Origin of the sequence: Acinetobacter sp. ANC 4216, assembly GCF_004331195.1 — a bacterium.
In the GTDB taxonomy this organism is placed as follows: domain Bacteria; phylum Pseudomonadota; class Gammaproteobacteria; order Pseudomonadales; family Moraxellaceae; genus Acinetobacter; species Acinetobacter kookii.
The window spans coordinates 1-115,343 of the sequence record NZ_SJOC01000012.1 but is presented as its reverse complement, the minus strand read 5'-3'; the positions used below and the strand labels follow the sequence as shown (position 1 = coordinate 115,343).

Here is a 115,343-nt window from a genome sequence, read left to right as displayed (position 1 = left end):
CATTACTTTCACCCTGAATCATTTAGGAAGATGTTTTCGATGGTTCAAAATTAGAGGAAAAGTAGAGATAAACGATGTTGGAATCTTAGTTGAATTGTGAAATTGATGGAGAAAAAAAGAAGATTGTAAAGGTCTGAAAGTTATAGCGTTAAAAAAGGGGAATTTGAAAATAAGGGCATAAAAGTAAAAAAAAGCCCAAACTCAAGTTTGGGCGTGGAGAATTAAAAGCGGAGCTTAGAAACCTTGAATACGTACAATATTATTGCTGTCTGTATCCACTAAAATATAGTCATTGTTGATTTTGTACCATTGCTGGTTACGCGACGGTTTGGGTAGGTCATGGCTTTTATAGTCAACCTTGTAGCCATTGCCACGATAGTGCTGCGGCATCACATATCCCGGTTGCCATTTATGCTGTTGGAGACGCTTGAATCCGCGTTCTTCACGCATACGGCGTTTGTCCTGCATGTCATTATCATCTTCACGAAAATCACGGCCTTTATTGAATTTTGGATGATCGGATTGATCCCAGCCACGATTATCATGTTTTTCATGAGGTGCAGCAGTAGTGATACTGTTTGCCATCAATGCACTGAAAGAAATTGCCAGAATTGTCAAAATCTTTTTCATGTTGAACCCTCATAAAAAAAGTATTAATTTCATTGATGCTAATGTACGCAAAAATTGCAGAGAAACTGTGAAGATAAATCACTCATTTCTTAAAAAATGCAGAGATAATAAGGATATTACTGGAAAAATATCTCATCATTTAAAAATCTTCAGCAATTTTATAGGGCTATTAAATACTAAAAAACTTTGTGTTGATGAAAACTTTGTATCAAATTTTTGAGATCACGCTTATTCATTCAAAAATGTTCTCAGAAACTGGCTGCACACCTGATCTGGTTTGACTGCTCAATACCTTTTACTTTTAGTTCCATTGTTCAACCAGGCCTTGTAGCGAGTTGACTGCCTCAGCAATGGCTTCTGCCTGTTTGGCATCCTCCAGACCGATGATCAAGGTATTTGAAAGCTGTAGTTTTTCAATACCACGAATTGTTTCAATTTTACGTTTTTGGTCTGCCATGTTGCACGTCCTCATGTTGAAGGTTTTTTCATGCTGTTCAGCATAGCGGTATTGTTATGATTTATAAAAACGAATATTTTTGTAAAATTTATTTGAAAATTCGGTTTAATGTTTGGAATACTCAAAATCTGCTTTTTCAGTTTTTTTAATCAGTTTGCATCTGTAATAAAAAAGGAGCGGTATTCGCTCCCTTTTCATCTTTACAGATCAGTCTTGGGCATCAATGCTTTGACCATTCAAATGCAGGCTGTCATCTCCCATTAAATACAGGTAAGCCGGCATAATGCTTTCCGGTGTTGGCAAGGTTTTTGGATCTTCCTCAGGATAAGCCTTGGCACGCATGGCGGTACGGGTGGCACCCGGATTGATGCAGTTAAAACGCACATTCGGATAGACATTTTCCTTGGCAAAAATCTGGTTCACTGCTTCAATGGCGATTTTGGAGACCGAATAGGCTCCCCAACGTTCGCGTGCTTCACGACCGACACCGGAACTGGCAAAGACTACAGAAGCATGTTCAGATTTTGCAAGCAAGGGCAGCAGTTCCTGGGTCAAAATAAAAGGCGCACGCAAATTCACCGCCATCACATCATCCCAGGTATCCACCGGGTAATGCGCCAGTTCGGTACGTTCTCCCAGAATTCCGGCATTGTGCAAAATGCCGTCCAGGCGGCCGAACTGTTGCGTTAAAGTATCGACTAGCAATTCATAGTCACGAGGAGAGGCGCTGGAGAGCTGCAAAGGCAGAATAGCCGGTTGTGGCGCACCCAGGCTTTCAATTTCATCATAAATGACTTCAAGCTTGTTTAGGGTACGTCCATGCAGCACTACAGTGGCACCATGCAGGGCATAGCTTATTGCAGCCGCACGGCCAATACCATCGCCCGCACCTGTAATCAGGATAATGCGATCTTTTAACAGATCGGGGCGAGGCTGATATTCTGAATATTTCATTGCATACCTCCTCGTTTATATTGTTATGTCGTTATGAAATGAGTGAATGATGATCTTGTTTTACGCCGACTAGTTGATTAATCACTTGATGTAATTCTGCAACTGTCTTCACTATACAATCCGCCTGCCATGCTGTTAAGTCATCTTTGTGTTGCAATGGTAAATAGCCATAGCCCGCCAGGATGGTGTACATATGGGCATTGCGGCCCGCATCGATGTCACGTGGATGGTCACCGACATAAATGCAGTCTTCAGCTCTGACCTGAATTTGCCTAGCCGCCAGATACATTGGTTCCGGATCGGGCTTGGTCTTGCTGACATCTTCCGGGCAAATCAGAACCGCACAGCGTTCAGTCAAATTCAGTGCCTGAAGCAAGGATTCACTGAGCCAGCGTGGCTTGTTGGTGACAATCCCCCAGGGAATATTCTGACTTTCCAGTTGCTCCAGCAAGGGATACATGCCTTCAAACAGGTTGGTCTCTACCGCAATATCTTCACCGTACAGGTCTAAAAAGCGCTGGCGATGTGCAAGGAACACAGGATCATCCACTTCCAGTTCCGGATAGACCAGTTTCACCATGGCGCGTGCGCCTTCAGACACCTGGGTACGAATTAAATCAGCCGCCACGATGTCACAGGGTTTATCGCGGCACATGTCCTGAATAATGCGAATGAAGTCGGCCGCGGTATCAATCAGGGTGCCATCCAGGTCAAACAGTACAGCTTTCATCAGGCACCTTCTTTTACCGTGTGAACCATGTAGTTCACATCGACATTCGGTGCCAGCCAGTAACGTTTGGTAAGCGGGTTGTAATGCAGACCGGTCATGTCTTTCAATTTCAGATTTGCCGCACGGATATCATGTGCCAGCTCGGAAGGTTTAATAAACTTGCTGTAATCATGTGTGCCTTTGGCCAACATACGCAGGACGTATTCTGCACCAATAATGGCAAACAGATAGGATTTCGGATTACGGTTAATGGTCGAGAAGAATACGTGACCACCCGGTTTGACCAAGGTCTGGCAGGCCTGGATAATCGATGCCGGATCGGGCACATGTTCCAGCATTTCCATACAGGTGACCACGTCATATTGTCCAGCCTGTTCTTGTGCCAACTGCTCTACTGGAACCTGGCGATATTGAATATTCTGTACGCCTTCCTGTTCGGCATGAATGCGTGCCACATTTAACGGTGCTTCACCCATGTCGATGCCCAAAACATCGGCGCCACGACGCGCCATGCTTTCCGACAGAATACCGCCACCGCAACCGACATCGAGCACTTTTTTACCGCTGAGACCGCCGGCATGCTCATCAATCCAGTTTAAACGCAGCGGATTGATCATATGCAAGGGGCGGAACTCAGAATGCTGATCCCACCATATGGCAGCGAATGCTTCAAATTTGGCAATTTCTTGTGGATCAACATTCAATTGCGACATCGGTATCACCTTAATCAAGTCGTTATAATTTAAAAAAGTTACAGAAGCTTAGTGTAGCGTTAATTCTAAAAAAAGCGATAAATGCCGTAAAAAAGTTCACAGAATGAAAACGAAATCGGCATAATTGATTTATAGTGATCGCATAAATTAAGCATAATGATTTAGAGGACAATAAGGTCAATGAAAAAATTTCTTTTAGGTAGCGTAGCGACGGCTATTTTTGCCTTATCCGGCACTGCAATGGCAGCAAATTTTGTTGCAGGTAAAGATTACACCGTGGTGGCTAACCCGGGTAAAGTTCAGGTACCTGGAAAAATTGAAGTGCGCGAATTCTTCTGGTATGGCTGCCCGCACTGCTATCGCTTAGAGCCACATATGCAGACCTGGCTGAAAAAAATGCCTAAAGATGTCAACTTTGTCCGTACTCCGGCTGCCATGAATCCGGTGTGGGAACAGGGAGCACGTGGCTACTTCGTGTCTGAAGCATTAGGGGTACGCAAGAAAACTCACCTGCCTTTATTCCATGCCATTCATGCGGGTGGCCAGCAGATTTTTGATCAAAACTCCCAGGCCAAGTTCTTTGTAAAATATGGCGTGCCTGAAGCCAAATTCAACAGCATGTTTAATTCATTTGCTATTACTTCAAAAATAGCGCAAGCCAAACAGTTGGCACAGCAATATCAATTGAGCGGTGTGCCTGCGGTCGTGGTCAATGGTAAATATGTGGTACAAGGCGAAGATGCCAAAGTGACGCAAGTGATCAGCTACCTGGTCGAAAAAGAGCGTAAAGCCAAATAAGCAACAGGCTCTAAAAAACCGCCATCATGGCGGTTTTTTTATATCGGCTAGTCTTCAATTATGAAGAGGCAGAATCTTTGGATGGGTCCCAGCTGGAGATGCCACGGAAAATCAAATGCACTTGAGTCATGGTTTGCAGCTTAAACTGGTTTTGCTGTGTTGACCGTTCCGGACCCTGAAATTTCCGGCAAATGTCCATCCAGGTCATGGCCCAGGTAAAAGACAAGTTAATTAAAATATTGGAAAATACTTGCAGGTCTTGGGCATTACCAATGTGCTGCATGGTCTTAACTTGACCTAAATCGTTGGCTAGGTCTTCAATTAAAAAATTAATTTCCCGTGCAATGGCATGGCGGATCACTTCTGAGCCACCCCAACGCTCGGCAATCATAAAAACCCAAGGTTCAGGATGATGTTCAACCGCCTGAAAAAACAGGTCCAGGCTGATTTCGGTTTTGGTATTCGGTTGATAGATATAGGCCTGTCCCAGCTGATGCAAAATGCCTTTTAAATGCATGGCAACCTGATCGACCAGTTCCAGTCCCAGCTCGTTCATGTCCTGAAAATGACGATAGAACGCCGTCGGCACCAAGCCGACATGACGTGCGATTTCACGCAAACTGATGCTGCTAAAAGAACGCCCAGACGTGCTTAAAGCCAGCGCGGCATCTAAAAGTGCTTGGCGGCTCTGCTGTTTACGCTCATCCCGTATCGACATTCGACTACTCTAAAAAAATTCTGCATGAAGTCTATCAAAAAAAAACAAAATAAACGACGAATGTCAGTGAACAGGTGTTGACTGAATTGAAAAACCCTTATAGTGTACAGGTGTTCACTATAAGAACAACCGTTCACTCAAATAAATAGCCAGCAATAAAAGAGGAACGTCATATGAGTCATGTGATGCAATATCAGCCGCAATGGATTCGAGAAGATTTTGTCGATTTTATTGCTGAAAAAATCAATCCGGTATGGGCCTGGAAAAAAGTCAAAGCCAGCAGTGTTGATGTACAAATGCTCAGTTCCGATTTTTATCAAATTGAGTTGCAGCCGAATCATAATTTTCGTGCTGACGCTTTTCGTGCCGGACAAAGCATTTTAGTGACTGTCGTGATTGCAGGTGTGCGTGAGCAACGAAGCTATTCCATTGTCAAAATTGCCGCAAACGGTCATGTCGTGATTGCAGTGAAACGTCAGGGCAAAGTGTCCAATGCTTTAACCCGTTTGACGGCGGGCAGTGTGGTGGAAATCTCTCAGGCTCAAGGTGATTTCACTTTAAGTTCATCTCAAGTGCCTATTCTGTTGTTGGCTTCTGGAAGTGGCATCACCGCTATTTATGCCTTATTGCAACAGGCGATTCGTCAACAAGTCAGCCAGATTGATCTGATTTATTTCACGCGTGATGATGCCTTTCATAATGAATTGCAGCAATTGGCCGAGCAGCATCCACAGTTTAAATATCATCATTTTAATACTCTAAACCATAAACAACATTTAACCGCAGAACTGCTTGAAAATACCGTACCGGATTTTCAGCAACGTCAAAGTTATGCCTGTGGTGCCCAGGGCATGATGCAGAGTCTGAACCAGATTTATCAACAGCTGGGGATTCCCGATCTGCTCAGACAGGAATATTTCCAGGTCGTGGTTGATGAAAATGCAGTAGTGCAACCGGTGGTGTTTTTACGTGCTCAACAACAGTTTGAAGCCAAAACCAATTTGCTGGAAAGTGCCGAACAGGCGGGATTAAGACCCGCACATGGTTGCCGTATGGGTATCTGCAATACCTGTACCTGTACCAAAGTCAGTGGTTCGACCAAAAACCTGCTGACCGGTGAAATCGACCACGATAGCAATACCCAGATCAAGTTATGTATTAGCCAGGCCGTGAGTCCGGTAGTGATTAACCTTTAAAAAATAAAAACGCTTGAATAGCGCCATTTAGTGAGTGATCGCACTTTTAAAAACAGGGTTCGATGCTCACTCAGGAGAAAAACAATGAATATGTCAGTGAAGTTTCAAGAAAACAGTAAATCGAAATATTTAAGCCCTGAACAAATTGCCGAATTTGGTGAAAAAGTCGATGCCATTCGCCGTGAAGTGATGGACAGTATTGGCGAAAAAGATGCCGAATATATTTATAAAATCCGTGATTTTGTCCGTTATAGCGAAATTGTATCCCGTGGCATGTTGATGTTTGGCGGCTGGATTCCGCCAGTTTGGTTATTGGGCACGGGCTTGTTGGGTATTTCCAAAATTGTGGAAAATATGGAACTGGGCCATAACGTGATGCACGGTCAGTTTGACTGGCTGAATGATCCGAATCTGAACGGTGCCAATTATGACTGGGATACCATGGCGACCGGAGATGACTGGAAACATACCCACAATTACATCCATCACACCTATACCAATATTATTGGCAAGGACCATGATGTGGGCTATGGCCTGATTCGGGTCAGTGAATCGCAAAAATGGGAACCGCGTTTTTTATTTAATATTCCTTTAACCATTCAGCTCATGCTGTTCTTTGAATGGTATGTCGGCGTACAGGGTTTACATCTGGAAGATGTACTGGTTTATAAAACCAAAACCTGGAAAGAGGTGTGGAAAGAGTCGGCAAAATTCCGTAAAAAAGCCACCCGTCAGATTGCCAAAGATTATGTATTTTTCCCGTTAATTGCAGGTCCGAATGCACTGCCAGTCTTTGCCGGCAATGCCGTGGCGAATGTCATTCGTAGCCTCTGGGCATCCGCAGTGATTTTCAATGGACATTTCACGGAAGATGCCGAAACCTTTGAACCGGATAATACTGAAAATGAAACCCGCGCCGAATGGTACTTACGTCAGATTCGCGGATCGAGCAATTTTAGCGGCACAGAATGGCTGCACATTTTAAGCGGTAATTTGAGTCATCAAATTGAACATCATTTGTTCCCGGATATGCCGGCAAACCGTTATGCAGAAGTGGCGCCTAAAATTCGTGCCTTATGTGATGAATATGGCATTCACTATAACGAAGCCAGCTTTTTTAAACAGTTCGGCAGTGTCTGGGTGCGTTTGGCCAAATGTTCATTGCCAAATTCATGGACCTCAACCCTTGACCAATCTAAACAGAAATTAAAAGGCGTATTGGGCTTTTGATATTCTATCACAAGCTTAAGGATATGCAGGGCGGGTAGTGAATTTCATGCAAGCTTAAATGGACGCGTCTGGGCTTGATGGTTTTTGCCAATGGAGAATCTCCGGGCAAAACCTGAGAGCCTGCTTCTGTTATACTAGGCCGCAATGAATTTTAGCCAAAACAAGGACTCATTATGCGTATCGACCAACGTACATTAGATCAATTACGTGAGGTAAAAATTACCCGTAACTATACACGTTATGCGGAAGGTTCAGTGTTGATTGAATTTGGTCATACTAAAGTTCTTTGTACCGCAAGTATTGATAATTCGGTACCGCGTTTCTTGAAAGGGAAAGGACAAGGCTGGGTGACTGCGGAATACGGCATGTTGCCACGTTCAACCCATACCCGTAGTGACCGTGAAGCCGCGCGTGGTAAACAAAGTGGCCGTACTCAGGAAATCCAGCGTCTGATTGGTCGTAGCCTGCGTGCCATGGTCGATTTGAAAAAACTGGGTGAAAACACCATTACCATCGACTGTGATGTGATTCAGGCAGATGGCGGTACGCGTACAGCCTCTATTACCGGTGCAGCAGTGGCTTTAGTGGATGCCATGAATGTATTGCTTGAAACCAAGAAAATTAAGCAAGATCCGTTGAAAGGTCTGGTGGCCGCGATTTCTGTCGGCATGTATCAGGACAAAGCCTTACTGGATCTGTGTTATGAAGAAGATTCAAATTGCCAAACTGACTTAAACGTGGTGATGACTCAGGCAGGCGAATTTATCGAGCTGCAGGGGACGGCTGAAGACAAGCCATTTACCCGCGCGCAATGTAACGAAATGCTGGAATTGGCAGAAAAAGGCATCCAGGAACTCATTAAAAAACAGCAAGAAGCTTTAGGCTGGTAAGTTGTTGGTTTAAACATCTCAGCAATAAAAAACGCACCCATCGGTGCGTTTTTTATTTACTCAATCTTTATTGAGTTGAGCAGGGGAGATCAAGCATTAAAACGCATGGATAAATCCACGGCTTTCACATCTTTGGTCAACACACCCATCGAAATATAGTCCACACCTGACGTTGCCACTTCACGTAAGTTTGCAATGGTAATATTGCCCGATGCTTCCAGCTTGCAACGACCGGCAACATGCTTCACCGCATCAATCATTTGCTGCTGGCTAAAGTTATCCAGCATCACGATATCCGCTTTTGCTTCTAAAGCCTGGTTCAGTTCATCCCAGGTTTCCACTTCCACTTCCACCGGTTTACCCGGTGCGATGTTATGTGCTTTGGCTATCGCCTGAGCAATCCCGCCCGCGGCCATAATATGGTTTTCTTTAATTAAGAAGGCATCGAATAAACCGAGGCGATGGTTCTGACCGCCACCAATCGCCACGGCATATTTTTGTGCAATACGTAAGCCCGGCAAGGTTTTACGGGTATCCAGCAATTTGGTATTCAAGCCGTCAAGTTCTTTAACATATAAAGCAGTTTTGGTCGCAACCGCAGAAAGTGTTTGCACAAAGTTGAGGGCAGGGCGTTCCACCGTGAGCAGGCTGCGTGCAGAGCCGGCCAGTTTTAAAAAGGCTTGATTGGCGTTTACGCGGTCACCATCATTTTTTAGCCAGGTCACCTGTACTTTTGGATCATAGGCCTGAATCAGGGCATTGACCCAAGGCTGACCGGCCAGCACCATGTCTTCACGGCTAATGATGGTTGCTGTAGCCTGTTCATCTTCAGGGGTTAATAAAGCGGTGATATCACCTTCGCCAATATCTTCTTGTAATGCTTGCTGAATGTTGATTTCGATTGATTGTTCAAGCAAAGATTGAGATATGCTCATCAGTATTTCCGTATCTTTTTTAACCCATGAAAGTTGCGCGTTATTTTAGCATTGTTCATTTAAAAGAACTGTTTTTTTGCAGCAATTTTATCTGGGGAATTTGAGATTTTAAGTTTAAAGTTTTAGGATTGCGCTAAAATCATCAGCTTATGTGAACAGGACTCAGGATCGGCATATGCAACAGGCACCCTTTTTTCAGGTCATCGACGGTCAGTTAATCGGTGCCAGGCAAGTAGCTTCCCCCAATTATAATCAGCGTCCCGAACAGACTGAAATTCAACTGGTGGTGGTACATAACATCAGTCTGCCACCGTCACAGTTTGGTGGGGGATATATTGAACAGTTTTTTCAGAACCAGCTGGACTGGTCACAGCATCCTTATTTTCAAAGCATTGAAGGCATGCAGGTTTCTGCGCATCTGCTGATTTTACGCAGTGGGGAAGTGCTGCAATTCGTGAACTTCAATGATCGGGCCTGGCATGCCGGACGTTCCACTTACCTGGGCAAAAAAGAATGTAATGACTATTCCATTGGCATTGAACTGGAAGGCAGTGATGATTTGCCTTTTGACGAGGTGCAATATGCAGTGCTGGCGCAAGTGACGGCTGCATTGCAGGTGGCTTATCCAAAAATTCTACAACATTTGGCCGGCCACTCGGACATTGCGCCTGGACGTAAAACCGATCCAGGCCCATTTTTTGACTGGGTCAAATTCAGAACTTTATTGCAGCAGCATAAAATCCATCAAGAATGAATGGGCTTTATGATTAAACAACGAAACTCCCTGTGGAGTTTCATTACAATAGCGACTTAATTTTTTCACTGGGTGGTTACGATGGCGCTTTGGCGATCGACCTTTATTGTTAGTACAATGACCATGTTGTCTCGGGTGCTGGGCTTGGTCCGAGATGTGGTGTTGCTGAATGTGTTTGGTGCGGGTAAAGATTTCGATACCTTTGTGGTGGCCTTTCGTATTCCGAACTTTTTCAGGCGCTTATTTGCCGAAGGAGCATTCTCGCAAGCGTTTATTCCGGTTCTAACCGAATATAAAACCACGCGCACTCATGCAGAAGTGCAAATCCTGATTAGTCGGGTCTTTGGCTGTCTGGCCACCTTTATGACCGCCCTCACCTTTATTGCCATGATTGCAGCGCCGGCTGTGCTATATATCTATGCACCCGGTTTCCATGACGACCCGGAAAAATTTGCCCTGGCGACGGACATGTTCCGCCTGACCATCCCTTATCTGCTGTTTATGTCTTTAACGGCTTTTGCCAGCAGTATCCTGAACAGTTACGGTTCTTTTTCAACACCGGCTTTTTCGCCGGTATTATTGAATATCACCATGATTGCAGGCGCGTGGTGGCTCACGCCCTATATGGCCGAACCGATTATGGCACTCGGTTGGGCGGTGGTGATTGCCGGTATCTTGCAGCTGGTGATTCAGATTCCAGAGCTGTGGCGCAAAAAACTGCTGATTCCACCTAAAGTGGATTTTAAGCACGAAGGTGTGGAACGCATTATGAAATTGATGCTCCCGGCACTGTTTGGTGTTTCGGTCACGCAAATTAACCTGCTGTTGAATACCATTTGGGCATCCTTCATGCAGGATGGTTCGGTATCGTGGTTATACAGTGCCGAGCGGATGACGGAATTGCCTTTAGGTTTAATTGGTGTGGCGATTGGTACCGTGATTTTACCTTCGCTGTCTGCACGTCATGCCGAACAGGATCAGGCCAAGTTCCGCAGCATGATTGACTGGGCTGCCAAGGTGATCATGCTGGTCGGTATTCCGGCCAGTATTGCCTTATTTATGCTGTCTACGCCAATTATTCAGGCTTTGTTCCAGCGGGGGCAATTTACCTTTGAAGATACGCAAATGACGGCTTTGGCCTTGCAATGTATGAGTGCCGGGGTGATTTCCTTCATGCTGATTAAAGTCTTTGCCCCAGGCTTTTATGCCCAGCAAGATACCCGAACGCCGGTGCGTGTGGGCCTGATGGCCGTAGCCGCGAATGCCATTTTAAACGTGGTGTTTATTGGTTTCTTTAAGCTGATTGACTGGCATGCAGAGCATATGGCTTTGGCCTTGGCTTCTTCCGGTTCGGCACTGGTCAATGCCGGCATGCTGTATTTCTATTTGCATAAACGCAATATTTTCCGCTTTGCCGGACACTGGAAAAAGCTGTTTCTGCAATATGCGATTGCCAATGCCGCGATGGTTGCTGCACTGTGGTATGGCTTGACCTTGTACAATGGAGATGTATCGCAGTGGATGCGGATTCTGGAAGTGATCGGTTTATGTGTCGCCGGTGTGGTGGCTTATGCCATTGGTTTATTGGCCACAGGTTTTAGACCCCGTCACTTACGCCCTTAATTTTGAGCTTACAACTCTCCACAGCCAGATAAGTTAGATAAAAAGATAGCTAACTTTGATTCGGTTCTTTTGAGAGGTAGATGATGGAAAGCTGAATCAAAAAAACCGGATATAAAAAAGAGCCTGAACAGGCTCTTTTTTTGATTAAGTGAGATGTTTTTAACAGAGGTTATTCAACTAAACCCTTCCACGAGAGAGGAAGCCGACGATTGCCAGAATAACGGCAATGACGAGTAAAATAATCGCAAAATCTTTCGATAATCCTGCGACGCCAGCAAAACCGAGTAGACTCGCAATCAGTGCAATCACTGCAAAAATAATCGCCCAACGGAACATAAGCTTTCTCCATGTGTTGTTATTTTCAAAGTAGATTCAGTATAGGGGGGGATAATTTCCAACAGTGTTATGCTTATGTTTAAAAAATGTTCATTTTGACAGCAAATATATGATTTGAAGTAAAAATCATATTCCTACATTGTGAACTTGAACACGTTATAATAAGCAGCTTTCTTTTAATTTTTCACTGTTATGACTGAACAATTGCGTCCACAATTCTGGAAAAAATACGCTTTAACTGAACTTAATCCTGCCGAATGGGAGGCATTATGTGATGGTTGTGGTCTCTGCTGTTTAATCAAGCTGGAAGATGAAGAACTGCAAGAAGTCGCTTATACCAAGGTGGCTTGCAAACTTTTAGACTGCCAGACTGCACGTTGTAGCAATTATGAGCAGCGACTTGACCATGTGCCGGATTGCATTCAGCTGACACCAGAAAAGTTAGATACTATTCACTGGCTGCCGCCGAGCTGTGCTTATCGCCGTTTAAAAGAAGGCAAGACTTTACCTGCCTGGCATTATTTAAATACCGGAACACCTGACAGTGTGATAAAGGCGAGAAAATCGGCAGCCGGCCGCTGTATTTCCGAAACGGAAGTCAATGAAGACGATCTTGAAGAATATATTGTGCGCTGGGTGCGTTAATTGCCTGTTCATCCTCCTGTCAGCTTCGGCTGAAATCACCTGAAAACCTTAATCCTCGACAGCTAATAAAGTCACTGCCTGAGCCTGTAAAGTAGAGGAGGACTGCAAGCATGAATAAACTTGAATGGCTAAGCAGAAGAAATGAGGGGCTGAGCGGCATCAGCCACAGGATTTAATAAGGGGGTGGCTTCCTGAAAGATCAGGGGATGATAAAAATAAAAACCTTGCCCGGTAGAACAGTCACAAGCTTTCAGCACTTCAACCTGTTCTGAACTTTCAATGCCTTCGACCAGGATATCTAAGGCAATGCTTGCACCGATCTGGCTGATGGCCTTCACAATTGCCAAATCAGAAGGGTTGTCCGGTATATTTTTAATGAAATTTCGATCAATCTTTAGACAATCAATCGGATAATCCCTTAATCGGGTCAAGGAAGAATGACCGGTCCCAAAATCATCCAGTGAAATTTTCAGCCCGGATTGTTTTAACAGGTTCAAGGCACGGATGACATAGTCGGAACCATGCTCTGAAAGACTTTGTTCGGTAATTTCTATTTCAATCAGAGGGTGGGGAATCTTAAATTGAGCAAGCCGGTTTAACAGGGTTTCTGCATAATTGTCCCTTAAGAATTCAACCGGTGCCGCATTGATGGAAATGGGTAACAGTTTCAGGCCTGCTTCCTGCCACTGGCTCATATCCTGAAAGACTTTGAGCTGAATAATTTCGCTGATTCGCGTGGCCAGTTCATAATCCTGAAAAGCGCAAGAAATGTGCAAGGGGAGCTGGGTTTGATCTTCTGCATCCTGCCAGCGCAGCAACGCTTCAAAACTGGTAACTGTTCCGTCTGCGAGCTTGACCTTGGGCTGGTAGACCGGAAAAATTTTATCGTGCTGAATAATTGCCCGCGCCAGCGAAAGCTGTTTGGTGGTGAGTGCGATGCTGTTAAACATGGTACTCGTGAACATTCGAATACCGCCACGGCCACTGATTTTAAGATCATTCAGCGCTACATCGGCACAGCGTAACAAGGTTGAGCTATTTTTTGCATCACGCGGGTATATGGCACAACCGATGCTCATTCCGCCATTAATATATTGCCCGGCATAACAGATCGGCTTATCCAGTTGCTGGCGTGCTATTTGTGCAATGTTCATCAATTCAGCCTCATCACGCAGATGTGGCACGATAATCGCAAATTCATCACCGCCCAGACGTGACACCATGACTTTTTCATTAAAACAGCCACTTAAGCGCTGACCAAGAATCTGGACTAAATAATCGCCTGCACTATGACCCAAGATATCATTGATATGCTTGAAATAGTCTAAATCAATCAGCAAAAAACCAACAGATTCTTGTTGATGCTGGGCATTTTGAAGGGTCTTTTTAAAAATTTTATGGAATGCACGACGGTTATATAAGCCAGTCAATTCGTCAAGTTCAGTCACCTGTTGCAGATTTTTTTCCGCCATCTTTTGTTGGGTGACATTCCGGGAAACACAAAGAATACTTTGGGTCGAACCATCCTCATTCAGTATGGGAGTTAACATGGTATCCCAATATTGCGGAGGCTGACCGGCAATAATGCTGATGCCATCAAAACGCGCATTTTTTCCCGTAGAGGCCTGTTTTAATGCGTGTTGTCCCGAATGCTGAATGGATTCGGGCAGTAAATTTAACCAGGACATACCCAACTTATTTTCATTGACCGGTACGCCTAAGGCGAGACAACTGGAACGGTTCATATGGGTCAAGTGACCCTGTGGTGTTAAAAGCTTGATGCAGTCTACGCTGGCATCAAGCATTTTGCCCTGTACAAGCACTTGCTGATGCAATTCGCTATGCTTTAAATAATGATCATGAATATCTGTGGCAGTGATCATCCATTCAATATTATCTAAATGTTGTGCCGCTTGAACGGAAACCCGGCAAACCCGGTAACCCTGTTGATGGTGTTGAATACGGCATTCGTGTTCGAAGCCTTGTTGAATGTGCAAGGCATTTTGCCAAAGTACCTTAAAGTTCGGGTAATCTTCAGGATGAATGAAACTTTGACATTCATCATTATGCGATAAATTGACAGGGCTACCGATGTAGTCACAAATTGCCTGATTATAATAATACCGGTTTTGTTTGTTCTTGACCCAGACCAGCTGCGGTAATTGATCAAGGATATTTTGGATAATAATGTTTTCGGCAGACAATTGAGTTTGAGGGGTTTTAATGCACTGCTGATCGGGTGTTTGGCCATCCTGACTGAAAGGTTTTCGCTTGTTTTTGAAAATATATTCCATAAAGCTTACCCATTTAAATAATCAAAATGCTTAAAATTGTGATTTATTTCACACAATAATTATATCCGTGAACATACAAAAGGAGAATGATTCAGTTTGTATCTCTGATGGCCTGCTTGTTTTGGATAAGCCACTTTACTCTATTTAAAAGTAATTCACGTAAAATATCCATCATGATGATGGATATTTTTTTTAAAATAACAGTATGATTTTTTGTAAATCACTTGATTTGAAATACGCGATATTAAAATTACATAGTAGACTTGTTTTAAGTACAGCAAAGAAATAACAAGATGTCCGAGAGCCATATTCCACTCCCTGAACGCCTTCGCCCACGTGATTTGTCCGAAATTATTGGTCAAGATCATCTCTTGGGAGCAGGTGCACCCTTACGTCAGATGATTGATCAGGGACATTTGCCTTCCATTATTTTTTGGGGACCACCGGGAGTCGGAAAAACCACCATTGCTTTGCTTTTGGCTCAAGCGGTGGATCGGCCATTTATCAGTTTATCGGCACTCAATACCGGAGTAAAAGAGCTGCGTGAAGTGATTGCCGAAAGTGGCGATTTACTGACCCCGGTCGTATTTATTGATGAAATTCATCGTTTTAACAAGTCACAGCAAGATGCCTTATTGAATGCGGTGGAAAAAGGCAAAATTACCTTAATTGGAGCGACCACAGAAAATCCCTCTTTTGAAGTGAACAATGCCTTGTTATCACGTTGTCAGGTGTATACCTTAAATGCGCTGGATGACGAGGCGATTAAGACCTTGGTGAATAAGGCAATTCAGCAGGATGCATTTTTAAAAGAACGTTATATCCAAATTGAAGAATACGAAGCATTACTGCAATTTGCGGCTGGAGACGCACGTAAGGCACTTAATTTATTAGATTTAATTGCCAGTACCTTTGAACCGGAACTGGAAAATAGCATTACCAATGCCATTGTCGTGAGAGTAGCCCAGCAGAACATTGCCCGCTATGACAAATCGGGTGAGCAGCATTATGACCTGGTCTCTGCCTTTATTAAATCCATCCGCGGCAGTGATCCGGACGCTACCTTGTACTGGATGGCGCGTATGCTGAAAGGTGGAGAAGATCCGGTGTTTATTGCCCGTCGTATGCTGATCGCAGCTTCGGAAGACATTGGCAATTCTAACCCTAACGCCTTGCTGCTGGCAGGCGAATGTTTCCGCTCGGTACAGGCTGTGGGCATGCCGGAGTGTCGTATTATTCTCGGCCAGTGTGCGGTGTATTTGGCCACCAGTGCCAAAAGTAACAGCACTTATCTGGCCATCAATAAGGCCTTAGATTTAGCAGAAAAAACGGCCAATTTGCCTGTGCCGCTACATTTACGTAATGCCCCAACCAAATTGATGAAAGAGCAGGGTTATGGGGTGGATTATTTATATCCGCATAATTACCCAGAGCATTTCGTACTGCAAGAGTATATGCCTCCTGAATTAAAAGGCACCAAGCTCTACGAATCTGCACGGAACAAGCGTGAAGTTGAAGGAGAAAAACTGCAACAGCGCCGCTGGATGCAACAGCAACAACAGCAATAACAGTCAAGATGATTCAAGACGCTGAGGCATCTTCTTTTATGCTTAGTTTTTCAGATGAAAAAAGCCCAATCCAGAGCACGGATTGGGCTGAAAATAGGATGTCTTAGGGGAGATACATCCTGGAGGGTAAACTAAAAATTTGGGTCGCTAAGCAGGAGCTTATAAAGCCATTGACTTCAATCTCTTGCTACCTGCTATGTAAGATAGATTAAGTAAAAAAACCAATATTGTAAAAACGATCATTTTTATTAACTAAATCTGTTTTTCCGATTTTTGAAGATATAAAAAACCGGGCAGTTTAGCCCGGTTTTTTAAAATTCGATGAACGAATTAGATATCAGAAAGGTCGATACCCAAACGTGCAGCAACTTCTTCATAAGCTTCAACAACACCGCCTAAACCTTGACGGAAACGGTCTTTGTCGAGTTTCTTCTTGGTGTCCTTGTCCCATAAACGGCAACCGTCTGGAGAGAATTCATCACCCAGCACAATACGGTCGTGGAACACACCGAATTCAAGTTTGAAGTCTACAAGTAACATGTTACCTGCATCGAACAGACCTTTAAGCACTTCGTTCACTTTGTAAGTGAGTTCTTTCATTTGAGCCAATTGTTCAGCAGTTGCCCAACCTAAAGCAATCGCTTGAGATTCGTTCACCATTGGGTCGCCAAGCGCATCATCTTTGAAGAACAGTTCGAAAGTAGGTGGAACAAGTTCTTTCCCTTCTTCTACACCTAAGCGACGGCATAAAGAACCCGCTGCATAGTTACGCACTACACATTCAACCGGAATCATTTTTAATTTTTTCACTAAAACTTCAGTCGGAGAAAGAAGTTTTTCAAAGTGAGTTTCAATGCCGGCAGCAGCCAATTTTTCCATGATGAAGGCGTTAAAACGGTTGTTCACCTTGCCTTTACGATCCAGCTGTTCGATTTTTTCGCCGTTAAATGCAGAAGCATCGTCACGGAAAACCAGGATAAGGTGATCTGCACTGTCTGTTTCATAAACAGATTTGGCTTTACCAGTATAGAGCAAGGTTTGTTTCAACATGGGGGAACCTTTTTCAAAAAAAAATGCCTAGTACGACTAGGCTGGCCAATTTTGGTAAATCTGGGTTAACAGTTCTGCAGCTTTTTCTTTGTCTGCAAAGCTGTTATCGGCATTGAATACAGCTAGGTTGTTACTTGTGCCTACAGAACTTAGTCTTAATACATAAATCTGCTGATCAATCTTAATGGTTACTTCGTAACGATTTTTGCTTTGACCAACAATGCTATGGTTGAGGCTGCTGAGGGTGGCAAGTGTGTACTGCCAAATTGTAGCAGAATTTCCGTCTATTTTGAGCAGTGGATTTTGGTTTCCATCACGAACCAGCTGTGGACGACCGATATTTGTGCTGTCCTGTTGAGTATCAGCTGCAGTATTCTCCTGAGCCTTGTCAGGACGGGGCAGAGCAAAGCGGTTACCACGCTTGTTTTCAAGCTGGGGTGCATGCTCAATTGCCAGCGGGTCAATTGTTGGGGCAGGATACAACGGCGTTGCCGGGCGAACCATTGAACCTTCAGGATATTTCAGAGGCTCAAGGGTTGTTGTATTTTTATAGTCCAGTGAACCATTGCTGATTCCCATTGAACTACAACCCGCTAAACTGAATGCTGAAAGTGCAAGGGTTAAACCGAAACGTAATTGCATAGTGTTGTGCTCTTTATTTAATGACACCCGCAGCGCTGAGTGCTTCACGCAATGGGGTACGATATTGTTCTGCAAGAGGAGTTAATGGTAAACGAATACCGGTACCAATTAAGCCCATTTCATGGAGTGCCCATTTCACAGGAATTGGGTTAGATTCACAAAATAAAATATTGTGTAAATTTGCAACTTTATTATTTAAAGCTTCAGCACCTTCTGCATCACCTGCAAGTGCAGCAGCACAGATCAGGCTCATTTCTTTCGGTGCGACATTGGCAGTGACAGAAATGTTGCCCTTGGCACCCACACCCATGAGCTGGTATGCCGTAGCATCATCGCCAGAATAAACGGTCATGTCTTTGCCGGCTAATTCTTCAATAAGTTCTTTGCCACGAGCAACATCGCCAGTCGCATCTTTAATGCCGACAATTTGCGGAATGTCAGCCAGACGGATCACGGTTTCATTCAGCATGTCCACGCCGGTACGGCCCGGGACGTTATACAAAATTTGCGGCAAATCAACGGCTTCAGCAATCGCTTTGTAGTGCTGATATAAACCTTCCTGGGTAGGCTTGTTGTAATAAGGCGTAACCAGTAATGCGGCATCTGCACCGAGCTCTTTTGCTTCTCTGGTGAGCTCAATGGCTTCATGGGTCGAGTTTGCACCGGTGCCGGCAATAATCGGAATGCGTTTGTTGGCTACACGGATGATCTCTTTAATCACCCGGGTATGTTCAGCCATGCTTAGAGTTGATGCTTCGCCTGTGGTCCCTACAGCCACAATACTGTTGGTGCCTTGTTCTATATGCCACTCAACCAGCTTTTCTAGACCCTTCCAATCTACGCTGCCATCTTCAAACATCGGGGTGACGATTGCGACAATTGAACCTTGAATGATCTGTGCTTGCTGAGTCATTTTAAAAAATTATCCTATTTGGCCATCCGCTCAGGTAGAAAAACATCAATTTGGATGGTTACGTATTTTGATTTATAGCAAATTCAATGCAATTGAATAATGCTTATGCAAATTATGAACGAACAAGCGGTGAAGAACAATATGCTTTAGTCAAACCATCTAAAAACTTTATGAAAAGCAAGTGAAAAATCTAACAATTAAAAAGCCAGATAATTTTTTAAATGGATATGTCCTGAAATGCTTATCCGCTTTAATCGCTCAAGATCACTTTTTTGGACTGTAAAAATGGCGACTTATATTTCAAAAAACTATACTGAGCCCAATCAACTCGCCAATTCCGGGTAAAAACCTCAGAATTTAAGATTTATTAAAGATCAGTATAGACTTTAAAGCTATATAAAATAGGCATTTAATCTATCAAAATAATTATTCAAAACTACCAGAATAATTAATAAAAACTATTAATCTATTTTAACTCTTTTCGCATAAGATGATTTTTCAGAATTGAAATGATAAGGGGCATGTTGATTTTTTGTGTGTGGATTAAACTTGATTAAGTGCTTTTGCGACTATGTGTGTTGGTATCGAAAAGTTTTAAATTTCCCGTATTTTTGTCAATAAACTGTAGATTCTTCCACTTATTGGTAGTTATTTGAATGTCCAGACTCATGGATGATGGCCTTCTTTTTAGTAACGCTGATTGAACAAGGATAATCCAATGGAAAAATCAGATAATAAGCATGCCATCGTCACGGTAGCGATCTGTTTTCTGATTGCTGTGATTGAAGGTCTGGATATTCAGGCAGCCGGCATCGCCGCTGCAGGTATTCGTGAACATTTTGGTCTCGACAGCTCTCAGTTGGGTGTGTTTTTTAGTGCAGGGATTCTGGGGTTATTACCAGGTGCACTGATCGGTGGTCGACTCGCTGACGGGATTGGTCGTAAAAAGGTGTTGATCTGGTCGACAGCAACATTTGCCGTATTTACCTTATGTACGGTTTGGGTGAACAGCTTTAACACGTTGCTGGCCGTGCGTTTCCTGGCGGGTGCGGGTCTGGGTGGTGCGATGCCGATCTTGATCACGCTGGCATCAGAAGCCGTGTCGCCAAAAAACCGTGGTCGTGCCGTGGGCCTGATGTACTGTGGTATGCCGGTCGGTGCTGCAATTTTGTCTTTAATTGCCGCCACTGAATTCGGTGCGAACTGGAAGAATGTATTCTATCTGGGCGGTTTATTGCCGATTTTCGTGATTCCACTGATGATGTGGTTCCTGCCTGAATCGAAAGAATACCTGAAAGCACAGAACAAAACCGCTGCTGAACTTGCTGCTGCACCGCAAGGTTCATTCAAGGATCTGTTTAACTCCGATAACCTGTTACGCACAATCTGCATCTGGGTGAGCTACTTCTTTACCCTGATGGTGGTTTACATCATGCTGAGCTGGTTGCCATCATTGTTTATGGAATTGGGCTTTACCCGTAAAGACGGTTCAACTGCACAGTTCTACTTCATGGTGACTGCGACCATCGGTACGATTATTCTGGGTATGTTGACTGACCGCTGGAAAAAAGCCTACGTGATTCTGTTGATGTACGGCGGTATTTTGGCAGGCCTATTGGCATTGAACGGTGCAAACTCGCTGAACCAGATGTATATGGCTGCAGCATTGGCGGGTGCCTTCGTGATTGGCTGTCAGGGTGTACTGTACGCTTTCGGTAGTATCGTGTATCCAACCGAAGTACGTGGTACCGGTGTAGGTGTTGCTTCTGCAGTAGGCCGTATCGGTGCCATGCTGGGTCCTGTCATTGCAGGTCAGTTACTGACTGCAGGCTTCGGTGCAGCAGGCGTTATTACCGCAGCGATTCCATGTATCATTATCTCGGCAGTATGTATGCTGATTCTGGTCAACCGCACCAAAGTGTAAAGATAAAAACATTTGAAAAAGCCTGCATTTGCAGGCTTTTTTGTTTTCATGCCCGCTCTGGATGGGGCAGCAAGAATGGCTCCCTGTTTCACTACCCGCTTTGAACAAGCCAAGTCAGCTGATAATTTTTATCCGAACCGGCAGTCATGCTATTTTTAGCCCCAAGTCTAAAAATCTGCTCCGCTTTTAGGCTATGCTTGCTCGCAAACTCAGATTGCAAGGGATGAAAATAATGCAGAATGCGGCTTTGATTGTTGTAGATGTACAAAATGGTTTTACCCCCGGTGGCAACTTGGCTGTGGCCAATGCGGATCAGATCATTCCGAACATTAACCAATTGGGGAAGCATTTTGACAATATTGTCATTACCCAGGACTGGCATCCACAGAATCATGTGTCATTTGCTGAAAATCATCCGGCAAAGCAGCCGTTTGAAACGATTGAGCTGGATTATGGCACTCAGGTGCTGTGGCCTGCACATTGCGTACAAGGCACTGCTGATGCAGAACTCCATCCGGACCTCCATTTACCGAAGGCACAACTGGTGATCCGCAAGGGTACGCATGCCCATATCGACAGCTATTCAGCCTTTTTGGAAGCAGATCAAAAAACCACAACCGGTTTGGCCGGCTATTTAAAAGAACGCGGCATTGATAGCGTTTTTATTGTCGGCATTGCCACTGATTTTTGTGTGGCCTGGACGGCAATAGATGCCAGCAGACTGGGATTTAAAACCTATGTAATTTCCGATGCCACCAAGGGCATTGATTTACACGGTTCATTGCAACATGCCTGGCAAGACATGCTGGCAGCCGGAGTAAAGCGTATTCTGGTTAAAGACATTATTCAGCCACAGGCACCGTCGACGGTTTAACAGGGAAAATAATCGTTTTTGCCACTGAATATGGTAAAAGCTCCTGCATCGGTTAGATACCGGAATAAATATCGGGATTGATCTTCATGCCTTATTTCTTGCGCTTTACGCAATTTATTCAGAAAACCTTTGCCCTATGGGTCGTACTATTTGCCGGTATTGCTTTAATTTTCCCGGAAGCCTTTGTCTGGCTGAAAGCCTATATCGCCTGGATGCTGGGAATCATCATGTTCGGTATGGGCATGACCATGACAGTCGATGATTTTAAAGGGGTGCTGCAAAGTCCCAAAGCCGTGGTGATAGGGGTAGCTGCCCAATTTATTGTCATGCCGGGACTGGCCTATGGCTTATGTCAACTGTTTCAATTGCCCCCTGAAATTGCCATAGGCGTGATTCTGGTGGGCTGTTGCCCGGGCGGCACAGCCTCCAATGTAATTACCTATATGGCCAAAGGGAATACGGTTTTGTCTGTGGCCTGTACTTCGGTTTCGACTCTTTTGGCGCCTGTATTAACTCCGGCCATTTTTTATCTTCTGGCCAGCCAGTGGATTGAGATGAATGCCCTGTCGATGTTGGGTTCGATTCTTCAGGTGGTATTGTTTCCAATCATTCTGGGCTTAATTGTTCGGGCTGTCCTGAAGTCAAAAGTGGACTCTTATATTCAGGTGATGCCCTTAATTTCAGTGGTGGCGATTGTGGCCATTGTGGCGGCAATTATTGCAGGCAGTAAGACCCAAATTTTGCAATCCGGCTTATTGATTCTAGGGGTGGTGGCCTTGCACAATGGTTTGGGTTATTTACTGGGTTTTTGGGCAAGCCGCCTGTTTAAACTGCCTTATGCAGACTGTAAAGCCGTTGCGGTAGAAGTCGGCATGCAAAACTCGGGTCTGGGCGTGGCCTTGGCTGCGGTACATTTTGCAGCCTCACCGATTACGGCGGTACCAAGTGCCATCTTTAGTTTATGGCATAACATTTCGGGTCCTGCATTAGCCAGTTATTGGGCAAGCAGGACAGATAAAATAGAAGAATGATCAGGAGATTTCTGCTGGGCACAGTGGTACTTCAGCATAGAATCAGAAATAAAAAAAGCCGAGTCCATGAACTCGGCTTTTTTTATTGAGTTATTTTTTAAGATGCTTTGGATTGCTTGGCTTTTAAAATTTCAGTTCTAAAGGTTTGTGCCAATTCGGCCACTTCGCTATCCATACCGTTCATCATAAAGGCATGACGGGTCAGCACATTGGTGGGATTCGGCAGGCTGACCAGCTGGTAACGGTCTGAAATGGCTTTCAGTAATTCATTCGGCAAATGAATGGCACTTTCTTTGGCTGCCAATTGTTGTACCAGACGTTCTGCCGCCTGGACAGGGCTGAGGTGCATAGCCTCAACATGGCTGGAAATGGCACTGCGGGTTTGCAACACGAAACGCTTTTCTTCACGATAACGTTTGTACAGCACATCCGACAAGAGCTGGAACACGGTACTGATCATCACCAGACATTGCACCGCATTGGGAGTTTCTACCGACATGCTAATGGTGGCGCCATGTTCATCAAATTTATGGATGGTGGCGATATCCGAACTGTTTAACTTGTAGTGCTGGACACAGAGTTCAGCGGCTTTGTTCAGAAAAATCTGGCATAAATTGAAATAGGGAACAGAAACGGTTTTATTGACCGAATCCATCAGCTGTTTTGGATCATAAAACTGGATATTCAAGGCAATACAATTGTCATCCAGAACGACCGGTTTCGATTCTTTGACTTTAGCTTTTGTCTGCGCATTGTTCTGTGCCTGGGCAATCGCAACGGCGGCATTATGCTGTTCCTGTTCCAAAGCCTGGGTCAGGGTTTGAATTTCATGTTTGAGGCGTGATTCATTGTTAATACGCGCCAGATATTCGGTACGGCTTGGACGGGCAATGGCACGATAGGCCAGCCATAACAAGCCATGAATCAGCAGCGATAATAAAATCGCCAGCCATTGGGTACGTAAAATTTCCCCAATGCTGGGTTGAATGAGGGTAATTTCAATGCTGCCGACTTTCTTTTCATTTTGCAGGGCTTCACGAACAAACACTTCGCCTTGGCGTGTCTTGGTTAATCCACCTGTTGCCAGTACCTGATTATTCGCATCCAAAATACGGATAGAGGCCACACTCGGGTTGGTGGCATAACGGTCGGCCAATAATGCCAATGACACCGTATTGGCCGGTTCCAGCTCGGACAGGCTGTCCGTGACCAGTTGCGAGGTCATCAGCTGTCCCTGACTGGCGCGGTTTGCATTCAGCTGATGCGTTGTCGCAAGTACCAGTAAAAAGGTGTGTAAAGCAAAACTTACAATCAGTAGGCTAGCAAATAGCCCTTGTCTAGGCGCATTCAACGTAAACTTCCAAGGCATTTATGTTCAAATTCGATTATGATTCTAACAATAGTTGTAGCTCAGATCCGAGTCAATTCATGCGAGAAATCATTCTTATATCATTTTTGGGACCCGACCAGCCTAATCAATTTACACGATTAATGCAGGTATTGTCCGTACATTCTTTACAAATTTTGGACGTTGGACAAGCCGTCATCCATAACCAACTGACTTTAGGTATTGTTGTTTCGTCAGATGACCAAACTGCTACAGCATTAGCCATGAAGGAGATCCTGATTCTAGCACATGATATTGGCTTAACAGTGCGCTTTAAGCCAATCACTGCATCAGAATATGATCAATGGGTGAGTGAAGGGGGGCAGACCCGGTATATCGTGACTGCACTGGCACCTGAATTGACCGCTTCACATTTGCAGGCGGTGACCCAGATTGTCTCCAGTCAGGGCTTTAATATTGAAACTGTGACCCGTTTGTCGGGCCGTCCGGAACTCAATGGTGCAGTTGAAGGGCCAAAACGCTCTTGCGTACAATTTGGCCTCAAAGGACAAATGCTGGATGCGACTGCCATGCGTGCAGCCTGCTTGCGTTTATCGGCTGAACTGAGTGTCGATGTCGCGGTTCAGGAAGATAATGCTTACCGCCGTAACCGCCGTCTGGTCTGTTTCGACATGGACTCTACCTTAATTGAACAGGAAGTCATTGATGAGCTGGCCATTGAAGCCGGTGTCGGTGAGCAAGTGGCTGAAATCACTGAACGTGCCATGCAAGGCGAACTGGACTTCCAGCAAAGTTTCCGTGCCCGCGTGGCCTTGCTCAAAGGCATGGATGCGTCTGTTTTACCCAAAATTGCCGAGCGTCTCACCGTGACCGAAGGGGCAGAGCGCCTGATTTCGACCTTGAAAGCGTTAGGGTATAGAACGGCAATTCTTTCCGGTGGTTTCCAGTATTTTGCCGAATATCTGCAAGAAAAACTGGGGATTGATGAAGTACATGCCAATATTCTGGATGTCAAAGATGGTGTGGTCACCGGTGAAGTCAAAGGTCATATTGTGGATGGCGCTCGCAAAGCCTTGTTGCTGCGTGAATTGGCGGACAAGATGGACATTTCGCTGGAACAGGCCATTGCCGTCGGTGATGGGGCCAATGACTTGCCAATGCTGTCGATTGCCGGTTTAGGGGTGGCTTTCCGTGCCAAGCCTCTAGTACGCCAGAATGCCAATCAGGCGATTTCAAGTGTGGGCCTGGATGGGGTGTTATATCTTTTAGGTGTGCATGATAAAGACCTGAGCCGTGCTTAAGGATTAGGTCTAACTGTAGATGTTCATTGACAAAACGCGACATTGATGTCGCGTTTTTTTGTGATAAAAAGAGTCAAATTACGATGAGCGGTTGACTTAAATGGCTGATAAAAACCACAATCCTTCCATTCGTAAAAAATATTTTTTTAATGCTTTTACTACGTTGTTTTTTTGTAATGACACGGCAAGTCTGAGCCCATCGCACTTCCAGAAAAAGTTAAAAATAAAAAAATGTAATGACAAAATAATATTGCGACAAGGTGTGTCGCTTGCTGAAAATACAAGACTTTTTTTCTTAAAAAAACTCCGCATAATGCATGCATAGAGATTGATATCAATATATTTCATCATTTATTCACGGTATCGGGGATTTGATTTAGACCCATATAAAAGTGTCAAAATCCTATTAGGACGGAGGTTTTTATGGTTACAGCGAATTTAGCAACCATCATAGGCTTAAGCTTGATTGCCGCTGCTTTGATAGCTGTTTTCTTCTCGCCTTATCGTCGTTTGTTAAGCTTTATGTTTGCAGGTATGCTGTTTTGGGGATTGATTGAAGCCATTCGCCTCAGTACTCAAGTGGTGTTTGATTTACCTATGGGATACAGTTATCTGACTGCCTTAATGTCAGTCATGGCAATTTTAACCCTGCTGTTAATCCGCGAAGATCGTCGCGCAGAACGCGCTTTAGCCAAACGTCGCTATATTGAACATACCCCAGTCTATGACGATGAGCAGCAACATTATTCAAGCCGTTAATTCGAAAGACTTATAAATCAAAGAAATCAAAAGATGTGCTCCGGCACATCTTTTTTTATTGATTATTGTTATACAAAGCCTTACTTCAAAAAACACAAGTTATGGTAGGATAACTCGTCAATTTTCCAACAATTACAATAGGCTTAAATGTCATGAAACTATCTTCGATTCCTGTCGTAAAATTACCGCTGGTCGATGTAAGCACGGATCCGCTTGATTTGTTAGTTGCGGGCTTAGCCTTGCGTATGAAGCAATTGGCGCGTACCAGTCCAAAATTTATTGAGCTGGTTCATGAACGTCAATTCCGTATTCAAATTGGTACCGACTTGGGTGTTGCACGTCAAATTATTGTAAACAATGGGCAAATTGACACAGTAGCAGGCGATGCAGAAAAAGCGGACTTCATTTTGCAGTTTGCAGACAGTGAACAGGGCGTAAAAACTTTAATGAAAGGTGATCCAAGTGCTTTCATGACTGGCATGCAAAATGGCACCATTAAGATGGAAGGCGATTTTGGCCTTTTGGTCTGGTTTAATAAAGTTGCCAAACTCATTCCGCCAAAATTACCTAAACCGGTCCAAGAAAAAGTGAAACTGGTACGTTCATTTATTCGTGAAAAAACCGGTAAGTAATTTAAAAAATGCTCTTAACTGAGTCATGTTGGTCAGTTAAGTAAGATGATTAGATAAATCATTATAAAATCTCCCCCCAACCCCTCTTTAAAAAGAGGGGAGCTGTCAAAAAACTAAGATAATTTTAGTAGAAATAGCTCCCTCCTTTGAAAAAGGAGGGTTGGGGAGGATTCAAAAAGCCCTCAAAAGAGGGCTTTTTTTATAGCTGAAGCCTTATGCTGTTTATTCAACTTCCAGATTAAACGTGACAGGCCCATCATTGACCAGATGCACTTTCATGTCGGCGGCAAAAATGCCCGTTTGCACATTTTCAAATTGGGATTGTGCATATTCTACTAATTGTTCATAAAGCGCTTTGGCTTCACTCGGTGGCATGGCTGGACCAAAGTCCGGACGTAAACCTTTTTGCGTTTGTGCCATTAGGGTAAATTGCGAAACCAGTAATAATCCACCGCCGGACTGAGCCACATTCCAGCCCATTTTGCCCTGTTCATCATCAAAAAAACGGTATTTCAATATCTTATCAATCAGCTTTTTACCTTTGTCCAGATTGTCTTCTTTGCCTAGGCCCAGAAAAACCAGAATGCCTTTTTCAATCTGCCCGGTGGTTTCACCATCCACCACAACTTTTGCTTCCAGAACCCGTTGCAATAATGCACGCATAACTTAACCAATTTAAATCTTCAATTTATCCGCAGCATTGTAGCAAACAGGCAGAAATTTAAGCTTTAAAATACACATAATATCTCCACTGGATTATCAGGTTTGGTTAAAGATATTTTGCGCTATCTTTGCATGAATAAATTCAAGCAGGATTTCACGAAACTGGATATGAGTAAGTAAATGTGAGAGTCGTGACCCAAGGCATCTTATAGGAAATGAAATACGGCTCTATTGCTGAATAATAGTGAAGTTTAGCCCTTACGCGATGGGCTTGACGGGTACAGCTGTACGCAAAACTAGCAATATCAAGATAAAAAGTGTGTTTTAATGCAGTCAGCACAGCGAAATTTCATTAGATATGGCTCCAATCATTCAATCTTTGCTTGATACCGACTTGTATAAATTCACCATGTTACAGGTGGTACTGCATAAATTTCCTCAAACGCACAGTGTTTATCATTTCCGTTGCCGTAATTTAGAGGATACTGTTTATCCGCTGACGGATATTCTGGACGATTTGAATCAGCAACTCGACTATTTATGCCAGCTTAAGTTTAAAGAAGATGAGCTGCTCTATCTCCGCAGTTTACGTTTTATTAAAAGTGACTTCGTGGATTATCTGGAACTGTTCCAGCTGAAACGCCGTTTTATTAAAGCCAGCATTGATGAGCAAGGCCGTCTGGACATCTGGATTGAAGGCCCGATGGTTCAGGCCATGATGTTTGAGATTTTTGTTCTGGCCATTGTCAATGAACTGTATTTCATGCGTATTCGTAGTGATGATGTTCTGGCAGAAGGTGAACGCCGTTTGCAAGCCAAAGTCGAACTGTTAAAGCATTATGAAAAAGAACTGAAACCTCATGATCCACCTTTCTTGGTGTCGGATTTTGGTACACGTCGTCGTTATAGCTTTGCATGGCAAAAACATGTGATTGAAGTATTTAACCATGCTTCACCGAATATTTTCCGGGGTACCAGCAATGTATTGATTGCCAAGGAATTGGGTATTACGCCGATTGGAACGATGGCGCATGAGTTTTTACAGGCCTTTCAGGCTCTGGATGTGCGTTTACGCGATTTTCAGAAAGCGGCACTGGAAACCTGGGTGCAGGAATATCGTGGCGATTTAGGGATTGCTCTGACGGATGTGGTGGGGATGGATGCATTCCTGCGTGACTTTGATTTGTACTTTGCCAAACTGTTTGACGGTCTGCGGCATGACAGTGGCGATCCCTATGAATGGGGTGACAAAGCCTATGCCCACTATAAGAAATTAAAAATTGACAGCAAAACCAAGATGCTGACCTTTAGTGATGGTCTGAATCTGGAAAAGGCCTGGGACTTGCATCAATACTTTAAAGACCGTTTTCAGGTCAGCTTTGGGATTGGCACCAATTTAACCAATGACTTGGGACAAGCGCCTCTCAATATTGTGTTAAAACTGGTGGAATGCAATGGTCAATCGGTGGCAAAAATTTCCGACAGCCCAGGAAAAACCATGACTGATAACGATACCTTCCTGGCCTATTTACGTCAGGTATTTAATCTCACCGAAACGGAATAATCATGATGGTTATAGCTGATTTTCTGCTAAATGAATGTAAAAAATCAGCATAATAGTGAAAATGACTTATGCTAAGATCGGCAATGTTGATCTAAATAAAACATGAAAAAGTATGACTGTATCTGCACTTAATTTTGGTCTGCTGATAGAAGCAGAAGAGCTAGTTCCATTTTTAGGCAATGAAAAATTACGCATTGTCGATTTAAGCCGTCATTCTGTTTATGATCAATTGCATATTCCGCATGCCATTCATGTGCAACCGAAACAGCTAGTACGTCAAGAAGAGCAAGCATCAGGTTTATTGCCCGATGTAGAGGGTTTAAAAGCCCTGATTGAATATCTGAACATTTCGCCTGAACATCATGTGGTGGCCTATGATGATGAAGGGGGAGGCTGGGCAGGGCGCCTGATCTGGAACCTGCATTGTCTGGGTTTTGAAAATACCAGCCTGTTGAATGGCGGCATTCATGCCTGGCTGGCCGCCGGTTTGCCTACTTCTTCAGACGTGGAAAAATTAGTTCCCGTAGGGTCTCTAGTGGACATTAATCAGAGCAATATTGAAAAGTACCGTATTGAATATGCAGATCTTTTAGAAAAAGTCCAGAACCATGACATTCAATTGTGGGATTGCCGTACCGAAGATGAATATACCGGTCTTCGACTCGCAGCGCGACGCGGCGGTCACATTCCAGATGCGCGACATTTTGAATGGAGCACTGCCCTAAATCGTGAAAATCATTTAAAATTGCATCCCCTAGAACGCACTCAGCAGCGCTTGGAACAACTTGGTTTCAATTTAAATGAACCTGTGGTGGTGTATTGTCAGTCACATCACCGTTCGGGTCTGGCCTATATTTTGGGTCGATTACTCGGTTGGAAGATACAGGCTTATGATGGTGCGTGGAGTGAATGGGGCAACCGCCTCGACAGTCCGATTATTACCGGAGAGTTACCGTCTTGAGTTTCACATCACGTTTAAAAAAACAATTATTTATTCAAGCTCAACGTGTTGTGCCCCAACACCAGTTATCACGTGTCGTGGGTAAACTCGCAGCGAGCGAAAACCCAATCATCAAAAATACCGTGATTCAGGCTTTTAAAGCCCAGTATGGGATTGATATGTCGATTGCTGAACAAAGCAATGCATTGAAATTCAAATCATTTAACGAATTTTTTACCCGCTCTTTAAAAGAGGGTGTGCGTCAAATCGATACGGATCCGCACAGTATTGTGTCACCTGCAGATGGTGCCATTTCACAATTGGGTAAAATTGAAGAAGGCGATATTTTTCAGGCCAAGGGTCAAAGCTTTTCGGTGGAAAAACTGATTGCCGATCCGCAATTGGCTGAACCCTTCAAAAATGGTCATTTCGCGACAGTGTATTTATCACCTAAAGATTATCACCGTGTGCATATGCCTTTTGCCGGAACTTTGACTGAAACCTTGTATGTGCCAGGTGAATTGTTCTCGGTCAATCAAACCACGGCAGAAAATATTCCAGGCCTGTTTGCGCGTAATGAACGTATGGTCTGTCTGTTTGATACTGAACTGGGGCGTATGGCGGTGGTTCTAGTCGGTGCCATGATTGTTGCAGGCATTGAAACCGTGGCAACGGGTAAGGTAAAACCGAGTGGACATCTGGAACTCAACCAGCACAACCTGTTTCTTGAAAAAGGCGCAGAGCTGGGCCGTTTCTATTTGGGTTCAACCGCTGTGGTGCTATTTGAAAAAGATAAAATGCAATGGGACCCGATGTTTAAAGCCAATTCCGTTGTAGTGATGGGCGAAGCTTTGGGGCATACGGTTTAATAATATTCCTTCTCGCTATGGGAGGAGGTTAGGTGGAGGGGCTTTTAAGTATTACCTCTCCCTAACCCTCTCCTAGCAAGGAGAGGGAATTTAAGCCATAAAAAAGCGCCTCAAATAAGGCGCTTTTTAATGTCTAAAAATTAACGTTTCACCACAATGGAATCGATGCCACTGCGTTGCAAAGTTTGCTGTGCAATCATCGCAGCTTCCTGAGAATCATAAGGCCCAGAAATTACCCGATACCAGGTTTGACCGCTTTCAACCGATTTCACTACGTCAGCAGACAGACCATTCAGGATAATTTCGGCACGGCGTGCATCGGCACTATCTGGATCGGGATAGCTACGCACCTGCAAAATATAACTCGGCTGGTGGGCAACTGGCGCTTCAGCGCTTTCCAGACCTGGCTCGGCTGTCTCAGCTGGAGGAGCCGTTTCTGTTTCTGGAGCTTCAACAATCACCACAGTTTCTGAATTTTTAGTTTCAGGAACTGCCTGATCTGGAATAGGCGTTACTTGCTGCTGTGGCAATAAATCATAGAAACGATAGTCCTTGTTGGTATCTTCCTGATAATGTTCAGAACTGATCTGATTTTTCGGTTTAACCGGCGCCCACGGTTTCCATAGCATCAAAGCTACCGCAAAACTCAACACAATTAAAATAACGACAAGCGTTCCCAGCCATGCAGGAATTAATGGCTTTTTCGGCTTATTCGGTCGTTCAGAGACACCGCGCTGCGTTTTTCCAAACACGTGGGATTCCTCGTGTGTTATTTTTAAATTAAATGTTTTTAAAAACAAGGTCTTATTTTTAAAATAATAATCCCTTGTTTACCCTGTTGTCTATAAAACATGAGCTAAGCTTGCATCATCAACATGACTTTCAGTCTTGCAGTGATGCAAAAGCTGGTTTTGCTTACATCGCCTCAGGAGCAGATACACCTAATAATTCTAAACCATTACGTAAAACCTGTTGTACGTTTACTGAAAGCAATAAACGGGCTTGTGTAAGTTCAGCATCATCATTGAGTACTTTATGCTCATTATACCAACCGTGGAATAATGCTGCCAATTCTTTCAGATAGTTACCGACTTGATGCGGTTCATAACTGTTGGCTGCACGAACCACGATTTCCGGGTAGGCTGCAAGTTTGGCCAGAATTTCTGTTTCTGCATCCAGCGCAAGTTTCGCCGCAAATTGACGTGCATTCGCAGCATCAAAGTTCACGCCTGTTGTCGCTGCTTTTTCTAGCATACGGCAGATACGGGCATGTGCATATTGAATGTAGTACACGGCATTGTCTTTGCTTTGCGACACAGCCAGGTCCAAGTCAAAGTCAATGTGCTGTTCAGACTTACGCATCACGTAGTAGAAACGCGCTGCATCGTTGCCGACTTCTTTACGCAGGTCGCGTAAGGTCACGAACTGACCTGAACGGGATGACATCTGCACCATCTCGCCACCACGCCATAAGCTCACGAACTGAACCAGAAGCACGGTCAATTTTTTCGAGTCATAGCCCATTGCATCAATCGCTGCTTTAACACGTGCGATATAACCGTGGTGGTCTGAACCCCAGATATCCACAATATCAGTATAGCCACGTTGCAATTTGTTCAGGTGGTAAGCAATGTCAGAGGCGAAGTAAGTGGTTTGACCATTACGGCGTTTGACTACACGGTCTTTTTCATCGCCAAATTCAGTCGACTTGAACCAGATGTTGCCATCTTGTTCGTATAAGAATCCACGTTGATCCAGGGTTTGTAGCGCTTCTTCAATTTTTTCGGTTAAAGATGCTTCACTGAACCATTGGTTGAACGTTACACCAAATTCGCCCAAGTCATCTTTAATGTCATCCAGAATGGCTTTGAGCGCCGCTTGATGGAATACGCGATAACCTTCGCCAATCAAGGCTTGAGAGTTATGAATCAGGCCATCAATGTGTTTTTCTTTATCGCCTGAAAGCACAACCTTATTGCCATCTGCATCCAGTTCTTCAGCATATTGCACATCTTCAGGCACATCTTTGTAGACATCAGCGACGGGACGGACATAAGCATCGCCATCCTGGTCGATAATACTTTGCGCGATTTCTTTAACGTAGTCGCCCTGGTAAGCATTTTTAGGGAAGACTAAGGTTTGACCCCTAAGCTCTAAATAACGCAGGTAGGTAGAGGTCGCCAGGATGTCCATCTGACGGCCAGCATCATTGACATAATATTCACGGTCAACTTTGGCACCGGTTGCTTCCAGCAGGTTAGCAACGGTCATGCCGTATGCCGCACCACGGCCATGCCCGACGTGCAGGCTGGAAGTCGGGTTTGCTGAAACAAATTCGACTTGAATACGTTTTTCGGCATTGGCCCGGGTACGGCCAAACTGATCTTGTTGCGCCTGAATCTGGTCTAGAACAGCAAAGCGCTGGTCGGCATTTAAAAAGAAGTTAATAAAGCCGGGACCCGCAATTTCTGCTTTGCTGATGTCTGCTACTTCAGGAAGGCTTGCAAGAATTTTTTCTGCAAGATCGCGAGGCTTCATACCTGCAGCTTTAGAACCAATCATGGCAATATTCGAAGCGAAGTCACCGTGGCTTCGGTCTTTGGTTCGCGTTAAATGACCGCTGTTATTCCAGTCGGATGGAAGTACACCTTCAGCTTGAAGAGATTGCACTGCATGATCGAGAGCTGCTTGGATTGCCGTATTCATAATCAGTCGAAAAATAAATGTCGCAGAAAAACAGCAAATATAGCAAATTTCACAGTCTTTAGGTGAACCCATTTGTATTGAATGAATCTTGTCCGACAACGAGTGCAGAATTGAAGCCGGATAAATGCTGCCAAAGATGTAAAAAAGCATGATTTAGGCTTGTCTAAACGGATCATTTCCGAGGGCTTTGTTTTTCCTATTATGCTGATTTTATTGCAGGTACTATGGAAAAGGACTGCAAAAGCGGTCGTTCTGCCTATGCTGTCATCAGCCTGAACAAGAGCAAAGCACGGCTTTGTTTTCTGTCAGATACAGCTCAGGATGAGTCTGTGTATGAGTGCCTTGCTCCCTGCTAAAGCGCCCAGTCAATCAGGGCACGAATAATCCCCAGCACTAAACCGATAAAACCGCCGACCACCACACCATTGACCCGGATCATGTGCAAGTCGCCACCGACTTCATTTTCAATTTTGTCGATCATTTCGCGCGAATCCCACTCATGAATGCGTTCGCTGATAAAACGGATCACTTTTTCGCTGTATTGATCACTTAAATTGACCGCAAGGCCACTCATCCGCTCATTCAGCAATTGACGTACAGCCGGATTGGAAATGATATTTTCCCCGACCTGTTGAATGGCAATACGCAGGTTTTGCGCAATGCCTGAATCTGCCTTGAGTAAATCGGCTTTAATGGCATCACAGAGGATCACTACGGCGCCACTGATAAAATTCAGTACCTGCGGGCTATCCAGCAGGGCATTTTTGGTGCGGTTTAAACGCTCACTGGCCTCACTTTCACTATCGGCCAGCTCCAGCATAAGCTGCAGGCCCATCTGTTCAATTTTTTGCCGCCACGGATGCTGCGGGTCGGCCAGCATGGATTCCACCCGTTCAATCAGTGAATCGATGGTGCGTTGCTGTACATCAATCCCAATCCAGCTGGCACCTTTGGCCAGTTTCCACACGCCTAATTCTTTGAACAGCCGGCGAGTCATTTCATGGGCTTGTTCAGGATGTGAGATCATCCATTCATGCGCCAAATCCAGTCCGCGTTGCAATACATCCTGATGGAAATCATTTTCCAGCACCGCGCGCAGCATTTCACTGGCCAGCGTGTTGATCTGGGTATTACGTACCCACTGCACACTGTTGTTTTGAATGAAATTTCCAATCTGTTCCTGACCGACAAATTCAAAAATCTTGGGTACGGTTTGCTGAATCACTTGCGTGACCTGGGTGTTATTTTCCGGCTTTGCCAGCCATTGTCCAATCGCCAGACTCAGATCGGTACTTTTTAGGCTTCTTTCCACCACTTGTGGAGATAAAAAGTTTTCCTGGACAAAACGCCCCATGGATTCGGCAATCCGGGCCTTATTGCGCGGAATAATTTCAGTATGATCGAGCAGGAACTTGGGAATCGGCATTTTCCCAAACGGATTGCGGAACAATACGGTAATGGCATACCAGTCGGCCAGTCCGCCGACCACACCTGCTTCGGCAGAAAGCATCAAAATATGAATGAACCAGGCATATTCAGGAATCAGCTTGGCCACCAGCATCAGCACCAGCCAGGTAACGATGGCACTGATTAAGGCAATGGTGGCAAAGCGTTTACTGCGTTGCAAACTCGGTGTGGTGATTGCTTCCGCTGTGCTCATGCAAGATTCCTGTCGGTTGCTAAACTATTGTTATTTTGCCGTTTTCGGTACAGGTGGGGGCAGCACCTGGCCATTAGGACCCAGGCCATATTTTTGTCCTAAATATTTTAAAATCAAATAGGCATCAAAGGCATCGTCGGGTGCTTTTTTCTGATCTTTATAACATTCAATGGTATAGGAAACCTGTACCGGGTCAATAGTCACTACACGCGGCATGTCATAAAACGGGTCAGGCCAGAAGCCGGGATAACGGCGATAATAGCCATAGGGATAGTACATCGGGCTGGAATAGACCACGGCCTGACGGGGAGGCTGGTTGCGGTTACTCGGATCATTCAGCACCTTAAAATAGCGGAAGCCATTTTGTACTGTGGTCTGGGCGGCTTTTACCAAGGTAATTTCTTCGGCAGTGCCAAAACTCATATTGGGACGGGCCTGAAAACTGATGCGATAGCTTTGTGCATTCAGGGGGGTATTGCTAAATTGCCCGAGCTGGTCAAAAGTCAGCGGTTTTGAAGGCGTGGTTGCACAGCCTGACAGGGCCAATGCCACCACCATGCTCAAGCCTAGAATGCTGTTCTTCATGTTAAACCTCCATACGATTTACTGTGCGCGGGAGGAGACACAATAAATGCTTAGAAACGACTATTCGGTTGGGTTAAAAATTCGAGTTCTTCTACAGTTGAGCTACGTGCCAGGATGTGATTGCGGTGCGGATAGCGTCCGAAACGGTCAATAATCACCTTATGCATTTTTTCGTAATCCAGATTCATGGGATTATTTAAGCGCTGAAATAATTTTAACGCGAATTCGTGAATCAGTTTCGATTCACTGTGCATAAAGGGCATGTATAAAAACGACCGTTGTTCCGGACTTAATTGTTTATCCAAATCCAGGCTAATGGCTTCTTGCGCCAGTGCCAGGGCCAAGGCATCCTGGGCGAAGGCCTGAGCCTGGTCCCGAAACAGGTTACGCGAGAATTGATCCAGAACAATAATTTCAGCCAGGCGGCCTTCAGCGGTTTGACGCCATGACCACAGTTCAGAACGTGCCGCTTTTTGGTGAATGTCCTGAAATTTTTGCTTGATCAGTGCATCAAAATCATCACTTTTAGCAAACCACAAGGGCTGAGTTTCCAGACTAAACCAGAAGTCCAAAATATCTGGATAATTCATAATATTTACAATTCCTTAGCACTTATTATTCAATACAAACACAAAATTCAGATGTCTTATAGAGTAACTTTGTGATAAAAATTTGCCAGAAATAAAATTGACGTTTTGCTTGAAAACTATACAGGGTGTAATGTAGCAGCCAAAAATCACGTTATACTGATATAAACTGATGATTTTATTTTAGTAGTTATCTTCCGATAAGCGAGATTGTTAATGAGTCAACCCGAATCGACCTCTCAAGTTGTGGTACCAACTTGGGTGGATTCTTCGCTGTTTAAGGGCATGTTGCGCGGTATTGAACGTGAAAGCCTCCGTATGCAAAGCAATGGCTTTCTATCCCAAGCATCACATCCTCAGGCACTTGGCTCTGCTTTAACACATCCGCATATCACCACGGACTATTCCGAAGCCCTGATGGAGTTTATTACTCCTCCACAAGACAGCATTGAAAAAGCACTCGATTATTTGGCCGATATTCATGCCGTAGCGCACCGTCATTTGGAAAATGGAGAAAAACTCTGGCCCTTGTCGATGCCCTGCATGCTGGACGATGACGAAGAAAACATTCGTTTAGCCCAATATGGCAGCTCCAATATTGGACGCTTCAAAACCTTGTATCGTCGTGGTTTAGGCGTGCGTTATGGTCGCCGTATGCAGACCATTTCCGGGGTACATTATAATTTGTCTTTTCCGGATCAAGTGTTTGAAGCACTGCAACAGCATGAAAGCGATGAAGCGCTAAAAAGCCTCAGTTTGCAGGATTATCGCAGTCACCGTTATTTTGGCTTGATCCGTAATTTTATCCGTTTAACGCCTTTGGTGATGTTCCTGGTCGGAGCCAGCCCTTCGGTTTGTCAGTGCTTCATGACCGGGCGTGACCATCATCTGTTGCCTTTATTAAAAGGCACCCTGTTCTTGCCTTATGCAACAGCACTGCGTATGGGCAATTTCGGTTATCAGAATTCTGCACAGAAGCAATTGGGCATTCACTACAACAATCTGTCGGGTTATCTGGACGGTTTGCAGAAAGCCGTGAAAACACCTTATGCGCCTTTTAGCCGTTTAGGGCTAAATGATGAACAGGGTGAACCCATTCAAATCAATGATCATGTGCTGCAAATTGAAAATGAATACTACAGCCTGGTTCGTCCGAAACAGGTGCCTCAAGCAGGAGAAACCCCATCCCAGGCGCTGAAAAATCGCGGGGTGGGTTATGTTGAACTGCGTGCAGTCGACGTCAATCCGTACAGTCCAATCGGAATTGATGAAAATACGGCAGCATTTCTGGAAGTCTTGGCGCTGCATTGCCTGGTACAGGACAGCCCCGATTTGCTCGATCCGGAACAGGAACAGATTGAGCGTAATCAGGCCGAAGTGGTCAATCGTGGCCGTGCACCGAATGCCACTATTGTGGATGCGGCTGGAAAACATCCGATTGAAGACTGGGCACGTACGCAGGTCATCAAAATGCAGCCTTGGGCTGATTTACTGGATGCCGCCTATAGCACCCGGATGTATTCAGCAGCCTTGGCGGTCATGCTCAACCGCATTGATGAGGTGGATGAAACCCTGTCAGCACAAGTGATTGCCGATACTCTGGAACATGGCGGGACGTGGGGTTTTGGGAGTGTGATGGCACTGCAACATGCAACGACTTATGAACAGCACCCATTAAGCCCGGATACTCTGGCTTATTTTGAGGGTCTGGCGGAGCAGTCATTGCAACAGCAACAGCAACTGGAACAAGATACGAGCATCAGTTTTGAGCAATATCTTGCCGATTATCGATAAAAATTAAGAGGATTTGCCATGCAATGGAGTTATCGCTTCGTGAGTGGTTTTTTATTTTTAGCCAGTGTCGCGGGGATGGCATTTGCGTTGTATTTGGAGCATGGGCAAGGGCTTGAGCCTTGTCCACTCTGCGTTTTTCAGCGTATAGGGTTAATTGGTCTGGGAATCATTTCCCTGATCGCTTTCCTGCATAATCCCATTTCAAATGCGTTTAAGCGTTTTTATGCTTTGTTGGGCACGCTCAGTATCCTCTGGTCTGCAGGGATAGCAGCACGTCATGTCTGGCTGCAAAATTTGCCACCCGATCAGGTGCCGAGTTGTGGTCCAGGCTTAGATTATTGGCTCGATACCTTGCCATTAAAGTCGGTATTTGAACAGGTGCTGAAAGGTTCGGGTGAATGTGCCAAAGTAGACTGGACCTTTTTGGGACAATCTCTTCCGGTATGGTCCTTGGCTTTCTTTGCCGTACTGGCCTTGATCAGCCTGTGGCAACTGTTGCGTCACTATCCAGGGGCGAACAATAAAACAGCCAAGAAAAAATAAAGCTGTGTATAAAAAAGCCAACTGAACGTTGGCTTTTTTATTGTTGACTTAAGTCAGTGCAATACCTGATAAATCTTCCAGCTGCATGCGGTATTCATGTACCTGTTCTTTGACCTGTTCATTTTTCGGCGGGTAGAACCATTTCGCAATCTGTTCCGCCACACTGGAATGATAGTGAATTTCAAAATGACTTAAGCCATAAAAGATCGCTTTGTGTGATTCCGGCACTTTCAGTTGAAAACGCGGATTTGGATGTTCGCCAAAAGCACTTTCCACACTGACCAGATAGTCCCCCAGCACCTTTAAGGTTCGGTTCTTTTTATTTTCATATTCAATGGTGCCTGCAACCAGATAGGTATTGATATGTTTCGGTAGGGGAGCCGGTTTACGGTTGTCATCCATGCCGCCAATCCGGGCATGATTATGCTCCCAGTCATCATCACGCACACTGCCATAGCGTAAATCCAGAATGCCATTGCTGCGGATATTGACAATATGCCGGATAATTTTCACAAAGGGGAAATGTCCCAGTTTGTCTTGCAGGATAAAACCAAAACGTTCCAAGACTGCACCATGATGCGGAGAACCCAGGCAGACCAGGTTTTCGGTCAGATGTATCCATTGATACATGTTCTGTTTGCCGTAAAACAGCGCGCTGCGCGAGACCAGACCGCCCATGCTGTGGCCAATTAAATCAATACTGGTAATGCGCGGATTGCGACGAATCAAGTCTTCCAGCGTATGGGAAAGACTACGGCCATTGGCCGAGATACGCCGTCCGCTATTGTAATTCAGGTACAGCATGGTGTTATTGCCACGTTGCGCCAGCAATTTTTCGCCAATACCGCCGTATTGCGTGTTGCTCCAGCCCAGATGATTCATGCACAAGCCATGTACAAAAATGACCACGCGACCGGATAAATCGCCCTTTTGCAGCCCGCCGTAATGGTCATACAGCACCATCGGCAGTGCCATCGGGTTCTGGTATTTTAATAAGTAATCACCCAGCACCCCGTTGAGCACCCCGACCAGAAAATGCATGTTAGGCGTGAGCGGCTTATCATGCAATTTTGGATATTTTTCAATAATTTGACGTAAGCCTGGTGCCAGTAAATAGTTGCCATAGCTGAGCAGGGTGTCGAAGGACAGCTGGTAGAGTTTGTCGATATAAGGAATTTTTTGCAATTTTTTCGAGCGTTGCTCACTCATGCCAAACATGCTAATTAAAATTTCGCGTTGAATCGCCTGGATCAGCTCCTGCATGACGTCGTTTAGACGTGTAGTCACCAATTGTGCGAGACCTTCCAATACATCAGCTTGACTGGGCGGTGTACGGTCCCATCTACAATAGGTTTCATGTAATGGGGTTAAACTCGGCATTTGACCTGTCCTTTCTGTGACCATGTTTCCCATACCCTTTATTTTTTTTTGGGATCACGGTATAAACTCTTAGCTTTTCATTTTATATCGTTCATCTCGAACAGTTTTTACAATAACGATGATTGAGCTTCAGTATTAATTTTTTTGTCTGACAATTCTTGTTATATCTACATTAAAACAGATAGGTAGCTAAGACTTAGGCATAAAATAAATCTAGTTTAAATTTGACAATAATGCAATAAAAACCATGAACATCATTTATTTACATGGATTTCAAAGCAGTGCTTTATCCATAAAAGGCCAGCAAATTAAAGACTACTGTCAGCAGCAGGGCAATCTTCAGGTACATCTGCCGGATCTCAACATGCCTCCAGCGCAAACAATTGCGCATGTGGCTTCGATGATTGAAAGTCTGGACCGAGTGGTACTGGTGGGGAGCAGTCTGGGTGGCTTTTATGCGACACAACTGGTCGCAAAGTATGGCGTGCCGGCTGTTTTAATTAACCCCGCTATGCGACCATGGCAACTGTTTCGAGACCTGTTTGGTGTCGAGCAGATTCCCTATGTGGTCAGTGAAAAATGGACCCTGGATCATACCCATCTTGATCAGCTTGAGCAGATGGCTGTGCCATTTGTGCAAGATGCGGACAAAATTTTAGTGTTATTACAACAAGGTGACGAAGTTTTGGATTATCGTGAAGCACAGCGCTATTATAGCAATGCTTCGCATCAGTCCATGCTGATTACCGAAGCAAATGGCAACCATGCGATGGAAAATTTCGCAGACAAAATACCGATGGCATTACAGTTTTTATCGGATTGTATAAATTAAGGAAGCAGTACAACGTGTCTCAATATACGGCTCAATCACTTGAAGTTTTATCTGGTTTAGATCCGGTACGTCGTCGTCCGGGTATGTATACCGATACCACTCGTCCAAACCATTTGGCGCAGGAAGTCATTGATAATGCTGTGGATGAGGCACTTGCCGGACATGCCAACAAAATTACCGTCACGGTGTATAAAGACGGTTCCCTGTCGGTTGAAGACAATGGCCGGGGGATGCCGGTGGATATCCATCCGGAATATGGCCAGAGCGGGATCGAAATCATTCTGACCAAGCTGCATGCCGGCGGTAAATTCAGTACCGATAACTACCAGTTTTCCGGCGGTTTGCATGGCGTGGGCATTTCAGTGGTGAACGCGCTGTCGACTCGTGTGGAAGTCGAGGTACAGCGTCAGGGCAACCTGTATAAAATGGCCTTTGAACACGGCGAGCCGGTTGCTCCGCTTGAGGTGCTGCAAGGTAAAGCACCGAAACGCGCGACAGGAACCACGGTACATTTCTGGCCGGAAGCCAAATATTTTGATTCGCCCAAGTTTGCTTTAAAAGCGTTAAAACATAATTTAAAAGCCAAGGCCGTTTTAGCGGCAGGTTTGGAAATCAATTATGTTGACCAGATCAATGATGAAAAGATCAGCTGGCAGTTTGAAAATGGTCTGGTCGACTATTTAATGGATGAGCTGGAAGACCGTGAAATCATTCCGAGTCCCGCTTTTGTGGCCAGTGGTGAAGCCGAACGTGCCAGTGCCGAATTTGCGATTTGCTGGAATGCCGAAGGCGGCGAACAGATTCAGGAAAGCTATGTCAACCTGATTCCTACTGCGCAAGGCGGTACCCATGTCAACGGTCTGCGTTCAGGGGTCACCGATGCCATGCGCGAGTTCTGTGAACTGCGCAATCTGTTGCCGCGCAATCTGAAACTGTCTGCCGAAGATGTCTGGGATGGGGTGAACTACATTCTGTCGTTAAAATTTCAGGAACCACAATTTTCCGGTCAAACCAAAGAACGTCTATCGAGCCGTGAAGCATCCAGTATTGTGCTCAATATTGCCAAAGATGCCTTTGCGTTGTGGCTGAATCAAAACTCAGACATTGCCATGCAGCTGGCTGAATTGGCAATTGCCAAGGCAGGTCGCCGTTTAAAAGCGGCGAAAAAAGTTGAACGCAAGAAGATTGTTTCCGGGCCTGCATTACCGGGCAAATTAGCCGACTGTGTCGGACATACCCTGGAAGAATCGGAACTGTTTATTGTGGAAGGGGATTCTGCAGGCGGTTCTGCCAAGCAGGCACGTGACAAGAATTTCCAGGCGATCATGCCCATTCGCGGGAAAATTTTGAATACTTGGGAAGTGTCTTCAGATGAAGTCCTGGGTTCTCAGGAAGTACATGACATTGCGATTGCCATTGGGGTTGATCCGGGCAGTGATGACCTGTCAGAACTTCGTTATGGTAAAATCTGTATTCTGGCCGATGCCGATTCGGATGGTTTGCATATTGCGACCCTGCTCTGTGCCCTGTTTGTAAAACACTTCCCGGCCATGGTCGAAGAAGGGCATCTGTTTGTGGCCATGCCGCCCTTATTCCGTATCGATGATGCTAAAGATGTGCACTATGCACTGGATGAAGAAGAGCTGGAAAGCATTTTGAAAAAATGCAAAAGCAAAAATCCGCAAATCACCCGATTCAAAGGTCTGGGTGAAATGAATGCCAGCCAGTTACGCGAAACCACCATGGACCCAAATACCCGTCGTCTGGTGCAGCTTGATTTGGACGATGCGCATTTTACCGCAGGTCTACTGGATAAACTCCTTGCTAAAAAACGCTCGTCAGACCGTAAACACTGGTTAGAACAGAAAGGTAATCTGGCGGATTTAGCAGTTTAGTTTTTATTTGAATGCATACACATCTGTCTATGAAGAAGCCCGCAATTGTGGGCTTCTATTAAAGTTCTATATTTTCTGCCCAAAGAAAATAACCACCGTATTGGCTTGATCTAAATTCACCTCCTAACGATTTTCCTTGATCAGTCAAATAGTGTTTGCCACTATCATTCAATGTGAGCAAGCCTTTTTCAACCAGTTTTTCTAACAAATCTGCTGTTTTAATTTTATGCTTAGCTGCAAGTTTTGAAGTAGTAAGTTTTGAAAAATTATCAGTATTTGCTTCTTCCTTATTTTCAGAAGGCTGTTCATTTTTAACCTCGTCTAAAGTAATACGTACTTCATCACTGATCCGAATAATGCGTTGTGCTTCTTCATAGGCTTCTTTGAAAACATCCCCATCTTCATACTTACGAATTAAAATGCCCATTTCATTATTATTGACCTGGCTAAATTCGTATAAATTTAAGCTGGAAATAATACATTCGGATTCATTTAGATAGCATTTTGCGTGGAGATTTTTACAAAAACTGAGGCGTACATAATCGAGTTTTTGCATCCATTTGATTTCATCGGGATGTAAGTCACTTTTGCCATATACAATACGAATATCAATTTTAAGACGATCTTTGTCTTCTAGTAGTTCTTTAATACGGTCATTAAGACGCAGATAAGGACTAATGAGAATTAAGCGTTCTTTGGCATTTTTAATCAGTTCTTCTAGGAAGAAATTTGTTCCACTGGTATTCAAAAATTTAGCCATTCAACTTCTCCAAAATAGGTTATTCAAATTATTTTTATTATTAAAGCACATACATATCATTTGTTTAGCGGTAACTAAACAAAATAGAAGCATTATTTCAGATTATTGAATAACTTAATACTTAATCCAGTATCCGTTGCATTAACACCAGATCACGCCATTTTCCAAATTTTTGTCCAACTTCTGGCATATAACCCGTCTGCTTAAAGCCTAATTTTTCATGTAATACAATTGATGCCCGATTTTCATAATCAATCGCAGCGACCATGACATGAATATGATTTTGCCGTGCATGATCAATCAGTTTTAGCATTAAGGCTGTGCCCAGACCTTGCCCGCTAAAGTTCGGATGAATAAAGACCGAATGTTCAACCGTGTGTTTAAACCCGGTAATTTGACGGAAAGATGAATAATCGGCATAGCCTGCGATGTGTTTAGTCTCTGAATGTTCAGCGACAAATAGAGGGAATTGCTGCTCAGCAAGGTCTTTAAACCAGCTCTGAAAATCCTCAATAGACTTGGGTGTGCTATTCCAGGTTGCAGTGCCATTTAAAATTTCAGCATTATAAATTTTAAGAATGTGTTTCAGGTCTTGTGTTTGAGCAGGACGAATCAGAAAGTCCATGAGCATAGGCCGAACGAATCAATAGACTCAGGATTTTAGAAATAAACCTGATTTTCAGCAATAAAAAAAGCAAGACCGAAGCCTTGCTTTTTCAACCTTCACAACGAGGTGCTTAGAAGTGGTATTTGACCAAAGCGCTGACGTCATTTTGATCGACGCCTTGAATACCAAATTTGTTGTTCCAAACCGAGTGTTCAACACCCACGTATAGTTTGGTTTTAGGGGAGATGTGCTTGCCGACATTCCATTTGTATTGGCTGGTCCAGTTCAGCTCGCTTGCTTGAGCGCCTTTTTCAGCTGTTGACCAATCCAGGAAGGCATCTACCAGGAAATCTTCAGAACCTAGTTTAAACGGAACGGCATAAGTGATCGTCATTTGATAATCATCTTTAGTGAAAGCTGATTTCGAATCGTTATCTACTTTATAGAAGTTCACATTTGCATACTGGGTGTATGGAATATCTAAAGCGAAACCAATACCGTACAGGAAGTTATTAAACTCTTGGTTTTGATCGTATCCTGCATTGTGTTCCCAAGTTGTCGCAATAAGGACATCTTTAATTGGACCAAAAGAAAGGTCTTTTCCAGATACTTCGCCTAAGCTTAAACGTGGCGCTAACTCAAAATATGTATTTTGTTCATCATTGCCATCCAATTGATGGTCAACGAAGAAGAATACATCCGAATATTTAAGTTTAGCTGCATATTCTGCAGTAACAGTTGTACGGTCTTCAGTACCTACTTCATAGTTTTCACCATAAAGACCAGTCAAGCTGAAGTCTTGCCATACTACAGGTGAAGCTTGAGTGAATGCAGCAGTTGAAGCCAATGCACATGTAGCAAAAATTTGTGTAAGTTTCATTAAAAAATATCTCCCCCGAGAAGCACACAAAGGATACAGATTCTTAAGTAAAAATAAAGCCAAAATTGATCAATGGTTAAAAAAATCGTCTATTTTGCTCAGATCACTTATCATCAAAATGACGACACAGCTTTGATACCCAAAAATACATGTTGATAAAAAAAGTAAAATGGTTGCAGGAGAGAATTTTATCTTCAAATAAATAATGTGATATTTATCAAACTATTTTATCGGAAAAGTCAAATCACCTATTCTTTATAGGGTATTTAAAAAAATATCAAAATACTACTTGCATAAGCTTCACCTAGACCCTTATATTCAAAGCATAAGGACACGAATCTGCAGACTCAAAAGTGTTCATCGTTCAATGTGGAGGAATTCGTTCCAGACTGATTTGAAGATGCTCAGCGCTGTTGTTAACAGCAAGGTGAAACGTGCCAAGATAAGAAGTTTTGCACAAAAAAGATTTGATGAATAAAGAGGATGAAATTATATGAACATTGAAATCCGTACCGATAAAAACATCCAAAATAGTGATCGTTTAATTACTTATGTTCGTGCAGAACTGAATGCTGAATTCCAACGCTATAGCGAACGTATTACCCATTTCTCGGTTCATTTCAGCGATGAAAATGGCGCCAAAGGTGGTGCAGATGATATTCACTGCATGATCGAAGCACGCCCGGCAGGCTTGAAACCAGTGGTGGTGAATCATCATGGTCATAATATCGATACTGCCATTCATGGCGCCATTGACCGCTTAAAACGCAGTTTGGAACATTTATTTGAGAAAATAGATGACCCGCGCGCTGCTGTGCCGGTACTTGCTGAAACTGCTGAAGCCAGTGATGTGGATGATGCAAATCATTAAGCGCAATTTTGCTTAGGTAATAAAAAAGCTCTTCGGAGCTTTTTTTATGGGCTTTTTAATCTGCTACTTCTGCACAAGTCAAAAGGCATTAAAAATATAATCGGTATAGATTTAGCTAAAACAAATGACAGTTTATTCGGCATAATAGTCAAAAAATGATTGAAGAGTATTTTCTCCATGTTAACAGCGCAGCAACAAGTCTTTGTACAGGCAATAGAAGAACTGGATCTTGCCCAGGTGCAACGTCTTTTGGCAGAAGGTCTCGATCCGAATTTTATTGATCTGGAAAAAGGGCCGGCCATTTCTGTCTGGTCCGATGGTTTGTTCAAATGGTGGGAGCATATTTGCGAAGCCTATGAAGCCGGTTCACCTTTATCTGAACAAGAAAAACAGCAGAATCTGGCGGTTCATCTTGAAATTTTAGAGGCACTTATTCAAGCCAAAGTCAATTTACATTTATGGGATGCCGAAGAGCTGTATGGTCCATTATGGGATGCCGCCAGCTCTGCCTGCGTACCTGCCGTAAAACGTTTGCTGGATGAAAAAGTAGACCCCAACACCAAAGATGAAGATGGCCAGACCATATTATCTTCGATTAGTGATTTATTCTTTGACTGTGATTTTGATGAAATCAACTGGTCAGAAGCCTTGGCCGAAGAAAAGCAAACTTTAGAATTGCTCCGTAGTCATGGGGCCAAAATGACTAAAGAATTAACATAATTAGTGAGACAACTCATGTCAGTAGTAAAAACAGTAGGTTTCATTTTTGCGGCGGGTTTCAGTATCAATGCGATGGCTGCCGATTTTTCTTTTGACCGTCCAGGTGCGGGAATAGGCACAGGGATTACTCCAGTCGGTCAGCTGGCATGGGAACAAGGCTTACCTAGCCTCAGCTATTCAGAAAGCAGCGATGAAAACGGAATCAAAGTGAAAAATACCACTTTAAATGCCGACATGTTGTTGCGTACCGGTTTAGCGCAAGACCTTGAATTGCAGTTGGGCTGGCAAGGTCCATCCTGGTCAAAAAACAGAACCGCAGGTCATTCTTTTGAAGAAGACGGTCTGGGCGATGTCAGCATTGGGGTAAAAAAAGCCATTAATCTGGATGATGAAAAGCTGTCTATGGCTATTTTAGCCGAAGCGATTCTTGCAACCGGCAATGATGGTTTTAGCAATCAGGATGATATTTACAGTCTGACTTCGGCTGTCGCTTATGAGTATAGTGATTTAATTCGTACCTCTATGACTATGCGTTATGAAGCGCAAAACAGCAATTGGGCGGTGACTGCAATACCGAACATTGAATATAAGATTACCGATAAATTGTCCGGTTTTTCTGAACTGGTCTATCGCAAAGCTGAAAGTCAACACTATGAATATGCACTGGGTTCAGGTCTGGTGTATGCGTTGAATGAGCGTATGCAAATGGATGCCAGTATTGGGGTAGACTTAAATGGTCGAGATAAAAATTATCAATCAGGTTTGGGCGTTTCTTTCCTGTTTTAATTCAAAAATAAACTGATATGAAAAAGCATCTTCAAGAGCTTGGCTTGTGGTTTCGGTTCGCTATATGCGGATTGATGGGTAGTGTGATTTTATTGTGCTCCATGACCCTGCAGGCACAGGAGCAACTGCTTGCAGCCGAGGATGCTTTTTCTTTGAGTGTTGAATCCAGCAGCACACATGAAGCTCAGCTGAGCTGGACAATTCCGGATCACTATTATTTATATCAGCATAAATTTGAAGTCCGGCAAGGGACGCAAAAGCTGGCTTTAAATTTGCCACCAGCGACCGATTTGCATGATGAAAATTATGGCCATACCCAGGTCTATTTTCACCAGGTCCAATTTAAGGTTCCCACCAAAGCCTCGAAAACCTATCAGGTAACGTGGCAGGGCTGTGCCCAGGACCGGATTTGCTATCCACCGCAGACCATTGAGTTCCAGACCGATATTGACGGTTTGGTGCTGCTGCAAAATCAGGCCAGAGCAAGCAAGCGTCTGCTGGATCTTTCTGCATCCTCAAACAGTTCTGTCACTGGTCAAAATACGTTGAGTGCTGGACAGAATAACCTCCAACCGACAGTAAGGCCTGTCACACAAGATACTGCAAAGGATCAGATGTGGTCGGAAACACTGGCTGAAAGCTCTTTGGTGTATGGCTTATTGCTGTTTTTCGGTTTAGGCATCTTGTTGGCCTTTACGCCATGTTCATTACCGATGCTGCCCATTTTAACCTCGCTGATTGTCCGGGACAGTAAAGGGCTGAAAGCCTGGATGATTGCCCTGGTGTTTGTTTGCAGCATGGCCATGGTCTATGCAGTTTTGGGTTTAATCGCTTCATCTGCCGGTTTGAACTTTCAGCGCTGGTTACAGCAGCCTTCCACTCTGATTGCTTTTAGTGGGTTATTTGTTTTATTTGCCTTGAATTTATTCGGTTTATTCGAAATTAAATTACCGCAAGGCTGGCTCAACCGCCTGGATCAGGCCCAATCGCTACAAAAAGGCGGCAGCCTGATTGGAGCAAGTGTCATGGGGATGATCTCGGCACTGCTGGTTGGACCCTGCATGACCGCGCCGCTGGCTGGTGCACTGTTATTTATCTCCCAGAGCCAAAGTCAGTGGCAGGGGGCACTCTTGCTGTTCACCTTGGGTTTTGGCATGGGAACGCCCTTGCTACTGGCCAGTGTCCTGGGGTCCAGGGTGCTGCCTAAAGTCGGGCTGTGGATGCACCAGATTAAGGTGCTGTTTGCCTTTATCATGTTGGCCCTAGCCCTGTATTTTATTCGTCCGCTTATTTCCGAGGCCTGGCTGCAATGGGCGGGCTTAGGTTTAGGCATTGCTTTTATTGCGTATATCTTTTTTCGCATCAAACAACAAAGCCCGCTTCGGGCCTTATATGTACTGGTCTTGCTCGTGGTGATGCCTTATCTGGCTTATACTCAATATCAACACAGCCAGCGGTTTTTTATCGGGCAGAGCACCACCCAGGCCACCTGGCATGTAGCGAAAACAGCGGATGAATTTCAGCAGTTGCTCAGCAGTGTGCCTTCCAATCAGGCGATTATTATTGATGTCTATGCAGACTGGTGTGTGGCATGTCAGCCAATTGAACATCGGGTGTTAAAATCGGTTCAAGTCCAACAAGCCCTTGCGCCATATTTTCTGATTAAACTGGATTTGAGTGACTATGATGCCACGCATCAAGCCTTATTGAATCAATGGGATATTTTAGGACCGCCCACCTATTTATTCCTGGATGCAAAGCAGCGGGAAATTCGGGGTTTACGTCTGACCGGTGCTTTTAGCGAGACTGAATTACTGAAACAGCTCGAGCTGTTTCAACAGCATATGGGATTATAATCTAATGTATCAGCTCTATATTGCCAATAAAAATTATTCCAGCTGGTCAATGCGCCCGTGGCTGGTGTTGCAGGCTTTTCAGTTGCCTTTTCAGGAAATCATGATACCGTTTCCCGTGGAACGGAACACGGGCACATTCAAGCAGGAGGTATTGGCCATTAACCCCAATGGTAAAGTACCGGTATTGATTGATCATGACCTGATGCTGTGGGATTCGCTGGCGATTTGTGAATATCTGGCAGAACGGCATCCCGATCAGCATTTATGGCCGCAAGATGTCAGGCAGCGGGCACGAGCACGTTGTATTGCAGCAGAAATGCACAGCGGATTTTCCGGTTTGCGCAATGCCTGTGGCATGAATATTCGTGCCCATTTAGCCGATGTGGGGAAGTGTTTATGGCAGGACAATCCCGAGCTTAGGCAAGATGTGGCACGTATCGAGCAGATCTGGTCAGAACGTCCAGAGGTGAACGGTTTTTTATGTGGTGAATTTTCAATTGCCGATGCATTTTATGCCCCGGTCGTGACGCGGCTTATGACCTATGCCTTACCGGTGAACGAGTCTACACGGCAATATATGCACACCATGCTGCAACATCCGGCCATGCAACTGTGGATGGAAGGCGCGTTGCAAGAGCAAGCCTGGGTGAATTATTTAGAATCGTATCAACAGCAGCCGCTTTAGCAGGGCTTGGGTTCAGTAAAAAACTCTTCCTGATAGCACTTGACCTGATTGCGTCCGCTAGCTTTGGCTGCATACAGCGCCTTGTCTGCCTGGCTGAGTAATTGTTGCGAATTCAGGGAGTGGCTGGATAGTGCGATGCCAAAACTTGCGGTGATTGGAATGATTTCTCCTGAATCACTGCATAAATGAAGGTGTTGAATGGCATGACGACAACGCTCGGCAATAATTTGTGCCTGTTCCAGAGAAGAATGATTCAAAATCAGAATAAATTCTTCTCCGCCAAAGCGACCGACCACATCACTATCCCGAATAATCTGTGACAGGACTTGACTGACCTGAATTAGCGCTTCATCGCCTTTATCGTGCCCGTATTGGTCATTAATGCGCTTAAAATGATCCAGATCAATTAACACCAAGGCATAAGACTGACTTGGTTTACGTTCCAGTTTTTCCAGAAAGTAATTGATGCTGCGCCGGTTAAGTGCATTGGTTAATGGGTCAACCTGACTTAAATGCTGAATCAGTTTTTCCCGGTGGCGCCATTGGCTCAGTAAAATTTCAAATAAAATCAGACAGGTAATTAAGATTGGCACGATGAAATACATCATGCTCAGAACCCAAAACATATTTTGATAGGGCGTGGTCTGTAGGTAAAACAACGGACTGTAACTGATTTGACCTTGCACGCTTAAATACCCGCAGACCAATAAAAATAATGTGGCTGGGATGAGGGCACAATAAACGATTTTACGCTTAAACAGCACTAAGCCTACAGTGAGCAGACACATATAAGTGATCATGGTGGCAGGACTGAGCACGCCGACCACATAACCATCACGACAGAGTGAAATAACTAAAGTACCTACAGATATATAGGGGAGGTATTGCTTTACCCAGGCTTTTTTACGCCAGATCGAACATGCGTAAATCAGCCCAATAAAGATGGTCAACATCAGAATATTCATTTTCAGCTGCAGTTTGAGCAAGGGTAAATTTACCCAAGGCCAGACTTCAGGCGATAAAAGTACCAATACTTTCCAGATAATCCAGATCAGATGCACCGAACTTCCTAAAATCAGCATCAAAATGCATTTGTTCAGGACACTCCAGTTCATTACGCCCCCGTCTTCTAACAGGTATTTCGCAATTTTTTCTTTGAACGAGATGATGTGATTCGGTGAAAAGATTGGCTTCATTCGATAGATATAATCCCTAGGTCTTTAAATCATAAATTAATGTGAATTGAGTAGATTTATTTTTAATAAATCACAACATAGCACGTTTTTTCAGCAATAGTCATACCTATTTTTTGTACTTTTAAGTCTGAAAAATATTTTGATTTGAATTACTATTGTATTAAATATAGAACGTTGTGTTGTATGTAAATCTATTATTCTATTTTTATGGACCGATTAAAATGCCTACATTGAATAAATAGAGATGAAGGTAACAGGCATGAAAGTTTTACATATCGATTCCAGTATTTTAGGTGAGAATTCTGTTTCACGCCAATTGAGTCAGGCGATTGTCACTCAACTGCAAGCCAAGCATGCAGATGCAAGCGTAGAATATCTAGATCTGGCGAAACAGCCCATTCCACATTTGACCGCTGAAATTTTGATGGGGCAAGATGCTGAACAGGCAGCCTTAGGCGAAAAAATTATTCAGCAATATCTGGATGCTGACGTGGTCGTGGTGGGTGCGGCAATGTATAACTTTGGTTTGCCTTCTACGCTAAAAGCCTGGATTGACCGTATCAGTGTGGCGGGTAAAACTTTCAAATATACTGAAAATGGTCCTGTCGGTTTGGCGGGCGAAAAAAAAGCCTATATCGCCAGCAGTCGTGGCGGCGTGTATGGTGAAAATAGCCCGGCAGATTTCCAGGAAGGCTTTTTGAAAACAGTATTTAACTTTACCGGTGTGAATGATGTTGAAATTATTCGTGCTGAAGGCGTCAATATGGGTGCAGAGTTAAAAGATCAGGCAATTGCCAGTGCTTTGGCTCAGGTAAAAAGCCTGTAATTTGCAATGATTCCATCCCATGATTCCTCTTTGGTCAGCTTCGGCTGACCTTTTTTATGGAGAATGTTGAAGTTGCTGATTAAATTTAGCTTTGATCCAGTGCATGGGCAAACTCGGCCAGGTCGGCCAGGGCCTGTTTGGCTTCATCAAACCAGGCATAGAACATCTGAAAATTGTGCCACATGCCGGTGTAGAGTTTAAAGGTGACTTGTACATTGGCCTGCTCGGCTTTTTCTTTAAAGCGCTGTGCATCGTCCAGCAGAATTTCTTTGGATCCTACCTGCACCAGCGTCGGGGGTAATCCGGCTAAATCTGCAAATAAGGGAGAAATAGAGGGATGTGATTTATCCATCGATTTCGGGACGTAATAATCAATCCCGGTTTCTAAGGTTTCAATGGACAATAAGGCATCATGTTTCTGGTTATAGCGTAAGGATTCACTGGTGAGGGTTAAATCTAAAAAGGGTGACAATAGCATCAGGCCGCTGACCTGAGGAAGCTCTTCATCACGAATTTTAAGGGCCAAGGCCAAAGCCAGGTTGGCACCGCAGGAGTCACCGGACAAAATGATATCCTTGGCCTGTATGCCCTGAACCAACAAAGTATTGTAAATATCAAACAGTGCATCCAGGGCTTCAGGAAAAGGCTGTTCAGGGGCCAGAGGATAATCTACATGCAGAGCTTGCATCTGGGTGCGTGCCACCATGTCAGATACAAATGCCCGATGGGTATTTAAAGACCCTAAAAAGAATGCACCGCCGTGAATATGTAAAATAAGCTGGGTAACGTCATTGTAAGGTTTGATTTCTTCAGCACGTAAACCGGCAAGACGGATGGGGCGAATACTGACATTTTTATTCTGCGGAAATAGACGGCACATTTGTTCAAGGGCAAAACGTGCTGAACTTGGCGCTAAGTTAAACTGGCTTGGCAGACGGATGGTGGTTTTTAAAAAACTTTCTGTAATTAATTGTTTCCATAACGGACTTATCTTCATGTTTTTTCCATCTTGTTATGTCTTTTGGGGGATAACTGGATATTTACCAATTCAAGTTACAAGATTACACTAAACGGTCACACGGAAAAATTGCAAATATGTTGTGACTTTTTAATACTAAGGCCGTCTACACTAGACTAGGAAACGAAAAAAAATGAAAAAAATTGCTCTTGCATTAGGATTGCTCGGATTAACAGCTTTGGCGAATGCTGCTGATCCTTTAAATGGAACAGTTTGGAAAACGATTGACGATAAAACAAAACAACCCAAAGCAATCGTAAAATTTACTGAACAAAAAAATGGCACATTGTCTGCGAGTATTCAAAAAGTTTTGACGCCGGGCGAAGAACAGGCATGTAAAAAATGTGAAGGTCCTTATCACAATAAATCTTTAAAAGGTTTAAAGATTGTTCACGGTCTTAAAAATGTCGGTGGTACAAGTTATGAAGAGGGTACCATTCTTGACCCTTCTTCAGGCAAAACCTATAAACTAAAAGGTGAACTGGCAAATGGCGGTAAGACCCTGGAATTACGCGGTTTTATTGGCGTATCCGTTTTAGGTCGTAACCAGACCTGGATTCGCGCAAACTAAGTGTGCTGAGCCAAATGGATTAAACAAAAAAAGCCTGACTTTCTCAGGCTTTTTTTAATATGGGGAAGTAGGCTTACTTTAATGCCCGATATGCGTCTTCATCAAAGCCCACGATATATCCTGAAGCAGTTTCAAGCACTGGACGTTTGATTAAGCTGTTATGGCTGGTGAGCGCTTCAATCAGATTTTCTTCACTGCTTAAAGCGGTTTGTTGTTCCGTTTCGCTCAGTTTGCGCCAGGTGGTGCCTTTTTTATTGAGGATAAGCTCCTGACCTTTGGCATCCAGCCATGTTTTTACCGTTTCAGCCGCAATGCCTTGCTTCTTGTAATCGTGAAACTCATAGGCAAGACCGAGTTCGTTGAGTAGATCAAAGGCTTTTTTCATTGAATTGCAGTTTTTGATGCCATAAATCTTTAGCATAAGTGAATCGTTCCATTTTCTCTTATGCGATAGCGTAGCGAAAATTATCCAGAAGCTCTAGCGTGAATTAACAGGATTAAAATTAAAAAATTCAGCTGTCATCAAACTGACATTTAGATTTGTAATTATAAAGCTATAAATAAGAACCATATAATTATTCTAAATATGGAAAATAGAAAAAATAGGGAAATAGAAAAGAAAAATAAAGATGATGAAAAGAGAAAACCCGCATTTAATCATCCTGATCATGCGGGTCTCATTTCAACGTCCATTGTCACATCCTTGCAAAATAAGCTACCGAAGTGGTTTATTCTGTTTCATCCTACGGCGTCCTATCCCTTTTCAGTCTTCCTGACTTATCCCTGTGCCGTGCGACAATAATGCACTTAAAAGATGTATATAAAAAGCAACAAATTCGACATTTTTTGTAATCTATACGCTGGTATTGAGTGAACAGGTGTCCACTCAATACCACATGATCAGTTATATTTTATAATCAATTATCACAGGTGCATGGTCGCTAAACCAGGTCTCTTTATAGACCCAGGCATTGACGGTACGGGCTTTCCAGTCCGGTGAGCAGGCCTGGTAATCAATGCGCCACCCGACATTTTTGGCACGTGCCTGTCCGCGATTGGACCACCAGGAATAAAGTTCAGCTTCTTTACGCACTTCACGGAAGGTATCGACATAACCCAGATCATCATAAATATGGTCGAGCCAGGCGCGTTCATGCGGCAGGCAGCCTGAAGATTTCTGGTTGCCCGACCAGTTTTTAATGTCAATGCGTTTATGCACAATGTTGTAATCGCCGCAGACAATGATCGATTTATCTTCATCCCGCCATTGTTTGAGAATGTCTTGGTATTGATCCAAAAAATGGTCTTTACGGACTTGGGCTTCTTCACCGGATGAACCCGAAGGCAAATACAGCGAACAGATGTATACAGGCTTGTCCAAACCGAGATCAAATTCTGCAGAAATAAAGCGCCCTTGAGCATCTGCCAGTTCAAAGCCTAAACCATCTTTTACGGAGACAAAAGGCAGGCGACTATAAATGGCGGTACCGGCATAGCCTGCACGTTCTGCCGGGAAAAGGTGCGTGTACCAGCCTTCAGGTCTAAATTTTTCAGTCCACTGCGCATGGGTGATCCGGCTTTCTTGCATACAAATGACATCGGCTTCCGACTGTTCCATCCATTCCAGCAAGCCTTTGGTCACGGATGAACGCAAGCCATTTACGTTAATTGAAACCACTCTTAGAATTTTTTGATCACTTGGATAGCTACTCTTTGGTATCATGCGCAAGTCTTACCTCTATTTATGAATTTTGGAGCACCTCATGACGTCGCAAGCGACTTTTAACCCTCAAGCTTTTATCGAACTTGCATTATCACGTGGTGTGCTTAAATTTGGTGAGTTTACTTTAAAATCGGGTCGTGTGAGTCCTTATTTTTTTAATGCCGGCCTGCTCAATGATGGCGAAGCGTTAACGCTATTGGCTTCAGGCTATGCAGACAAATTAACGGCATGTGAGAATGTGGATGTGATTTTTGGCCCTGCCTATAAAGGTATTCCATTTGTTGCTGCAACGGCTGTAGCGTTGTCGCAAAATCATGGCGTAAGTGTACCTTGGGGCTTTAACCGTAAAGAAGCCAAAGACCACGGTGAAGGCGGGGTACTGGTAGGGGCTTCAGTAGAAGGTAAAAAAGTCTGGATTATTGATGACGTGATTACTGCAGGCACTGCTATTCGTGAAGTAGTGACCATTCTTAAAAATGCCGGCGCGCAAATTGCCGGTGTATTGGTGGCGCTGGATCGTCAGGAAAAAGGACAGGGCGAATTGTCTGCTATTCAGGAAGTTCAAAAAGAACTGGAAATTCCTGTTCATGCCTTGATTACGATGAAAGATTTAATGGATTTTCTGGATGCCAAAGGCGAGAAAGAGGCGTTAGCAAAAATGGAAGCGTATCGGGTGAAATACGGCATCTGATGGGGCGATGCTTAAAAAAGGAAGCCCTGTGCTTCCTTTTTATCATTTTTAATTTATTCAGCGCTAAGACGGGAAAAGATTAAAAGAAAATTCTTCTTTCCTCAGGCTCCGTTGACGGATAGCCCTTTTTTAATTTTGCCCCTCAGAAAATTCGCTATTTCCGAGAAAATTCTGCTTTAAACTTATTCTAATAAAGATATCTAATAAATTAGTGAATATTCAACAAACTATATAAAATGCATATTGTGAGAAAATAAAGAAAGATTATTTTTCCTTTATTTTTTAAACTCTATACTCTAAAAGTATAAAATTTTAATATGTAAAAATACTAAATTAAACAGTATTTTATTTTTATCAAAAATATAAAAAAATTCATAAACTCAATTTTTTACTTATTTTAATAAGTTAAAAATTGCAGAAAATAGACGATTTTTCCAAAATAAATTAATGTTAACTCTGTCACATTTTTACACATCTGCAAAAATAAAATGGTATTTTTTGTGATAGATCATTTAACCATTAAAGTGATTTAATCATTTTGCCTAATAACAATAAATAAATATAAAAGGGAACTGTACCTAGAATTGGACTCTCTAATTCTTTTTATTAAAAAGAGGCTCGCAGAAGCAAAAAAGAATTAGAGAGTTAATTTTAAAAAGAGAGTAGAGGGGGGAATAATGAATCGCAGATATTGAGTGGGTAAAATGTAACAAAGATTAAAGGGAATAAAATAGAATGTATTTTAAAAGAGTTTTAATGATCCTAATGGGTTAAAAGAGGTGAGGTCGTGGCAAAAAAGTACAATAAGTTTTTATCTGGCTCTGCAGATTTTAATTTAGAAAATTCTCTATATCACTGGATTACTCAAGTGCATGCTCAATATATACAAAACGTTGATCATGCATTAAAGAAATATGGTTTAGATAATTCACGCCGTCGTGTCTTGCTGGCATTAAAATCTAAAAATAAAGCTAGCGTATCTGATCTGTCGGAAATGTTGATTTCTAAAATGTCGACCACCACTAAAGTGATCTATCGCTTAAGAGACGAAGGATTGGTGAGTACTTATTGCTGTGAGAAGGATGCCCGAATTACCCGAGTATTATTAACAGATAAAGGACAACAAACAATTCAGAAAATTAATGATCTCAGCCTGATTGTATTAGAGCAGTCCTTTGATGGTTTAACTCCCCTACAAATTGAGAAAATGCTGGATAATCTTAAACATATTTTTAAGAATCTTGCGCCTTAAATGAATGAAAGTAAATAAATGTTTAATAGATTGCTAATTTTTTATTTTGAGGGGTGAACGTGATTTATTTTATAGGGGAAATAATTTAATAGTAGAGGCTTAAATAAAAAATTAATAAAGGTGATTATAATCTCTGGTCAAATCATTATTTTTTATTATATAGATTTTGATTTAACAGGGGTGAATATGGTGAATTGGGGTTTTATTTTTAAATGGTTAATTTAAATGATCTGTTTTTGGGATTTTAAACTCTTTTAATTTATGCAATTGAGAATAAAAATCATTATTCTGACATGGCTAAAGAAAATTGTAATATTATATTTTAGATAAATATTTCATTATTTATTCTTTATCTGAAAAATCATTAATCTGGTTCTTCACATTTCTTGCATTCCAGCATTATCCCGATTTTCTCTTTTCGACCCTGCTCGGTCATGACCCAAGGGCGGTTTTGCCAGGGCGGATTATGCCGCACATGTTGCGTATGACCGCAAGCCAGGTCTGCGACCCAATGATTTTCTTCATCTAGGTGAAATCCAATAATGGCTTGTTGCATAAAGTATTCCTGTCAGTGTTCAAAGTATTCCATACAAGCTTTACTAAAATTGAGAAAAAAGAAAGATTAAACTCCGCTATACTTTTCTCAATTTAAAAATACATGAGCAGATCGATATGCGCGTACTTGTTGTGATGGATCCCATCGAAAATGTAAACCTGAAAAAAGATTCTTCTATGGCCATGCTCTGGGCTGCCAGCCGTCGTGGACATGAGTTGGGTTATGCATTACAGCAAGATTTATATATCGATCAAGGTAAAGCCTTCGGTCTGATTTCACCCCTGAAAGTGTTTGAAGACTATAACCATTATTATGAATTGGGTGAAAAGAAAAAAGAGTCGATCGCGGCTTATGACGTGGTGCTGATGCGTAAAGACCCGCCTTTCGACATGAACTTTGTGTATACCACCTATATTCTGGAACAAGCCGAGCGTGAAGGGGCATGGATTATTAACAAACCGCAAAGCCTGCGTGACTGTAACGAAAAACTGTTTGCGACCCAGTTCCCAGAACTTCAGGTACCGACTTTAGTGACCTCAAATGAAGGTTTGATCCGCGATTTTCTGAAAGAACACATCGATGTAATTGTCAAACCACTGGATGGAATGGGCGGCACAGGCATTTTCCGCTTGTATCAAGATGGCATCAATATTGGGTCGACCATTGAAATGCTGACCAATAACGGTACCCGACCGATTATGGCGCAGCGTTATATTCCGGAAATTGTCGAGGGCGATAAACGTATCCTGATGGTGAATGGTGAACCAGTACCTTACTGCCTGGCCCGTATTCCGCAAAATGGCGAAGTGCGCGGCAACCTGGCAGCAGGTGGCTTGGGGCAAGCTCGTCCACTTTCTGAAAATGACAAAGCCATTGCAGCAAAAGTAGGCCCTTACTTACGTGAAAAAGGCCTGGTTTTTGTCGGTCTGGATGTGATTGGCAATTACGTGACGGAAATTAATGTGACCAGTCCAACCTGTATCCGTGAAATTGATAGCCAGTTTGGAACTTCCATTGCCGATGATTTATTTGCCGTTCTGGAAGCAGGTTTGCAAGCCTAAGTCTTATTTTTTAAAAGAGCTCCTCATGGGAGCTCTTTTTTATTCTGTTTGATTCGTTCCTTTTCTTGCTTTTTATTTTGGGATACCAAAGGGACAGGAATTTACGGGTTGTTCAAAAAAACAGGTCGTAAAATTGCTTAAAAAATATATATTTTGCTCGATTATCAATAAAACTAGTTTAAACTTTAAAATCTGAAGAAAAAAACAATCAAACGCATGTTGAAAAAAAGTAAATAACCTTTCACGGTTATGCGTTTGTGATTACAATTGTCAGCTTAAAATCAAATTTCGTTATTCCTATTTTAGAATTGAAGAATTAGACTGTGACCGAAGCAACGCAAACAAAGCCGAAACATGTGATGATGATGGCTGCCGGAACCGGTGGGCATGTTTTTCCAGCACTTGCTGTTGCCAAAGAATTACAGCAGCAGGGAATTGAAGTGTCCTGGCTGGCAACGCCGACTGGCATGGAAAACCGCTTATTAAAGAATCATAATATTCCAATTTACCAGATTGATATTCAGGGCGTACGTGGTAATGGGGCTGTACGTAAGTTATTGGCACCGTTTAAAATTTTAAAAGCCACCCTAAGCGCCATGCGTTATATGAAACAGCTTAAAGTGGATGCTGTGGCTGGTTTTGGCGGCTATGTGGCTGGCCCCGGTGGTTTGGCGGCTCGTGCCTTGGGTATTCCCGTGATTATTCACGAGCAAAATGCCATTGCCGGTTTCACCAATACCCAGTTATCGCGTATTGCAAAAAAAGTGTGTCAGGCATTTCCCGACACTTTTCCTGAAAGTGCAAAAATCGTGACCACCGGCAATCCGGTACGTAAAGAAATTACTGAAATTTTAAGCCCGTCCTGGCGTTATCAAGAACGTGAGAAAGCGGGTTTGCCGCTACGTATTTTAATTGTCGGTGGCTCACTCGGTGCACAGGCATTGAATGAACGTGTACCCGAAGCCTTAAAACAGCTGAATGTACCGTTGAATGTGTATCATCAATGTGGTCAAAACCATGCCGAGGCGACCCAGGCACGTTATGTAGATAAGCCTGCATCACTAGAGGTGGAAGTACAGCCTTTTATTGAAGATATGGCCAAAGCCTATTCGGAAGCCGATCTGATTATCTGCCGTGCCGGTGCTTTAACCGTGACAGAAATTGCAACGGCAGGGGTGGCAGCCGTTTTTGTACCCCTGCCAAGTGCGGTTGATGATCACCAGACGGCGAATGCCGGATTTTTAGCCAAAACTGGTGCGGCAAAAATTTGCCCACAAGCCACTTTAACTCCAGACAGCTTAAAAGAACTTTTAGCCCCGTTGATGAATCGCCAGTTGTTGTCTGAAATGGCAGTCAAGGCACGTCAACAGGCTCAACCAGATGCAACCCAACACGTGGTTCGTTTAATTCAAGAATTGTAAAATTAGAGTAATATATGTCTCCATCTACTCCTGCTGACCAAGCAAAAAAGTTAATCAAAGTGCCTGAAATGCGCCGTATCAAACACATTCATTTTGTGGGGATCGGCGGTGCAGGGATGTGTGGCATTGCAGAAGTACTGAAAAACCAGGGCTACAAAGTATCGGGCTCCGATATTAAAGCCTCTAAAACCACGGCTCAACTCGAAGAAAACGGCATCAAGGTCTATATTGGCCATGCGGCAGAAAATATTAAAGATGCCAATGTCCTGGTGGTTTCAACCGCGATTGATCCTGAAAACCCGGAAATCAAGACCGCCATTGAAAGCCGTATTCCCGTGGTTCGCCGTGCAGAGATGCTGGGTGAGCTGATGCGTTACCGTCACGGTATTGCCGTTGCCGGTACGCATGGTAAAACCACCACGACAAGTTTGGTGACTTGTATGCTGGCGGAAGAAAATCTTGATCCCACCTATGTGATCGGCGGTTTGCTGAACCGTACCGGTGTCAATGCGGCACTGGGAGCCAGCCGTTACATCGTGGCTGAAGCGGATGAATCAGATGCATCATTCCTGCACTTGCAGCCTATGGCCACCATTGTGACCAATATTGATGCGGATCATATGGATACTTATGGCGGCAGCTTTGATGTCCTGAAAGATACCTTTGTGCAGTTCTTGCAGAAACTTCCATTCTACGGTTTGGCTGTGGTCTGCGGTGATGACGCCAACATTCGTGAAATTATGCCACGTATTGGCCGTCCCCTTTTAACTTACGGTTTTAACGAAGACAATGACATCCGTGCGGTTGATGTTGATCAGGATGGTATGCGTACTCACTTTACCGTGCTGCGTAAAAACCGTGAACCACTTCGTGTGACGGTCAACCAGCCGGGTCTGCATAACGTGCTGAATGCCTTGGCGGCAATTGGTATTGCAACCGATGAAGGTGTTTCTGATGGTGCGATCTGCCGTGCATTAGAGGGTTTTAGCGGTGTAGGCCGTCGCTTCCAGGTTCAAGGTGAATTTGAAGTTGCAGATGGCAATGTTAAATTGGTCGATGACTATGGTCACCATCCTAAGGAAGTCGAGGCCACCATTAAAGCGGCACGTCAAAGTCATCCAGACCGTCGCCTGGTGATGATGTTCCAGCCGCACCGATTTACTCGTACCCGTGACTGCTTTGATGACTTCGTCGATGTATTGTCACAAGTCGACCAATTGTTATTGTTAGAAGTGTATCCTGCAGGCGAAAAGCCGATTGTCGGGGCAGATAGTCGCAGTCTGGCACGCAGTATCCGTTTGCGTGGCGATGTTGAGCCGATTTTGATTGACCCTGTAGATGGCAATTTACAAAACGCGATGCAAAAAGTGTTACAGGCGAATGACTTGTTATTAACGCAAGGCGCAGGTAATGTGGGTGCGATCTCGGTTGAGCTTGCACAAAATAATTTGTATTTAAAATAATCACTTTGTGTGTTTTTGCATGTGATCGTTCAGTTATAAAGTTTAAGGATATAAACGTGGCAAATGCTTCAAAATTCGGCAAAGTTGCCGTATTGCTTGGTGGTAAATCAGCTGAGCGCGAGGTTTCTCTAGATAGTGGTCAAGCTGTGCTTGAAGCATTGGTGCGTTCGGGGGTGAATGCCGAAGCTTTTGACCCGCAAGAGCGTAGTGTGACTGAACTGGTCAACTATGACCGCGCCTTTATTGTCTTGCATGGTCGCGGTGGGGAAGACGGTCAAATCCAAGGTACATTGGAATGGTTGAATATTCCTTATACCGGTACCGGTGTGCAAGGTTCTGCGATTGGTATGGACAAGGTAAAAACCAAGCAGGTCTGGCAAGGTTCGGAACTGCCAACGGCACCCTATCGTATTGTGACCAAAGACTCTGACCTGGATGCAATTATTGATAGCATTGGTCTGCCATTTATTATCAAACCGGTGCATGAGGGTTCAAGTATTGGTATGAGTAAAGTTGAACGCAAGGAAGACTTTGCTGATGCGATTGCCAAGGCGACTGAACATGATGCAGTGGTGATGGCAGAGAAATGGATTACTGGCCGTGAATTTACCATTGTGATTTTAAATGGTCAGGCCTTGCCGATCATTCGCCTGGAACCGCCAAAAGATGTGGCATTCTATGACTATGAGGCCAAGTACAACCGTAATGACGTGCAGTATGGTATCCCTTGCGGTTTAACCGAAGAAGAAGAAAAACGTCTGCAGGCTTTATGTTTGCGTGCTTTTCAGGCTGTCGGTGCCAGCGGTTGGGGTCGTATTGATGCCATGCAGGATGAACAGGGCAACTTCTGGTTACTGGAAGTGAATACTGTTCCAGGCATGACCAGTCATTCTCTGGTACCCAAGGCTGCCAAAGCTGTAGGCTATAGTTTTGATGAGTTGTGTGTGGCGATTTTAGAACAGACTTTAACGGCTGCGGCTCACTAGAATATGGCTCAACTCCCTGCTTCAATGCGCCGTAAACGAGCGGCAATTACCTCCATTCATGATAAGCCACCTACACGTAAGGAAAAGCTTACGAATCTGGGTGGCTGGTTATTGATGCTGGTTGCACTTGTGGTATTGGCTGTGGGGATATATGGTCTGTATGGTGTCATGACTGATGCGCGGGTGGCCAAACTGAGTGTGGTGGGTACCCGCTCAGAGGCTGAAAATCGCCAGGTCATGACCCATGTTGCACCCAAGGTTACAGAAAATTATTTTACCTCTGATCTGGAAAAAATCCGGGATCAGGCTTTAGAGTTGTCTTGGGTGGATCGCGTGGTGGTTTCACGTGCATGGCCAAATTCAATTCGTGTACGAGTGATGCCCCGTCATGCCATTGCCCGTTGGGGAACTGGACGACTGTTGAGTGATAGTGGCGATATTTTTACAGAAGTGGTGCCGCAGAATAACCAGAAATTACCTTTGTTGCATGGTCCTGCTTCTCAGTCAAAAATGATGATGCGTCGTTACAATGAAATTAATCAGTTGTTCCTGCCGGTCAACATTCGCTTAAAAGAATTATATTTAACAGAACGTATGACCTGGTTCATGCAGTTTGATTCAGGTTTGCGCATTATTGTCGATCAGGATCAGACCATGGGTAAACTTCAACGCTTGAGTCATCTGGCACAAAGTGATTTAAAACCGGTTTGGGCTAAAATTTCGTCAGTAGACTTGCGTTATAGAAACGGAATGGCCATACAATGGAAGAATGCAGCACCTCCGAATATTGTAAATGGTCATTTTGTTGTAACGATTGATGACACAAGCATTGCAGATACAAGAACGGTAAAGCCATAATTGGGCGGCTTTATATAAAATAGAGGCTTAAGGCCATAAATTAACTAAACACGTAATGGTAGTAGTAGATAATGAATGAAGCTGTTCCCTCGGTTGTTGCGATTGACATTGGGACACACAAAGTTTCAGTTTTGATTGGTAAGGTACATGCGCCAGACAATATCCAAGTGATTGGGATGGCAACCGCTCGTAACCGAGGCATGAATAAAGGGAAAATTGTTAGTCTAGACAAGGTCATCACTGCAATTAAAAATGCCGTACAAGAAGCAGAAGATATGGCTGAATGCCGGGTGCATTCCGCTTGGATTTCCATTCCAAGCGCAGAATTAAAAAGTTTTTATGCTTCAGGCCGTACTCCGATTGAAAATAGCGACCACACAATTACAACAAGCGAAGTGGTTCGTGCGCTCGAGTTGGCCAAAGCCAGTCATTTGACTTCAGACCATTATCTGGTGAGTGCTGTACCTTTAGGTTTTGAGTTGGACGATTCTGCTGAATGGGTGCAAAATCCGATTCGCATGTCTGCGCATAGTATGGTGGGGCATTATCAGCTGATGATGTTGCCGATCAGCACCATGCAGAATCTGGACCGTGCCCTGAAAGGGGCCAATATTGGCGTGGAGAAAATGGTGGTCTCCTGTCTGGCGACTGCTGAAGCCAGTTTGCTGAAAGATGAAAAAGAATATGGGGTATGCCTGGTCGATATCGGTGCGGGTACCACTAATATTGCCGTGTATCTGGATGGTCGCCTGGCATTGACACATACCTTGCAACGCGGGGGAGAGCATGTCACCCGTGATATTGCTGCCGTATTGCAAACCACCACCGAAGAAGCTGAACGGCTGAAATTGTTGTATGGCTGTGTTGACCTGAAAGTGGTCAAGCCTGACCATATGATTCAATTTCAGGGTATTGATGGTCCACAGACCATTAGCCGTATTGAATTGGCGGAAATCATTATTGCGCGTTATGAAGAAATTCTGACCCAGGTTCATCAAGAGTTACAGCGGAATGGAGCCATTCATGGTTTGTATCATGGGGTGGTTCTGACGGGTGATGCCAGTCAAATTGAAGGCATGGTGAATCTGGCACGTCATATGTTGGGGGTATCAGCGCATTTAGGCAATCCGCCGGTGCAAGTACATACTGATGAACAGAATCAGGCCGCTTTACGTCGTTCACAGTATGCGACTGCTGCCGGCTTGTTGATGTTTAGCCAAAGTGATACACAAGATACCATTGTAGAAGCGACAGACCCTGAAAAACTGAGTGTTTTTAAGCGGGTCGGTCGGGCGTGGTCAGCATTAAACAATCAGTTAAAATCGATATTTTAAGTGAAATTTATTGGGAATATTGTAAGGAAGTTGTACGTCTAACGGCTTGCACTTGACAAGCGTGTGGTTGGACAGCATCCTAAACTCAATTTTTATTAAGATCAAGGCAGTATACGGGCTTAAGTGACTGCCAATTACGAATTAGGAAATCCAAAGGTCATGGCCTCATTTGAATTTTTAGAAGATGATCAAAACGATAGCAACGGTCAAGCCCGTTTCACTGTATTTGGTGTTGGTGGTGCTGGTGGTAATGCCGTGCAACACATGCTTGAATCCGACATTCAAGGGGTAAAATTTGTCTGTGCCAATACCGACAAACAAGCTTTAGACCGTATGAATGCGCAATTCAAAATTCAATTAGGTGAACAAAGCACGCGTGGTCTGGGTGCAGGGGCAAATCCTCAAGTGGGCCAGACTGCTGCTGAAGAAAGCCGTGAACTGATTCGCCAACACCTGGAAGGTACCGACATGGTATTCGTTACTGCCGGTATGGGGGGCGGTACAGGTACAGGGGCTGCGCCAGTTGTGGCTGAAATTGCGAAAGAAATGGGTATTTTGACCGTAGGTGTGGTGACGACTCCGTTTAACTTTGAAGGCAAGCGTCGTCAACAGTCTGCTGAAAAAGGCATTGAGGCTCTGGAAGCGCATGTCGATTCACTGATTATTATTCCTAACCAGCGTTTGCTTAAAGTTTTCCGCGACATTTCAATGAAAGATGCGTACAAAAAAGCAGATGATGTGTTGTTAAATGCGGTACGCAGTATCTTTGATCTGGTGGTTCGTCCAGGTCATATCAACCTTGACTTTGCCGATTTGAAAACCGCCATGAGTACACGTGGCTATGCCATGATGGGTGTGGGTTCAGGTCGTGGTGAAACCCGTGCACGTCAGGCAGCTGAACAGGCTATTCGTAGTCCATTACTGGATAACGTCACCATTATGAATGCCAAAGGCATTTTAATTAACGTGACTGGTGGTGATGATGTGACCTTCGGTGAAATTGAAGAAATTACCGATGTCGTCAACCAGATTGTCGATCTGGACGAAGGTCAAGTGTTCTACGGTACAGTCTTTGATCCGGATGCGCGTGATGAAATCAGTGTTACTGTGATTGCAACCGGTTTGACCCGTAATTCCGCAGACTCGGCAGATACGGTAAAACGTCCAGCAGTGCAGTCTGCTACACGTCCAGTCAATCATACAGCACAAGCTGTCGTAGAAGATGATGATGTGCCAGCCATTCAACGTCAGCAAAATGAAGCGGCAACGGCACCTGCTCCGGCCGTTGGTTCATCACGTCCAACGCCAATGAGTATTCAAGATTACTTGAAAAATCAGCAACGTAAATAATGCTCAATTTGTGCAGGCTGCACAAATTCAACAGAAAAGGTAGTCTTGCGACTACCTTTTTATTTTTTATCAATGGCTAAATATGCTAACGTATAGCGGTTTGATGAGCAGATGATAGAAAAACATGTTGAAACAACGTACCCTACAGCGTGTCGTGAAAGCGAGCGGTATTGGTCTTCATAGTGGGCAAAAAGTCTTAATTAACTTTGTGCCGCACCATGTGGATGGGGGTATTGTATTTCGACGTATCGATTTAGATCCGCCGGTAGATATTCCTGCAGATGCGATGCTGATTCAAGAAGCGTTCATGTGCTCTAATCTGGTTCAGGACAATGCCAAAGTCGGTACCATTGAGCATGTCATGAGTGCGATTGCCGGACTGGGAATTGATAACCTGATTATTGAAGTTTCGGCTTCAGAAGTTCCGATTATGGACGGTAGTGCGGGTCCATTTATCTATTTGCTCATGCAAGGCGGATTACAAGAACAGGACGCACCGAAAAAATTTATAAGAATTTTAAAACATGTTGAAGCGTTAATTGATGATAAACGTGCAGTATTTCATCCTTATGACGGCTTCCAGCTTAACTTTACCATTGATTTTGATCATCCGGCATTTAAAAAAGAATATCAGTCCGCAACCATCGATTTTTCTACCGAAACCTTTGTTTACGAAGTCAGTGGAGCCCGTACTTTCGGTTTTATGAAAGATCTGGACTATCTAAAAGCCAATAATCTGGCCTTAGGCGCCAGCCTGGAAAATGCAATTGGTGTCGATGAAACCGGGGTGGTCAATGAAGAAGGGCTGCGCTTCTCGGACGAATTTGTACGTCATAAAATTCTGGATGCAGTCGGAGATTTATATCTCTTGGGACACCAGATTATTGCCAAATTTGATGGCTATAAGTCCGGACATGCATTAAATAATCAATTATTACGCAATGTTAAAAGTGATCCAAGTAATTACGAAATTGTAACATTTGATGACATTAAACAGTGTCCAATTTCTTATGTAAGTGTGACATAAGTTATTGTCTTTTAATGTAAGTGTTATAATATAACAAAACGAAATGTTAAGCAGTTCACATCTTTTATTTCTTAATTCAAAGATATGCCTGTATTGGTTACTTTTTATTTCTTGCCAAACGTAGCATAGCTTGGCTAAGCTTAGGGTCACTTACAAAGTCGGCAGCACCACGAAGTAAGTCTTGAGTATCTGGACTAAGGGATCGGGACAGAGATTGGGGTTTTGGAGAGGCTTGCGTCTGAATTCTTAATCGTACTTGCAATTTTTGTAAGTCTTTAAATTCAGGTAATTGTAACAATTGGGCGATATATTGCTTTTGAAGATAGGCAAGCTGGCTAATCATGGCCTGATTTGCACCCGTTATCGTCAAAATGCCATGTTGATAACAAACAACTTGCCATTGCTCTGGTTGGGGCAATATCGGTTGAATGAGTTTTGTAAGTTTCTGCCATGCAGCAACTTGTGTAGAGAGAAACGTAAAGTTTCCTGTTTTTAAGTGTTTTCTTGTTTGTTGAAAGACGTTCACTGGTTCCGACATACATTGTTCCTACATACTTGTGTCTTAATCTTACGCACTTCTTTTAGTGGATATCAAGGAAGAGATCACGCAAGGACATTGACTAAGAACAGTTAAAAGAGGTTTTTTTATGCATACGCGACGTATTTTATTAGCGTTTTCATTGGCAGCTTCTGCCGCATCTGTAGCTTTTGCAGATTTAGTTGAATTAACTCCTAGCTCTAACAATGCATCGGAAGATCGCATTGAACAATTGACCCGTACTTTGGCGCAAGGTTCTTATGCAGAATCAAATGATATTGATCTTCCTGCTGAAACCAGAATGAATGTTCAATTGCGTGAAAAAACAATTGAATTAAACAATGAATCTTTAGCGAAAAAATATCGTTCAACCAGCCCGAAAACTTATTCTGGCAATGCTTATTCCTGGTTGGTGTCTCATCCTCTTCCAGACATGAAACGTGTGAGTTCCAACTTTGGTGGACGTACCATGGGCGGTCGCGCTGAAAATCACTCCGGTCTGGATTTGTCCGCACCAAGCGGTACGCCTATTTATGCCACTGGCCCGGGTGTAGTGACCAAATCAGGCTGGGGTACAGGTTATGGTCAATACGTAGAAATTAATCATGGCAACGGTTATTTGACCCGTTATGCACATGCATCACGTTTGATTGCCCGTGTTGGGGATCGCGTAGAAGCTGGTGAACATATTGCCAATGTGGGTTGTACGGGTCGTTGTACCGGTCCACACTTGCATTATGAAGTCGTGAAAGATGGACAACGCAAAAATCCATCAACTTATTTAGCAATGTTGCCATAAGTTGATAAATACAGATTTGTATATTCGTTAAAGAGTAACTCTAGAACCTTTAGAGCTTTCGAATATAATAGTATCATTCAAGAGAATAGTTATTGTATAAAAAACCGCCTTTATTGGCGGTTTTTTGTTTTATTGCGTAAAGAATGGTCAACGAGTATTTATTATCTAAATAATAGTGGTATTCCGTATTCAGCTGTAGCGATAACTGATGCCCTCTAAAGTATGGTACATATAGAGACTATAAATAAGCTCAAGGAATAGGTGAAATATGGCGTTTTATGGTGATACCGACGCGCAAGAAACCCAAGAATGGCAAGATGCATTTGACTCGGTTTTACAGCATATGGGTACAGAGCGTGCTGCATTTTTGTTAGAAAAGCTCTATCAGCGCGCGATTGCCAAGCATGTTCCTATTCAGCGTCTAAATACTCCTTATCTTAATACCATTTCAGTTGAAGAAACCCCGGCTATGCCAGGCGACCAGGATATGGAGCGCCGTATCCGTGCCCTGATTCGCTGGAATGCCTTGGCAATGGTGTTACGTGCCAATAAGACCGGTGACGACCTGGGTGGTCACTTGGCCAGTTTTGCATCTTCTGCAACCTTATACGATGTTGGTTTTAACCACTTCTTCCGCGCCAATAGCGACCACTTTGGTGGCGACATGATCTATTATCAAGGTCACTGTGCGCCAGGGATTTATGCACGTTCATTTCTGGAAGGCCGTTTGACTGAAGAGCAACTGAACAATTTCCGCCGTGAAGTTGGTGGCAATGGTTTGCCAAGTTATCCGCATCCTTACTTGATGCCGGATTATTGGCAGTTCCCGACCGTATCGATGGGTCTGGGTCCGATCATGTCGATCTACCAGGCGCATATTCAGAAATACCTGATGAACCGTAGCCTGATTAAAGAAGAAGACCGTAAGGTTTGGGCTTACCTCGGCGATGGTGAAATGGATGAACCGGAAAGCCTGGGTGCAATTTCTCTTGCCGGTCGTGAAAAGCTGGACAACCTGATTTGGGTGGTGAACTGTAACCTGCAACGTCTGGACGGTCCTGTTCGCGGTAACGGTAAAATCATTCAGGAACTGGAATCCTTATTCCGTGGTGCCGGTTGGCGCGTGATTAAAGTGGTGTGGGGACGTCATTGGGATCCGCTGCTTGCCAAAGATGAATCCGGTGCTTTAAAAGCCGTGATGGAAGAGGCAGTGGATGGAGATTACCAGCGTTATCAGGTGAAAGGTGGGGCATATACCCGTGCACACTTCTTTGGCAAATATCCAGAAGCTGAAGAGCTGGTGAAAAACCTAAGCGATGAAGATATTGATAATCTGAACCGCGGTGGACATGACCCGTACAAAGTCTTTGCAGCCTATGCCGCAGCAACCCAGGCCAATGGTCAGCCGACCGTCATTTTGGCAAAAACGGTTAAGGGTTATGGTCTGTCTGAAGAAATTGAAGCGGTCAACAAAACGCATCAAATCAAGAAAATGCAGCTTGAATCATTAAAGTATGTACGCAACCGTTTCAACCTGCCATTTACCGATGAACAGCTTGAAGAAGTTCCATTCTACCGTCCAAGTGAAAACTCGCCTGAAATTAAATATATGAAGGCACGTCGTGAAGCGTTGGGCGGTTATTTACCAGCGCGTCGTAAAGAAAGTGAATCATTGGCGATTCCTGATCTGTCTGTTTTTGATGCCGTATTAAAAGGGTCAAATGGCAAACAGCAATCAACGACGATGGTGATGGTGCGTTTAATCTCGGCATTGTTAAAAGAAAAAGCAATTAAAGACCGCGTTGTGCCAATTGTACCGGATGAAGCCCGTACCTTTGGTTTAGAAGGCATGTTCCGTCAGCTCGGTATTTATGCTGCTCATGGTCAGAAATATACGCCTGAAGACCAAGAACAGCTGATGAACTATCGTGAAGCCAAAGATGGTCATATGTTGCAGGAAGGGATTAACGAAGCTGGTGCGATGAGTGCATGGGCAGCCTTGGCGACCAGTTATTCAACCAATAACCTGCCAATGATTCCGATGTACATGTACTACTCGATGTTCGGTTTCCAGCGTATTGGCGACATTGCCTGGGCAGCCGGTGATGCACAGGCACAAGGTTTCTTGCTGGGTGCAACCGCGGGCCGTACCACATTGAACGGTGAAGGCTTGCAGCATCAGGACGGTCATTCGCACATTCTGGCCAATACCATTCCGAACTGTGTGTCTTATGACCCATGTTTCGGTTATGAACTGGCGGTCATCGTACACGATGGCTTGCAACGCATGTATGTCAATCAGGAACGTGTGTTCTATTACCTGACCGTCATGAACGAAAACTATGAGCATCCGGAAATGCCGCAAGGCGTGGAAGAAGGCATCAAGCGCGGTATGTATCTGCTTGAACAGGATGAAAAAGCCACGGTTCAGCTGATGGGTTCAGGTGTGATTCTTCGGGAAGTGATTAAAGCAGCGAAAATCTTGCGTGATGAATACCAGATTCACTCGAACGTGTGGAGTGTCACCAGCTTCAACGAACTGGCACGTGATGGCATGGCATGTGAAGAATACAACCGCCTGCATCCATTGGCTGAAGAGGCGAAGGAATCCTGGGTGTCACAACAACTGCGTGAAACAGACGGTATTGTGGTTTCTGCAACCGATCATATGCGTGCCTACAGCGAACAGATCCGTGCCTATCTTCCAGATAACCGCCCATTCGTAGCCTTGGGCACCGATGGTTACGGCCGTTCAGATACCCGTGGCAATTTGCGTAGTTACTTCGGTGTGGATGCCGCGCACATTGTCGTGGCAACCTTGAAGAAACTGGCCGATGAAGGCGAAGTGGATGCGCGTCTGGTGAAAGATGCCATCTCCAGCTTCGAACTTGATACTGATCGTCCAGTCGCTTGGGCACCTCAAGCACACCCTGAAGTTCAGGCGGTTGCGGACTATAAAGAACAATCAGGTGAGGAGAACTAAGCATGCAAATCAAAACACCTGATATTGGAGTTGATAAAGCCACCGTTGCTGAAATTTTGGTGAAAGTGGGCGATAGCGTTGCGGTAGATGACAGCCTGGTTTTGCTGGAATCCGATAAAGCCTCTGTTGAAGTGCCAAGCACTTCGGCAGGGATTGTGAAAAGTATTACGGTTGCAGTAGGCGATGTGGTTTCAGAAGGTTCGGTACTGATTGAACTGGAAGCTGAGGAAGGTTCAACCGGCGCGACTGAAGTCCAGGAAGCAGATGCTTCACAAAAGACTTCGGAAAACACGCCGACCTCGCTGCCTGATCAGGAAATTATGCAGGAACTGGCATCCCATCAACCCGCAGCTTCAGCAGCGAAGACTCCGGCCGGCAGTGCTTCAGTGGTTGAGGTACAAGTCCCTGACATTGGGGTAGAAAAAGCCCTGGTCGGCGAAATTCTGGTACAGGTAGGTGATGAAATCGCTGTCGATCAAAGCATTGTGGTGGTGGAATCCGATAAAGCCACGGTTGAAGTGCCAAGTACCGTTGCTGGTACGGTTGAGAGCGTTGAAGTTCAGGCAGGCGACACAGTCAAAGAAGGTGTGGTTCTGCTCAAGGTGAAAACAGCATCTTCTAGTACTGAAGCAGCGCCAAGTACGGCTTCTACAACGACACCTGCTACAGAAACCGCTGCTGTGAATGCGCCAAAAACAGAAACATCAGTTCAGGCACCTGTAGCTTCCGCACCAGGCGGAGAGGTTGAAATTGCTGTGCCTGATCTGGGTGTAAACAAAGCTGTAGTGGCGGAAATTTTAGTTCAAGTCGGTGACACGGTCGAGGCGGATCAAAGCATTATTGTGGTTGAGTCCGATAAAGCCACGGTTGAAGTGCCAAGCTCATCGGCAGGGGTGATTAAAGCCATTCACGTACAAGTGGGGCAAAATGTCTCACAAGGTATGGCTCTGGTAAGCATCGAAGCGAAAGGGCAGGCAGCTGCTGTAGCTCAGCCAGCCAAAGTTGAAGCTGCTCCTGCAGCCAAGGCAGCACCTGCTCCGGCAGCAGCGCCACAAGCGGCTACCTCTGTAGAACAAGCACCAGTCCAATCGGCCGATAAGCTGAGCAAGGAGCAGAATGCTGCCAATGCCAAAGTCTATGCAGGTCCTGCGGTACGTAAGCTGGCGCGTGAGTTGGGCGTGGTCTTGGCTGAAGTCAAAGCTTCGGGTGCCCATGATCGCTTGATGAAAGAAGATGTGTTTGCCTATGTGAAAACACGCTTAACTGCACCTCAAGCTGCACCGGTAGCGCAGACTGTAGCGCAAGTTCCTGGTTTGCCTGCATTGCCAGATTTCTCGGCATTTGGTGGTGGTGAAGTGAAAGCCATGACCCGCCTGCAACAGGTTTCTGTGCCGCAGTTGTCGTTGAATAATTACATTCCACAGGTAACCCAGTTTGACCTGGCAGATATTACCGAACTTGAAGCATGGCGCGGCGATCTCAAAGCCAAGTTTAAACAAGAGGGTATTAGCCTGACGATTCTGGCTTTCATTGCCAAAGCAGTCGCGCATCTGTTGAAGGAAGAGCCGTATTTTGCCGGCCATTTAGCGGATGACCAGAAATCGGTATTGTTGCGTAATGAAATCCATATGGGCATTGCTGTGGCAACACCAGACGGTTTGACTGTGCCGGTACTGCGTAATCCAGATCAAAAATCAATCAAGCAAATTGCAGTTGAACTGGGTGAACTGAGCAAGAAAGCACGTGACAAGAAATTGTCACCGAAAGATTTGCAAGGTGCGAACTTCACCATTACCAGCCTGGGTTCAATTGGCGGTACCGCATTCACCCCGTTGGTGAACTGGCCTCAGGTGGCAATTCTGGGTATTTCTCCAGCCACCATGCAACCGGTCTGGAATGGTACAGGTTTTGATCCTAAGTTGATGCTTCCATTGTCATTGTCTTATGACCACCGTGTGATTAATGGCGCAGATGCAGCACGCTTTACCCATAAGCTGACCAAACTGTTGTCGGATATTCGTAGCCTGTTGCTCTAATTTCAGTTGATACTCACTAAAACCCTGCTTCGGCAGGGTTTTTTTATGAAAGGCGTGGGTAGATTGAGAAACGCACAGGCTTATTTCTATGATAGGGATAAGATAGTGAATACAGCCGCGTAAAATACTGCTTGGCTTAAAATGATTTCTAATGCAATTTTTGCCCTGGATAACGAGGTTGATAGTTATCCTGAAATGATATTTTTAAAGAAATTTGAAAATTTTTATCTTTCAGCTTAAAATACATGCACTTCATTGGGGAGTAGCCGCTTTTTACGCAAGGTAAAAAGGTGATGGTCAACATAATTGTTCCACAGAACATGGTCATCATAGCAAAGAACCAAATGATCTTTTTGATCATGATATTCTTTTTGTTGGCAAGACCTTTGATTTACCACTCTGCTCAATTTGGCTAGCAGGAGGGGTGAGTCACAGGTTTTATTATGCTAGCCAGAGAAATACATCATGCTTTCAGCCTTCCTGATTTCTTTAGCTGTTGTTGCCTTGTCCGAAATGGGTGACAAAACTCAATTGCTGGCTTTACTGCTGGCTGCGCGTTTCCGTAAACCTGTCCCAATTCTGATCGCAATTTTCCTGGCGACCGTAGTCAACCATGGTGTTTCCGCTGTCCTGGGGCAATGGATTACAACCGTTCTGAGCCCGACCGTATTGTTATGGATTGTTTCCCTAGGATTTATTGCGATGGCGGTCTGGATGCTGATTCCAGATGAACTGGATGATGAAACTGAAAGCATTAATAAATGGCAAAAATATGGCGTCTTTGGTGCCACGTTTGTTTTGTTCTTTCTGGCAGAAATTGGTGATAAAACCCAGATTGCTACCGTGGCACTTGCCGCGCGCTTTGACAGTATTGGCTGGGTAACACTGGGAACCACGCTGGGCATTATGCTGGTCAATGCTCCTGCAGTCTTTATTGGCAACAAACTGGCGGAAAAACTCCCGATTTCACTAATTCATAAAATTGGCGCACTTGTGTTTTTAGTGATTGGTGTGGCAGCACTGGTTCAGCATTATTTCTTTTAAATTTGAATAGCGTTAAAAAATCCTGGCATTTTTGTCGGGATTTTTTATTGTGAAATACCGCACAATTTGCTGATAAATCTACCAATATTCAGGTGTTATTTTGTTGTAAATTCCCATGAATCCCTATATGTTGAGAGGAATTAAAAAGTTAGTTTAAAAACGATATTTTGGGGAATGGGTATGGCGTTTGATCGCACCACATCACAGGTACTATTTGATAATGGTACGCATAAATGTATTAGTTTTACCAGTTTAGTGAAAGGTGAAGGTGTACAGGCAAACCAGTTTCTAATCCTGGACAATGAACGTGCTGCAGTGCTGGATCCAGGGGGCGACTTGACCTATGTTCCATTGACGATGGAACTGAACAAATATACCCGTCTAACCAATCTTGATTATGTTATGGCCTCCCATCAGGACCCCGACATTATTACCTCTATGCCACGCTGGCTGGTCTACACCGAGGCCAAGGTGGTGGCATCAAAATTATGGGCGCGTTTCTTGCCGCACTTGAACTCGGCTTTCATGAGTGACCGGATGAAGGGGAACTGGCTGGATCGTCTGGTCGAGTTGCCTGACCATGGTCAGGTGATTCCATTGGGTGAATCAAGCATTATTGCCGTGCCGGCACATTTCCTGCACTCGGTTGGTAATTTCCAGTTTTATGACCCGATTGCCAAAATTCTGTTTTCTGGCGATATGGGCGCATCCATGGTTGAGGATGCATCTAAACCGCTAGAGAATTTTGCTGCGCATATCCCGAAGATGAAAGGCTTCCATCAGCGTTATATGTGTTGCAATAAAGTGATCCGTCTTTGGGTGCAAATGGTTCGTACCATGGACGTTGAAATGATTGTGCCACAGCATGGCACGCCATTTATTGGCAAAGAGCAGATCAATCAATTTTTGGACTGGATTGAAACCCTGGAATGCGGCACCGATCTGATGGATGAAACTGTATTCACCTGTCCTGAATAGTTCAAAAAAATTAAAAATTTTTCTTGAGTGAAAAAACAACATTTTTTATATTTTCTATCCCAAAAAAACTTTTTTTGATGACGAGAATCTATAAGAAATGTTGTCTCAAGTACCCACACAGGATGCCTGTTTAAGCTGTGGCGCATGTTGCGCCTATTTCCGCGTCTCATTCTATTGGGCAGAAGGCATTCATATGCCCGAGCACTTTACTGAGCCGGTGACAGCAGTGTATTCATGTATGGTGGGAACCAATCAAAAAAATCCGCGTTGCATTGCACTCGAAGGTGAAATAGGCAAGCAGGTCAGCTGTGGCATGTATGAGGCACGCAGTTCCTCATGTAAAGAAGTGCAGATTGCCGATGAACAATGCAACAAGGCAAGACGGGCGCATAACATGATCCCCTTTGTGCCGCTTGAATCTTTTGAGTCGACCAATGATGAAGATTTTGATCAGGTCTGTTAATCGAGTATTTGCCCAAATTTAAATACTCACGCAGTAAAATCACTGTTTTTGAATAAAAAAGTTGGCCAATATCCAGCAATGTAAATTTATTTTGCATTGCTGTTTGAAATTAGCATGAATAAAACTGTTTTTTTTGTTTATAATAGCGCACGGAAATTACCAGTGAGACTGTTATGTTGACCATCGTTCAAGAAGCTCTAACCTTCGATGATGTCTTATTACTCCCTGCCTACTCAACTGTTCTCCCAAAAGATGTCTCCTTAAAGACACGCCTCACTCGTGGCATTAACCTGAATATTCCTCTTGTGTCAGCCGCTATGGATACGGTGACTGAATCCCGTATGGCGATTGCGATGGCACAAAATGGCGGTATCGGTATCTTGCACAAAAACATGGATATCGCTGCGCAAGCTGCAGAAGTACGCCGTGTGAAAAAATTTGAAGCAGGTATGGTGAAAGATCCTATCACCGTAACGCCGGAAACAACGGTTCGTGAACTGATTGCAATTACCCAAGCCAACAACATCAGTGGTGTGCCTGTTGTTAAAGATGGCAAAGTAGTCGGTATTGTGACAGGTCGTGACACGCGTTTCGAAACCAACCTGGAACAACCTGTCAGCAACATCATGACCGGTCAAGACCGTCTGGTGACTGTTCGCGAAAACGAATCCAAAGAAAATATCCAGGCCCTTCTGCAAAAAAACCGTATTGAAAAAGTACTGGTTGTGGGTGACAACAACGAACTGAAAGGTTTGATTACGGTCACTGATTTCCGTAAAGCGGAACTTTATCCAAACAGCTGTAAAGATGACCTGGGCCGTCTACGTGTGGGTGCGGCAGTCGGTACTGGCGCAGAAACACCAAGCCGTGTTGAAGCACTGGTGGAAGCGGGTGTAGACGCCATTGTTGTTGATACTGCGCATGGTCACTCTGCTGGCGTGATTGAACGCGTACGTTGGGTAAAAGCCAACTATCCGCAAGTTCAGGTGATTGGCGGTAACATTGCCACTGGTGATGCGGCGCTTGCCCTTCTTGATGCAGGTGCGGATGCGGTGAAAGTGGGTATTGGTCCGGGTTCGATCTGTACCACGCGTATTGTTGCCGGTATCGGTATGCCGCAAATCTCTGCGATCGACAGTGTTGCCAATGCATTGAAAGACCAGATTCCTTTAATTGCTGACGGTGGTATCCGCTTCTCTGGCGATATGGCGAAGGCAATTGGCGCCGGAGCAAGCACCATCATGGTTGGTTCATTGATGGCCGGTACTGAAGAAGCACCGGGTGAGGTTGAATTCTTCCAGGGCCGTTATTACAAGGCTTACCGTGGTATGGGTTCATTGGGCGCAATGGCGGGTGCAACAGGTTCTGCTGACCGTTATTTCCAAGACTCTAAAGCCGGTCAGGAAAAACTCGTACCGGAAGGTATTGAAGGCCGCGTACCTTATAAAGGTCCTATGGGCAATATCGTTCATCAAATGATGGGCGGCCTGCGTTCTTCTATGGGCTATACCGGTTCTGCGACTGTGAATGATCTTCGTCAAAATGCCAAGTTTGTGAAAATTACCGCAGCAGGTATGTCTGAATCGCACGTACATGACGTGACCATTACCAAAGAAGCACCGAACTACCGTGTTGGTTAATTTTTAGTAATCAAAGTCAGGAAAAGCCGTCATTTATATGACGGCTTTTTTGATTTTGGTGTAAAGTAATTAGGACTAAAATTGGATGATAAATCCCATCTACATGTATAAGAAGTGAGCAAAGAATGAGTTATTTTGGAACAGATGGAATTCGTGGAAAGTTTGGGGAACTTCCGATTACACCTGAATTTGCCCTGAAATTGGGTTTTGCTGCAGGTAAAGTTTTAAAACAATTCAGTAATAAGAAAAAACCGATTGTTGTGTTGGGTAAAGATACGCGTTTATCGGGCTATATTTTAGAATCTGCATTACAGGCGGGCTTAAATGCGGCGGGTGTATATGTGCATTTGCTTGGTCCTTTACCGACACCTGCCATTGCCCATTTAACCCGTGCTTTACACGCCAGCTTGGGCATTGTGATCTCGGCTTCGCACAATCCTTATTTTGATAATGGTATCAAGTTCTTCTCTAGCGAAGGCAAGAAACTGCCGGATGAATTACAGGATGCGATCAATAAAGAGCTTGAAAACGAACTTAAAATTGAAGATACCGCAAACCTGGGTAAAAGTGTGCGGGTGAAAGATGCCAATGGCCGTTACATTGAATTCTGTAAATCGACTTTCCCTTACCATTTTGACCTGAGTAACCTGAAAATTGTGGTGGACTGTGCCAATGGCGCTGCCTATAACGTGGGACCCTCGGTGTTTAAGGAACTGGGCGCCAAAGTTGTAGCGCTTTATAACGAACCGGATGGCTTAAACATCAATCAGGACTGTGGTTCAACCCATCCGGAAAACCTGCAAAAGGCCGTGCTTGAACATCAGGCGGATGTGGGGATTGCCTTTGATGGCGATGCAGACCGCGTGATTATGGTGGATAAAAACGGTCAGCAAATTACTGGTGACCATATCCTGTACATTTTGGCCACTCAGGGCAAGCACAAGCCGGCGGGCATTGTCGGTACGGTCATGAGCAATATGGCACTTGAATTGGCTTTGGAAAAAGCCCAGGTTCCATTTGTCCGTGCCAGCGTGGGTGACCGTTATGTGCTACAAGCCCTGGATGAAAATGGCTGGGCTATTGGTGGTGAACCATCAGGACATATTCTGACGCTGGATAAAAGTACCACAGGCGATGCGATTATAGCTGCCTTGCAGGTATTGACTGTCATGGTCGAACAGAAGAAAGCCTTACATGAACTGGTTGAAGGTTTCCATTTATTGCCAAATGTCTTGGTAAATGTACGTTTGCAACAAATGTTTGACCCGTATGCTGTGCCTGCATTGGTGGCTGAATTTGATCGGGCTGCAGCACAATTAAAAGGCCGTGGTCGTTTACTGATTCGTAAGTCAGGAACGGAACCGGTCATTCGGGTCATGGTTGAAGGTGACAATCTTCAGGAAGTCACCGATTTGGCCAATCATCTTGCAGACAGTGTACGTTCTAACGCAGCTTAAGGGGACAATATGAATGATCTGATTAAGGACTTAAGCGAACTGCGCTTGAGTTACCAAAAAGGGGAATTGCATGAAACTCAGGTGGTTGAAAACCCGCATGAGCAATTCTTGAACTGGTTTAACCATGCCTTAGAAGCAAAACTGCATGAACCCTATGCCATGTCGCTAGCAACTGCGAGTGCACAAGGCCGTCCGCATGTGCGTACCCTATTATTACGGGGCGCGACTGAAGCAGGCTATGATTTTTATACCAATTACGACAGTCAAAAAGGCCTGGATCTGGCAGACAATCCCTATGCCGAACTGCTGTTCTATTGGCCTGAGCAAGAACGCCAGATTCGTGTCGGTGGCCGCGTTGAAAAAATCTCGTTAGAGGAATCAACCGATTATTATCATAAACGCCCGCGTGACAGCCAGATTGCAGCGCATATCAGTACGCCGCAAAGCGGTGTGATTGCCAGTCGTGAGGAACTGCAAACCCGTTTTCAGGCTTTGCAAGACCAGGTAGCGGAAAAAGCGGAATTGGCAAAACCTGAATTCTGGGGCGGCTATCGCCTGCAACCGGATTATTATGAATTTTGGCAAGGTCGTCCAAACCGTTTACATGACCGCTTGTGTTATGAAAGAATCGACGGTAAGTGGAAATTACAACGACTCATGCCTTAATGCCAAAAACACTGATTCAGCAAAGACCGTTTATTACACGCCCTGAAAACTTTCAGGGCGTGTCGCCGTTTATTGCGCAAATTTTAGCGCGCCGCGGTGTGCGATCGGAACAAGAACTTGAACTGAAATTAAAGCATCTTTTAGCGCCAAGCATGAAGGGTCTGCAGCAAGCGATTCAGCTGATGGACTTAGCCATTGATCAGCAAAAGAAAATCGTGGTTGTCGGCGATTATGATGCTGATGGTGCCACCAGCACCGCATTGATGATTTTAGCCTTGCGGGATATGGGCGCGAATGTCGCTTATCTGGTGCCGGACCGTTTTAAATATGGCTATGGTTTAACACCGGCCATTGCCGATTTGGCTTTTAGCACTTTCCAGCCAGATGTGCTGATTACAGTAGATAATGGCATTTCCAGTCATGCCGGGGTGGAACAGGCGCAGGCACATGGCATGCAGGTGATTATTACCGATCACCACCTGACCACCAAAGAAACCCCTAAAGCGGAAGCCGTGGTCAATCCGAACCAGTTGGGTTGTGAATTTCCCAGCAAGGCTTTGGCCGGGGTGGGTGTGGCGTTTTACCTACTCGCCAATTTGTCCAGTTATCGCAGCCAATTAGGCAAATCGACCTCAAAAGTGGCTCAATATCTGGATCTGGTGGCTTTAGGCACTTATGCCGATGTGGCCAGCCTGGATTATAACAACCGGATTCTGGTCGATGCCGGGGTCAAGCGCATACGGCAAAATCAGTGCCGTGCCGGGATTAGTGCCTTACTGGATATTGCCGGACGTGATCCAGCCTCCTTAAAGGCGCAAGATCTGGGTTTTGTGCTAGGTCCGCGTATCAATGCAGCCGGACGCATGGAAACCATGGATATAGGTATTGAATGTCTGCTGGCTGCCGATCTGCAAAGCGCTTATCCCTTGGCACAACAGTTAAATCAGTTAAACACTGAGCGCCGTCAGGTCGAGACCCAAATGAAGCAGGAAGCTTTGTCTGAACTCACTCAGCTGGAACTGGATCAAGAACATTTACCAGCTGCGCTCATTTTGTTTGAGCCGCATTGGCATCAGGGCGTGATTGGGATTGTGGCCGGCCGCTTAAAAGAACAGTTTCATCGCCCCAGTATTGTTTTTGCCGCAGATGAAGATGGCATACATATTAAAGGCTCCGCCCGCTCTATAGATGGCGTGCATATACGTGATGCAATTGAAATGATTGCCGAGCAGCATCCCCATTTGGTCAGCCATTTTGGCGGACATGCCGCCGCTGCCGGTTTGACCATTCAGAAACAGCATTTTGATGAATTTAAGCAGGCCTTTGAAGCTTTAATCTCAAATATGGATGAGTCCCTGTTTCATGCCACTTTATGGACCGATGGTGAATTACCCACAGAAAATTTTCACATTGAAACCGTCGATTTTCTGCAAAATTTAACCCCTTGGGGACAAAAATTCCCATCGCCGATTTTTGAGGGAGTATTCAAGGTTCTGGATTATCGCTGGCTGAAAGAAATGCATTTAAAGCTGCGTCTGGCTTTGCAAAATGGTCAGATTGTAGAAGCCATCGCCTTTAATGCGCGAAACAAGTTTGAATTTGATGCCATGCAAGACCATGTACGGTTGGTCTATGAAATTGATAAAAATGAATTTAATGGCAATGTCAGTTTACAGCTGCGCGTGATTCATCTGGAACAGTAAAAAAAACCGCTCGGTTGAGCGGTTTTTGTTGATCACTTTAAAAATCAGAAGCGATATGCACCACGGACCGCAAAGACATTGCCAGCATCGGCAAAGTGAATAGAACCTTCTAGGCTAACTTGTTGATTCAGGAATTTTTTTGTGCGAATGCTAAATACGTCGCTATCTTTTACATCGCTGTCCGCAAAACCGAGACCTAGGCTGAAGGTATTATCCAGATACACGTCGGTGCCTAAAGTATAGGCATCAAGATCGCCAAAATTTGCGCCTGCTTCAAAATTCATATCGTACTGACCGACCCGAGTCACATATTTGGCACGTACAGTGGGGTCAATACCATCATCTATATAATTGTCATAGCCGGCAAGGCCAGCGGCAAGCAATAAGCCTGGTACCGGTAAATAGCCTAATTCTGCTGAATAAAGCGTGGTATCAAAATCCTCAAAACCTTCAGTTTCTTCACTCATCTGCCCCAGATTTCCGCTGATATAGAAATCGGAATTTGGAACAAAGTATTCAATGCCGGCATTCAAGGTCGTATTTTCATAGCCGTCATAATCTACATAAGAAAGGCTGGCATTCAGATTACTGGTACGGTTTAAGAATGCAGCTTCATTGTAGGGATCATTTTTAAGGCGTACTGAATCAAAGTAGTAAGTCCCATCCACGCCAAAACCGGTAGACGTATCCCCATTATCTGGATCTATAATTGCAATTGTGCCTCCCAGTTCAGCCTGATAAGCATGAGCAGTTCCCAAACTGGCAAGTAACGCTGTAGCGAGAGCAATTTTTTTAAGCATTTAGAGTTTCCCCTGGTGATTAAAGCTATTTAATATCATTTTATTTTATAGTTGTAACAAATTGTATGTTAAATATTCGCACAGTCAATCTGCATTTTCTATTTAAATCCTTTATTTAAGGACAAAAAAATGGCCCATCCGAAGATGAGCCATTTGATGAAAAGGGATTAAGGCGTGCTTAGAAGCGGTATTTAGCAGCTACACCAAATGAGTTGTAGTCGTTGTTACCGACTTCACCGAAACCAACTCGACCTTCAAGGCTGACTTGTTGGTTAAAGAATTTACGCGCATTAACGCCAAATTCATTTTGATCAGTTAAGTCGTTGTTGTAGTAATCCGCACCAACACTTAATGATTTGTCAATGAAGTAATCTGCAGCAAGATTGAACTCGTCTAGATCACCAAATGATGCACCTGCTTCAAGGTTGATGTCTTTACCATTACTAAGCTGAGTCACGTATTTGGCACGAAGAGTTGGATCTACACCATCGTCATTGTCGTTGTCATACCCTTTTACACCAGCGGCGATTAACAAGCCTGGTGCTGGAAGGTAGCCGACTTCAGCAGAATAATAAGTGGTATCGAAGTCATATTTTTGACCCAATACATCACGGTATTCAGTATTGTTACGGCTTACATCACCACCGAGATAAAAATCCGAGTTTGGAACGTAGACTTCGGCACCGATACCATACGTGTTGTCATCTACATCACCACGATCAGCAAATGTTGCGTGTGCATTAACGTTGCTGGCACGGTCAAGGAATGCTGCTTCTGCAAGTGGCGCATTACGAGTTTGAACGGGGTTAAAGTAATAAGTACCATCTACACCGAAAGCACTACCTGAACTGCCGTTATCTGGATCAATATAAGATGCTGCTGCACCGACTTCGGCCTGGTAGGCATTGGCTGTACCTGTGACTGCTAGAGCAGAAAGAAGTGCTGAAGCAATGGCTAATTTTTTCATGGATACTACCCCTCAAATTTCGGTTAAAAATAATACATTTTTTGTTACAACTTTTAGTCTAGACCAAAACAAAAACAGGTCAATCCATTGAAAGTTACAGAAATGTTTCTAAGGTAATATTGTGTAATTAATATTAAATAAATATTTGAAAATTATAAAAATATTTAAATGTTTTATTTTATTAAAATTGTGGAGTTTTTATGGATTTATACGGTTTTTAAATAAAAAACCAAGTATTTTGTAACATAAAAATGATTTGAATCTTAAAAATGCTCTCTCAAATAAGGGTTTTGGATGAGCTGTTTTTTATTCACTATTTGCTCAATTGTTATTGAATTAAAGTGCTTTAAAACTCCCTCTATGCTCTGTGCTATAATTGACGGCTATTTAAGCCTAATATTCTGATTGAGAGTAATTCACGTGGAAATTAATCCTTATCTAAACCAATTAAAAGACTTAAACGACCGTGGTCTGACATTACGGGGGTATCTTTGACTACGATCTGAAAAAAGAGCGTTTAGAAGAGGTTCTGCGTGAACTGGAAGATCCGGCGATCTGGAATGACCAAAGCCGTGCCCAAGCCATGGCCAAAGAAAAAGGCGAGCTTGAGAATGTACTGAATGTACTGGATGGCTTAGCCACTCAGCTTGAAGATGCCCAAGCCATGCTTGACCTTGCTGTAGAAGCAGACGAAGAAGCCATGCTTGAGGATGTGCAGGCTGAACTTGATGTTGCAGAAGCGGAACTGGCAAAACTTGAGTTCCGCCGTATGTTCAGTAACCCGATGGACCCGAATCCATGTTATGTGGAAATTCAGGCCGGTTCAGGTGGTACGGAAGCACAGGACTGGGCTTCAATGCTGCTTCGTATGTACTTGCGCTGGATTGAACGTCATGGCTTTAAAGCTGAAGTGATGGAAGAATCTGACGGTGATGTAGCCGGAATTAAGTCGGCGACCATTCGCGTAGAAGGCGAGTATGCCTATGGCTGGCTGCGTACCGAATCCGGTGTACACCGTTTAGTGCGTAAATCGCCATTTGACTCGGGTAACCGTCGTCATACCTCATTCTCTGCGGTGTTTGTATCTCCTGAGATTGACGACAATATCGAGATTGAGATTAATCCGGCAGACGTGCGTACCGATACTTATCGTGCATCGGGTGCCGGTGGTCAGCACATTAACAAAACCGACTCTGCGGTGCGTTTAACCCATGCACCAACCGGTATTGTGGTAGCGTGCCAGAACCAGCGTTCACAACATGCCAACCGTGACCATGCCTGGAAACAGTTACGTGCCAAACTCTATGAGTTAGAGATGAGCAAGCGTAATGAAGCGGCTCAGGCCCTTGAAGACTCGAAGTCGGATATTGGCTGGGGTAGCCAGATTCGTTCATATGTACTGGATGACTCACGTATTAAAGACTTGCGTACCGGTGTGGAAAATTCCAACACAGGTGCGGTATTGGATGGTGATCTGGATAAATTTATTGAAGCCAGCTTGAAACAGGGTCTATAAGTTTATTGCATGAAAAAGCAGAGGTGGGTCCTCTGCTTTTTTAGCTTTAGCATTTGTCGATCGGCAGGATGAATGCCCCTGACCAGTCAATGCTAGAATGATCTGGATTTGGATAAAATGACAGCAATTTACAAAATGACTCATAATATCGAAAATTTTCGATATTAATATCGCATAAATTCGATATAATGATTCTAGGTAAGGTGCTGATCATGAACATGAGTGAAATGAGATGGACACAGAAGCGATTTATAAAGCCTTAGCCAACCCGATTCGACGCCAGATTCTGCAATGTTTAAAAGAACCTGAGCGTTTCATTTCCACAGAAGAATGTGGGGATGATTTTAGTCGTGGCGTATGTGCAGGGCATATCGAAAAAATCGCGGATATTTCCCAATCAACCATGTCCAATCATTTATCAGTGTTGCAACAGGCAGGACTGATTCAAGTGACCAAATATGGGCAATGGTCTTATTTTTCTCGTAATGAAGCACTGATTCAGGAATTTTTACAACATTTACAGCATGGGCTTTAGACTCGAATTGGTCTAAGCCAGCTGTAAGAGGATGGCTTGATGACAGATTTTTCCACCCCAATTCAATTTGGTGAGCTCAAACTTAAAAACCGTGTGGTGATGGCACCATTGACGCGTAGCCGTGCTACAGCCGACCGTGTTCCGACTGCCATGATGGCGGAATACTATGCACAGCGTGCCAGCGCAGGTTTAATCATCTCTGAAGCAACCGTGATTTCAGAAGAAGCCAACGGTTATGAGAACACCCCGGGCTTATTTACTGAAGCACAGGTTGAAGGCTGGAAACAGGTCACCGATGCCGTGCATGCCAAAGACGGTTTGATCGTGGCGCAGTTGTGGCATGTGGGACGTGTCTCCCATCCTGATCTGTTAAAGGGTGAAACACCGGTTTCAGCCAGTGCTGTGAAGCAAGCCGGTTATGTCAGCCTGCTGCGTCCAAAACGTGAGTATGTGGTGCCACGTCCACTGGAAATTTCAGAAATTCATGCCATTACCGAACAATATAAACAGGCTGCCATCAAAGCCAAAGCGGCCGGTTTTGATGGCGTTGAACTACATGCAGCCAACGGTTATTTAATTGATCAGTTCCTGCAAAGCAAAACCAATCTGCGTGAAGATGAATACGGAGGTTCAGTTGAAAACCGTGCCCGCTTCTTATTAGAAGTGGTGGATGCGCTGATTGAAGTGTGGGGTGCAGGTCGTGTCGGTGTACATCTGGCACCGCGTGGTGATGAGCATGATATGGGCGATGCCAATCCTTTGGAAACCTTTGGTTATGTCATGCAAGAATTGGGTAAACGTCAAATTGCCTTCTTCTTTACCCGTGAATATCTGGCCGAAGACAGCATCAGTCTGGACATGAAAGCGCGTTCAAATGGGGTGCCGTATATTGCCAATATGCGTTTAAGCCGTGAAGATGCGCTTGAACTGTTGGCCTCTGGCAAGGCGGAAGCGGTGTCTTTTGGTAAGGCTTATATTGCCAATCCTGACCTGTTTGAGCGTTTGCTGGACGATGAGCCGCTGAATGAATTGAAGCTGGAAAACATGATTGGAACCGATGTGGCAGAAGGCTATATCGACTATCCATTCCTGAATAAACAGCTTGCTGAAAGTTAAGCAGCTACGTCCATAAAACAGAATAAATGATGTCACAGAGCAGAATTCATTAACATGTGAAGGCTGCTCTGTTATATTTTGCCGATTGAACATGATTTGAGGCAACTTGTTTGGCTACTCCTTTTTGGTACAACGCGGCACTTACTCTAATTAAGCCATTGTATAAATGGCAGATTAAAAAACGTGCGCTGAATACGGAGCAATTGCAACAAGAATGTCTTGAGCGCTTTGGTCCATTTCAACAGCCGAAAAACCTGCATGCGATCTGGTTTCATGTGGTGTCGGTGGGAGAAACCAATGCGGCACAGCCTTTAATTGAACATTACCTCAAACTCGGCCATCCGGTACTGGTCACCAATACCACCAAGACGGGACAGGCTCGGGCCAAATCCCTTTTTTTAAAAGCACCTTATGAACATTTGTTTCAGGCGGTGTATTTACCTGCCGATCAGAAGAAATTAGTCCAGACGTTTTATCAAAAATATCAGCCGAAAGTCCTGGCTTTGGTCGAAACTGAAATCTGGCCGAATTTAATTGGCCAGGCACAGCAATTTAAAGTGCCATGTTTACTGATTAATGCCCGGCTTTCGGAAAAATCGGCCAAAGGCTATGCCAAGGTTCAAGGGCTGACCCAAGGCATGCTGATGGGGCTGGAACGTATGCTGGCTCAGGACCAGGCCACTTTAGACCGCTACCGCAATTTAGGCATGCCAGCGGATAAAAGTCAGGTACTCGGCAGCATTAAATTTGATATTCATGCGCCACATAGCTTTATTCAGCAAGCGCAGCAATTGCAGCAGGACTGGCATTTATCGGCACGTAAAATCATCACTCTTGCCAGCACGCATGCCCCTGAAGAACAAAAACTGTTAACGGCTCTAAAGCCCTATCTGGAAAAACATCCAGAACTGCTGGTCATTGTGGTGCCACGTCATCCGGAACGCTTTGATGAGGTTTTTAAAACCACACAAATTTTAAATCTCTCAACACAGCGTCGTAGTCTAGGACAAAAAATAGAAACTGATACGCAAGTCTATTTAGCCGATTCGATGGGGGAAATGTGGCTGTGGTATGCCCTGAGTCAAGTCTGCTTTGTGGGTGGTTCGCTGAATGAACCGGGCGGCGGGCATAATATTCTGGAGCCGATTGCCTTAAATGTGCCGACAGTTTTGGGTAACAATTATTTTAACTTTCAGACTATTGTGGATGAATTTATCGCGGTGGGTGGCGTAAAAGTCATGGACGATGCCGGGCAGGCAGCAAAGGTATTAATTGAACTTTTGACCGATCTAGATAAAGCTGCCAGATTAAACATTGCGGCGCAGCAGATCATGCTTAAAAATGCAGGGTCTTTAGCCAAACATATTGCGGTGATTGATCAGTATATTTAAATATTTCAAATGCACGATACGGCCTCATTTTGACAGAAAAGTTTAAATGTTGATTCGTAGGCAATCTCTACTTTTGAGGGATCAAAAGTAGCAAAAATCCTTTGCTGATCTGATACAGCATCCATGCTGTACAGATCAGCGGGCGACATCCCTGTCGCCTTCCGCGTATCCTAATATGTTGAATGATTCTTTAGCAGAAGATTATGAATATTGTCCTCCTTGACCCACGCCAAACTGAATCTGAATACTGGTCCATTAGCAGCAAACGTCAGTTAGAGCATCTACAGCAACATCTGGAGATTACTGTAGGTGACACGCTTAAAGTGGGTATTCGTGAGGGGAAACGTTACCTGACCGAAATTGTGGAAGTGACGGAACAGGCGATAAAATTAAAACCGCTCAAAGAAGAAAATGTACCGGTTAAGCTTCCCGTGACTTTGATTGTTGCCATGCCACGTCCGAAAGTGCTACGCCGTTTAATTATGGATAGCGTAACTTTAGGGGTAGAAAAAATGATTTTGCTGCATAGCTATCGCGTGGATAAGAGTTACTGGCAAACCCCATTTCTACAGCAGCTGGATCATTATGTAACCTTAGGTCTGGAACAGGCAGGGGATACGGTTGCACCGCAAATTGAAATCCATAAACGCTTTAAACCTTTTGTTGAAGATGTGCTGCCCGGCTTAATCACAGCAGAACGTCCTGCCTATGTGGCCCATCCTTATGTGGAGCAACCCATGCCTTTTGCGATTGATCATCCCTGCACAATCGTGATTGGCCCAGAGGGCGGTTTTATCCCTTATGAAATTGATTTACTCATAAAAAACGGCTGCCAGGCGTTAAGCCTAGGCAACCGTATTATTCGGACCGAAACGGTAATTCCCTACGTATTGGGCCGTTTATTTAGCACGTGCTGATTCAGAGACTTCTGTCGTGTCATTGCCACGATAGATTTTGACTTCCTGAACCGGATAGGGAATTGAAATCTCGTGTTCAGCAAAGGCTTTAATCACGCGTTCCTGAACTTCGCTGATTGAACCTGCAGTGGTGGTTTCCGTGGTATCGACCCACCAACGTACATTCAGGTTAATCGAGAAGTCGGCAAGCGCATTGACGTTCACTGCAAATGCAGGCTGGCTCAAAATGGTCGGGTCTTTATCTAGAATGCTTAAGATAATGCTCTTGGCTTTTTGCACATCATCTTCATAGCCAATTCCGACCACAAATTCACAACGGCGGCGTTGATAGGCCGTGTTGACGGTTACGGCACTGGTATACACCGTCGCATTGGGAATCACGATGCGTCGACCATCGGGGGAGCGTAAGTAGGTTGCACGAATCTGGATATCCTCAACCGTTCCTTCCATGCCCGAAACAATAATGTCATCGCCAATTTTAAACGGTTCGCCCAGCAGGATTAAAATGCCAGAGAGCAGGTTCTGGAAAATGTCCTTGAATGCAAAACCGATGGCCACCGAACCGATCCCCAGGGCGCTCATTAGCTGACCCGGGGTAAAACCTGGAATGGCAATAACCATGGCAATTAAAAAGCCAATGAAGATGATGGCAGAACTGCCGACACGGTTCAGCACCAGGACCAGGTTCTGCTTGGTATAACTACGGTCCGCAAGCGCTTTACGGACAAAGAACTTAAACAGTTTTGACAGCAAATAGAAAATGGTAAACACCACCAACGCGATACACAAATAAGGCAGGCGTTCCCAAAAGGCATCGACAAATTTGTCGATGGTGGAATAGGCATCATTGTATTTTGCCGTATGTTCAATGACAGTTTGCGCTGTCTTTTCTGTTGCTTCATGCAAAAGTTGAGACGTGTCTTGAGTTACTTCATTCAAGGCGTTTTGTTTTTCAGCCACAAGTGTTCCGGATGATGATCAGTGGGCGCTATTTTGCCTGAAACTGAACAAAAATTTAACCAACCGTACATCGTATTCACTGCCGTTTTGTCAAAAATTGTCAGTCGGCTTTAGAAATACTGGGTGCCTTTTTGAATGACCTGTGGCGGTACTTCCAGTTCGCCGGTACCGAACATATAAGACACCATGCTGCCTGAAGCCAAGAAACTCAGTACCGTGATGATGATCATCAACCAGGCCAATATTTTTTCCCAGACCGGCGTTTCACGCGGCAATCCATAGGTGTTGATGCCTTTGGTCCCGGCACCCAACAGCAAATACAGCCCCATAAAAATATTCACCAGTGGCAGTAAAAACAGCAGGATCAGCCAGCCGCTACGGTTCAGGTCATGCAGGCGGCGTACCGTAATCACGATCAGAAAATATAGATAAAGCACCAGAATGACCACAAAACCCAGTCCGGCGATTCCTGTCAGGGTATTGACGAACTGATTGTCCATGGACAAGGTATGCATATTAAAAATGCCCAGTGCCAGACTGAAGGCAAGGGTGGCAAAGAAAGCAATCAGATGCACAAACCCATACCAGCCAATTGAACTCAGACGACCGAAACGACCTTCCGGAGAAAGCGGATTATCTGCCTTGGCCGGTTGGGATCGGGAAAAAAATGGGGAGGCATCTTGCGGTTTCATACGCTTTTTCCGGTTAAAATAAAAATAAGAAAATGATGAATTCTGCAAAGTTAGAACACTATCTTCTGCTTAAATTATAAGATTAAATAAACAGATCAGATACGAATAAAACCATATTTTTTGTTGAATACGATAAGGGGTATGTGTTTTAAATTGTATAAATAAACTACGACCAAAGCATGATTGAAGCGGTTGAAAAATAATCGTCATACTGTAGATATGCAGTCAATAAATAAAGCAATAACAACGCGGCATAGCATCTCGTGATGAGATGAATAAGATCAAGGAAGTAAACAATGAATGAGATCTATCCTGTACCAGAAGAATTTAAAAAAACCGCTCGCACCAATGAGTCTGAATATTTCGAGCGTTATCAGAAATCCATCACGCAGCCTGATGAATATTGGGCTGAACAGGCCAACAAGCTGGACTGGATCAAACCTTTTACCCAGGTCAAAAATACCAGTTTCGACAAGGACAATTTTAAGATTGAATGGTTCGCTGATGGGCAGCTGAACCTCAGTGCCAACTGTCTGGACCGTCATCTCAAGGAACATCCGTATAAACCGGCCATTATCTGGGAAGGCGATCACCCGTCCCGTCACAAGATTATTTCCTTTAACGAACTTTATGATGAAACCTGCCGCTTTGCCAATGTGCTGAAAAAGAACGGGATTAAAAAAGGCGACCGGGTGGTGCTGTATATGCCGATGGTTTCGGAAGCTGCGATTGCAATGCTGGCCTGCGCCCGGATTGGCGCGGTGCATTGTGTGGTGTTTGGCGGTTTTTCTCCCGATTCACTGGCCAGCCGGATTGAGGACAGCCAGGCCAAAATGGTGATTACTGCCGATTCCGGCATGCGCGGCGGCAAGCCGATTCTGCTCAAAGCCAACGTAGATGAAGCCTTGAAAATTGCCGGAACTGAATCGGTTGAACATGTGATTGTGGTACACCGTACCGGCAACCCGATTGAAATGCAGCCCGGGCGTGATCTGTGGTATCACATGGAAATCATGTCGGTGAATGAAATCTGCCCGCCTGAACCGATGAATGCTGAAGATCCGTTATTCATTCTGTATACCTCGGGTTCGACCGGCAAGCCGAAAGGGGTGTTGCATACGACCGGTGGCTATCTGACTTATGTGAATTCCACTTTCCGAGAAGTGTTCGATATCAAGCAGGATGATGTGTTCTGGTGTACTGCAGACGTGGGCTGGATTACCGGACATTCCTATGTGATCTATGGCCCGCTTTCCAATGGCACCACCACGGTGATGTTTGAAGGCGTGCCGCAATATCCAACCTGGGCGCGTACCGGTCATATTGTCGACAAGCACAATGTTTCCATTCTCTATACGGCACCCACAGCCATTCGTGCCATGATGCGCGAAGGCGATGCCTTTGTTCGGGAAAGTGACCGCAGCAGCTTGCGTCTGATCGGTTCGGTGGGTGAGCCGATTAACCCGGAAGCCTGGAACTGGTATTACACGGTGGTTGGTGAAAGCCGCTGTCCAATTGTTGATACCTGGTGGCAAACCGAGACCGGCGGAATCCTGATTTCACCTTTGCCGGGTGCAACTGATTTAAAACCGGGTTCTGCAACCCGACCATTGTTTGGCATACAACCGGCGATTGTCGATGCTGAAGGTAAGGAGCTTGAAGGGGAAGCCGAAGGCAACCTGATCATCAAGGATTCCTGGCCGGGTCAGATGCGTACCATCTGGGGTGATCCTGAGCGTTTTATTGAAGCCTATTTCTCGACTTATCCGGGAAGCTATTTTACCGGAGATGGTGCTCGCCGTGACAAGGATGGCTATTACTGGATTACCGGACGTGTCGATGACGTGCTGAATGTTTCCGGACATCGTTTAGGTACGGCAGAAGTGGAAAGTGCTCTGGTAGCGCATGAGCATGTGGCTGAAGCGGCCGTGGTTGGTATGCCGCATGATATTAAGGGACAAGGCATCTGTGCATTCGTGACCTTACAGGCAAATTTTGAGGAATCCGAAGAACTACGTAATGAACTGATCAACTGGGTACGTAAGGTGTTGGGCCCTGTGGCTACACCGGACGCCTTGCATTGGGCACCGGCTTTACCGAAAACCCGTTCAGGGAAAATCATGCGCCGTATTTTAAGAAAAATTGCCGCCAATGAACTGGACACTTTGGGGGATACCTCAACCCTGGCCGATCCGCAAGTGGTGGACAACCTGATCGCGACGGTCTATCCCGAAAAATAAGTGATTGATCAAAATACCGTCTGCATGTTCAGGCGGTATTTTTATTTTATGCATAAGCACTGCAGGCATTCAGATAAAACATGAAAACATCATCTGCTAAGCTAAAAATACAGCAATAATCAGATCATATTATGAATGCTTCATCCCCGCTTTTAATCTCAAATCCATTACACATTGCCGGGCAACTTGCTGAACAGTTTGCAACCACGGCTGCAGAACGCGACAAGCAGGGCGGTAACCCAAAACAGGAGCGTGATTTAATCCGTCAAAGTGGCTTGCTGGGACTTGCCATTCCAACCCAATATGGCGGTCAGGGCGCGGACTGGAAAACGGTATTTCAGACCATTCAGGTCGTTGCCCAGGTCGACAGTTCTCTGGCGCATGTGTATGGTTTTCATCATTTGCTGATTGCGACGGTGCAACTGTTTTCCCAGCCTGAACAGTATGGAAAATGGTTTGAGCAAACTGCACAAGAAAACCTGTTTTGGGGCAATACCTTAAATCCCTTAGACCGACGGACCACCGCAACCCAAGTGTCTGAAAATGAATATTTATTTCAGGGTGACAAAAGCTTCTGTTCAGGTTCGATCGATTCCGATGTGTTGCTCTGCTCAGGCTATAACGAGGAAGGTAAATTGCTGATAGGCGTGATTCCGACAGCCCGAGAAGGGGTGAGTTTTTTAGGTGACTGGAACAATATGGGGCAACGCCAGACCGACAGCGGTACCAGTCATTTCGAACAGGTTAAAATTCAAAAAGATGAATTATTGCTCAATCCGGGACCACTGAGTACGCCGTATTCGAGTTTACGTCCGCTGATTGCGCAACTGATTTTTGTGCATCTGTTTCTAGGCGTGGCAGAAGGTGCTTTTGAAATCGCCAGACAAACCGTGCAAAACCAAAAAGCCTGGTCCAAATCTTTGGTGGAAAATGCCGTGAATGATCCGTTTACGCAAAAGCACTTTGCCGAATTTTATGTGCAGCTGGAAGGCGTGCGTTTACTGGCAGCTAAAGCGGTAGAGACACTACAGAAGGCTTGGGATATTGGTGCAGACCTAACAGCTGAACAGCGTGGTGAAGTGTCCATTGCCATTGCGACTGCCAAAATTGCGGCGACCAATACCTCGCTGTATATCACACAGAATATTTTTCAGGTGATGGGTGCACGGGCCACCACAGCCCAATTAAATCTGGACCGTTTCTGGCGCAATGTGCGTACTCAAACTTTGCATGACCCGGTGGATTATAAATATCAGGAAATTGGGGAGTGGGTGTTAACAGCTAAAGTGCCTGATCCGAGTTTTTATTCGTGATTTGAATATTCAAAAAGCCTCCTACAGGAGGCTTTTTCTTTCAGGTTCTAAAAATAAATTAAAAAGCCCCATTCATAAAGATTAGATTGTTTTGATGTGATCTAAATTTATGATTTATAAATTTAAATTTTTATAAGATGTATTATGTTAATTTTAGAAGTATTAATAAATGTCTTGGAGGATAACTACCATTAAATTTTTTAAATCTTCCCCTTTTTTATTATTAGCATTGTCATATGCAAGATCTGAAAGACGTAGCACACCTAAATGACTTCTTATAACTGTGATGCCCATATTTTCATGATTAGTAATTGTATAATCGAAAAGACAATCTTTTTCCCTCAACAGATTTAAACAGTCTTTTATTGAATCAGCTTTATTACATAGTGACTCTGCTAAATTCAAGGCTCTACTTTCTTCCATACACCATTCCTAAAAAATGAAAATACGCTTAAGTTTAAACGTTTTAAATTCATAAAAATCATCAAAAAATTTTCAACAAGGAACAGAAATTTCTTTAAGATAAATTTCACTTCTCTATTTTTGATGTGCTACAACTTCATTCATGTGATTCTACCCGCAATTTGAGAGCCTGATTCATATAGTCAAAGTCATGTTTTATCGATTTCAACTTGCTACGCATCATGGGTACAAGCAAGCCACTAAACGTTTCAGAGTGTACAAGACTGGTGCGACCATCCTTTTGGGAATAAAGTTCAAAACGATGCTGGCCATCTAGAAGACCGGGTATCAAAAAGTGACCTAGCCAGCTTAAAGATTGGGCATGTTTAACTTCCAATAGTGTCGGCTTAAACTGCATTGCTTTCTGTTTAGTCGGATGAATACTAATCTGTAATTTTTGACCTGCGTTTAACTTTCCTTCAATTTTACGGATAAAAGGGTTCCAACTCTGGTACAGTTTGAAGTCAGTCAATACCTGCCAGACTTGTTCGGGAGTCGCATGAATATCGATATGTGTCGTTATTTTTAAAGAAAGCATAGTTTACCTCTAGTATAGAGTCTGATGATTTTTTGCTGATAAGCGTAATTCAGTTAGGCTGTTTTTTCGCTGCTCACGAGCCTTTTTAGGGCAGCCACATTTTCAAATGTCTCTTCAGGAGACAGTGTTTTTAAAATTTTTTCAGTACTGTATCCCCAGGAAACTGCACCGAATGCGATTCCTACTGATTTGGCAGCTTCGCAGTCGGTGATCTGGTCGCCAATATAGATCGTTTCCGAAGATTGGCATCCTGCTTTTTTAGAAGCTGTCTTAGTCTGGAGGCTTTTCCAAAAAAAGATGCACCGCATTCAAAGTAACTAAAATGTCGACAGCTTGAACCAAGAACACGGGTTACATTTTCGTATCCATTTGAAGAAACCAAACCCAGGATCACGCCATTTTCGCTTAGGTGGGCAAGCATTTCCTCGATATTCTCGAATAGGGGAATTTTTGAAAGGTCCTCCTGCATGAGTTTTATAAAGCTCTGCGCAATAGCGGGTAGTTTCCATACCGGTACTTCTAGTGTTTTCATTAGCTCTCGGGGACCAAGTTCTCTCAAAGATTCAACTTCATCTAACTGAATTTTCCTGAAAGCGTGTTTCCCAGCCAGATGATTTATGGTTGAAACAAAGAATGGAAATGAATCTGCTAATGTTCCATCAAAATCGAAAATGACCAGCTTGTAGGCTACGGCTGGATAAGTTTTTCCTATCATGATTTATTTTTATTTCCTTATTATTAAACCACTTGTCTATTAACTCAATTGTTTATTAAATGATATCTAATAGCTACGTCATTAAATGACGTAGCTATACTCTTTTGATGCTTTACTAGGGTAGAGGCAAAGCTTGCCATAACACTTTAAACTTCTTTATAAAGCACCGATTTAACTAGATGCCCTAGGCACAACCCATCAACGCCGCTACGGCTTTTTCAAGAAAGTGCAAGGTGGCAGGTTTGAGCCAGGTCCCCTCGGCAAGAGTCGGTTCATTTTGCATTGCTTTTCGAATCTTCTCATGGGTAACCGGATTTTTGCCCGCATAGCCTTGTAACATGGATAGCCATTGCTGTGCCAAACGCTTTGCCTGTTCACTATCAGGTGCAATCCCTGCATGAAGGGCCTTTTCCAGTTCAATCAATAGCTGAGGCCAGTTTTTCATCTCACGGGCATAATGTTGCTTCATAAAGGCGAATTCCTGCTCGGATAAATAGCGTGAAAAAACGTTTAATTTGCTTTCAGCAAATGCTTCTAGTAGAAACTCAACCACTTCAGGACTCACACCTAACTTTTCCTGGAATGTTGGTTCAGCTGAATGCATCGTATTCAGTTTAGCCAGCCATTCAGGATTGGCAGCGGTGTTATGTTCGAGAGTTTGCATCCAGCGTGAAGCGAGGTTTCGGGCGGTTTCACTGCTAGAAGACTCACCGGTCTTGAAGAGTGCATTTGCTTCGCGGACGAGCACTTCCCATTCTTTTTGTGCTTTGCTGTCTGCTTGTAAAAAAGTCAGATCTGCAAGTTCTTCTTTTGTAAAATACTGTTCGTACATAGACATAAGCTCCAGTGTTTTTAACCAATCGTCCAGTTGCAGTTCTTCACCATTCATTAGTTGTTCTTTGAGATTGCTCAGCCGATAGCGCAGTTGTGTCTGCTTGATGATCATCTGATCAATTGCCTGAATCTGCCGATCAATTAAGGGGGCGAGTGCAAGGTCTGGACCGTTAAGAACCGCGCCGATTTCTGCCAGTGTCATTCCAAGTCCTCGCAATGCCTGAATCTGGTGCAAGCGAGTAATATCTTTACGACTGTAAAGCCGGTAACCGGCTTCGGAGCGGGCCGAAGGCCGAAGCAAACCAATATCGTCATAGTGATGAAGGGTGCGAATAGTTAACCCCGTTCGCTTGGCCAATTCACCGAATTGTAACAACATCTTTGGACTCCTTTCTTCCTTAGGCGTGTTTTATGCTAGAGGCTGACGTTACGTAAGGGTCAAGCCCTTCAGCTAACGAAAAATATTTTTTGAATGAAATTGATAAAAATTTATCGAAAAATGATGTATCAACTTTGGTTTTAAAATGTTTTTCATCTCTTATTCAATAAGGTTTTACCAATCATTTGTTTGAAAATATTCAGTTTTGCGATTTTTTTCGATTATTCAACAGTTACTGTTCCAGAAAAATCCATCCATTTTACGCATAAAAATTGGCCGGCTCTGTAAGCTTTGGCGCACATCAATTTAAGGATTTTGCGGATGGGCACATCCGGATTTTTTTCCTATGATGAATTCATGCAGGAACAGGACGTTCCGGAACATAAAACAACAATAAAACGTTCAGACACCAGGATCGTGAAGCAAGACAGGAGTCATGCTTAACTACCCCATACGAAAAAGCCCGACAGGATGTCGGGCTTTTTTTATGTCATTTTATTTGGCCATGACTACTGGGCTGCTTTTTCTGAATCAGGTTGTGAACTCACAGGCTGTTGACTCGCAGAAGCAGGGCTAATCGTTTTATTGATTGGCCGGTTATCCATCATGGTACCGATGGGCGATACGCGCCAAATCATGTTGCCTACATCATCGGCGACCAATATTGCTCCCGAACGATCAACCGCCACCCCAACAGGCCGTCCCTGGGCTTCACCTTGATCATTTAAAAAGCCAGTGAGTACATCTTGTGGCTGACCCGAAGGTTGGCCATTTTGAAAGGGCACAAAAATAACCTTATAGCCGCTATGCGGTTTACGGTTCCATGAGCCATGCTGACCAATCAGCGCACCACTGCGATACTGCGGCATCAATTGAGCCGTATAAAATGTCAGGCCTAAGGAAGCCGTATGGTTACCCAAAGCATAATCGGGTTTAATGGCACGTGCGACCAGCTCGGGGTTTTGAGGTTTCACCCGTGTGTCCACATGTTGCCCATAATAGCTATAGGGCCAGCCATAAAAAGCGCCATCCTGGACTGAGGTCAGGTAATCGGGTACCAGGTCATTGCCAATTTCATCCCGCTCATTCACCACTGTCCAGAGCATGCCACTCTGCGGTTGCCAGTCCATCCCATTCGGGTTGCGTAACCCTGTCGCAAAGGGGCGTGCTTTGCCGCTGGCAATATCAAACTCCATAATCAGTGCGCGGCCAGCTTCCTGGTCCAGGCCATTTTCAGCCACGTTACTGTTTGAACCCACGGTAATATAGAGTTTGCTGCCCGCAAAATTGGCAATGACGTTTTTGGTCCAATGATGATTGAGCGGGCCGCCGGGTAAATCCAGAACTTTGCTGCCGCCTGCGGTAATTTGAGTTGCATTTTTTTGATAAGGAAAGCGCATTAAGGCGTCCGTATTGGCCACGTACAGCGTATTGCCGACCAGCGCCATGCCAAAGGGGGAATTCAGATTTTGCAGGAACACGGTTTTTTGCTCTGCCACCCCATCGCCATTGCTGTCACGCAGCAGGCGAATGCGGTTGGCACTCGGATGCGATGACCCGGCACGCTTCATCAGCAGTTTCATGATTTTGCTCCTAAAACCTTTACTGTCATCCGGTTTGGGCGGTGCATCGGTTTCAGCCACCAGCACATCGCCATTCGGCAACACATACAGCCAGCGTGGATGTTCCAGTTCTTTGGCAAAGGCCTGAACTTTCAAACCTGGAGCCGGGGTGGGCATGGTGCCGGCAGGCCAGCCTTTGGCCGGGGCAATATTGACTGTAGGAAACAGACTGGATTTGGGTTCAGGCAGATGCGGCTGAGGACCATAACTGTCTGTAATGGGAGACCTGGATGGTGAGGCACATCCGGTGAATGCCAATACAATGGCAGCGCCCGCAAGGGACAGTAAAAATTGAGCAGACATCTTTATTTCCAGCTTATTTTTTGCCGCTATCGGCTTACTTTAAAATTTTGTTGAAGCAGCCACCATGCGGTTCTTGTTTTTTCTGGTTGACGATTGGTTATTGCGTTCGGTTTGAGTAAAGCTAGCTCTGCTGCATAATTAAAAAAATCCCCCAAGCCGAGCCTTGAGGGAAAGATGGAGAAGCCATTTGATTATTATGATTTGAGTTCGTGTACGGTCTGTTTGCTTACCGAGATTAAGCAGACTTAGAGGTGAAAACAGCGAGTTGCTGCGCTTCCAGTTCACGAACCAATGGCAACACTTTTTGTCCAAAATATTCAACTTCTTCAATAAAATGTAAGAAGCCGGACAAAATCAGATCCACACCGACTGCTTTCAGTTCAACAATACGTTCCGCAATTTGCTGCGGTGTACCAATTAAATTGGTTTTAAAACCATCGTTGTACTGCACCAGATCTTCAAAGGTCGATTTAGTCCAGTTACCTTCACCCTCGAATGTTGCAGCACCTGCTTCACGGGTGGCATTCCCAAAAAATTTTACGGCCTGCACATTGGCTTTGGCCACAAACCACCGCTGACCTTTGGTACCCAATAAGAAAACAGGATGTTTTTATCTTGTACTGACATTCTGTGTACCCTCAGGATGTAATTGCTTAGCTGCTTTAAGCCACTTGTGGCTTCGGTGCTTTTTTGCTGTGCAGGCGCGCTTCGGCAGCGTCCAGGCTTGGAACAGCAGCAGAAGGAAGCACTTCTTCCTGCTCAATCTGTTTGTTGATGCCGAGGTTCTGGTTGGCTTGCTGAGATTTCTCTTTGACCACTTCAGCGCGTTGACCTTTGGCAGGTGCCCACTCAAGGATTGGTAATGCACGTGCTACAGCGAGTGTAATGCGGTCACGCAGCAGTTCACTGTGAATGGTATATTCAGGGGTAAAGTCACGGTCGGTTGCATAGACGCCAATTGGTAAAGTCTGCGCCTGGAAAAAGCTGAACAATGGACGCAATTGATGTTCCAGCACCAAGGCATGACGTTCACTGCCACCCGATGCAGCAAGCAGTACCGGTACATCGACCAGTGCAGTTTGTTCTACGAAGTCAAAGAAATGTTTGAAAAGTCCGGTGAATGATGCACGGTAAACCGGTGTGCCGACAATCAGGGCATCTGCCGCTTCAACTGCAGCCAGGTCATCCTGTACACGTTGTGGCAACTGGTTACGGTAAATTGCACCGCCCAGTAAAGAGCCGATTTCGCTAAATTTAATAAAGTGCACATGAATTGGCGTTGCTTCACCTAACTCATCAATAATGGCTTGGACCAGCGCCTCGGTTTTAGAAGGATTGTTTAAGCCGCCTGATACAGCAACAATATTCAATGGTTTTTGCGTGTTTAAAATAGACATTTTTGAATAACCTAAAGCATAGAATCTCGGAATAGCTTTATTAATCAACAGCCGGGATATTCTGTAAAATAAGCAAATCAATAAAAGTTATCTGATTTTAAGATATAAAATAAAAAGTCACTAAAATGTGCTTTTATGGCACCTAATATTCTGATTTTTATATTTATATTCATTGTTAATAAGTATTTTGAGCTAGCCGATAAAATTTATATCAAAATATGATTAGGTTTGATGATTTTTCGAAAAACCTGAATACAAGCAGTTTTTTAATAAAATAATGCCATATTGGATGAAAAAAGTGATTGTTTGCATATCCTTAATAGTGCTTGTGTGGTTAGAATAGCTCTTAATGTGCACCAGATCTTTCATGCTGCTTATGAATATTTTAATCGTAGATGATCATCCACTGTTTCGTCATGCCTTGATTCAAGCTGTTCGTTACAGTTTGCCGCAAGCGCAAATTCAGGAAACTGCTGCAGTCAATGAGTTTTATGAGCGCCTGGATAATGGACCGGAACCAGATTTGGTTTTACTGGATCTCAATTTGCCGGGAGCTTCGGGCTTTTCGGCTTTGGTGCATGTCCGTGCCCAATATCCATCCATTCCGATTATTGTGGTGTCTGCGCATGAAGAAGTATCGATTATTCAACGTGCCATAGCCCATGGTGCAATGGGTTATATTCCGAAATCTGCGCATCCAAGCCATATTGGTGAGGCAATCCGTCAGGTACTGGAAGGGGAAATCTGGTTACCGCCAAACTTGCCTGCCAACATGAACTTTGACCCGCGTGCAGCTGATGAAACCGCATTGGCAGAACGTATTCAGTCACTTACCCCGCAACAATTCCGCGTATTGATGATGGTGGCGGAAGGTTTGCTGAATAAGCAGATTGCCTATGAACTGGATGTTTCTGAAGCGACCATTAAGGCACATGTGACGGCCATTTTCCGTAAACTGAATGTGCAAAATCGTACTCAGGCCGTATTGGCCATCAGTGCGCTAAATATCGAAGAAAAGAAAATGTAATCTGCTGCATAGAGCATTGAACAAAAAAAGGCACTTGATAAAAGTGCCTTTTTTTGTTGGAAATGACTTTAAAAAACAAAGCTTTTAATGTCTTGCATTAGGCGACGCAGCTTTGTCTGGGAGTGCTGTCTGTGCAAAATAAGGGATTCAATGCACATTGCAGATCATCAATTTGCTCTTGAGTGACATAGGCTTTCTCTTTCAGATATTCAGCCACACTGTCATCGCGCAAACTCAAGAAGGCAGCATCATATACGCCCAAATCGACAAACAATGCTGCGGTTTCCAGACTGTTAAAGCGGTCTAAATAGACATCGCTGCCATACAGCAGGAAAATATGATCTTCATCGGCATGGGCATTGATGCCTAAATGTTTTGCCAATTCCAGGGGTGGGGTTTTAATAAACAGCAGATCAGAGAGTTCATCAAACTGGGTGGTGTCGAGCAGATCCTGATCGGTTTTGACTTTTCCAAGCCATGCCTTAAACACCAGCACGGCACCACCACGCAATAACATGCTCCAAATCTGGTGACGGACTTTATCCGTTAAGTCTTTAGCTTCAGCGGCTAAAGACTGAATCAGCTTGTCTTCCTGTTCAGCAAGTTTCTCAAATAAACCCAAGCCTTGCGGTTTATAGGCTGCAGGGCTAAAGACGTCAAAATTCAGCTCATCGAATACCTGCAAGGCAAGCGGGACGGCGCTTTGATACAGGGTATTCAGGGCTTGAATATGAGTGTCCTTTAAGTGGCTGGGTCTAAATAGTTCGGTCCATTGAATTTCGGGCAACAGGGCATTGGCCCCATATTGACGGTAAAATTGTTGCGATTGATCTACGCCATAACTTCCGGCTTCAGAAATGTTCATCTTAAACTCCTGTATTTTCTATGATGATCAGTTTCTTGGGCAGCGTTTTGAGGCAGACTGATAGACAGATTAAACTGATCACTTATTGCTCTCATATATGAGCCAGGCTGACCCCAAACGGAATACGACTAAAGTTATATAATGGATTTTTCTTCTAAAAATATTTTTAATAATAATGACTTGAAAAAATTGTAACCAATTATACAAGTGTATATTTAAATTTTGATCATCTTTGCCATAGGAAATGCAAGGTTGAAATTTTTGGTCAATAAAGGAGCGGCTAAATTAAAAAATTTGAGCAGTTTTGCCTAGAATAGAAAATAAATTGCCAGTGAGGTAAAGAGAGGGTGTTTTTATGTAATGAAAACGCCCATTTCACATACATGAAATGGGCGTTTGATCTGCAGTGATTTCTGAATAAGTCGCTTAAGAACCGGAAATTTTTAAGCCCGATAACCAGGAACGCAGTGATGCCGGTTTTAACGGCTTTTTCAGCAGCACAATATTGAGATCTTTCAAATGGTGTGGCAGTTCAGGATCGGAATCTGCGGTAATCAGTGCCACCGGAACCTGTTCCTGACGGTTGGCCAGAATGAAATCCAGACCAATTTTATTGTTGTTCAGGTGCTGATCGACCAGCCAGACCTGAATATTTTCTTGCTGAATGAGTTCTAGTGCCTGTTCAGGTTCAGTGGCTTTAAAGACCTGATAGCCCCATTTGGTCAGTAAGGTGGTCATTCCTTCCAGAATGGTTTCATCATTGTCCAGACATAGAATCTTGTAGGCCTTGCTTTTCAGTGGGGTCGCCTGTACTGGCGCTGCCACCACTTTAGGCGCATCCACAATCGGCACTTCAATCATAAAACACGAGCCCTTGCCATATTCAGAGTAGACATGTACCGGATAGTCCAGCAGGCTGGTCATGCGCTGCACAATGGCCAGGCCGAGTCCAAGACCCTGCTCGCCCCAAGGCGAAGTATGGCCACAGCGTTCAAATTCCTGAAACAGTTTGATGCGCTGTTCTTCGGCAATCCCCGGACCGGTATCCCAGACCCCAATCCGGATATGGCGCGGTTTTTCTGCAGAGCGAAGTACCCCCACCACAACCTTGCCTTTAGCGGTATAGCGTAGGGCATTGCTGACAAAGTTCTGAATGATCCGGCGAATCCACTGTGGATCGGTATCAATCCAGAACTGTGCATCATGCACGCTGAATTTAATGCCACGTTGAGCGGCAATGGATTTAAATTGCAGTTCCAGGTCACTTAACAGGTCATGCAAGGGATAAGGCTGACGTTTCGGCTGGATGGTACCGCCTTCGAGACGGGCAATGTCCAGCAGGGCAGACAGCATGCTTTCTGCACCATGCAAGGCACGGTCCAGCTGTTGCAGGGTCTTGCGGTCTTCATCCGACTGTACGCTTTGTTCTAAAGCGGTACTGAACAGGCGCGCTGCATGCATTGGCTGCAACAGGTCGTGACTGGCCGCTGCAATGAAACGGCTTTTGGACATGTTGGCACGGTCAGCCTGTTCGCGGGCCAGTTGCTGCTCGGAAAGTGCATCGGCCAGCTGTTGGGTACGGTCCTGTACCCGTGCTTCAAGTACCGCCTCATTTTCACGGAAAGCGGTAATGTCGGCGAAGGTGGTGACGAAGCCGCCGCCTTCAATCGGATTGCCGCGCATCTGGATCACTCGGCCATCTTTACGGATTCGTTCAAATTCATGTGCGCTGCCCATGGCCATCCAGTGAATCCGTTTGCGCACGTGTTCTTCGACCGAACCCGGCCCGCATTCACCGCGCTCGGCGTTATAACGGATCAGGTCGGCAATCGGACAGCCAACATAGACAATATCTTTGGGATAATCGAACAGTTTCAGGTATTGATTGTTCCAGGCCACCAGACACATGTTTTCATCGACCACGCTCACCCCCTGGGTCATATGGTCAATCATGGTCATGATCAGGTTCTGGTTAAAACGCTGCCATTGCGAGGCCTGATCCAGAATATTGGCGACCTGACCGAGTGCCAGACCATTATTCACCATGGCGGTGGTGAGCAGGGTACGCGCCGAAGCAGCACCAATGGTTCCGGCCAGATACTGTTCGGTAAAGCGCCACCACATGCCATTGGCATTGCTGTTTTCATTCAGTATGACGTTGTTTTGGGCGCAGAACTGCTGAAAGGCTTGGGTAGCCGGTCCTTCACCGGTAATCCGTTTGGCCAGGGTAATTAAATCGCCAACTTTCAGACGGGCCACATCCTGGTGAGAATAATTGATTTCACTCGAGGCATTGTGGGTCGGCAAAGGTTTGGTTTCATAATAGAAAAAACTTTCCGCCTGAATTTGCTCGGCAATACTGGGACGGAAAATTCGCGACACCCAGATATACAGCAAAATATTGAGACCCAATGCCCAGGTCACGCCATGGGTGAGGGGAGCAAAAGACTGAAAACCAAACAGCGCTTCGGGGCGTAACCAGTCTATGCCTAAAGGCCCTGCAAGCAGGAACTGCTGGCTAAAATAGCTGTATTCAGCAGGCAGGCTGCGCAGTACGGTAGGCAACAGCAAGGTATAGGCCCACATCACGAAACCGGCAATCAGACCTGCATATACGCCCTGTTTACTGCCACCACGCCAATACAGGCCACCAATCAATGCTGGAGCAAACTGGGCCACGGCACTGAAGGCCAGCAAGCCAAATACTGAAAGCTGGTCAATGTCATTAAAGAAATGGAAAAACAGGAAACCCAGCAACATGACCGCTAAAATGCACACCCGACGGGTAAATTTCAGCACCAGAGGCAGACGCTTGTCATGACGTGAAAGTATGCCGGTACGCCATAAGGCAGGCATAATCAGGTCATTACTGAGCATAATCGACAAGGCCACGGAAGAGACCAGCAGCATGCCCGTAGAAGCGGAAAACCCCCCCAGGAAAGCCAGAAGTGTCAGCCACTCCTGATCATAACTGAGCGGCAAGGACAGTACGGCGACATCGGGAATTGCAAGAAAATGCGGGGCAGCATGCAACGCCCAGCTGGCAATCGGAATAATCGCCAGTGTGGTCAGAATCAGGTAAGTGGCAAACCAGCGACGTGCACCCCGAATATGTTTTTCATCCCGCAGTTCAACCACCGCGACATGGAATTGTCGTGGTAAGCAGATAATCGCCAAGGCTGCGAGCAAGGTTTGCACCCAGAAGGTTTCGGGAACACCAAACAGCTGAACCTGTTTAAAGGTTTCTACCACATCCGTGGAAATTTGCCCCAAATTTTCGGGTGCATCAAAGACAAAGAACAGGGCCACGCACAGCAGGGCAAACAGTTTGACAAACGACTCAAATGCCACGGCCAGCATTAAACCGCCATGCTGTTCGGTATTGGCAATTTGCCGGGTACCAAACAGCATGGCCAGAATGGCTAAAATTCCAGTCAAGAAAAGCACACTATTGGTGGTGCCCTGAATCCCGCTATTTTCTTGCAGAATCACCGATGCACTCAAGGCAATGGCTCTGAGCTGCAAGGCTAAATAGGGAATAATCGCGATGACTGCCAGAATGGTGACCAGGGATGCCAAAGGGCCGCTTTTGCCATAACGTGCAGCCACAAAGTCTGCAATAGATGAAATGGCATGATGCTGGCGCACACGGCCTAAACGGCGCCAGATATCATAACCGACACCGACAAAAATCAGGGGACCCAAGTAAATTGGCAGAAAGATAATGCCTTCACGAACCGCAGCCCCGGTTGCACCGTAGAATGTCCAGGATGAGCAATATACCCCTAAGGTTAGACTAAAGAGTAACATGCGACCACGAGTACTTAGGCGACTCGCATGTTTTTCACCAAAAAATGCACAGATAAAGAGTAACGCGATATAAAGGGCGAGTACCCCGATAATGAGCCAGCTATTCATATTGCCTACAGCATAAATTTATGTCGTAATAATACCCTATCTAATAATCTCGCCGCTTTAATTGATCAAAATTTAACACCAAAGTAGTAATTACAAGAACCTAATAAGATTGTTAAGTTAGACAACGAAATAATTCGAATTAAAAAAAACACCTATGGCTGGGTGCACACAGGAGCATGATTATGGATGAGGCACATGTAGAACGTATTCTACAGAATCCCAAATTTAAAGAAATGGTCAGCAGAAAAAGCAGATTAAGTTGGACACTAACAATCATCATGTTGATTGTTTATGTAGGCTTCATGCTTTTAGTTGGTTATAACAAAGAATTCTTAATGAGTTCGGTTAGCGGCGGCGTTACCACTATAGGTATGCCACTCGGCTTGAGCATTATTGTATTGTCTTTCATTCTATGTGGTGTTTATTCGTATATTGCAAACAATAAACTGGATGCATTAAATGAAGAAGCGATGCGAGAAGTTGAAGCAATTGCGAATGAGAAAGGACAGTAATCAGATGAAATGGAATTCATTGAAAGCGCAAGCACTCGCTGCTTCTACGCTACTGATGTCAGGTATGGCAATGGCAGGTCCGGATTTGGGTGCAGCTGAACAGCAAGCAACCAACTGGCATGCAATTATTATGTTCGCGATTTTCGTGGGCTTCACCTTGCTGATTACCAAATGGGCAGCAAGACAAACCACCAGTACTGCAGATTTCTATACTGCAGGTGGTGGTATCTCAGGTTTCCAGAATGGTCTGGCGATTGCCGGTGACTATATGTCAGCAGCATCATTCCTGGGTATTTCCGCAATGGTATTCAGCTCAGGCTTTGACGGTTTGCTTTACTCACTCGGTTTCATGGTGGGCTGGCCAATCGTATTGTTCCTGGTCGCAGAGCGTTTACGTAACCTGGGTAAATTCAACTTGTCTGACGTGGTTTCGTTCCGTCTGGAAGAAAAACCGGTACGTACTCTGGCAGCTCTTAGCTCTTTGGTTGTTGTTGCCTTTTATCTGATTGCTCAGATGGTTGGTGCAGGTCAGCTGATCAAGCTTCTATTCGGTCTGAACTACAACATTGCTGTGGTGATTGTGGGCCTTTTGATGATGGCTTACGTAATCTTCGGTGGTATGCTGGCAACGACTTGGGTACAGATCATCAAAGCGGTGATGTTACTTTCAGGTGCAACTTTCATGGCTTTCATGGTAATGAAAGGCGTGGGCTTCAGCTTCACCAACATGTTTGAACAATCAATCCAGGTGTTCTCTAAAGTACATGAAATAAGCCTTGCGGAAGCAGGCAATATCATGGGCCCAGGTAAACTGGCTGCTAACCCGATTGATGCAATTTCACTTGGTCTTGCATTAATGTTTGGTACAGCAGGTCTACCACATATCCTGATGCGTTTCTTTACCGTAAAAGATGCGAAAGAAGCACGTAAATCAGTGGTTGTGGCTACAGGTTTCATCGGTTACTTCTATCTTTTAACTTTCATCATCGGTTTCGGTGCGATCCTTTACGTATCAAACAACCCGCAATTCATTGATGTAGCGAAAATGGCTGTAACTGGCAAGCTAGAACTTGTTGGTGGTAACAACATGGCTGCGGTTCACTTGGCTGATGCTGTTGGCGGTGACTTGTTCATGGGCTTCATTTCAGCGGTAGCATTCGCAACGATTCTTGCGGTTGTGGCTGGTTTGACCCTGTCTGGTGCTTCAGCAATTTCACATGACTTGTATGCAAACGTATTCAAGAAAGGCCAAACGACTCCTGAATCTGAACTGCGCATGTCTAAAATTGCAACTTTAGGTCTTGCGATCTTTGCGATGATTTTGGGTATCCTGTTCGAGAAACAAAACGTTGCCTTCATGGTGGGTCTGGCATTCTCGGTAGCGGCATGTGCCAACTTCCCGGTACTGGTACTGTCAATGTTCTGGAAAGGTTTGACTACTCGTGGTGCGGTAATTGGTGGTGTTGTAGGTCTTGTTGCTGCAGTGACTCTAATCATCTTGTCTAAAGCGGTTTGGGTAGATACATTCGGTATTTCTGAGACACCAGTCAACCCATTCAATGGCCCAGCAATCTTTGCAATGCCATTATCGTTCCTGTGCTGCTGGTTATTCTCTGTGACTGACAGCTCGGCTCGTGCGCATGCAGAACGCAAAGCTTTCGATGCTCAGTATGTACGTTCACAAACAGGTATCGGTATCTCTGGTGCATCAGATCACTAAGATAGCGTTACTTTAAAAAAGCCCCGTCAGGGGCTTTTTTTATGTCAGGGCAAATAACACATCGCCTGATAGTAATACCCTGTGCAAATGGATATCGCTGTTTAAATTCCCTTTCGGCAGATCATAAGAGTGACTGCATCCACCTTGAACAGATCAAAATAACGGTTTTTTTTCAATCTTTTTCATACAAATATTTCGCTTGTTGCTTCAGCATTCATGCTAAGTTGATTAAAAGGAACATAAAAATTGAGACATAAAAAGCGATCTTCTGGAGCAGAAAATGCAGGCAATTATTGATGTGTGGAAGGTGTTTCGCGTATTGCCTTCAGCTTGGCTACTTTTATTACAATTTATTATTTTGATCCTGTCCGTTGCAGTCAATTACAGCATGCCTTACCGTACGCTCAGCTGGCTATTGGGGGTGCTGGTTTTACTGGTCATTGCCAAAGTAATTAAACAAACCCCAATGTTTACCATTTTGGGCTTAAGTTTCGTGAGTGGCGCCGTGATTTTTTCTTCCCTGATGTTATTAGGCATAGAAAATCTCTGGATACAGGTTATCGCCCATGGCTTTGAAGCAGCCGCTTATTTTAGCGCGGCTTATGGTCTGTTGCGTTATATGTTTGAAGACCGCTATTTAACCCGAGATGAACTGTTTGCTGCGGGTGCGGTATTTACCCTGTTGGCCTGGGGATTTGCATTTTTGTATAACGTTTGCCAGCTGCTGGCGCCGGGAAGTTTCCTGAATCCCAATGTTGCAGGTTTACAAAGCTGGCTTGATTTATTGTTTCTGAGCTTTAGTTTACAGTCCGCAACAGGCTTATCGGATTTAATGCCCATAAGTGCCCCCGCACGGGTACTGGCACTATTGCAAATGTTTTCTGGGGTGATGTATCTGGCCCTCATTGTTTCACGCTTGATTGCCTTGCAATATATTGCTCATTTACCCAAGCATCCTACGGATAAAGACCAATAAAAAAGGACGCTTTAAGCGTCCTTTTTTACTCTTTTTCTAATTCAAAATTAGAAACGGAATTTAGCGTTAACGCCTACAGTTTCTGTATCGTATACAGAACCTTTTTCAGCATTGGCATTTACGTAAGACGCACCAACTGCAACAGCAGGAGTGATGAAGTAATTTACGTTCGCACCCCAAGCTTTGTCTGGTGAACCAGCGAAGCTAGATTCAGCGTAAGAAGCGCCAACGCTTAACTTAGGCGTAACGAAAAGAGTTGTACCTAGGTTATAAGCAGTGTCATCACCGTAAACTAAACCAGATTCAAAACCGATTGACATGTTCGTACCGTCAATTGCACCTACGTATTTAGTACGTGCAGTGATTGCATCTTGGTCTTGATCAATTGTCTCAGATTCTAAACCAGCTTTAGCAACGCCATTAGCAAGGATGTTGAAAGCATCTAAAGAATATTGGTTTGCAACGCTGGTATAACCCACAGCCACCAAGAAGTTGTTAGTTGGAAGAACACCAAGCTCTAAAGCATAACGGTCACCGTGATCATCGGCATTTCCATCTTTGTTGTCAGTAATAGTATTGCTATAAGAAGCGCTAGCATATACAGGAACAACTTTAGTTGGAATATACGCTTCAGCTTTAGCACCAATAGTGTGAGAAGTGAAATCAGAATCGTCTGCATCTACATCGTATTCACCGTAGTTATAAGCTACAGACACGTTAGACGCTTGGTTTAAGAAAGCTGCTTCAGCCAATGGACCTTTAGAAGAATCAACATCTTTAAGGTAATAAGTGCCTTGCACAGCACCAGTAAAGTTTTTGTCATTTACTGTGTTGTCGATGTACTCAGATTGACCTTGTACTTCTACTTGATACGCTTGAGCACCGGTCATGGCTAATAATAAAGCAGTGGCTAAACCGAGTTTTTTCATAGTAATTTCCAGTTCTATTTTCTATTGCAGATGGATTAAACTATGTTCATTGTATTGTAACAAAACATTAAGTCAATGAACTAAAAGAACATTATTTTGTTGTTTTTTTGTTATAAATAGCATATATGGTTAAAAAAAGTACAAATGATCTATGCTATGTCAACTTTGAAAATTGTTTTTTTAGAACAAATGAATAAGCCAGGTTTTATAACTTATCTGCTTGGGAATAAACAGAAATTAATGGATAATTATAATGTTAAATTGAATTAATTTTAAGAATTAATTGTAAAATTCAATTGAAATATATTTTGTTACGTGAGCTATGCCTCATCTTGGAAATGTTTGTTCGATTTTCGCAATGAAACTTTCAAAACTGATAATTTTTGGTTGAAAAATAGACACATTATTTCTTGTTTTGTGATGTATTTAACATAAATGAAGGGAATTTTAGTTTATTTAATACCTTACTACTTTAATAGGCTTTACTTATTTGGTAATTTTTACCATAATGTATCTATCAATTCATACTACATTGAAATAATGTGATGATGATCTGATTCTCCATAAGCAAGTTTTTGTTTTATATGCCCAACTTTCCCCAAGGTTGGGCTTTTTTTTATTTAAATCAAACAATTTCATTGAGTTTAAAAGAAAATAAATAGCAGAATAGAAACCAAGACTGCTGAAGTTAAAGCTTATTTTTTTTCATGATTAAATAATTTATTTTTTTAGTCATCTATTAATTGATAAAGCACCAATATAGTGCAATAAAATATAATATTTTTAACCTGTTTATTAAGTTCTAAGCATAAAAAACCCCAATTTTCAAAGAAAACTGGGGTTTTTCGCCAAAATCTTCGGAAAAATTAAATAATCTGCTGAGGAATATATTTAATTTGCCCTAATGCAGTGCATTATGCACTTATTTGTAGCACGTGTAAATGTTTTCTTACAACTGTCATCGAAAATTTTTTAAATCTTTATAATTTATAAAAAAATTTAGAAAAATAAATAGTTTATATTCTCAATATTGGCAGCAGAAAGCCGAGGTTTAATTTGGACTGTGTGCTGACTTCAGGGTAATTCAATCATTTCCAAACTCTCCAATTACATAGTGAAAAGCGATCCGATGCTGTAAGCAAAAAAACAGGCAAATACGGAGATAAATTCGGTTAAAACGATAGCCCGAGGAGCTGTGCTTTAAAGCTTTAGTCAAGAAATACAGGATTTTTAATTTTTATTTGAAAAAATATTATAAGTGATTGATAAAATAGAAATGTTTAAAAATTTTGATTAAATTTTAACTCTTTTTAAATTAAAATCATGTAATATATATAATTGTATTTGCATATGATTATCAAACATGATTGATCAGCCGTGTTGTATGGAGCGTATTTGATTCATGCATAAATTACGCTCGGAACATATCAGCCAGCGACTGTTCTGGTCAATGATCATTATCATCCTGTCTTTACTATTTTTGTCTGTTCCTTTAATTGTCAGTAGTTATCAAAGCTATCAAAAAGCGGATCGAGCTTTAACTGAAATTTCTGCGCTTCGTGCAGTTGCCGATTTAGCCAATAAAATTTCCCGGGAACGGGCACCTGCGAATAAGGTCATGTCGAGTAATGCCGATGAATTCGCGGCAAATCTAAAAGAATTAAAAGCTTACCGTAAAGAAGTGGACCTGCAGATTGAACAGACACGTGCAATTTTAGCTGCGGCGGGCTTTACGGTTCAGTCTCAGGCATTATCTTCCCAGTTAAAAGCCGCTCTGGCCCAAGGTCGCAATGCTGTTGATGCTTATGGCGCCTTGCCTCGATCTGAACGGAGTGCAAAACAGCTGGATCAGGCGATTCAGCACATGTTTAAGGCGTGGGACAGTTGTAAGGGAATTATAGAAAATGTATTGGTGCATTCTGAAGCTAAAGGGACTTCAGTTTCAGACTATTATACGCTGATTTTAATTTTGGCTGATTTGCGTGATCAGGCGGGTCGAACTGCATCGAATATTGTGGCAGCAGTGACTTTTAATGAAAAAATACCTGAAGATAATTTAGCGCGGTCGTTACAGACGCAACATCAGGCCCATTATTTATGGGCTTTAGTGAATACCATACAGCCCGAACAGGATAAAACCCCTGAATATCTAGCTTTGCATCAGCAAGTAAAAACACAATTTTTAGACCGAGGCATTCCAATCGTTGCCCGCCTGATGAATGAAAGTATCCACAATCAGGCATATTCATTGACCGGTACGCAACTCACAGAGGCAATGGTTGATAAATTTGTAACAGTGGTCGATCTGCAAAGCTATATTCTGGATTACAGTGTTAAGGTGGCTCAAAGCCAGAAAAAACAAGCCCAGCAAAAATTGATTTTAATTTTATTGGTGGCGCTGATTTGTTTGGTAACGGTTATTTTTACCATGATCCATGCGCGCAATCATGTTTTTATACCTTTAATTAAAGCCAGAAATACCATTCTTCGATTGGCCCAGCATCAGGTTATAGAGACCGAACGGGAACCATTATCTGCTGCAGAGCCAGTCACCTTGTTGAATGCCCTTAAAGAATTAAAGCGCGTGCTACAGCAGCGTGATGCACTGGAATTTCAGCTCAGAAATATTGCCAATACGGATAATTTGACGGGTGTATCTAACCGTTTGGCTTTAGATGAATATATCCGTTATCTGGAAAACAAGCCGAATCAATTGAAACAAACCGGCCTAATCATTTTTGATGTGGATGACTTTAAGCATGTGAATGATACTTTTGGGCATATTGTGGGTGACGAGGTGATTAAGCTAATTGCAGAAAAATTGCAATTTAATGTCAGAACTTCGGATTTAATTGTACGTTATGGTGGTGATGAATTTTTGGTTTTAATTGAGCAAACTACTTTTGAGGAGGCTTGGGGTGTTGCAAATAAAATTCTTAAAGAGATTGGCGGTTCTGAACTTTATATTGCTGAACTGAACCAGAATATTCATGTTTCTGTCAGTGCTGGCGTTGCGGTAGGGGCTGCTTCGTGGATGGCATTGCTGGAAAAAGCCGACAAGTCTTTGTTTCAAGCCAAAGAAAATGGCAAAAATAAAGTGGCGGGGTGATTTTAAGAGGGAAATTATTCTATGGATATTCGAAATAAAAGAGTTCGTTTAAAAGAGTTACTTGAACAAAATATAAGAAATGAAAAAATTGGAACAGCAATTGCGATTACAGGTTCGTGGGGTGTAGGTAAGACCTATTTCTGGAACACGTTTTTAGAATCAGAATTGTCCGAAGAACGAATTTATAAAAAGGATAATGTCTTTAACCGCAAATATGCTTATGTTTCGTTATTTGGATTGGAATCCTTAAGTGATTTAAAAACACAAATTTACAGCAGCATTGAAAATTATCATTCAACTGTTGAAATTCCAAAATGGATCAAAGGTTTGCCTTCAATATTTAAGGATACAAAGATTTCTCAATTTGGCGTAAGTGCTTCAGCTAAGATTTTCGATAGTTTGATGTTTAGTCAGGTTAAAGATGCGATCATTTGCTTTGACGATTTTGAACGGATGTCCAATAAGCTTGATATTAAAGATGTCATGGGTTTGGCAAATCAGCTTAAATTGGAAAGAAATTGTCAGGTAATTTTGATTTTAGATGAGTCAAAAACAGAAGAAAAAAACAAAGAAAAATACGCTGAATATAAAGAGAAATTGATAGATGAAACAGTCAAAATTACATCGGTTGAGCCTTTGATTCGTGGAAATACTAAAGATATAGATAAGTCATTAGTTGATTTGATGGTGAAGTTTGCAGATGAGTTAGAAATTCATAATTTTAGGTTTTTTCAAAAAGTTATTAAATTGTATAAACAATTTTTAGAAAAATTACCAAGCGAAGTTGCCGATTCGACTAAAGAAATAATTTTGATTCGGATTTTACAAGGATATTTTATTGAGGATTTTGGCACTATTTGGAATATAAATTGGAATGATTTAAATGTTAGTGCATCTTTAGCGAGAATAGCAGGTAAGGGAAGAGGCACTACTGTACAGGTAGAAGATAAAATTTTTGATAAATTAAAAAAAGTTTCTTTCAGCTTGGTGAATGGTGGGGATGAATGGCAAATACAGTTTAAAAATTGGTTTCAGCAGAAAGAAAATGTAGATTTCGCTGTTTTATATTCATTGGCAAATTCTGAGTTGATTTCTGAAGAAAATCAAAATTTAAAAAATAAAATATGGGACATTTTTGACAGAAGATTTAACTTTAATATTTCAGAGGCGGACTTTAAATTTATTGCTCAAATTGGTGCAGAGTGCATATCTAATGAGACAATATATAATACATCTGTTGTTTATGAATTTATAAAGAAATATTTGTCTAATGAACAAGAGTCTGAAAAATTTAAGCAAGATGTATTGAAAGTAATACATACAGATATTGGTAAAGCTATTTCACGTAAAAAAGAAGAGTTAAGACTATGGGGTAATCCAGATAATATTTTTTATGAACATATCGATAAGTTAGCTGAAGAATATCATTCAGAGAAAAGTTTAAAAGAGATTATTTCATATTATTTACAGTATGAAAATTTTAAAAGTGCAGATGATAAAAAAGAGTTAAATAAATTCTCATTAGAAGAATGGTTTAAATACTTAACTATTGATATTTATGATGAAAAATTTATTGTTGAAAAGGATAAAACATTAATAGCCTGTCTAAGATTGCTAAGTAACCCGAATCCTGTTTAAGCCATTGATCCCATAATTTGAATTTTTGGCTTATTTTGATGGGTAAGTTGATATGCGCATAACGATGCATAGATTCCACTGAGAAATCCAGAAATACTACGTGATTTGCTTGTAACCAGATTGTATTGACCTTTCAATAAGCTGAATAAGGTTTCTATTTTATTGCGCTGTTTCAAGTGATATC

104 protein-coding genes, 3 pseudogenes and 1 riboswitch (1 of these 108 running past the window's edge) are annotated in these 115,343 nt (G+C 43.9%); of the genes and pseudogenes, 61 read left to right on the top strand and 46 right to left on the bottom strand.

Going from position 1 to position 115,343, the window contains the following annotated elements; translation table 11 throughout:
* The 6 genes from E0H88_RS11345 to ubiG all read right to left on the bottom strand — a co-directional run.
* Positions 1–3, bottom strand: the beginning of a protein-coding gene (locus E0H88_RS11345; protein WP_131274238.1) for an RcnB family protein. Its footprint begins 366 nt before the window's first position; only the first 3 of its 369 coding nucleotides appear in the window; its start codon is at positions 1–3; its stop codon lies beyond the left edge, outside the window.
* Between the two features lie 231 nt (positions 4–234).
* Entirely contained in the window at positions 235–630 is a 396-nt protein-coding gene (locus tag E0H88_RS11340; RefSeq protein ID WP_131274237.1) for an RcnB family protein, read from the bottom strand.
* A 301-nt stretch (positions 631–931) separates the two neighbouring features.
* Positions 932–1,087, bottom strand: coding sequence for a hypothetical protein (locus E0H88_RS15935; RefSeq protein ID WP_165493313.1), 156 nt, complete (start codon positions 1,085–1,087; stop codon positions 932–934).
* Positions 1,088–1,294: 207 nt separating this feature from the next.
* A complete protein-coding gene (locus E0H88_RS11335) occupies positions 1,295–2,041 on the bottom strand; it encodes a YciK family oxidoreductase (protein ID WP_131274236.1) in 747 nt (248 codons plus the stop codon).
* Between the two features lie 31 nt (positions 2,042–2,072).
* Positions 2,073–2,774, bottom strand: coding sequence for an HAD family hydrolase (locus tag E0H88_RS11330; protein WP_171458692.1), 702 nt, complete (start codon positions 2,772–2,774; stop codon positions 2,073–2,075).
* Positions 2,771–3,484: a bifunctional 2-polyprenyl-6-hydroxyphenol methylase/3-demethylubiquinol 3-O-methyltransferase UbiG gene (gene ubiG / locus E0H88_RS11325; RefSeq protein ID WP_131274234.1), complete on the bottom strand. Its 714-nt coding sequence runs from the start codon at positions 3,482–3,484 to the stop codon at positions 2,771–2,773. Before ubiG ends, E0H88_RS11330 begins: the two co-directional genes overlap by 4 nt.
* Positions 3,485–3,664: 180 nt before the next feature.
* Here ubiG and E0H88_RS11320 point away from each other — a divergent pair, with 180 nt between their 5' ends.
* Complete coding sequence (locus E0H88_RS11320) at positions 3,665–4,282, top strand: thiol:disulfide interchange protein DsbA/DsbL (protein ID WP_131274233.1); 618 nt, start codon at positions 3,665–3,667, stop codon at positions 4,280–4,282.
* 58 nt (positions 4,283–4,340) lie between these two features.
* On the opposite strand, the gene E0H88_RS11315 is transcribed toward E0H88_RS11320, so the two are convergent.
* Entirely contained in the window at positions 4,341–5,000 is a 660-nt protein-coding gene (locus tag E0H88_RS11315; protein ID WP_131274232.1) for a TetR family transcriptional regulator, read from the bottom strand.
* 173 nt (positions 5,001–5,173) lie between these two features.
* On the opposite strand from E0H88_RS11315, the gene E0H88_RS11310 reads away from it, so the two are divergent.
* The 3 genes from E0H88_RS11310 (at position 5,174) to rph (ending at position 8,316) form a co-directional block, all read left to right on the top strand.
* Positions 5,174–6,196 (top strand): ferredoxin reductase, encoded by a 1,023-nt coding sequence (locus tag E0H88_RS11310; RefSeq protein ID WP_131274231.1) that lies wholly within the window; start codon positions 5,174–5,176, stop codon positions 6,194–6,196.
* An 84-nt stretch (positions 6,197–6,280) separates the two neighbouring features.
* A complete protein-coding gene (locus E0H88_RS11305) occupies positions 6,281–7,426 on the top strand; it encodes a fatty acid desaturase family protein (protein ID WP_131274230.1) in 1,146 nt (381 codons plus the stop codon).
* Positions 7,427–7,599: 173 nt separating this feature from the next.
* The gene (rph, locus tag E0H88_RS11300) at positions 7,600–8,316 is read left to right on the top strand and encodes a ribonuclease PH (protein WP_092820605.1); all 717 of its coding nucleotides are present in this window, start codon (positions 7,600–7,602) and stop codon (positions 8,314–8,316) included.
* 89 nt (positions 8,317–8,405) lie between these two features.
* Here the strand turns inward: rph and nadC are convergent, their stop codons facing one another.
* Positions 8,406–9,251, bottom strand: coding sequence for a carboxylating nicotinate-nucleotide diphosphorylase (nadC, locus tag E0H88_RS11295; RefSeq protein ID WP_131274229.1), 846 nt, complete (start codon positions 9,249–9,251; stop codon positions 8,406–8,408).
* 175 nt (positions 9,252–9,426) lie between these two features.
* Between nadC and ampD the strand changes: the two genes are divergently transcribed.
* Complete coding sequence (gene ampD, locus E0H88_RS11290; RefSeq protein WP_131274228.1) at positions 9,427–10,005, top strand: 1,6-anhydro-N-acetylmuramyl-L-alanine amidase AmpD; 579 nt, start codon at positions 9,427–9,429, stop codon at positions 10,003–10,005.
* Between the two features lie 72 nt (positions 10,006–10,077).
* The gene (gene murJ / locus E0H88_RS11285) at positions 10,078–11,628 is read left to right on the top strand and encodes a murein biosynthesis integral membrane protein MurJ (protein ID WP_171259720.1); all 1,551 of its coding nucleotides are present in this window, start codon (positions 10,078–10,080) and stop codon (positions 11,626–11,628) included.
* A gap of 177 nt (positions 11,629–11,805) precedes the next feature.
* Here murJ and E0H88_RS11280 read toward each other — a convergent pair whose 3' ends face one another.
* Positions 11,806–11,964 (bottom strand): DUF1328 domain-containing protein, encoded by a 159-nt coding sequence (locus tag E0H88_RS11280; RefSeq protein ID WP_092820613.1) that lies wholly within the window; start codon positions 11,962–11,964, stop codon positions 11,806–11,808.
* Between the two features lie 192 nt (positions 11,965–12,156).
* On the opposite strand from E0H88_RS11280, the gene E0H88_RS11275 reads away from it, so the two are divergent.
* Positions 12,157–12,609 (top strand): YcgN family cysteine cluster protein, encoded by a 453-nt coding sequence (locus E0H88_RS11275; protein ID WP_131274227.1) that lies wholly within the window; start codon positions 12,157–12,159, stop codon positions 12,607–12,609.
* 128 nt (positions 12,610–12,737) lie between these two features.
* Here E0H88_RS11275 and E0H88_RS11270 read toward each other — a convergent pair whose 3' ends face one another.
* Complete coding sequence (locus tag E0H88_RS11270) at positions 12,738–14,903, bottom strand: sensor domain-containing protein (protein WP_131274226.1); 2,166 nt, start codon at positions 14,901–14,903, stop codon at positions 12,738–12,740.
* Positions 14,904–15,196: 293 nt separating this feature from the next.
* On the opposite strand from E0H88_RS11270, the gene E0H88_RS11265 reads away from it, so the two are divergent.
* A complete protein-coding gene (locus E0H88_RS11265; protein ID WP_131274225.1) occupies positions 15,197–16,471 on the top strand; it encodes a replication-associated recombination protein A in 1,275 nt (424 codons plus the stop codon).
* Between the two features lie 330 nt (positions 16,472–16,801).
* On the opposite strand, the gene purC is transcribed toward E0H88_RS11265, so the two are convergent.
* From purC to dapA, 3 genes are read right to left on the bottom strand one after another with little or no spacing between them, the layout of a single operon-like run.
* Positions 16,802–17,521, bottom strand: a complete 720-nt coding sequence (gene purC, locus E0H88_RS11260) for a phosphoribosylaminoimidazolesuccinocarboxamide synthase (protein ID WP_092820622.1) — start codon at positions 17,519–17,521, stop codon at positions 16,802–16,804.
* Between the two features lie 36 nt (positions 17,522–17,557).
* The gene (locus E0H88_RS11255) at positions 17,558–18,163 is read right to left on the bottom strand and encodes a lipoprotein-34 precursor (NlpB) (protein WP_092820624.1); all 606 of its coding nucleotides are present in this window, start codon (positions 18,161–18,163) and stop codon (positions 17,558–17,560) included.
* Between the two features lie 13 nt (positions 18,164–18,176).
* Complete coding sequence (gene dapA / locus E0H88_RS11250; RefSeq protein ID WP_131274224.1) at positions 18,177–19,076, bottom strand: 4-hydroxy-tetrahydrodipicolinate synthase; 900 nt, start codon at positions 19,074–19,076, stop codon at positions 18,177–18,179.
* A gap of 718 nt (positions 19,077–19,794) precedes the next feature.
* On the opposite strand from dapA, the gene mhpT reads away from it, so the two are divergent.
* The 3 genes from mhpT (at position 19,795) to E0H88_RS11235 (ending at position 22,905) form a co-directional block, all read left to right on the top strand.
* The gene (gene mhpT / locus E0H88_RS11245) at positions 19,795–21,000 is read left to right on the top strand and encodes a 3-(3-hydroxy-phenyl)propionate transporter MhpT (protein WP_131274223.1); all 1,206 of its coding nucleotides are present in this window, start codon (positions 19,795–19,797) and stop codon (positions 20,998–21,000) included.
* A 229-nt stretch (positions 21,001–21,229) separates the two neighbouring features.
* Positions 21,230–21,874 carry a bifunctional nicotinamidase/pyrazinamidase gene (pncA, locus tag E0H88_RS11240; RefSeq protein WP_131274253.1) on the top strand — a complete coding sequence of 215 codons (645 nt, stop codon included), beginning with the start codon at positions 21,230–21,232 and terminating at the stop codon, positions 21,872–21,874.
* An 86-nt stretch (positions 21,875–21,960) separates the two neighbouring features.
* Entirely contained in the window at positions 21,961–22,905 is a 945-nt protein-coding gene (locus tag E0H88_RS11235) for a bile acid:sodium symporter family protein (RefSeq protein WP_131274222.1), read from the top strand.
* A 97-nt stretch (positions 22,906–23,002) separates the two neighbouring features.
* On the opposite strand, the gene E0H88_RS11230 is transcribed toward E0H88_RS11235, so the two are convergent.
* Positions 23,003–24,256, bottom strand: a complete 1,254-nt coding sequence (locus tag E0H88_RS11230; RefSeq protein WP_092820715.1) for a hypothetical protein — start codon at positions 24,254–24,256, stop codon at positions 23,003–23,005.
* Between the two features lie 77 nt (positions 24,257–24,333).
* Here E0H88_RS11230 and serB point away from each other — a divergent pair, with 77 nt between their 5' ends.
* The 3 genes from serB to E0H88_RS11215 all read left to right on the top strand — a co-directional run bounded on the left by serB (position 24,334) and on the right by E0H88_RS11215 (position 26,945).
* Positions 24,334–25,554, top strand: coding sequence for a phosphoserine phosphatase SerB (gene serB, locus E0H88_RS11225; RefSeq protein WP_092820717.1), 1,221 nt, complete (start codon positions 24,334–24,336; stop codon positions 25,552–25,554).
* Positions 25,555–25,977: 423 nt separating this feature from the next.
* Entirely contained in the window at positions 25,978–26,313 is a 336-nt protein-coding gene (gene aciT, locus E0H88_RS11220) for a ciprofloxacin tolerance protein AciT (RefSeq protein WP_092820635.1), read from the top strand.
* Positions 26,314–26,465: 152 nt separating this feature from the next.
* Positions 26,466–26,945, top strand: coding sequence for an SCP2 sterol-binding domain-containing protein (locus E0H88_RS11215; RefSeq protein ID WP_131274221.1), 480 nt, complete (start codon positions 26,466–26,468; stop codon positions 26,943–26,945).
* 222 nt (positions 26,946–27,167) lie between these two features.
* Here the strand turns inward: E0H88_RS11215 and dtd are convergent, their stop codons facing one another.
* Complete coding sequence (gene dtd, locus E0H88_RS11210; RefSeq protein ID WP_131274220.1) at positions 27,168–27,608, bottom strand: D-aminoacyl-tRNA deacylase; 441 nt, start codon at positions 27,606–27,608, stop codon at positions 27,168–27,170.
* 358 nt (positions 27,609–27,966) lie between these two features.
* Here dtd and pncB point away from each other — a divergent pair, with 358 nt between their 5' ends.
* The 3 genes from pncB to asd all read left to right on the top strand — a co-directional run bounded on the left by pncB (position 27,967) and on the right by asd (position 30,981).
* Positions 27,967–29,172, top strand: coding sequence for a nicotinate phosphoribosyltransferase (gene pncB / locus E0H88_RS11205; protein ID WP_131274219.1), 1,206 nt, complete (start codon positions 27,967–27,969; stop codon positions 29,170–29,172).
* A 112-nt stretch (positions 29,173–29,284) separates the two neighbouring features.
* A complete protein-coding gene (locus E0H88_RS11200; protein WP_131274218.1) occupies positions 29,285–30,133 on the top strand; it encodes a sulfurtransferase in 849 nt (282 codons plus the stop codon).
* Positions 30,130–30,981 carry an archaetidylserine decarboxylase gene (gene asd / locus E0H88_RS11195; protein WP_092820645.1) on the top strand — a complete coding sequence of 284 codons (852 nt, stop codon included), beginning with the start codon at positions 30,130–30,132 and terminating at the stop codon, positions 30,979–30,981. The genes E0H88_RS11200 and asd overlap by 4 nt, the downstream gene beginning before the upstream one ends.
* A 140-nt stretch (positions 30,982–31,121) precedes the next feature.
* On the opposite strand, the gene E0H88_RS11190 is transcribed toward asd, so the two are convergent.
* The 5 genes from E0H88_RS11190 to E0H88_RS11170 all read right to left on the bottom strand — a co-directional run bounded on the left by E0H88_RS11190 (position 31,122) and on the right by E0H88_RS11170 (position 36,522).
* Complete coding sequence (locus E0H88_RS11190) at positions 31,122–31,733, bottom strand: SPOR domain-containing protein (RefSeq protein WP_092820647.1); 612 nt, start codon at positions 31,731–31,733, stop codon at positions 31,122–31,124.
* 163 nt (positions 31,734–31,896) lie between these two features.
* A complete protein-coding gene (argS, locus tag E0H88_RS11185) occupies positions 31,897–33,687 on the bottom strand; it encodes an arginine--tRNA ligase (RefSeq protein WP_131274217.1) in 1,791 nt (596 codons plus the stop codon).
* 352 nt (positions 33,688–34,039) lie between these two features.
* Positions 34,040–35,347, bottom strand: coding sequence for a DUF445 domain-containing protein (locus tag E0H88_RS11180; protein WP_131274216.1), 1,308 nt, complete (start codon positions 35,345–35,347; stop codon positions 34,040–34,042).
* Between the two features lie 30 nt (positions 35,348–35,377).
* Positions 35,378–35,932, bottom strand: coding sequence for a CC0125/CC1285 family lipoprotein (locus E0H88_RS11175; RefSeq protein WP_092820651.1), 555 nt, complete (start codon positions 35,930–35,932; stop codon positions 35,378–35,380).
* A 50-nt stretch (positions 35,933–35,982) separates the two neighbouring features.
* Positions 35,983–36,522 carry a DUF924 family protein gene (locus E0H88_RS11170; protein ID WP_131274215.1) on the bottom strand — a complete coding sequence of 180 codons (540 nt, stop codon included), beginning with the start codon at positions 36,520–36,522 and terminating at the stop codon, positions 35,983–35,985.
* Positions 36,523–36,735: 213 nt separating this feature from the next.
* On the opposite strand from E0H88_RS11170, the gene gshA reads away from it, so the two are divergent.
* Entirely contained in the window at positions 36,736–38,313 is a 1,578-nt protein-coding gene (gene gshA / locus E0H88_RS11165; protein ID WP_131274214.1) for a glutamate--cysteine ligase, read from the top strand.
* 18 nt (positions 38,314–38,331) lie between these two features.
* Positions 38,332–38,856 (top strand): disulfide bond formation protein B, encoded by a 525-nt coding sequence (locus E0H88_RS11160; protein ID WP_131274213.1) that lies wholly within the window; start codon positions 38,332–38,334, stop codon positions 38,854–38,856.
* 48 nt (positions 38,857–38,904) lie between these two features.
* Here the strand turns inward: E0H88_RS11160 and E0H88_RS11155 are convergent, their stop codons facing one another.
* Positions 38,905–40,236, bottom strand: coding sequence for a PGAP1-like alpha/beta domain-containing protein (locus E0H88_RS11155; protein ID WP_131274252.1), 1,332 nt, complete (start codon positions 40,234–40,236; stop codon positions 38,905–38,907).
* A gap of 247 nt (positions 40,237–40,483) precedes the next feature.
* On the opposite strand from E0H88_RS11155, the gene E0H88_RS11150 reads away from it, so the two are divergent.
* Both E0H88_RS11150 and parE read left to right on the top strand, forming a co-directional pair.
* A complete protein-coding gene (locus E0H88_RS11150; protein WP_131274212.1) occupies positions 40,484–41,068 on the top strand; it encodes a YqiA/YcfP family alpha/beta fold hydrolase in 585 nt (194 codons plus the stop codon).
* Between the two features lie 14 nt (positions 41,069–41,082).
* On the top strand, positions 41,083–42,963 hold the full coding sequence (gene parE / locus E0H88_RS11145; protein ID WP_131274211.1) for a DNA topoisomerase IV subunit B: 1,881 nt from the start codon (positions 41,083–41,085) through the stop codon (positions 42,961–42,963).
* Between the two features lie 58 nt (positions 42,964–43,021).
* Here the strand turns inward: parE and E0H88_RS11140 are convergent, their stop codons facing one another.
* The 3 genes from E0H88_RS11140 to E0H88_RS11130 all read right to left on the bottom strand — a co-directional run bounded on the left by E0H88_RS11140 (position 43,022) and on the right by E0H88_RS11130 (position 45,210).
* Positions 43,022–43,723 carry a phospholipase D family protein gene (locus tag E0H88_RS11140; RefSeq protein ID WP_131274210.1) on the bottom strand — a complete coding sequence of 234 codons (702 nt, stop codon included), beginning with the start codon at positions 43,721–43,723 and terminating at the stop codon, positions 43,022–43,024.
* 121 nt (positions 43,724–43,844) lie between these two features.
* Positions 43,845–44,348, bottom strand: coding sequence for a GNAT family N-acetyltransferase (locus E0H88_RS11135; RefSeq protein WP_131274209.1), 504 nt, complete (start codon positions 44,346–44,348; stop codon positions 43,845–43,847).
* Between the two features lie 112 nt (positions 44,349–44,460).
* On the bottom strand, positions 44,461–45,210 hold the full coding sequence (locus E0H88_RS11130; protein ID WP_092820665.1) for an outer membrane protein OmpK: 750 nt from the start codon (positions 45,208–45,210) through the stop codon (positions 44,461–44,463).
* Positions 45,211–45,703: 493 nt separating this feature from the next.
* Between E0H88_RS11130 and E0H88_RS11125 the strand changes: the two genes are divergently transcribed.
* From E0H88_RS11125 to E0H88_RS11105, 5 genes are all read left to right on the top strand, one after another.
* Positions 45,704–46,081: an HPF/RaiA family ribosome-associated protein gene (locus E0H88_RS11125; protein WP_092820667.1), complete on the top strand. Its 378-nt coding sequence runs from the start codon at positions 45,704–45,706 to the stop codon at positions 46,079–46,081.
* A gap of 177 nt (positions 46,082–46,258) precedes the next feature.
* Entirely contained in the window at positions 46,259–46,801 is a 543-nt protein-coding gene (locus E0H88_RS11120; RefSeq protein ID WP_131274208.1) for an ankyrin repeat domain-containing protein, read from the top strand.
* 15 nt (positions 46,802–46,816) lie between these two features.
* The gene (locus E0H88_RS11115; RefSeq protein ID WP_131274207.1) at positions 46,817–47,587 is read left to right on the top strand and encodes a transporter; all 771 of its coding nucleotides are present in this window, start codon (positions 46,817–46,819) and stop codon (positions 47,585–47,587) included.
* 74 nt (positions 47,588–47,661) lie between these two features.
* On the top strand, positions 47,662–49,443 hold the full coding sequence (gene dsbD, locus E0H88_RS11110; protein WP_252152014.1) for a protein-disulfide reductase DsbD: 1,782 nt from the start codon (positions 47,662–47,664) through the stop codon (positions 49,441–49,443).
* Positions 49,444–49,447: 4 nt separating this feature from the next.
* Positions 49,448–50,128, top strand: a complete 681-nt coding sequence (locus E0H88_RS11105) for a glutathione S-transferase family protein (protein WP_131274205.1) — start codon at positions 49,448–49,450, stop codon at positions 50,126–50,128.
* Here E0H88_RS11105 and E0H88_RS11100 read toward each other — a convergent pair.
* Positions 50,125–51,324 (bottom strand): GGDEF domain-containing protein, encoded by a 1,200-nt coding sequence (locus E0H88_RS11100; RefSeq protein WP_131274204.1) that lies wholly within the window; start codon positions 51,322–51,324, stop codon positions 50,125–50,127. The genes E0H88_RS11105 and E0H88_RS11100 overlap by 4 nt on opposite strands.
* A gap of 259 nt (positions 51,325–51,583) precedes the next feature.
* On the opposite strand from E0H88_RS11100, the gene E0H88_RS11095 reads away from it, so the two are divergent.
* Positions 51,584–52,150 (top strand): FMN-dependent NADH-azoreductase, encoded by a 567-nt coding sequence (locus E0H88_RS11095; RefSeq protein ID WP_131274203.1) that lies wholly within the window; start codon positions 51,584–51,586, stop codon positions 52,148–52,150.
* 85 nt (positions 52,151–52,235) lie between these two features.
* On the opposite strand, the gene E0H88_RS11090 is transcribed toward E0H88_RS11095, so the two are convergent.
* The gene (locus tag E0H88_RS11090) at positions 52,236–53,147 is read right to left on the bottom strand and encodes an alpha/beta hydrolase (protein WP_131274202.1); all 912 of its coding nucleotides are present in this window, start codon (positions 53,145–53,147) and stop codon (positions 52,236–52,238) included.
* Between the two features lie 154 nt (positions 53,148–53,301).
* Between E0H88_RS11090 and E0H88_RS11085 the strand changes: the two genes are divergently transcribed.
* The gene (locus E0H88_RS11085; protein ID WP_092820698.1) at positions 53,302–53,739 is read left to right on the top strand and encodes a DUF2147 domain-containing protein; all 438 of its coding nucleotides are present in this window, start codon (positions 53,302–53,304) and stop codon (positions 53,737–53,739) included.
* 73 nt (positions 53,740–53,812) lie between these two features.
* On the opposite strand, the gene E0H88_RS11080 is transcribed toward E0H88_RS11085, so the two are convergent.
* Together E0H88_RS11080 and E0H88_RS11075 are read right to left on the bottom strand one after the other, a co-directional pair.
* Positions 53,813–54,160: a Spx/MgsR family RNA polymerase-binding regulatory protein gene (locus E0H88_RS11080; RefSeq protein ID WP_092820700.1), complete on the bottom strand. Its 348-nt coding sequence runs from the start codon at positions 54,158–54,160 to the stop codon at positions 53,813–53,815.
* A 483-nt stretch (positions 54,161–54,643) separates the two neighbouring features.
* Positions 54,644–55,462: an exodeoxyribonuclease III gene (locus E0H88_RS11075; protein ID WP_131274201.1), complete on the bottom strand. Its 819-nt coding sequence runs from the start codon at positions 55,460–55,462 to the stop codon at positions 54,644–54,646.
* Positions 55,463–55,502: 40 nt separating this feature from the next.
* Between E0H88_RS11075 and pyrE the strand changes: the two genes are divergently transcribed.
* Complete coding sequence (gene pyrE, locus E0H88_RS11070; RefSeq protein ID WP_131274200.1) at positions 55,503–56,153, top strand: orotate phosphoribosyltransferase; 651 nt, start codon at positions 55,503–55,505, stop codon at positions 56,151–56,153.
* A 787-nt stretch (positions 56,154–56,940) separates the two neighbouring features.
* Positions 56,941–57,405 carry a MarR family winged helix-turn-helix transcriptional regulator gene (locus E0H88_RS11065; RefSeq protein ID WP_131274199.1) on the top strand — a complete coding sequence of 155 codons (465 nt, stop codon included), beginning with the start codon at positions 56,941–56,943 and terminating at the stop codon, positions 57,403–57,405.
* Positions 57,406–57,769: 364 nt separating this feature from the next.
* Here the strand turns inward: E0H88_RS11065 and E0H88_RS11060 are convergent, their stop codons facing one another.
* Positions 57,770–57,961, bottom strand: a complete 192-nt coding sequence (locus E0H88_RS11060) for a DUF3565 domain-containing protein (protein ID WP_092820543.1) — start codon at positions 57,959–57,961, stop codon at positions 57,770–57,772.
* A gap of 116 nt (positions 57,962–58,077) precedes the next feature.
* Here E0H88_RS11060 and gshB point away from each other — a divergent pair, with 116 nt between their 5' ends.
* The 8 genes from gshB (at position 58,078) to lpxC (ending at position 67,461) form a co-directional block, all read left to right on the top strand.
* The gene (gshB, locus tag E0H88_RS11055) at positions 58,078–59,022 is read left to right on the top strand and encodes a glutathione synthase (RefSeq protein ID WP_131274198.1); all 945 of its coding nucleotides are present in this window, start codon (positions 58,078–58,080) and stop codon (positions 59,020–59,022) included.
* Between the two features lie 323 nt (positions 59,023–59,345).
* Entirely contained in the window at positions 59,346–60,443 is a 1,098-nt protein-coding gene (gene murG, locus E0H88_RS11050) for an undecaprenyldiphospho-muramoylpentapeptide beta-N-acetylglucosaminyltransferase (RefSeq protein ID WP_131274197.1), read from the top strand.
* 14 nt (positions 60,444–60,457) lie between these two features.
* Entirely contained in the window at positions 60,458–61,906 is a 1,449-nt protein-coding gene (gene murC / locus E0H88_RS11045; RefSeq protein WP_131274196.1) for a UDP-N-acetylmuramate--L-alanine ligase, read from the top strand.
* 56 nt (positions 61,907–61,962) lie between these two features.
* Complete coding sequence (locus E0H88_RS11040; protein WP_092820535.1) at positions 61,963–62,892, top strand: D-alanine--D-alanine ligase; 930 nt, start codon at positions 61,963–61,965, stop codon at positions 62,890–62,892.
* A gap of 3 nt (positions 62,893–62,895) precedes the next feature.
* On the top strand, positions 62,896–63,750 hold the full coding sequence (locus tag E0H88_RS11035) for a cell division protein FtsQ/DivIB (RefSeq protein WP_092820534.1): 855 nt from the start codon (positions 62,896–62,898) through the stop codon (positions 63,748–63,750).
* 71 nt (positions 63,751–63,821) lie between these two features.
* Complete coding sequence (gene ftsA, locus E0H88_RS11030; RefSeq protein WP_131274195.1) at positions 63,822–65,084, top strand: cell division protein FtsA; 1,263 nt, start codon at positions 63,822–63,824, stop codon at positions 65,082–65,084.
* A gap of 159 nt (positions 65,085–65,243) precedes the next feature.
* On the top strand, positions 65,244–66,434 hold the full coding sequence (gene ftsZ, locus E0H88_RS11025) for a cell division protein FtsZ (protein ID WP_092820530.1): 1,191 nt from the start codon (positions 65,244–65,246) through the stop codon (positions 66,432–66,434).
* A gap of 124 nt (positions 66,435–66,558) precedes the next feature.
* Positions 66,559–67,461: a UDP-3-O-acyl-N-acetylglucosamine deacetylase gene (lpxC, locus tag E0H88_RS11020; RefSeq protein WP_092820528.1), complete on the top strand. Its 903-nt coding sequence runs from the start codon at positions 66,559–66,561 to the stop codon at positions 67,459–67,461.
* A 97-nt stretch (positions 67,462–67,558) separates the two neighbouring features.
* Here the strand turns inward: lpxC and E0H88_RS11015 are convergent, their stop codons facing one another.
* Positions 67,559–67,999, bottom strand: coding sequence for a DUF721 domain-containing protein (locus E0H88_RS11015; protein ID WP_131274194.1), 441 nt, complete (start codon positions 67,997–67,999; stop codon positions 67,559–67,561).
* 109 nt (positions 68,000–68,108) lie between these two features.
* Here E0H88_RS11015 and E0H88_RS11010 point away from each other — a divergent pair, with 109 nt between their 5' ends.
* From E0H88_RS11010 to recJ, 10 genes are all read left to right on the top strand, one after another.
* On the top strand, positions 68,109–68,798 hold the full coding sequence (locus E0H88_RS11010) for a M23 family metallopeptidase (RefSeq protein WP_131274193.1): 690 nt from the start codon (positions 68,109–68,111) through the stop codon (positions 68,796–68,798).
* A gap of 268 nt (positions 68,799–69,066) precedes the next feature.
* On the top strand, positions 69,067–71,781 hold the full coding sequence (gene aceE / locus E0H88_RS11005; protein ID WP_092820522.1) for a pyruvate dehydrogenase (acetyl-transferring), homodimeric type: 2,715 nt from the start codon (positions 69,067–69,069) through the stop codon (positions 71,779–71,781).
* 2 nt (positions 71,782–71,783) lie between these two features.
* On the top strand, positions 71,784–73,817 hold the full coding sequence (locus E0H88_RS11000) for a 2-oxo acid dehydrogenase subunit E2 (protein WP_131274192.1): 2,034 nt from the start codon (positions 71,784–71,786) through the stop codon (positions 73,815–73,817).
* A 245-nt stretch (positions 73,818–74,062) separates the two neighbouring features.
* Positions 74,063–74,209, top strand: a riboswitch (yybP-ykoY riboswitch).
* A 73-nt stretch (positions 74,210–74,282) separates the two neighbouring features.
* Positions 74,283–74,861, top strand: coding sequence for a TMEM165/GDT1 family protein (locus tag E0H88_RS10990; RefSeq protein WP_131274191.1), 579 nt, complete (start codon positions 74,283–74,285; stop codon positions 74,859–74,861).
* Positions 74,862–75,041: 180 nt separating this feature from the next.
* A complete protein-coding gene (locus E0H88_RS10985) occupies positions 75,042–75,839 on the top strand; it encodes an oxygen-binding di-iron domain-containing protein (protein ID WP_131274190.1) in 798 nt (265 codons plus the stop codon).
* Positions 75,840–75,936: 97 nt separating this feature from the next.
* Complete coding sequence (locus tag E0H88_RS10980) at positions 75,937–76,302, top strand: YkgJ family cysteine cluster protein (RefSeq protein WP_131274189.1); 366 nt, start codon at positions 75,937–75,939, stop codon at positions 76,300–76,302.
* Between the two features lie 173 nt (positions 76,303–76,475).
* A complete protein-coding gene (gene guaB, locus E0H88_RS10975; protein ID WP_092820514.1) occupies positions 76,476–77,942 on the top strand; it encodes an IMP dehydrogenase in 1,467 nt (488 codons plus the stop codon).
* 125 nt (positions 77,943–78,067) lie between these two features.
* The gene (glmM, locus tag E0H88_RS10970; protein ID WP_131274188.1) at positions 78,068–79,399 is read left to right on the top strand and encodes a phosphoglucosamine mutase; all 1,332 of its coding nucleotides are present in this window, start codon (positions 78,068–78,070) and stop codon (positions 79,397–79,399) included.
* Between the two features lie 9 nt (positions 79,400–79,408).
* On the top strand, positions 79,409–80,065 hold the full coding sequence (pdxH, locus tag E0H88_RS10965) for a pyridoxamine 5'-phosphate oxidase (RefSeq protein WP_131274187.1): 657 nt from the start codon (positions 79,409–79,411) through the stop codon (positions 80,063–80,065).
* On the top strand, positions 80,065–81,768 hold the full coding sequence (gene recJ / locus E0H88_RS10960; RefSeq protein ID WP_131274251.1) for a single-stranded-DNA-specific exonuclease RecJ: 1,704 nt from the start codon (positions 80,065–80,067) through the stop codon (positions 81,766–81,768). The genes pdxH and recJ overlap by 1 nt, the downstream gene beginning before the upstream one ends.
* A gap of 44 nt (positions 81,769–81,812) precedes the next feature.
* Here the strand turns inward: recJ and E0H88_RS10955 are convergent, their stop codons facing one another.
* On the bottom strand, positions 81,813–82,568 hold the full coding sequence (locus E0H88_RS10955) for a putative porin (RefSeq protein WP_131274186.1): 756 nt from the start codon (positions 82,566–82,568) through the stop codon (positions 81,813–81,815).
* Between the two features lie 178 nt (positions 82,569–82,746).
* The gene (locus tag E0H88_RS10950) at positions 82,747–83,535 is read right to left on the bottom strand and encodes a putative porin (RefSeq protein ID WP_131274185.1); all 789 of its coding nucleotides are present in this window, start codon (positions 83,533–83,535) and stop codon (positions 82,747–82,749) included.
* 420 nt (positions 83,536–83,955) lie between these two features.
* Here E0H88_RS10950 and prfB point away from each other — a divergent pair.
* From prfB to E0H88_RS10925, 5 genes are all read left to right on the top strand, one after another.
* A protein-coding gene (gene prfB / locus E0H88_RS10945; protein ID WP_131274184.1) for a peptide chain release factor 2 occupies positions 83,956–85,051 on the top strand; the annotation gives its coding sequence in 2 pieces (ribosomal slippage) (positions 83,956–84,027 and positions 84,029–85,051; 1,095 coding nt in all).
* 232 nt (positions 85,052–85,283) lie between these two features.
* A complete protein-coding gene (locus tag E0H88_RS10940; RefSeq protein WP_131274183.1) occupies positions 85,284–85,586 on the top strand; it encodes an ArsR/SmtB family transcription factor in 303 nt (100 codons plus the stop codon).
* Between the two features lie 39 nt (positions 85,587–85,625).
* The gene (locus E0H88_RS10935) at positions 85,626–86,702 is read left to right on the top strand and encodes an alkene reductase (protein ID WP_131274182.1); all 1,077 of its coding nucleotides are present in this window, start codon (positions 85,626–85,628) and stop codon (positions 86,700–86,702) included.
* A 110-nt stretch (positions 86,703–86,812) separates the two neighbouring features.
* A complete protein-coding gene (locus E0H88_RS10930) occupies positions 86,813–88,093 on the top strand; it encodes a 3-deoxy-D-manno-octulosonic acid transferase (protein WP_131274181.1) in 1,281 nt (426 codons plus the stop codon).
* A 203-nt stretch (positions 88,094–88,296) separates the two neighbouring features.
* Entirely contained in the window at positions 88,297–89,010 is a 714-nt protein-coding gene (locus E0H88_RS10925; RefSeq protein WP_131274180.1) for a 16S rRNA (uracil(1498)-N(3))-methyltransferase, read from the top strand.
* Here the strand turns inward: E0H88_RS10925 and E0H88_RS10920 are convergent.
* Positions 88,993–89,970, bottom strand: coding sequence for a mechanosensitive ion channel family protein (locus E0H88_RS10920; RefSeq protein WP_131274179.1), 978 nt, complete (start codon positions 89,968–89,970; stop codon positions 88,993–88,995). The genes E0H88_RS10925 and E0H88_RS10920 overlap by 18 nt on opposite strands.
* A gap of 110 nt (positions 89,971–90,080) precedes the next feature.
* The gene (locus E0H88_RS10915) at positions 90,081–90,662 is read right to left on the bottom strand and encodes a DUF805 domain-containing protein (protein WP_092820490.1); all 582 of its coding nucleotides are present in this window, start codon (positions 90,660–90,662) and stop codon (positions 90,081–90,083) included.
* A gap of 296 nt (positions 90,663–90,958) precedes the next feature.
* On the opposite strand from E0H88_RS10915, the gene acs reads away from it, so the two are divergent.
* Positions 90,959–92,902 carry an acetate--CoA ligase gene (acs, locus tag E0H88_RS10910; RefSeq protein ID WP_131274178.1) on the top strand — a complete coding sequence of 648 codons (1,944 nt, stop codon included), beginning with the start codon at positions 90,959–90,961 and terminating at the stop codon, positions 92,900–92,902.
* Between the two features lie 131 nt (positions 92,903–93,033).
* Complete coding sequence (locus E0H88_RS10905; RefSeq protein ID WP_131274177.1) at positions 93,034–94,215, top strand: acyl-CoA dehydrogenase family protein; 1,182 nt, start codon at positions 93,034–93,036, stop codon at positions 94,213–94,215.
* A gap of 162 nt (positions 94,216–94,377) precedes the next feature.
* Here E0H88_RS10905 and E0H88_RS10900 read toward each other — a convergent pair whose 3' ends face one another.
* The 8 genes and pseudogenes from E0H88_RS10900 to msuE all read right to left on the bottom strand — a co-directional run bounded on the left by E0H88_RS10900 (position 94,378) and on the right by msuE (position 100,465).
* Entirely contained in the window at positions 94,378–94,638 is a 261-nt protein-coding gene (locus tag E0H88_RS10900; protein ID WP_131274176.1) for a hypothetical protein, read from the bottom strand.
* A gap of 136 nt (positions 94,639–94,774) precedes the next feature.
* A complete protein-coding gene (locus tag E0H88_RS10895) occupies positions 94,775–95,215 on the bottom strand; it encodes an SRPBCC domain-containing protein (protein ID WP_131274175.1) in 441 nt (146 codons plus the stop codon).
* A gap of 53 nt (positions 95,216–95,268) precedes the next feature.
* Positions 95,269–95,427 carry an HAD family hydrolase gene (locus E0H88_RS16285; RefSeq protein WP_353682167.1) on the bottom strand — a complete coding sequence of 53 codons (159 nt, stop codon included), beginning with the start codon at positions 95,425–95,427 and terminating at the stop codon, positions 95,269–95,271.
* A gap of 9 nt (positions 95,428–95,436) precedes the next feature.
* Positions 95,437–95,930, bottom strand: a pseudogene (locus E0H88_RS10890) (HAD hydrolase-like protein); the annotation flags it as partial.
* Positions 95,931–96,114: 184 nt separating this feature from the next.
* Positions 96,115–97,143 (bottom strand): MerR family transcriptional regulator, encoded by a 1,029-nt coding sequence (locus tag E0H88_RS10885; protein ID WP_131274174.1) that lies wholly within the window; start codon positions 97,141–97,143, stop codon positions 96,115–96,117.
* 509 nt (positions 97,144–97,652) lie between these two features.
* Positions 97,653–99,068 (bottom strand): PQQ-dependent sugar dehydrogenase, encoded by a 1,416-nt coding sequence (locus E0H88_RS10880; RefSeq protein WP_131274173.1) that lies wholly within the window; start codon positions 99,066–99,068, stop codon positions 97,653–97,655.
* A gap of 235 nt (positions 99,069–99,303) precedes the next feature.
* Positions 99,304–99,633 (bottom strand): annotated as a pseudogene (locus tag E0H88_RS10875) (dimethylsulfone monooxygenase SfnG); the annotation flags it as partial.
* Positions 99,634–99,730: 97 nt separating this feature from the next.
* On the bottom strand, positions 99,731–100,465 hold the full coding sequence (msuE, locus tag E0H88_RS10870) for an FMN reductase (protein ID WP_131274172.1): 735 nt from the start codon (positions 100,463–100,465) through the stop codon (positions 99,731–99,733).
* A 376-nt stretch (positions 100,466–100,841) separates the two neighbouring features.
* Here msuE and E0H88_RS10865 point away from each other — a divergent pair, with 376 nt between their 5' ends.
* Positions 100,842–101,492 carry a response regulator gene (locus E0H88_RS10865; protein ID WP_086196617.1) on the top strand — a complete coding sequence of 217 codons (651 nt, stop codon included), beginning with the start codon at positions 100,842–100,844 and terminating at the stop codon, positions 101,490–101,492.
* Positions 101,493–101,589: 97 nt separating this feature from the next.
* Here E0H88_RS10865 and E0H88_RS10860 read toward each other — a convergent pair whose 3' ends face one another.
* Entirely contained in the window at positions 101,590–102,357 is a 768-nt protein-coding gene (locus tag E0H88_RS10860) for a hypothetical protein (protein ID WP_092820472.1), read from the bottom strand.
* A gap of 426 nt (positions 102,358–102,783) precedes the next feature.
* Positions 102,784–106,275: a hybrid sensor histidine kinase/response regulator gene (locus E0H88_RS10855; protein ID WP_131274171.1), complete on the bottom strand. Its 3,492-nt coding sequence runs from the start codon at positions 106,273–106,275 to the stop codon at positions 102,784–102,786.
* Positions 106,276–106,457: 182 nt separating this feature from the next.
* Here E0H88_RS10855 and E0H88_RS10850 point away from each other — a divergent pair, with 182 nt between their 5' ends.
* The 3 genes from E0H88_RS10850 (at position 106,458) to E0H88_RS10840 (ending at position 109,483) form a co-directional block, all read left to right on the top strand.
* Positions 106,458–106,787, top strand: a complete 330-nt coding sequence (locus E0H88_RS10850; RefSeq protein WP_131274170.1) for a DUF485 domain-containing protein — start codon at positions 106,458–106,460, stop codon at positions 106,785–106,787.
* Positions 106,788–106,791: 4 nt separating this feature from the next.
* Positions 106,792–108,507, top strand: coding sequence for a cation acetate symporter (locus E0H88_RS10845; protein ID WP_131274169.1), 1,716 nt, complete (start codon positions 106,792–106,794; stop codon positions 108,505–108,507).
* Positions 108,508–108,787: 280 nt separating this feature from the next.
* A complete protein-coding gene (locus E0H88_RS10840; RefSeq protein ID WP_131274168.1) occupies positions 108,788–109,483 on the top strand; it encodes an ion channel in 696 nt (231 codons plus the stop codon).
* Positions 109,484–109,530: 47 nt separating this feature from the next.
* On the opposite strand, the gene omp33-36 is transcribed toward E0H88_RS10840, so the two are convergent.
* On the bottom strand, positions 109,531–110,412 hold the full coding sequence (gene omp33-36, locus E0H88_RS10835) for a porin Omp33-36 (RefSeq protein ID WP_131274167.1): 882 nt from the start codon (positions 110,410–110,412) through the stop codon (positions 109,531–109,533).
* A 1,402-nt stretch (positions 110,413–111,814) separates the two neighbouring features.
* On the opposite strand from omp33-36, the gene E0H88_RS10830 reads away from it, so the two are divergent.
* Entirely contained in the window at positions 111,815–113,521 is a 1,707-nt protein-coding gene (locus tag E0H88_RS10830) for a GGDEF domain-containing protein (RefSeq protein ID WP_131274166.1), read from the top strand.
* A gap of 21 nt (positions 113,522–113,542) precedes the next feature.
* Positions 113,543–115,159 carry a KAP family P-loop domain protein gene (locus E0H88_RS10825; protein ID WP_131274165.1) on the top strand — a complete coding sequence of 539 codons (1,617 nt, stop codon included), beginning with the start codon at positions 113,543–113,545 and terminating at the stop codon, positions 115,157–115,159.
* Here the strand turns inward: E0H88_RS10825 and E0H88_RS10820 are convergent.
* Positions 115,156–115,343, bottom strand: a pseudogene (locus tag E0H88_RS10820) (IS982 family transposase); the annotation flags it as partial. The gene E0H88_RS10825 and the pseudogene E0H88_RS10820 sit on opposite strands and share 4 nt — an antisense overlap.

What these genes read in the sequence shown, in the direction of transcription:
- E0H88_RS11340 (WP_131274237.1), bottom strand. Translation starts at nt 630, where the DNA reads ATGAAAAAGATTTTGACAATTCTGGCAATTTCTTTCAGTGCATTGATG.
- E0H88_RS15935 (WP_165493313.1), bottom strand. Translation starts at nt 1,087, where the DNA reads ATGGCAGACCAAAAACGTAAAATTGAAACAATTCGTGGTATTGAAAAA.
- E0H88_RS11335 (WP_131274236.1), bottom strand. Translation starts at nt 2,041, where the DNA reads ATGAAATATTCAGAATATCAGCCTCGCCCCGATCTGTTAAAAGATCGC.
- ubiG (WP_131274234.1), bottom strand. Translation starts at nt 3,484, where the DNA reads ATGTCGCAATTGAATGTTGATCCACAAGAAATTGCCAAATTTGAAGCA.
- E0H88_RS11320 (WP_131274233.1), top strand. Translation starts at nt 3,665, where the DNA reads ATGAAAAAATTTCTTTTAGGTAGCGTAGCGACGGCTATTTTTGCCTTA.
- E0H88_RS11315 (WP_131274232.1), bottom strand. Translation starts at nt 5,000, where the DNA reads ATGTCGATACGGGATGAGCGTAAACAGCAGAGCCGCCAAGCACTTTTA.
- E0H88_RS11310 (WP_131274231.1), top strand. Translation starts at nt 5,174, where the DNA reads ATGAGTCATGTGATGCAATATCAGCCGCAATGGATTCGAGAAGATTTT.
- E0H88_RS11305 (WP_131274230.1), top strand. Translation starts at nt 6,281, where the DNA reads ATGAATATGTCAGTGAAGTTTCAAGAAAACAGTAAATCGAAATATTTA.
- rph (WP_092820605.1), top strand. Translation starts at nt 7,600, where the DNA reads ATGCGTATCGACCAACGTACATTAGATCAATTACGTGAGGTAAAAATT.
- nadC (WP_131274229.1), bottom strand. Translation starts at nt 9,251, where the DNA reads ATGAGCATATCTCAATCTTTGCTTGAACAATCAATCGAAATCAACATT.
- ampD (WP_131274228.1), top strand. Translation starts at nt 9,427, where the DNA reads ATGCAACAGGCACCCTTTTTTCAGGTCATCGACGGTCAGTTAATCGGT.
- E0H88_RS11280 (WP_092820613.1), bottom strand. Translation starts at nt 11,964, where the DNA reads ATGTTCCGTTGGGCGATTATTTTTGCAGTGATTGCACTGATTGCGAGT.
- E0H88_RS11275 (WP_131274227.1), top strand. Translation starts at nt 12,157, where the DNA reads ATGACTGAACAATTGCGTCCACAATTCTGGAAAAAATACGCTTTAACT.
- E0H88_RS11270 (WP_131274226.1), bottom strand. Translation starts at nt 14,903, where the DNA reads ATGGAATATATTTTCAAAAACAAGCGAAAACCTTTCAGTCAGGATGGC.
- E0H88_RS11265 (WP_131274225.1), top strand. Translation starts at nt 15,197, where the DNA reads ATGTCCGAGAGCCATATTCCACTCCCTGAACGCCTTCGCCCACGTGAT.
- purC (WP_092820622.1), bottom strand. Translation starts at nt 17,521, where the DNA reads ATGTTGAAACAAACCTTGCTCTATACTGGTAAAGCCAAATCTGTTTAT.
- E0H88_RS11255 (WP_092820624.1), bottom strand. Translation starts at nt 18,163, where the DNA reads ATGCAATTACGTTTCGGTTTAACCCTTGCACTTTCAGCATTCAGTTTA.
- dapA (WP_131274224.1), bottom strand. Translation starts at nt 19,076, where the DNA reads ATGACTCAGCAAGCACAGATCATTCAAGGTTCAATTGTCGCAATCGTC.
- mhpT (WP_131274223.1), top strand. Translation starts at nt 19,795, where the DNA reads ATGGAAAAATCAGATAATAAGCATGCCATCGTCACGGTAGCGATCTGT.
- E0H88_RS11235 (WP_131274222.1), top strand. Translation starts at nt 21,961, where the DNA reads ATGCCTTATTTCTTGCGCTTTACGCAATTTATTCAGAAAACCTTTGCC.
- serB (WP_092820717.1), top strand. Translation starts at nt 24,334, where the DNA reads ATGCGAGAAATCATTCTTATATCATTTTTGGGACCCGACCAGCCTAAT.
- aciT (WP_092820635.1), top strand. Translation starts at nt 25,978, where the DNA reads ATGGTTACAGCGAATTTAGCAACCATCATAGGCTTAAGCTTGATTGCC.
- E0H88_RS11215 (WP_131274221.1), top strand. Translation starts at nt 26,466, where the DNA reads ATGAAACTATCTTCGATTCCTGTCGTAAAATTACCGCTGGTCGATGTA.
- dtd (WP_131274220.1), bottom strand. Translation starts at nt 27,608, where the DNA reads ATGCGTGCATTATTGCAACGGGTTCTGGAAGCAAAAGTTGTGGTGGAT.
- pncB (WP_131274219.1), top strand. Translation starts at nt 27,967, where the DNA reads ATGGCTCCAATCATTCAATCTTTGCTTGATACCGACTTGTATAAATTC.
- E0H88_RS11200 (WP_131274218.1), top strand. Translation starts at nt 29,285, where the DNA reads ATGACTGTATCTGCACTTAATTTTGGTCTGCTGATAGAAGCAGAAGAG.
- argS (WP_131274217.1), bottom strand. Translation starts at nt 33,687, where the DNA reads ATGAATACGGCAATCCAAGCAGCTCTCGATCATGCAGTGCAATCTCTT.
- E0H88_RS11180 (WP_131274216.1), bottom strand. Translation starts at nt 35,347, where the DNA reads ATGAGCACAGCGGAAGCAATCACCACACCGAGTTTGCAACGCAGTAAA.
- E0H88_RS11175 (WP_092820651.1), bottom strand. Translation starts at nt 35,932, where the DNA reads ATGAAGAACAGCATTCTAGGCTTGAGCATGGTGGTGGCATTGGCCCTG.
- E0H88_RS11170 (WP_131274215.1), bottom strand. Translation starts at nt 36,522, where the DNA reads ATGAATTATCCAGATATTTTGGACTTCTGGTTTAGTCTGGAAACTCAG.
- gshA (WP_131274214.1), top strand. Translation starts at nt 36,736, where the DNA reads ATGAGTCAACCCGAATCGACCTCTCAAGTTGTGGTACCAACTTGGGTG.
- E0H88_RS11160 (WP_131274213.1), top strand. Translation starts at nt 38,332, where the DNA reads ATGCAATGGAGTTATCGCTTCGTGAGTGGTTTTTTATTTTTAGCCAGT.
- E0H88_RS11155 (WP_131274252.1), bottom strand. Translation starts at nt 40,236, where the DNA reads ATGCCGAGTTTAACCCCATTACATGAAACCTATTGTAGATGGGACCGT.
- E0H88_RS11150 (WP_131274212.1), top strand. Translation starts at nt 40,484, where the DNA reads ATGAACATCATTTATTTACATGGATTTCAAAGCAGTGCTTTATCCATA.
- E0H88_RS11140 (WP_131274210.1), bottom strand. Translation starts at nt 43,723, where the DNA reads ATGGCTAAATTTTTGAATACCAGTGGAACAAATTTCTTCCTAGAAGAA.
- E0H88_RS11135 (WP_131274209.1), bottom strand. Translation starts at nt 44,348, where the DNA reads ATGGACTTTCTGATTCGTCCTGCTCAAACACAAGACCTGAAACACATT.
- E0H88_RS11130 (WP_092820665.1), bottom strand. Translation starts at nt 45,210, where the DNA reads ATGAAACTTACACAAATTTTTGCTACATGTGCATTGGCTTCAACTGCT.
- E0H88_RS11125 (WP_092820667.1), top strand. Translation starts at nt 45,704, where the DNA reads ATGAACATTGAAATCCGTACCGATAAAAACATCCAAAATAGTGATCGT.
- E0H88_RS11120 (WP_131274208.1), top strand. Translation starts at nt 46,259, where the DNA reads ATGTTAACAGCGCAGCAACAAGTCTTTGTACAGGCAATAGAAGAACTG.
- E0H88_RS11115 (WP_131274207.1), top strand. Translation starts at nt 46,817, where the DNA reads ATGTCAGTAGTAAAAACAGTAGGTTTCATTTTTGCGGCGGGTTTCAGT.
- dsbD (WP_252152014.1), top strand. Translation starts at nt 47,662, where the DNA reads ATGGGTAGTGTGATTTTATTGTGCTCCATGACCCTGCAGGCACAGGAG.
- E0H88_RS11105 (WP_131274205.1), top strand. Translation starts at nt 49,448, where the DNA reads ATGTATCAGCTCTATATTGCCAATAAAAATTATTCCAGCTGGTCAATG.
- E0H88_RS11100 (WP_131274204.1), bottom strand. Translation starts at nt 51,324, where the DNA reads ATGAAGCCAATCTTTTCACCGAATCACATCATCTCGTTCAAAGAAAAA.
- E0H88_RS11095 (WP_131274203.1), top strand. Translation starts at nt 51,584, where the DNA reads ATGAAAGTTTTACATATCGATTCCAGTATTTTAGGTGAGAATTCTGTT.
- E0H88_RS11090 (WP_131274202.1), bottom strand. Translation starts at nt 53,147, where the DNA reads ATGAAGATAAGTCCGTTATGGAAACAATTAATTACAGAAAGTTTTTTA.
- E0H88_RS11085 (WP_092820698.1), top strand. Translation starts at nt 53,302, where the DNA reads ATGAAAAAAATTGCTCTTGCATTAGGATTGCTCGGATTAACAGCTTTG.
- E0H88_RS11080 (WP_092820700.1), bottom strand. Translation starts at nt 54,160, where the DNA reads ATGCTAAAGATTTATGGCATCAAAAACTGCAATTCAATGAAAAAAGCC.
- E0H88_RS11075 (WP_131274201.1), bottom strand. Translation starts at nt 55,462, where the DNA reads ATGATACCAAAGAGTAGCTATCCAAGTGATCAAAAAATTCTAAGAGTG.
- pyrE (WP_131274200.1), top strand. Translation starts at nt 55,503, where the DNA reads ATGACGTCGCAAGCGACTTTTAACCCTCAAGCTTTTATCGAACTTGCA.
- E0H88_RS11060 (WP_092820543.1), bottom strand. Translation starts at nt 57,961, where the DNA reads ATGCAACAAGCCATTATTGGATTTCACCTAGATGAAGAAAATCATTGG.
- gshB (WP_131274198.1), top strand. Translation starts at nt 58,078, where the DNA reads ATGCGCGTACTTGTTGTGATGGATCCCATCGAAAATGTAAACCTGAAA.
- murC (WP_131274196.1), top strand. Translation starts at nt 60,458, where the DNA reads ATGTCTCCATCTACTCCTGCTGACCAAGCAAAAAAGTTAATCAAAGTG.
- E0H88_RS11035 (WP_092820534.1), top strand. Translation starts at nt 62,896, where the DNA reads ATGGCTCAACTCCCTGCTTCAATGCGCCGTAAACGAGCGGCAATTACC.
- ftsA (WP_131274195.1), top strand. Translation starts at nt 63,822, where the DNA reads ATGAATGAAGCTGTTCCCTCGGTTGTTGCGATTGACATTGGGACACAC.
- ftsZ (WP_092820530.1), top strand. Translation starts at nt 65,244, where the DNA reads ATGGCCTCATTTGAATTTTTAGAAGATGATCAAAACGATAGCAACGGT.
- lpxC (WP_092820528.1), top strand. Translation starts at nt 66,559, where the DNA reads ATGTTGAAACAACGTACCCTACAGCGTGTCGTGAAAGCGAGCGGTATT.
- E0H88_RS11015 (WP_131274194.1), bottom strand. Translation starts at nt 67,999, where the DNA reads ATGTCGGAACCAGTGAACGTCTTTCAACAAACAAGAAAACACTTAAAA.
- E0H88_RS11010 (WP_131274193.1), top strand. Translation starts at nt 68,109, where the DNA reads ATGCATACGCGACGTATTTTATTAGCGTTTTCATTGGCAGCTTCTGCC.
- aceE (WP_092820522.1), top strand. Translation starts at nt 69,067, where the DNA reads ATGGCGTTTTATGGTGATACCGACGCGCAAGAAACCCAAGAATGGCAA.
- E0H88_RS11000 (WP_131274192.1), top strand. Translation starts at nt 71,784, where the DNA reads ATGCAAATCAAAACACCTGATATTGGAGTTGATAAAGCCACCGTTGCT.
- E0H88_RS10990 (WP_131274191.1), top strand. Translation starts at nt 74,283, where the DNA reads ATGCTTTCAGCCTTCCTGATTTCTTTAGCTGTTGTTGCCTTGTCCGAA.
- E0H88_RS10985 (WP_131274190.1), top strand. Translation starts at nt 75,042, where the DNA reads ATGGCGTTTGATCGCACCACATCACAGGTACTATTTGATAATGGTACG.
- E0H88_RS10980 (WP_131274189.1), top strand. Translation starts at nt 75,937, where the DNA reads ATGTTGTCTCAAGTACCCACACAGGATGCCTGTTTAAGCTGTGGCGCA.
- guaB (WP_092820514.1), top strand. Translation starts at nt 76,476, where the DNA reads ATGTTGACCATCGTTCAAGAAGCTCTAACCTTCGATGATGTCTTATTA.
- glmM (WP_131274188.1), top strand. Translation starts at nt 78,068, where the DNA reads ATGAGTTATTTTGGAACAGATGGAATTCGTGGAAAGTTTGGGGAACTT.
- pdxH (WP_131274187.1), top strand. Translation starts at nt 79,409, where the DNA reads ATGAATGATCTGATTAAGGACTTAAGCGAACTGCGCTTGAGTTACCAA.
- recJ (WP_131274251.1), top strand. Translation starts at nt 80,065, where the DNA reads ATGCCAAAAACACTGATTCAGCAAAGACCGTTTATTACACGCCCTGAA.
- E0H88_RS10955 (WP_131274186.1), bottom strand. Translation starts at nt 82,568, where the DNA reads ATGCTTAAAAAAATTGCTCTCGCTACAGCGTTACTTGCCAGTTTGGGA.
- E0H88_RS10950 (WP_131274185.1), bottom strand. Translation starts at nt 83,535, where the DNA reads ATGAAAAAATTAGCCATTGCTTCAGCACTTCTTTCTGCTCTAGCAGTC.
- E0H88_RS10940 (WP_131274183.1), top strand. Translation starts at nt 85,284, where the DNA reads ATGGACACAGAAGCGATTTATAAAGCCTTAGCCAACCCGATTCGACGC.
- E0H88_RS10935 (WP_131274182.1), top strand. Translation starts at nt 85,626, where the DNA reads ATGACAGATTTTTCCACCCCAATTCAATTTGGTGAGCTCAAACTTAAA.
- E0H88_RS10925 (WP_131274180.1), top strand. Translation starts at nt 88,297, where the DNA reads ATGAATATTGTCCTCCTTGACCCACGCCAAACTGAATCTGAATACTGG.
- E0H88_RS10915 (WP_092820490.1), bottom strand. Translation starts at nt 90,662, where the DNA reads ATGAAACCGCAAGATGCCTCCCCATTTTTTTCCCGATCCCAACCGGCC.
- acs (WP_131274178.1), top strand. Translation starts at nt 90,959, where the DNA reads ATGAATGAGATCTATCCTGTACCAGAAGAATTTAAAAAAACCGCTCGC.
- E0H88_RS10905 (WP_131274177.1), top strand. Translation starts at nt 93,034, where the DNA reads ATGAATGCTTCATCCCCGCTTTTAATCTCAAATCCATTACACATTGCC.
- E0H88_RS10900 (WP_131274176.1), bottom strand. Translation starts at nt 94,638, where the DNA reads ATGGAAGAAAGTAGAGCCTTGAATTTAGCAGAGTCACTATGTAATAAA.
- E0H88_RS10895 (WP_131274175.1), bottom strand. Translation starts at nt 95,215, where the DNA reads ATGCTTTCTTTAAAAATAACGACACATATCGATATTCATGCGACTCCC.
- E0H88_RS10885 (WP_131274174.1), bottom strand. Translation starts at nt 97,143, where the DNA reads ATGTTGTTACAATTCGGTGAATTGGCCAAGCGAACGGGGTTAACTATT.
- E0H88_RS10880 (WP_131274173.1), bottom strand. Translation starts at nt 99,068, where the DNA reads ATGTCTGCTCAATTTTTACTGTCCCTTGCGGGCGCTGCCATTGTATTG.
- msuE (WP_131274172.1), bottom strand. Translation starts at nt 100,465, where the DNA reads ATGTCTATTTTAAACACGCAAAAACCATTGAATATTGTTGCTGTATCA.
- E0H88_RS10865 (WP_086196617.1), top strand. Translation starts at nt 100,842, where the DNA reads ATGAATATTTTAATCGTAGATGATCATCCACTGTTTCGTCATGCCTTG.
- E0H88_RS10860 (WP_092820472.1), bottom strand. Translation starts at nt 102,357, where the DNA reads ATGAACATTTCTGAAGCCGGAAGTTATGGCGTAGATCAATCGCAACAA.
- E0H88_RS10855 (WP_131274171.1), bottom strand. Translation starts at nt 106,275, where the DNA reads ATGAATAGCTGGCTCATTATCGGGGTACTCGCCCTTTATATCGCGTTA.
- E0H88_RS10850 (WP_131274170.1), top strand. Translation starts at nt 106,458, where the DNA reads ATGGATGAGGCACATGTAGAACGTATTCTACAGAATCCCAAATTTAAA.
- E0H88_RS10845 (WP_131274169.1), top strand. Translation starts at nt 106,792, where the DNA reads ATGAAATGGAATTCATTGAAAGCGCAAGCACTCGCTGCTTCTACGCTA.
- E0H88_RS10840 (WP_131274168.1), top strand. Translation starts at nt 108,788, where the DNA reads ATGCAGGCAATTATTGATGTGTGGAAGGTGTTTCGCGTATTGCCTTCA.
- omp33-36 (WP_131274167.1), bottom strand. Translation starts at nt 110,412, where the DNA reads ATGAAAAAACTCGGTTTAGCCACTGCTTTATTATTAGCCATGACCGGT.
- E0H88_RS10830 (WP_131274166.1), top strand. Translation starts at nt 111,815, where the DNA reads ATGCATAAATTACGCTCGGAACATATCAGCCAGCGACTGTTCTGGTCA.
- E0H88_RS10825 (WP_131274165.1), top strand. Translation starts at nt 113,543, where the DNA reads ATGGATATTCGAAATAAAAGAGTTCGTTTAAAAGAGTTACTTGAACAA.